Below are 114110 nucleotides of genomic sequence, written 5' to 3'. Positions count from 1 at the left end.
GTGCCCGATTCGACTTCCTTCTTGGCAGCCTTGATCGTGGTCGCGATGCCCATGGCTTCGAGGCGCGAGAAGATGAAGGGCTTGAACAGTTCGAGCGCCATCAGCTTCGGCAAGCCGCACTGGTGCAGCTTGAGCGTCGGGCCCACCACGATGACCGAACGGCCCGAGTAGTCGACGCGCTTGCCCAGCAAGTTCTGGCGGAAACGACCGCTCTTGCCCTTGATCATGTCGGCCAGCGACTTGAGCGCACGCTTGTTGGCGCCCGTCATGGCCTTGCCGCGACGGCCGTTGTCCAGCAGCGAGTCCACAGCTTCCTGCAGCATCCGCTTTTCGTTGCGCGCGATGATTTCCGGAGCCTTGAGCTCCAGCAGGCGGCGCAGGCGGCTGTTGCGGTTGATGACGCGGCGATACAGGTCGTTCAGGTCGGAGGTCGCGAAGCGGCCGCCGTCCAGCGGCACCAGCGGACGCAGGTCCGGCGGCAGCACGGGCAGCACGTCGAGCACCATCCAGTTGGGCTTGATGCCCGACTTGCGGAAGGCTTCCAGCACCTTGAGGCGCTTGGAGTTCTTCTTGACCTTGACTTCGGAGCCGGTCAGGTCGCCGCGCAGGCGCTCGATCTCGCTGTCGAGTTCGATGCCTTCGAGCAGATCCTTGATGCCTTCGGCGCCCATCTTGGCGACGAACTCGTCACCGTATTCCTTGCGCTTGGTGTCGTAGTCGTCCTCGGACATGATGTCGCGCTTCTTCAGCGGGGTCATGCCGGGATCGGTGATCACGTAGGCTTCGAAGTACAGCACGCGTTCGATGTCGCGCAGCGTCATGTCGAGCACCAGGCCCAGACGCGACGGCAGCGACTTCAGAAACCAGATGTGCGCGCACGGTGCGGCCAGGTCGATGTGACCCATGCGCTCGCGGCGAACCTTGGTCTGCGTGACTTCAACGCCGCACTTCTCGCAGATGACACCGCGGTGCTTCAGGCGCTTGTACTTGCCGCACAGGCATTCATAGTCCTTGATGGGCCCGAAGATCTTGGCGCAGAACAGGCCGTCGCGTTCGGGCTTGAAGGTGCGGTAGTTGATCGTCTCGGGCTTCTTCACCTCGCCGAAAGACCACGAACGGATCTTCTCGGGCGAAGCCATGCCGATCTTGATGGCATCGAAATGCTCATCGGGCGTGAATTGCTTGAACAGGTCGAGTAATGATTTCATGTGACTCTTTCCTTGTCTGCTTATGAACGTTCGAGTTCGATGTCCAGGCCCAGGGAACGGATTTCCTTGACCAGCACATTGAACGATTCCGGCATGCCGGCTTCGATGGAGTGTTCGCCCTTGACGATGCTTTCGTAGACCTTGGTGCGGCCCACGACGTCATCGGACTTCACCGTCAGCATTTCCTGCAGCACGTAGGCGGCGCCGTAGGCTTCGAGCGCCCACACTTCCATTTCACCGAAGCGCTGGCCACCGAACTGGGCCTTGCCGCCCAGCGGTTGCTGCGTGACCAGCGAGTACGGACCGGTGGAGCGGGCGTGCATCTTGTCGTCGACCAGGTGATGCAGCTTCAGCACGTGCATGTAGCCGACCGTGACGGGCCGCTCGAACTGGTCGCCGGTGCGACCGTCGTACAGGTAGGCCTGCGTGCGCGTGTCGGTCAGGCCCTTGGCCTTGGCGATGTCGTCCGGATAGGCCAGCTTCAGCATGCCGCGGATTTCCTCTTCCGAAGCGCCATCGAACACCGGGGTCGCGAAGGTCGCGCCGGTCGACAGGTTCTCTGCCATTTCGAGCACGTCGGTGTCGCTCAGCTTGCCGAGGTCTTCCTTGCGGCCAGAGCCGTTGTAGAGCTGCTCCATGAACTTGCGCAGCTCGGCCACCTTGGCCTCTTGCTGCAGCAGGTCGCCGATGCGCTGACCGATGCCCTTGCCGGCCCAGCCCAGATGCACTTCGAGCACCTGCCCGACGTTCATCCGCGAAGGCACGCCCAGCGGGTTCAGGCAGATGTCGCACGGCGTGCCGTCGGCCATGTGGGGCATGTCTTCGACCGGAACGATCTTCGACACCACACCCTTGTTGCCGTGGCGGCCGGCCATCTTGTCGCCGGGTTGCAGGCGGCGCTTGACGGCCAGGTAGACCTTGACCATCTTGAGCACGCCCGCAGGCAGCTCGTCGCCCTGCGTGAGCTTCTTGCGCTTTTCTTCGAACATCAGGTCGAAGCTGTGGCGCGTCTGCTCGAGCGAGTTCTTGATCGACTCGAGCTGCGAAGCCGCTTCGTCTTCTGCCGGACGGATGTCGAACCAGTGGAACTTCTCGACCGACGACAGGTAGGCCTTGTCGAGCTTGGTGCCCTTGGCCAGCTTGTTCGGGCCGCCGTTGGCGACCTTGCCGGTCAAGAGCTTCTCGATCCGGTCGAACGCGTCGGCTTCGACGATGCGAAGCTGGTCGTTCAAATCGAGGCGGAAGCGCTTGAGCTCGTCGTCGATGATCTGCTGGGCGCGCTTGTCGCGCGTGATGCCTTCGCGGGTGAACACCTGCACGTCGATCACGGTGCCTTGCGAGCCCTGATCCACACGCAGCGAGGTGTCCTTCACGTCGGAAGCCTTCTCGCCGAAGATGGCGCGCAGCAGCTTCTCTTCAGGCGTCAGCGTGGTCTCACCCTTCGGCGTGACCTTGCCCACCAGCGTGTCGCCCGGCTGCACTTCGGCGCCGACATAAATGATGCCGGATTCGTCGAGGCGGTTGAGCTGCTGCTCGGCCAGGTTCGGGATGTCGCGCGTGATTTCTTCGGCGCCGAGCTTGGTGTCGCGTGCCATCACCACCAGTTCCTCGATGTGGATCGAGGTGTAGCGGTCTTCGGCAACGATGCGTTCCGAGATCAGGATCGAGTCTTCGAAGTTGTAGCCGTTCCACGGCATGAACGCGACCAGCATGTTCTGGCCGAGGGCCAGTTCGCCGAGGTCGGTGGAAGCACCGTCGGCCACCACGTCGCCCTTGGCGATCTTGTCGCCGCGCTTGACGATCGGACGCTGGTGGATGTTGGTGTTCTGGTTCGAACGCTGATACTTGATCAGGTTGTAGATGTCGACACCGACTTCACCGGCCGTGGCTTCGGCGTCGTTGACGCGCACCACGATGCGGGTGGCATCGACGTAGTCGACGATACCGCCGCGCGTGGCCGTGACCACAGTGCCCGAGTCGACCGCCGAGACGCGCTCGATGCCGGTACCGACGAAGGCCTTTTCGGGGCGCAGCACCGGCACGGCCTGACGCTGCATGTTGGCGCCCATCAGCGCGCGGTTTGCATCGTCGTGCTCGAGGAACGGCACCAGCGAAGCAGCCACCGACACGATCTGTGCGGGCGACACGTCCATGTACTGGACGCGCTCGGCGCCGACCAGGATCGATTCGCCGGTTTCGCGCGCCGAGACCAGGTCGCCGGTCAGCTTGCCGTCCTTGTCGAGGGCCGCGTTGGCCTGCGCAATGACGTACTTGCCTTCTTCGATGGCCGACAGGTAGTCGATGTCCATCGTGACCTTGCTGTCGACCACGCGACGGTAGGGCGTCTCGATGAAGCCGTATTCGTTCAGGCGGGCGTACAGGGCCAGCGAGTTGATCAGGCCGATGTTCGGGCCTTCAGGCGTTTCGATCGGGCACACGCGGCCGTAATGGGTGACGTGCACGTCACGCACTTCGAAGCCGGCGCGTTCACGCGTCAGACCGCCCGGGCCAAGGGCCGACACGCGGCGCTTGTGGGTGATTTCGGACAGCGGGTTGGTCTGATCCATGAACTGCGACAGCTGCGAGGCGCCGAAGAATTCCTTCAGGGCGGCCGAGATCGGCTTGCTGTTGATCAGGTCGTGCGGCATCAGCGGCTCTTGCTCCGCCTGGCCCAGACGTTCCTTCACGGCCTTCTCGATACGTGCCAAGCCGGTGCGGTACTGGTTTTCGGCCAGTTCGCCGACGCAACGCACGCGGCGGTTGCCGAGGTGATCGATGTCGTCCACTTCGCCGTTGCCGTTGCGCAGATCCACGAGGATCTTGACCACGGCCAGGATGTCTTCGTTGGTCAGCACCATCGGGCCGGTCGATTCGTCGCGGCCGACCTTGGCGTTGAACTTCATGCGGCCGACGCGTGACAGGTCGTACGTGTCCGGGTTGTAGAACAGGCGCTGGAACAGCGCTTGCACTGCGTCTTCCGTCGGCGGCTCGCCGGGGCGCATCATGCGGTAGATGGCCACGCGGGCTGCGAATTCGTCGACGGTTTCGTCGATGCGCAGCGTTTGCGAGATGTAGGCGCCCTGGTCCAGTTCGTTGGTGTAGATCACCTGAACGTCCTGCACGCCGGCCGTGCGCAGCTTCTTGAGCAGCGCTTCGGTCAGTTCGTCATTGGCCTTGGCCAGGATTTCGCCCGAATCGGTGTCGACGATGTTGCGCGCGATCACGCGGCCGACCAGGAAGTCTTCCGGCACGCTGATGTGCGTGGTTTCGGACTGCTCGAGTTCGCGCGTGTGGCGTGCCGTGACGCGCTTGTCCTTGGCGACCACGACCTTGCCCGACTTGTCGGTGATGTCGAAACGGGCCACTTCGCCGCGCAGGCGCTCGGCGACGAACTCCATCTGGGCGCCGCTGTCCATCAGGCGGAAGTTGTCGTTCACGAAGAAGTTCGCGAGGATCGATTCCGGGTTCAGGCCGATCGCCTTCAGCAGGATCGTGACCGGCATCTTGCGGCGACGGTCGACGCGGAAGTACAGCATGTCCTTCGGGTCGAACTCGAAGTCGAGCCACGAACCGCGATAGGGGATCACGCGGGCCGAGAACAGCAGCTTGCCGCTCGAATGGGTCTTGCCCTTGTCGTGTTCGAAGAACACGCCCGGCGAACGGTGCAGCTGCGACACGATGACGCGCTCGGTACCGTTGATGATGAAGGAACCCTTTTCGGTCATGAGCGGCACTTCGCCCATGTAGACCTCTTGTTCCTTCACTTCCTTGACCACCTTCGACTGCGAGGTCGACGATTCGCGGTCGTAAATGATGAGCTGCACCTTGGCGCGCACGGCCGAGGCGAAGGTCAGGCCGCGGGTCTGGCACTCGCGCACGTCGAAAGCCGGCTTCGCGAGGTTGTACTCGAGGAACTTCATCTCGACAAAACCGTTGTGCGAGACGATCGGGAACGCAGCGTCGAATGCGGCCTGCAGGCCCTCGACGGTGCGTTTTTGCGGGGCGATGCCAGCTTGCAGGAACGCGGTGTACGCGTCTTTCTGCATTTGCAGCAGGTACGGGATTTCAACGACGCTGTCGCGGTTGCCGAAACTTTTTCGGATGCGCTTGCGTTCTGTGTATGAGTAGGCCATGAGAGCTCCGGAGCTTGAGATCTTCAGCGACTTGGGTCGGATGCATACGCACCACTCCTTGGCGGCTGGCCACTACCAGCCGTTGGCGGACGGTGATGCATTGCACATCACCCGAACCAAGGGGTCTTCTGCAGTCGGGGTCAGAAAACACTGGAAAAAAGACTCGAAGAATCGTCTTTCCGGTGTTTCTCCGAACACTTCACCGGTGCCGCAGGCATCGGTGAGGGGCACGCTCTGAAAGCGGCAAAGGCTGGAGGGCCTTTTCAGGCACCTCCAGCCCTTCAAGGCGACTGAATTACTTCAGTTCCACCTTGGCGCCAGCGTCTTCCAGCTTCTTCTTGGCGGCTTCGGCGTCAGCCTTGGACAGGCCTTCCTTGACGGCCTTGGGAGCGGCTTCCACCAGGTCCTTGGCTTCCTTGAGGCCCAGGCCGGTGATTTCGCGCACGGCCTTGATCGCCGAGACCTTGTTCGCGCCTGCATCCATCAGCATGACGTTGAACTCGGTTTGCTCTTCGGCCACGGCGGCGGCAGGGCCGGCAGCAGCAGGGCCTGCCATGGCGGCAGCGCTCACGCCGAACTTCTCTTCGATGGCTTTCACCAGGTCGTTGAGTTCCAGGACCGTCATGCTGTCAAGCGCGGTCAGAAATGCGTCTTTATCGAATGCCATTTTTGTTTCCTAACAATTGGGTTGAAATGTTCAAACGCAAGCCGGCTTATGCGGGCTGCGCGTCGGCTTGCGCCGGTGCATCGGTTGCTGCTGCTTCGCCACCACCACGCTTCGCGGCCAGCGCCGCGAGAACGCGGGCGGTACGGGAAATGGGGGACTGCATCAAGCCCAGCAGCTGCGCCAACAACACTTCCTTCGAAGGGATGCTGGCCAGTTGCTTCACGCCGTTCACGTCCAGGGTCTTGCCACCGAAAGCGCCACCGCGAATCACCAACTTGTCGTTGGTCTTCGCGAAATCGGCCACCACTTTCGCGGCAGCCACGGCGTCGACGGAAAAACCGTAGATCAGCGGACCGGTCATCTGGTCACCGAGGACTTCAAATGCGCTACCAGCGACAGCACGGCGTGCCAGCGTGTTCTTGAACACGCTGAGAGTCACACCCTTGCTGCGCGCTTCGTTGCGCAGTTTGGTCATATCGGCAACCGTGATGCCACGGTATTCCGCCAGAACGAGCGTTTGAGCTTTTGCGGCGAGGCTGGTCACGTCACCGATGACCGCTTCTTTCTCACTGCGATTCAGACTCAAGGTCTACTCCTTTTAATGCGCCCTCCGGCCAGAGCCTCGGGACGCGCTACATGCAGCGACCAACCGTTCAGGAAACAAATCCTTTGCAGCGGGATCGCCATCTGCGCTGATTGCCCTGTGCGATGACAGTGCGATTAAGTACAGGCTGCCCTGCACACCAGCGGTCTTGGATGGCTCGCGGCGACCGAAGACGCCACGACCCACCACATCGCCCCACCGTTTGACCGACGGGGCAAATTACTTACTACTTCTTCAGCTCGCCGAAATGGTTTGCGTGTCCACGCGGACACCCACACCCATGGTCGACGACACTGCCACCTTGCGCAGGTAGACACCCTTGCTGGTGGCCGGCTTGGCCTTGACCAGCGCTTCGATCAGCGCAGCCAGATTGCCTTGCAGCTTGTCGGTGTCGAAGGAACGACGGCCGATCGTGCCGTGCACGATGCCGGCCTTGTCGACGCGGAACTGCACCTGGCCGGCCTTGGCGTTGCGAACTGCCTGGGCGACGTCCGGCGTGACCGTGCCAACCTTGGGGTTGGGCATCAGGCCGCGCGGGCCGAGGATCTGGCCGAGAGTACCGACCACGCGCATGGCGTCCGGCGCGGCGATGACCACGTCGAAAGGCATGTCGCCCGCCTTGACCATCGCAGCCAGGTCGTCCATGCCGACGATGTCGGCACCGGCGGCCTTGGCTTCTTCAGCCTTTGCGCCCTGGGCGAACACAGCCACGCGCTTGGTCTTGCCGGTGCCATTGGGCATCACGACGGCGCCACGCACCACTTGGTCCGACTTCTTGGCATCGATGCCGAGTTGCACGGCCACGTCGATCGATTCGTCGAACTTGGCGGTGGCGGCTTCCTTGATGATGCCGATCGCGTCGACCAGCGGATACAGCTTGTTGCTGTCAACCTTGCCGGTGAGCGCTTTTTGCTTCTTGGTCAGCTTGGACATTTAAACGCCCTCCACAGTCACACCCATCGAGCGGGCAGTTCCGGCGATGGTTCGAACGGCCGCATCCATATCGGCTGCGGTCAGGTCCTTCATCTTGGTCTTGGCGATCTCTTCGAGCTGGGCGCGCGTGATCTTGCCGACCTTGTCGGTGTGCGGACGGGCCGAGCCCTTGTCCAGCTTGATGGCCTTCTTGATCAGGACGCCGGCCGGCGGCGACTTGATCATGAAAGTGAAGCTCTTGTCCGCGAAGGCGGTGATGATCACCGGCAGCGGCAGACCGGGCTCGACGCCCTGGGTCTGGGCGTTGAACGCCTTGCAGAACTCCATGATGTTCAAACCGCGCTGACCCAGTGCGGGGCCGATCGGCGGTGACGGGTTGGCCTTACCAGCTGGCACTTGCAGCTTGATGAAGCCGACGATTTTTTTCGCCATGACTTACTCCTTGCGGGTGATGACGCCTTGGCTTTCGCCGCAGCTCCCCGGGGGTTAACGACTCTTGGAACCTGCCTGCGCGCCGAGCCGGAAATGCGCGCAGTGTTTGAAACTCAGGTTTTCTCGACTTCGGAGAAGCCAAGCTCCACCGGCGTGGCGCGGCCGAAAATCATGACCGACACGCGCACCTTGTTCTTCTCGTAGTTGACGTCTTCGATCGTGCCGTTGAAGTCCGTGAACGGGCCTTCCTTGACGCGCACGAACTCGCCCACCACGAACTCGACCTTGTGGCGCGGCTTTTCAGTGCCCTGCTGCATCTGGTTGACGATGTCTTCGACTTCCTTCTGCGAAATCGGGGCCGGGCGATTCTTGGCGCCACCGACGAAACCGGTCACCTTGTTGGTGTGCTTCACCAGGTGCCAGCTCTCGTCGTCCATGATCATTTCGACCAGCACGTAGCCCGGGAAGAAGCGGCGTTCGGTGGTGCGCTTCTGGCCGTTCTTGATCTCGACCACTTCTTCGGTCGGCACCAGGATGCGGCCGAACTTGTCCTGCATGCCGGCGCGCGTGATGCGCTCGACGATGTTGCGCTCGACCGCCTTTTCCATGCCCGAGTAGGCATGGACCACGTACCAGCGCAGATCCGGATTGGCGGGCGGCGGCATGGCCGACGTCACTTCTGCAGACACTTCAACTTCTTCGGTCATTACTTTCTCCAACCCAGAATGAGGTCAAAAAACACCCATTCGAGGGTCTTGTCGGTGAGCCAAAGGAAGATCGACATGACCACGACGAACACGAACACGTAGGCGGTCATCTGGATGGCCTCCTTGCGCGTCGGCCAGACCACCTTGCGCACTTCGCGCCAGGAGTCGCGGCCAAAAGCCACCAGTTGACGGCCGTTCTCGGAGCTCACAAAAGCGCCGACCGCCACCGCCAGACCCACCAGCAAGGCAGCCCACTGCACCAGCGGGCCCTGGCGCGAGAGCAGGTAGAACGCCACGATGGCGCCCACCGCCAACACCACTGCCGCAGCCAACTTGGCCTTGTCAGCGCCGGTGCTCACGGTTTCGATTTGAGAAGTAGCCATCTTGGGCGGATTTCCTGCGGCCTTTCGGCCTTCAATTCAACGCAACGTCCTGAGACGCCGAAGCCCGTCGTGGGTACGACGGGCTTTTTGCCTTGCTCACAACACCACCGTCAGGTGGCAGGGGCAGTAGGAATCGAACCTACAACCTTCGGTTTTGGAGACCGACGCTCTGCCAATTGAGCTATACCCCTCCGTGATCAGGCGAGGATCTTTGCCACGACACCCGAGCCGACCGTCTTGCCGCCTTCACGGATGGCGAAGCGCAGGCCTTCTTCCATCGCGATCGGGTTGATCAGCTTGACGGTGATGCTCACGTTGTCGCCGGGCATGACCATTTCCTTGTCGGTCGGCAGCTCGATCGCGCCGGTCACGTCCGTCGTGCGGAAGTAGAACTGCGGACGGTAGTTGTTGAAGAACGGCGTGTGACGGCCGCCTTCGTCCTTGCTCAGCACATAGACTTCAGCGGTGAAGTGCGTGTGCGGCTTGATCGAACCCGGCTTGCACAGCACTTGGCCGCGCTCGACTTCTTCGCGCTTGGTGCCGCGCAGCAGCACGCCCACGTTGTCGCCAGCTTGACCTTGGTCCAGCAGCTTGCGGAACATTTCCACGCCGGTGCAGGTGGTCTTGACGGTCGGGCGGATGCCGACGATCTCGATTTCCTCGCCAACCTTGATCACGCCACGCTCGACAGCGCCGGTCACCACGGTGCCGCGACCCGAGATCGAGAACACGTCTTCCACGGGCATCAGGAAGGTGCCGTCCACGGCGCGCTCGGGCGTCGGGATGTAGGTGTCGAGTGCTTCGGCCAGCTTCATGATGGCTTCTTCGCCCAGCTTGCCCTTGTCGCCTTCGAGAGCGAGCTTGGCCGAGCCGTGGATGATCGGGGTGTCGTCGCCCGGGAACTCGTACTTGTCCAGGAGTTCGCGCACTTCCATTTCGACCAGCTCGAGCAGCTCGGCGTCGTCCACCATGTCGCACTTGTTCAGGAAGACGATGATGTAACCCACACCGACCTGGCGGGCCAGCAGGATGTGTTCACGGGTCTGGGGCATCGGGCCGTCAGCGGCCGAGCACACCAAGATGGCGCCGTCCATCTGGGCGGCGCCGGTGATCATGTTCTTTACATAGTCAGCGTGGCCGGGGCAGTCGACGTGTGCGTAGTGGCGGTTGGCCGTTTCGTATTCGACGTGCGCGGTGTTGATCGTGATGCCGCGGGCCTTTTCTTCAGGGGCCGCGTCGATCTGGTCGTACGCCTTGGCTTCGCCGCCGAACTTGGCCGACAGCACCGTCGCAATCGCCGCCGTCAGCGTGGTCTTGCCGTGGTCAACGTGACCGATCGTGCCCACGTTCACGTGCGGCTTGGTGCGGGTGAATTTACCTTTTGCCATTTTCTCGACTCCGAAAAATAACTAGATCAACAGACTGACATGGGGCCGCGTCGTCGAAATGACAAGCCGCCAACCCGGTGCAAACTCTCAGCCGCACCCTGAAATGGTGCCCTTTGCGGGAATCGGACCCGCGACCTCTCCCTTACCAAGGGAGTGCTCTACCACTGAGCCAAAAGGGCTTTTGTCTAACCATCGCTTTTCCGGCGCTGAACCGAGTCTCTGGAGCGGGAGACGGGAATCGAACCCGCGTCATCAGCTTGGAAGGCTGGGGTTCTACCATTGAACTACTCCCGCATCAGGGGCACTTCAAGGCACCCAAAGCGCTAGATCCAATCGCTCTTAGAAACCAAATTCATCGCTGGTGGAGAGGGCTGGATTCGAACCAGCGTACTCGTAAGAGGGCAGATTTACAGTCTGCTGCCATTAACCACTCGGCCACCTCTCCGGCGAACCTCGGAATATAGCACGGTTGCCGCACCCCGTCGACCGGTTCAGCCGGGATTTTGCACCGCGCCGGTGCCCTGCGCTTCCCGCCAGGCGCGCGCCTGCCCGAAATGGCCGCAACCGATGAACGGCGCCGGCGGCCGCAGGGCGGACAGCGGCGAGGGGTGATTGGCGGTCAGCACCTTGTGGCGCTTCATGTCGATCAGCGCGCGTTTGCTCTGGGCATGCGAGCCCCAGAGCATGAAAACCACGGGCCGCTCGCCCTGCGCGACGTGGCGGATCACCGCGTCGGTCAGCACCTCCCAGCCGCGGCCGGCATGGCTGGCGGGCTGGGCCTCCTCGACCGTGAGGCAGGTGTTGAGCAGCAGCACGCCGTTTTTCGCCCACTTGACGAGGCTGCCGCCCGGATTCGGGAACGGCGGCGGGGCCGTACCGAGGTCGCGCGCGAGTTCCTTGAAGATGTTGCGCAGCGACGGCGGCAGCGCCACGCCGGGTGCGACCGAAAAGGCCAGCCCCTCGGCCTGGCCGCGGCCGTGGTACGGGTCCTGGCCCAGGATGACCACCCGTACCTGCTCGGGCGGCGTGAGTTCGAGGGCGCGCAGCGGCTGTGGCGGAAAAATCACAGCGCCGGCGTCGAGCCGCTCGCCCAGAAAGCCCAGCAGCTTCTGCCCGACCGCGCTGCCGAAGAAATCGGCCACCAGCGGCTGCCAGCCGGGCGCGACGGGCCAGTCCGAAGGGTTGTTGCTCGCCAGTTGGTCGCCACGAACTTCAGGCATGGCCGGCCTTTCAGCGAAACAAGGCGGCGAGCGCGTCGCCCGGCTCGTCGGCGCGCATGAAGGCCTCGCCGACCAGGAAGGCGTGAATCCCGGCCGCGCGCAGCGCAGCGACATCCTCGCGCGTGGCAATGCCCGATTCGGTGACGAGCAACCGGTCGGCCGGCAATTTGGGCAACAGGTCGATCGTGGTCCGGATCGACACCTCGAAGTTGCGCAGGTTGCGGTTGTTCACGCCGACCAACGGCGTCTTGAGCCGCAGCGCGCGTTCGAGTTCGGCCGCGTCGTGCACCTCGACCAGCACCGCCATGCCCAGCCCGAGCGCGATGGCTTCGAAGTCCTTCATCTGTGCGTCGTCGAGCACGGCGGCGATCAGCAGGATCGCGTCGGCGCCGATCGCGCGCGATTCGTAGATCTGCCACGCATCGACCATGAAATCCTTGCGCAGCACCGGCAACTCGCACGAGGCGCGCGCCTGCTTGAGAAAGTCGATGCTGCCCTGGAAGAACTGCTTGTCGGTCAGCACCGAAAGGCAGGCCGCGCTGACCGTGCCGTCGCCCTCGGCGTAGCTCTGCGCGATGTCGGCCGGGATGAAGTCGGTGCGGATCACGCCCTTGCTCGGGCTCGCCTTCTTGACCTCCGCGATCACCGCGGCCTGGCCCGCTGCAATCTTGCCGCGCAGGGCGCCGACGAAGTCGCGCGTGAGCACGCGGCTCTCGGCGTCGAAGCGGATCGCATCGAGCGGCGTGCGCTGCTTCAGCGCCGCCACTTCCTGGTGTTTGACGGCAACGATCTTGTCGAGGATGTCGGCCATGTCAGTTCGCTCCTGCCGCCGTCGTGGCCTTGACCAGTGCAGCCAGCTTGGCCTTCGCCGCGCCGGATTCGATCGCTGCGCGGGCCTTGTCGACGCCGGCCGCCACCGAGTCGACCACGTTCGCCGCATACAGCGCCGCGCCGGCGTTGAGCACCACGATGTCGCGCGCCGCGCCGGGCTGGTTGTCGAGCACGCCCAACAGCATGGCCATCGATTGCTCGGGCGTTTCCACGCGCAACGCACGGTTGCTGGACATCGCGAAGCCGAAGTCTTCCGGGTGCAGTTCGTACTCGCGGATTTCGCCGTTCTTGAGTTCGCCGACCAGCGTGGCTGCGCCCAGCGAGATCTCGTCCATGCCATCGCGCCCGTAAACCACCAAGGCATGCTCGGTACCGAGCCGCTGTAACGCGCGCACCTGGATGCCGACCAGGTCGGCATGGAACACGCCCATCAGCATGTTCGGTGCGCCGGCCGGGTTGGTCAGCGGGCCGAGGATGTTGAAGATGGTCTTGATGCCCAGCTCCTTGCGCACCGGCGCCACGTTCTTCATCGCCGGGTGATGGTTCGGCGCGAACATGAAGCCGATGCCGACGTCTTCTATGCACTTCGCGATCTGATCCGGCTTGAGGTTGATGTTGACGCCGAGCGACTCCAGCACATCGGCGCTGCCCGACTTGCTCGACACGCTGCGCCCGCCGTGCTTGCTGACCTTGGCACCCGCCGCAGCCGCGACGAACATCGAGCAGGTCGAGATGTTGAAAGTGTGCGAACCGTCGCCACCCGTACCGACGATGTCGACGAGGTGGGTGGTGTCGGTCACCGGCACCTTGGTCGACACCTCGCGCATCACCTGCGCAGCGGCGGTGATCTCGCCGATGGTTTCCTTCTTGACGCGCAGGCCGGTGATCAGCGCGGCCATCATCACGGGCGAGCATTCGCCACTCATGATGAGCCGCACGATGTGCAGCATCTCGTCGTGGAAGACCTCGCGGTGCTCGATGGTGCGCTGCAGCGCTTCCTGCGGGGTGATGGGCATGGTGTGTCTCCTTGAATGAGTAGCGTCAGCGCGCAGCGGGCGCGTCGGACAGGGCCAGCTTGATGCCGAACCCGATGAACAGCGCGCCGGCCACGCGATCGAGCCAGTGCAGGCCCTTTTGCACCGCGCTGCGGCGCGCCATCCAGGCGCCGGCCAGCGCCCAGCCTGAGTTCACGGGAATGGCATTGAGGTTGAACAGCACGCCGAGCAGCACGAAGGCCAGCGCCTTGTTGCCGGCGTCGGGCGCAATGAACTGCGGCACGAAGGCAAGGAAGAACAGCGCGACCTTCGGGTTCAGCACGTTGGTCCAGAAGCCGCCCATGAAGACGGCCCGCAGGCTGCGTGCTTCGCCAGCGGCGGCCATCGCCGCGAGATCGGCCGCCGGGGGCGTCTTCGACAGCACCATGCGGATGCCCATGTACAACAGGTAGGCCGCACCGATGTACTTGAGCAGGGTGAACGCATGAACCGAGGTCGCGAGCAGCGTGCCCACGCCCAGCGCGGCCGCGCCGATGTGCACGAAGCAGCCTGCGGTGATGCCGAGCCCTGCCACGATGCCGGCGCGTGCGCCCGAGCGCAGTGCGTTCGTCACGATATAGAACACGTCCGGGCCGGGCGTCAGGTTCAGCAGCCAGCCGGCCGCGATGAAGACCAGCAGATGCGAAAGATCGGGCATGGCGTCGTTCAACCCTGGAAGAAGCCGCGGATTGCACGCACGGCGCGATCGACGCCGGCGGCATCGACGTCCAGGTGCGTGACGAAGCGCAGCTTGTACAAGCCGGTGGCGAGGATGCGTTGCTCGCCGAGATAAGCCATGAGCGCGGCCGAGCGCGCCTTGGCCGCGCCTTCGAGGTCGACGAAGACGATGTTGGTTTGCGGCGGCTCGACCACGAAGCCGTCGATGCCGGCCAGGCCGCTTGCAAGGCGTTGTGCCAGCGCGTGATCGTCGGCCAGGCGCTCGACGTGATGGTCCAGCGCATGCGACGCCGCTGCCGCCAGCAGTCCGGCTTGGCGCATGCCGCCACCCGCCATCTTGCGGATGCGGTGCGCGCGCGCGATGAACTCGCGCGACCCGCAAAGCGCCGAGCCGATCGGCGCACCCAGGCCCTTGCTGAAGCAGACCGAGACGCTGTCGAAGCATTGTGCGATGCGGCGGGCCTCGGCGCGGGCATCGCTGCCCGCGCCCGCAGCTTGTGCGACGGCCGCGTTGAAGAGGCGCGCGCCGTCGAGATGGCATTGCAGGCCCCTCGACTTCGCCAACGCGGTCGCGGCCTGCACGTAGCCGAACGGCAACAGCCTGCCCCCCAGCGTGTTCTCCAGCGCGAGCAGTTTGGTGCGCGCAAAGTGCGCATCGTCGGGCTTGATCGCGGCCTCGATCTGCGCGAGCGGCAGCGTGCCGTCGGCCGCGTGATCGAGCGGCTGGGGCTGCACGCTGCCGAACACCGCGGCGCCGCCGCCTTCCCAGCGGTAACAGTGCGCCATCTGGCCCACGATGTACTCGTCGCCGCGACCACAGTGCGACAGGATCGCGCACAGGTTGCTCTGCGTGCCGGTCGGCACGAACAGCGCCGCCTCGAAGCCGAGCATGGTGGCGATCTTGTCCTGCAGCGCGTTGACGCTCGGGTCGGTGCCGAACACGTCGTCGCCGAGCGGTGCCGCGGCCATGGCGGCGCGCATCGCGGGGGTCGGCTGCGTGACGGTGTCGCTGCGCAGGTCGACCGTGGTTTCGTGGGTCATCTTCGCCTCCAGCGTCCGCCGTCAGGCCAGAAAATTCCTGAGCATCGCGTGGCCGTGCTCGGTGAGGATGGACTCCGGATGGAACTGCACGCCTTCGATGCGCACGTCGTGCGCAAAGCCGGTGTGGCGCACGCCCATGATCTCGCCGTCGTACGTCCAGGCGGTGATGGCCAGCGCCTCGGGGCAGCTCTCGCGCTCGATCGCGAGCGAGTGGTAGCGGTTTACCGTGAACTTCTCCGGCAGCCCCGCGAACACGCCTTCGCGGGTGGTCGTGATCTCGCTGGTCTTGCCGTGCATGAGCTGCTGCGCGCGGATGATCCTGCCGCCGAACGCCGCGCCGATGGCCTGGTGGCCGAGGCAGACACCCAGGATCGGCAGCTTGCCGGCAAAGGCCGTGATGGCCGGCACCGACACGCCCGCCTCGGCCGGCGAACAGGGCCCGGGCGACACCACGAGCCGCGTCACGCCGGCTGCGATGCGCTCGCCGATCTGCGCCACGCTGATCTCGTCGTTGCGCTGCACCTCGACCTCGGCCCCCAGCTCGCCCAGGTACTGGACGATGTTGTAGGTGAACGAGTCGTAGTTGTCGATCATCAAGACTTTCATGGCTTGCTCACGATCCGGTGGACGCCTTTGACGACGGGGAACACATTGAAGTTGATCAGCAGGCCGAGCTTCAGGCCCGAGAGCCGCAGCGCGGCCATCACCTGCGCGCGGTGCAGGTCGGTCAGCACCTCGACGGCGCGCAGCTCGACGATGACCGACTGCTCGACCACGAAATCGGCGCGGTACACCTCGCCGAGATCGCGCTGCTTGTAGTGCGCCGAGAGCGGAACGTCACGCTGGAAGCCGATCTCGCGCTCGGCGAGTTCGACTTCGAGCGCTGCGGCGTAGGCCGATTCGACGAGCCCCGTGCCGAGCACGCGCTGCACCTCGACGGCAGCGCCGATGATCTCGTGCGAGAAGTCGTTGACGCTTTCGTGGACGCTCATTCCAGACCCTCCTCGACCAGCTCGGCCGCGCGCAGCAGCGCGCGCGCCTTGGCCTCGGTTTCCTTCCACTCGAGTTCAGGCACCGAATCGGCCACCACGCCTGCAGCGGCCTGCACGTGCAGCACCTGGTTCTTGATGATGCCGGTGCGGATGGTGATCGCCACGTCCATGTCGCCCGCGTAGCTGATGTAGCCGCAGGCGCCGCCGTAGAGCCCGCGCTTGGTCGGCTCCAGTTCGTCGATGAGTTCCATCGCGTGCACCTTGGGCGCGCCGGTCAGCGTGCCGGCCGGAAAGGTCGCCTTGAGCACGTCGATCGCGGTCATGCCGTCCTTCAGCGTGCCCTCGACGTTGCTCACGATGTGCATCACGTGGCTGTAGCGCTCGACCGCGAAGGCTTCGGTGACTTTCACCGTGCCGATCTTCGCGATGCGGCCGATGTCGTTGCGCGCCAGGTCGATCAGCATCACGTGCTCGGCGCGCTCCTTCGGATCGTTGATGAGCTCGACCTCGGCCGCCTTGTCGAGCTCGATCGAGGCGCCACGCGGGCGCGTGCCGGCGAGCGGGCGAATGGTCACCTTCTGCTCGCCGTCGGCAATGTTTTCCTGGCGCACCAGGATCTCCGGCGAAGCCGCGACCACGTGGAAATCGCCCAGGTGGTAATAGAACATGTAGGGCGACGGATTCATCGAGCGCAGCGCCCGGTACAGCGACAGCGGCGACTCGGTGTAGCGCTTGCTGATGCGCTGGCCGATCTGCACCTGCATGAAATCGCCGCCGGCGATCAGCTCCTTGGCACGCTCGACCGCGGCGAGGTAATCGGCCTTGGCGAAAGAGCGCTCCACCGGATGCGGCTGGCTCGGCTTGACCTGGGGCGCAGCGACCGAATACTTGAGCTGGTCGCGCAATTCGCGCAGGCGCCGCTTGGCGTTGGTGTAGGCCTCGGGCCGCGTCGGGTCGGCGTAGACGATCAGGTAGAGCTTGCCCGAGAGGTTGTCGATGACGGCCAGCTCTTCGCACTGCAGCAGCATGATGTCGGGGCAGCCCAGCGTATCGGGCGGGCAGGTTTTTTCGAGCTTTTTCTCGATGTAGCGCACCGCGTCGTAGCCGAAGTAGCCGGCCAGCCCGCCGCAAAAGCGCGGCAGGCCGGGCCGCAGCGCCACCTTGAAGCGCTTTTGATAGGCCTCGATGAAATCGAGCGGGTTGCCGTCGGCGGTTTCGACCACCTGGCCGTCGGTCACGACCTCTGTGCGCGCTTGCGCGCCGAAACCGCTGGCGCGGATCAGCGTGCGGGCCGGCAGGCCGATGAAGCTGTAGCGGCCGAAGCGCTCGCCGCCGACGACGGATTCGAGCAGGAAGCTGTACTTGCCGCCGTCCTTGGTGTGCGCGAGCTTGAGATACAGCGAGAGCGGGGTTTCGAGGTCGGCAAAGGCCTCGACCATCAGCGGAATGCGGTTGTAGCCCTGCGCGCTGAGGCTTTTGAATTCGAGTTCGGTGATCACGGGGTCTCTCTCCGTCTGCCGCCCGGCGCTGGACGGCCGGTGGCTGGGTCATTCACGTTTGGCCCTGAGTCGATGCTGCGATCAGGCGCCGCGGGCGCACGGCGTGCGCCGTGCAATCAAGAAGACAGCGACGACGGGCGACGCCAGGGCCAGGCTCCCCGGGCGCCTTGACCTGTCTGGATGACGTGATGAATGAACATGGAGCGCGGAGTTTAGCTGAGCGACAATACGTGTACAAATTGATACATTCAGGGATGGAGTCGCTCGTTTCCATAACCAAGGACAAACCCATGCTCCAGTCTGCCTTCCAGCGCTCGATCCCTGCGATCCTGCTTGCGGTGGCTTCCCTCTGCACGCTCGGCGCGTCGGCCGCCCAGGTCGACGTCGCAGGCGTCAAACTCGAAGACGGCATCGAACTGCGCGGCAGCAAGCTGCAGCTCAACGGCGCCGGCGTCCGCTACAAGGCCGTATTCAAGGTCTACACCGCCGGCCTCTACCTGGGCCAGAAGGCCGGCACGCCCGAAGAAGTGCTGGCCGCCACCGGGCCGAAGCGCATGACCATCACGATGCTGCGCGACATCGAGGCGAACGAGCTCGGCAAGCTGTTCACGCGCGGCGTCGAAGACAACTCGCCACGCAGCGAGTTCGCACAACTGGTGCCCGGCCTGCTGCGCATGGGCCAGATGTTTGCCGACCAGAAGGTGCTCAAGACCGGAGACACCTTCACCATCGACTGGCTGCCGGGCACCGGCACGGTGATAACGGTGCGGGGCGTTGCGCAGGGCGAGCCGATCAAGGAGGCCGCCTTCTTCAACGCGCTGATGCGCATCTGGCTCGGCCCGGCACCGGCCGACTGGAAGCTCAAGGACGCGCTGCTCGGAAAGAGCTGAGCTCTTCCAGCGAGTCGACAAAACCGTCGGCGTCGACGCCGCGCACCGGCTCGCCGTGGTTGTAGCCGTAGCTCACCAGCACCACCGGGCAACCCGCCGCGCGCGCGGCGCGCGCATCGTTGCTCGAATCGCCGAGCATCAGCGTGCGCGCCGGCTTGCTGCCGAGCGCCTCGCAGGTCTTGCGCAAGGGCAACGGGTCGGGCTTCTTGCGCTCGAATGCATCGCCGCCGAACACGGTGGCGAAAAAGCCGTCGAGGCCCTTGGCCGCCAGCAGTACCTTGGCGAAGGCGGTGGGCTTGTTGGTGAGGCAGGCGAGCCGAAGTCCGTGCGAACGCAGCGCCCGCAGACCCTCGACCACGCCCGGGTACACGGCCGAATGCAGGCCGTTGACGTGGCTGTAGTGATGCTGATAGCGCGCCCAGGCCGCATCGAAGCGCTGCTGCACTGCGGACGCTTGCGCGGGCGCCAGCACGTGGTCGAGCACCGAAAGAATCAGGTGTTCCGAGCCCTTGCCGACCAGTGGCCTGACGGTCTCGGGCGCCACCTTCGGCAACCCGAGGTCGGCCAGCATCAGGTTCAGCGCCACGACGAAATCGCCGAGCGTGTCGACCATGGTGCCGTCGAGATCGACGATCGCGGCGTCGAAGCGGGAAAGATCCGGAATCATGCGGGCGAGCATAGCGCCCGCTGCAGCCGGACTACATCTGGGCTTCGGTCAGCGTCTGCGCAGCCACCACCGCCTCGGTGCGATTGCGGACATTGAGCGCGCGGAAGATCGCCGCCAGATGAATCTTGACCGTGCCTTCGCTGATGCCAAGCGCGCGGCCGATCAGCTTGTTGGGCTTGCCCTGGGACAGGAGTTGCAGCACTTCGACCTGACGCTCGGTCAGCACGTTGCGCAGGTGTTCGAGCGTCTGCGCACTGGCAGGGCGCGGCGCCGCCGTGTCGGTCGTGGTCTTGGCCGGCACGCCGGCCACGATGCCCGGCGGCAAGGCCGACAGCATCATCGGCGGCACATACACACCGCCGGCCAGCACCAGCCGAACCGCTGAAATCATGACTTCCGGCGAATAGGCCTTCGGAATGAAGCCGAGCACGCCACGCTCGAGCGCGCTGCGCATGACCGCCGGATCTTCGTAGCCCGACAGCACGATCACAGGCACGGCCGGGTGGCGGCGGCGGATTTCCTCGATGTGCGCCTGGCCATCGGCGCCGGGCATGTTGAGGTCGATCACGGCCAGGTCGAGTTCATCGGAGGCGCCAGCGAGCAACTCGTCGACGCTCATGGCGAGCACGAACTCGATGTCGGGCTCGATCTCCGCCAGCTTGGCCTTGACCGCTTCGATGACGAGCCGGTGGTCATCGGCGATCAGGATTTTCATGGGGCACCCCCGGCAGCAATTGTTAACTCGACCGAAGATAGCGGTGATTGCCGCGCGCAGCAAGCCAATTGCTCCGCCCGAACGACATAGTCCCCAAGCGATATGGTGCGCGTCCGGTGCCATTGAAAGAATTGGTCGCACTTCTACATGGACGGGGATCACGGCATGTGCCATCGACACCGGCGCAAACACGACGCTCCCGCCATCGAAGGGTAGCCGCGAGCATCCATGCCTCGCCTGCTCGATTTCTTCCGCCCACTGTTCTCGCTCGGTCTCGAACTGGATGCGGCAATCCAGGCACGACACCCTCATGCATCGGTCGGCGACACGCAGAAGCAGGCGCTGGACCTGCTCGAGCGGGCGCGCGAGCACGCTACCGCGGCGGGGCATCGCCCCGGCGAACTCGAATCGGCCTCGTTCGCGCTGGTCGCGTGGCTCGACGAGATCCTCGCGCGCGACCCGGACTGGAACGCCCGCACCACGCCGCTGCAGGTGCAGCTTTTCAACTCCAACAACGCGCACAGCGAGTTCTTCCACCACCTCTCTGCGCTGCAAGCCGAGGATGGCGAGTTGCGCGAGGTCTATTGGTACGCCCTGGCGAACGGCTTCACCGGCCAGTATTACTTCGAGAGCAACGACAGCGGCGAACTCGGCAAGCTCAAGGCGCTGCACGGCCAGCAACTGGCGGTGCCGCCGCTGACCCTGGCGACGCTCGCGCAGGATCACATCACGCCGCAACCCTATGCGGCCCCCGCCCCGCCGACGCTGCGGCAGCCCGAGCAGCGCGAACGTTCGATCCTGCGGGCCGGCGCGGCGCTGGCGCTGCTGACACCACTGGTCACCCTGCTCTGGCTGTTGCTGACCGGGCCCCGCGACATGTCGTCACTGCTGGCGCAGCGCGTCGACCAGCGGCTCCAGGCCTACGCCTGCGCGGATCTCTCCGCCACGGTTTCCGACGGCGGGGTCGCCGAGGTGCGCGGCTTCGTCTCGCTGCCCGCTGACTTGGAGCGCGTGCGCGGCGAGATCGCGGCGCTGCCCGGCGTGAAGTCGGCGAACGTCGCACTGGCATTGCGCGTGTGGCCGCATTGCGAAGTGGTGGCCATGCTGAAGCCCTACCAGGCACGCAACCGCGACAAGCAGCGCGGCCTGGCCATCAACGTCAAGAGCGCCCGCGATGGCCGGCTGCGCGAGGGCGAGTTGGTGCTGCTGCAAGTGACGCAGCCCAACTTCGATGGCCACCTGTGGGTGGACTACTACACGGCCGATGGCTCGGTGCTGCATTTCAACGCCGGGCGCAGCCCACGGCGGCTCGCCGCTGGCGAGCAGGTCGAGCTGGGCCAGGACATTCCTTCGAGCTGGCTGGTCAGCCCGCCGTTCGGCACCGTGCTGGTGACGGCGCTCGCCTCGCCATTGGCGTTCAGCGAAAACGCCGACCGGCCGCCCTTCGAGCTGGCCTCCGACTACCTGCTGCGCCTGCGCGGATCGTTGACGGCCAACAAGGATCCGGAGCGGCCGGTCGCCGAGTTCGTGTTCCTGGAAACCACCGAGCGCTGAGAACATGGCCACCACGCTCGATCAAGTCCTGCACTCGCTGCCCGCGCAATTCTGGCTGCTGCCCCTGGGCTGCGCGGTCGGCTTCGCACTGCTCTGGTGGTGGACGCTCGGGCATCGGCGCTGGCAACGCCGCCGGTTGCTGCACACGCGTCTTGCCGAACTCGGCCACGGTGCCGCCGATACACCGCCAGCTGCGCCACCGCCTGCAGGCACCGCGCCGGGCACATCCGATGCGCTGCATCCCCGATTCCTCTTTGTCGGTGACGCAGCCGCCAACGTGGCGGGACTGCTTCAGGCCGGCAATGCCCTGCCACAGAAGGAAACCGCATCCACACCCTGGCAGGCCTGGACGCAGCCCGCCATGACCGCCATCGCGCCCGGCCCCGGCATCGCCGAAGACACAGCAGACAGCGGGGCGCGCAGCCTCTGGCTCCAGGGGCTCCTGACGCTGGCCGAACAACGCCCGGCCTTGCCGCTGAACGGCGTGGTGGTGTGCGTCGCTGCGAAGGCACTGCCGCAGGCGCCGCGCAGGCTCGCAGCACTGGCACGGGAAGCAGCGCAGTTGCTGCAGCTGCAATTGCCGGTCTACGTGGTGGTCACCGGGCTCGAGCGCTTGCAGGGTTATGCCGAGGTGCGCGCCGGACTGCAACCGGAGGTCCTCGCACAGGCGCTGGGTCACTGCTTCATCGAACCGGATGCCGGCAGCGGCGGCGGCGCACCGCGCCTTGACGCGTTGTTTGCGCCGCTGTCGGCGCGGCTTCAGGCGCTGGGCATGGCGCTGGTGCGCGACCAGCCCGATCCGGCAGCGCGCCTGGCGATTCTTCGCTGGGTCGAGCAGGTGGTGGCGCTGCAAGCGGATCTGGCCGCACTGGTCGATCAGCTATTCGCGCCGGGAGCGGGTGCGCCATGGCGCGGCCTCTACCTGACGGCCGCCGCGTCGGAGGCGGACCAGGGCGCGTTTGCCACCGACCTGTTCCAGCGCTTTCTGCCGGACGACCAGTCGCTGGCGCGCCCGGCGCGGCAGCTCCGGTGAAGCGCGCCTTCCCGTTACTTCGCGGGGTCGATCCTGATCTGGCGGGCGCCGAGGGTCACGGTCAGCACCAGCGGCTTGCCGGGCTCGACCGCCCGCACCTCGCGCCAGCGCGCGCGATCCAGATCGCGGTAGGCCGCCATCACGCCGATCGCCTTGGCATCGGCCGGCAAGGTCATCTCGATCTTCTTGCTTTCGCCGGGGCGCAGCAGCATCTCTTCGCGCTGCACCAGTTCGGCGCCGAGCGTGGCCGTGTCTTTTTCGAACAGCGAGAAGAAGTCGGCTGCTTCGAACGGGCCGGCCGACTTGAGCGCGTAGACGCGAACCGTGAGCGGCGAAGCGCGGCCGCGCGCATCGGGGTTGGCGTCGGCGCCGGCCGCCACCGTCATGGCCACCGGCGTCACGATCACGACGGGCGGCTTGGCGCAGCCTGCAAGCATCCACGCCACCAGCAAGGCAGCGGCGAGAGAACGGCCATAGGGCAAACGGCGTGTACCAAGGACTCTCATGCTATTCCCTTCGTTGCATTGACCGGTGTCTACGCATCTTTGATTATCACCAGTCAATTTGAACAGGCAACATGCTGACACCCGAACTCGTCGAGGCCTTGCAGGCACCCATCAGCGAGGCATCGCCGACCGGCGAAGATCTTGAGTACGACCCAGCCTTCACGGCGCTCGATTCGGCGGCCCAGGGCAAGCCTGAACAACAGTTCGGCGATACCGTCATCCCCGCCGTGGAACCCGAGTGGCGCACGGTGTCGGACCAGGCGCAGGCGTTGCTGCGCCGTGCCAAGGACGTTCGCGCCGCGGTGCTGCTGCTGCGCGCGTCGACCCGCCTGCAGGGCGTGACCGGCTTCACTTTCGGCATGCAGTTGCTCACGGGCCTGCTCGACACCTTCTGGGACGGCATACATCCAAAGCTGGATGCCGACGACGACAACGACCCCACGATGCGGCTCAACGCGCTGGCCCCGCTCACCGACGAAAGCATGGTGCTGCGCGATTTCTACGAGGCCGGCGTGGGCGTGGCGCGGGGCGTCGGGCCGATCAGGATCCGTGACATCGCGATCGCACAGAACGTGCTGGCGGCCGTCGGCACCGAGGCCACGTACTCGGCGGCGCAAGTGCACGGCGCACTGGTCGAGATCCAGGCCGAGCATCCAGAGGTCGTGCAGACGCTGCTCGGCGTGCCGGCCCTGGTCACCCGGCTGCAGACCCTGCTGAGCGAGCGCACCGGCCGCTCCGACGCGATCGAGCTCGTGCAGCTGCGACGCATCGGCATGGCCTTGCGCCAAGCCTGCAGCGCAGTCGTCGGCAGCAGCGCCGAAGCCGAAGAGGCTCCGGCCGCGTCCGATTCGGCCGAGGCACCGGCAGCGGCGCGGCCCGCTGCCGCACGCGGAGACATCACGACGCGCCAGGACGCGATCCAGATGCTCGACCGCGTGATCCGCTACCTGGAGCAGACTGAACCGGGCAACCCGGCGCCGCTCCTGATCGAACGCGCCAAGAAGCTCATCGGCGTGAGCTTCTTCGAAATCATGGCCAACCTGGCGCCCAACGCGCTCGACACCATCGAAACCGTGACGGGCAAGCGCCCGTCGGAATGAAGTTTTTTTCAGCGACCCGTCGCACCCAACCGCAAGGAGCATTTCCATGGCCAAGAGCAGTCAGAAATTCATCGCCCGCAACCGGGCGCCACGGGTTCAGATCGAATACGACGTGGAGCTCTACGGTGCGGAGAAGAAGGTGCAGTTGCCCTTCGTGATGGGCGTGCTGGCCGACCTGTCCGGCAAGCCCGCCGATCCGCTGGCGCCGGTGGGTGACCGCAAGTTCCTCGAGATCGACACCGACAACTTCGACTCGCGCATGAAGGCCATGAAGCCGCGCGCCGCGTTCTCGGTGCCGAACACGCTCACCGGCGAAGGCGACCTGAAGGTGGACATCACTTTCGAGAACATGGACGACTTCTCGCCCGCCGCGGTGGCGACCAAGGTCGATGCGCTCAAGAAGCTGCTCGAGGCGCGCACGCAGTTGTCGAACCTCGTGACCTACATGGACGGCAAGGGCGGCGCCGAAGACCTGCTGGCCAAGGTGCTGGAAGACCCGGCGCTGCTCGCCACCCTGGCTGCGAGCAAGAAGCCTGAAGACGGCGCCGCCGCACCGGCCGCCTGACCACACCCCCATTCCGATCACGAGGAGAAAGCATCATGGCCGAAGCACTCGAACAGCAGAGCGCACTGAAAGACGTCGAGTTTGCGGGGAGCGACTTTTCATCGCTCCTGCAAAAGGAATTCAAGCCGCGCAGCGACGAAGCCAAGAGCGCGGTCGAAGCGGCCGTGCTCACGCTGGCGCAGCAGGCGCTGAGCAACAGCACCGTGATCGGCAAGGACGTGACCAAGTCGATCCAGGCCATGATCGCCGCGATCGACGCCAAGCTCACCGAGCAGATCAACCAGATCCTGCACAACGAGGAGTTCCAGAAGCTCGAAAGCGCATGGCGTGGCCTGCACTACATGGTGAACAACACCGAGAGCGACGAGAACCTCAAGATCCGGGTGATGGACGTCTCGAAGAAGGAGCTGCACAAGACCCTGAAGAAGTTCAAGGGCGCGGCCTGGGACCAAAGCCCGCTCTTCAAGAAGATCTACGAGCAGGAATACGGCCAGTTCGGCGGCGAGCCCTTCGGCGCCATCGTCGGCGACTACCACTTCGACCAGAGCCCGCCCGATGTCGAGCTGCTCGGTGAAATGGCCAAGATCGCGGCCTCCGCGCATGCACCCTTCATCACCGGCGCCAGCCCCAACCTGATGCAGATGGAGTCGTGGCAGGAGCTCGCGAACCCGCGCGACCTGACCAAGATCTTCAGCACGCCCGAATACGCCGGCTGGCGCAGCCTGCGCGAGTCCGACGACTCCAAGTACATTGGCCTCTGCATGCCGCGCTTCCTGGCCCGCACGCCCTACGGCGCCAAGACCAATCCGGTCGAGGAGTTCGACTTCGAGGAAGACGTGGCCGGCGCCGACCACACCCGCTACGCCTGGGCCAACGCGGCCTATGCGATGGCCACCAACATCAACCGCTCGTACAAGCTCTACGGCTGGGGTTCGCGCATCCGCGGCATCGAATCGGGTGGTGCGGTGGAAAACCTGCCGCTGCACACCTTCCCGAGCGACGACGGTGGCGTCGACCAGAAATGCCCGACCGAGATCGCCATCAGCGACCGGCGCGAAGCAGAACTGTCGAAAGCCGGCCTGCTCTCGCTGATCCACCGCAAGAACTCCGACTTCGCGGCCTTCATCGGCGCCCAGTCGCTCAACAAGCCGGCCGAATACGACGACCCGGACGCCACCGCCAATGCCAACCTCGCGGCACGCCTGCCCTACCTCTTTGCCTGCAACCGCTTCGCGCACTACCTCAAGTGCATCGTGCGCGACAAGGTCGGCAGCTTCAAGGAGAAGGAGGACATGCAGCGCTGGCTCAACAAATGGATCATGAACTACGTCGATGGTGATCCGGCCAACTCGTCGGAAGAAACCAAATCGCGCAAGCCGCTGGCAGCCGCGGAGATCGTGGTCGAGGAGATCGAGGGCAACCCCGGTTACTACAGCTCCAAGTTCTTCCTGCGCCCGCACTACCAGCTCGAAGGCCTCACGGTGTCTCTGCGACTGGTGTCGAAACTGCCGTCCGCCAAGGGCGGCAAGTAGGCCCGCCGAGACGGCCGGGATTTTTTGAAAAGCGTCTTTGCAAATCCCGGCCGCCCGTTCGTTCTAGAAGCAGCTCCCCCTGAAAGGCAACCCGCCGGACAGCGCAGAGCCCGCAGTTTCAGTCGCAGATCAACCCCGCCCGCTACAGACGGGCTTCATGAAGGAGCATCGAAATGAGTTCAGACTTTTTTGGCAAGTTGACCAACAACATCGAAGGCGAGTCCAAGAAGGAAGGTCACGAAAAGGAAATCGACATCCTCAGCTGGGCCTGGGGCGTTTCCAACGCTTCTGGCTCCGGCTCCGGCGGCGGCGGCGGCCATGGCAAGGCGAGTCCGCACGATTTCAGCTTCACGCACATCTTCGACAAGGCTTCACCGAACCTGGCCAAGTCCTGCATCAAGGGCACCCACATCGACGAGCTCAAGCTGACGGCGCGCAAGTCGGGCGACGGCCAGCAGGACTACGTGACCATCACGCTCACCACAGCATTCATCACCAGTGTCTCGGTCGGTGGCTCGGGCGGCGGCGATGTGGTTGAAACCGTGAGCTGCGCCTGCAAGAAGATCAAGGTCGAATACAAGTTCCAGGACGAGAAGGGCGCGCTCAAGGCCGGTCCGGAGTTCACCTGGGACATCGAAGTGGACAAGGTGACCTGAGGCGGTCTGCGCCAGACGAAGGAACGACGATGGCGTTCTCGATCAAGAACCCTGACGCGCAAGGCCGCTACTCGATCGACTACACGGTCGGGCACGGCGGCGTGAACATGCGCGATGACGTGATGCTGGCGCAGGTCTGCCTCAACATCACCTACTTCGAGCGCAAAGACGGCTATGCCGACCGCTACATGACCTCGCGCGAAGTGAACCGGCTCGAGCCCCTGGTGGAGGACGGCTATTGCGGGCCGCTGACGATCGCACGGATCTACCAGTTCCAGAACGACCTGGCCAAGCGCGGCGGCGCCATGGGGCCGATCCCGGTAAAGATCGATGGCAAGTTCGACGTCAGCCCCGAACCCGGCGTCGTTCACATGGGCGCGCTCAAGCGGGTCTACAGCTTCGACAACATGAACTACGTGCTGTCCGAGCATGCCGAAGGCGAAGCGGAGGCCCATTACGACAACCTGCCGCAGACGGCGCTCGCGCCATTGCGTGGTGCCCTGGCCGATTCGCGGAAGTACGCCAAGCGCTTCAAGTAGCGCCGCGGCCTCGCCCGACTGAATCAGGGGGCCGCAGGAATCGTGTCGGGCAGCAACTGCGTGACCTCGTCGTCGGCATGGAACCAGACGGCGAGCGCCGTGTAGTTGTCATGGTTCGGCCGGGCACGCGCCCTGACTTCGGTGTCGAGCTGGTCGACCCACTGGCTCGGGTTGCGCGAGGCCTGCAGCGTCTCGCGCAGGCAGTCGTCACCGAGCGGTTCCCAGACCCCATCGCTGCACAGCAGCAGCACGTCGCCGGGCGCCAGCGGCATCGGCGCCGACACCGCGATCTCGGGCGGTTCGTCGACCGAGCCCAGCGCCGACAACAGCATGTTGCGCTGCGGGTGCAGGCGTGCGCCCTCCTCGTCGATCATGCCGCCGGCCACCATCTGCTGCACCAGGCTGTGGTCGATGGTGCGCGCCACCAGTGCGCCCGCACGGAACAAGTAGGCGCGGCTGTCGCCGCTGTGGGCCCAGGCGAACTGGTTGTCGTGCAGGTCGATCGCTGCCAGCACCACCGTGGAGCGCATGGCCGCAAGCTTGCCGCCCTCGGCCTGCCGCGCCACCACGTCGCGGTTCGCCTGTTCGAGCAGCCGGCGCAGCGCGGCGCCATCGAGCCCCGGCGCGGCCGCAAAGCCGCCGAGCACGCTGCTGCGCGCGGTGGCCGCTGCCACGTCGCCGCCGCCGTGGCCGCCGGCGCCGTCGGCCACCAGGCAGGCGACATAGCGGTCATCGTGCCAATGGCCATGCACGTCTTCGTTGTAGCTGCGTCCGCCTTGCCTGGACAGTGTGACGATTTCGATTTCCACCCCGGGTGCCTCTCTTCTTCTCATTGGCCTGACTTGAGGCGTTCCATCTGCGCTTCGTAGGCCTCGAGAAAGGCCTTGCCGAACAGGCTGTGGAAGTCGTCCTCGGCCTCGGTGGCAATGCCGCCATAGAGCGCCACGAACTGATCCCACAGCCTGGCCTTGCGGTTGGCGGCGAACAGGCTGTCGAGCGCCGACTTCGCGGCGATCTTCTTTTCGAGCTCGTCGGGCGCGAAGCGCTCGATCACATGGGCCAGCGCCGCGCGCATGCCGACCATCACGCCGAACTGGTGCGCGCGCAGGTCGTTGTAGGCGTCGCGCATCGCGGCCTCGGGCGGCATGAAGCCGCGCACGCCGGGGCCCAGCAGGTGCGCCAGCGCGACCTCGACCGTTGGCGAGAACTTGAGCGGGTTGTTGGCTTGCGACGCGATCATCGTGACCTCGGCCCGCACCTCGCGCTTGAACTCCTGGCGCGTCAGCAGCAGTTGCAGCGTGCCTTCGGTCGAGCTGCGCAGGATGACGCCGATGCGTTCCATCAGGCCCGGCGTCAGCGCGTCGGGCGGCTGGTGCTGGCTGCCGAGGCCGCGCAGGAAGGCGGCCAGCAACTCGGCATCCGACGCCGGCGTTGCGGGCGCGACGGGGCGCTGCGCGGGCGGCGGCATGACCGCCGGCGCGGGTGCAGGCACGGGCGCGGGCACGCGTGGCGAAGCTTTTGCTATCGGCAATCCGGTCTCGTCGTCGAACGCGACTGCGGCCGGGGCCGGCGCGGATGGCGTCACGGCCAGCGGCGGTACGTAGCCGAACTGCCCCACCGGCAGATGGTCGCTGCGCGGCGCGGCGCTCGGGCGCGGCGTGCCCTGCAGCGCGGCCAGCGGGTCGGCATGGGCCGCGGTGTTCGGCTGCAGCAGCGGGTCGGCCAGCGGTGAAAGCGCCAGCGGGTCGCCGCCCAGCCCCCCCATGCCGGCGCTGCCGCCGAACAGATCGTCGATCGACGTGGCCTTGCCGGCCGACGGAATGCCGAGGTCGGAGAAATCGTCGAGCGCGGCCGGCCCGCGCGGTGCTGCGGCAGGCCCCGGGCCGAGCAGATCGGCAAACGGGTCGTCCGCGGCGGACTGCGCACTGCGGCCGGCACCGGACTCGAGCGGATTCGGGAACAGCATCGGGTCGGCGGGCCGGCGTGCCGCGGCCGGAGCGGGCGACGGTGCGGCAGGTGCGGGGCCCAAGCCGGCCAGCAGGTCGGCGAAGGGGTCGTCGTCCGTTGCCGGCGCGGCGACGGCAGCGCCGAAGCCCAGGCCGAGTTCATCGCCGAAGCCAGGCCCGCCAGCGGCCGGTGCGATGGGCGCCTCCGGCTCGGCCTCTACCCGAAGCTCGAAGCCGCCGAGCACGAGCCGGTCGCCGCTGTGCAGCGCGACCTCGTTGCCGGCGCCGAGTGGGCGGCCGTTGCACAGCATCGGGTTGCTGCCGCGGTCGACCACGAAGTAGTGGCCCTCGCGGCACACGACCTGCGCATGCACGCGCGACACCGTGCGCTCGGGGTCGTCCAGCACCAGCGCGTTGGTGGGCGCGCGGCCGATGGTGCCGCCGCCGGGCCCGAACTGCACCGCCAGCGACCGGGCCACCGGCGCGCCCTGATGAGTGACCACAACGATTCGAATCACGGCAGCGCTCCAGGCAAGGGATGAATCATGGCGACAGCAGCAGCACGAGAGCTTGGCTCGGCACGGCGCGAACGCCTGGGCAGTTGGTGCTGTTCTGCAGCGAAACGCTGGTCAGCCGCGTCGCCGGCATGCCCTGGAAGAGTACCGTGAAAGCGGCCGTCAGGTGGCGGCTCGGCCCCATCACCGTGCCCGATGCCACGCCCATCACGACGCCGGAGTTGTCGCCATTGGTCATGGGAATGGTGGTGCCGAGGTTGTGCGCCGGCATGCCCATGATGAGGATGGTCGGGCAGTTCGGAATGGCCATCGGCCCCATCGCGATGTTGGGGTACGGAATGGGGATCGGCGAGGGCGCGGCCGGTGTCATGCAGACATCGGGAAAGCCCATGTCGGTGCCCATCAGCTGGCAGTTGGCAAACACGATGCGCTCCTTTGCGAGGTCAGCCGAAGTGGATCTGGCCGCCGCGCGCCTTCACCAGATCCTGCCCGTTCAGCAGCAGATGCTGGCCCGAGATGCGGGCAAGCTGATCGGCCTCGCATTCCACGTGCGTGGCATGCACGCGGTCGATGCCTTCGGTGGTGCGCAGGTGGTTGCGGCTGAAATGGCTCACGCGCTCGAACACGGTCGAGAGCACCGAGCCGACCACCTTGACCACCGTACCGATCACCTGCAGCTTCTTGCCGATGAACTGCGCGTCGTCGGTGGTCACGCGGGCCTGCCCGGCGCGCAGCGAGAAGGCGCCGGTTTCGAGTGCCAGCCCCGGCGCGGCCAGCGTCAGCGGCCCTTCGCAGCGCAGCACGTTGGCCACGCCCTCTTCGCGCTGAAGCACCGCGAGCACCCAGACTTCATCGGGTGCCACCAGCAGGCAGGCGACCGTGTCGCCCACCGCGGGTTCCAGCAGGCAACTGGCTGCACGGCGGCCGTTCGCCTGCAGGCCGCCGCTGGTCACGCTGAAACGGTCGGCCGCACAGGCCGTGACCAGGCCAACGCAGCTTTGCGCCGGCGTGGCCTGCGCATGGCCGGCGGCGGTGCGCCGGCGGGTTCGGGAAGGAGTGGTCGCAGTGGTCATGGGTCTTCTCCGGAAAGATCAGGCGGTGGCGGTCCAGCGTTCGGCGCGGGCCAGGTCGGGGTCGGTTTCGAGCGCGCGGGCGCGGTCGGTCATCTGCGCCTCGTCGGTGCGGGTGCCGTGCAGCACGGTGCGGAACAAGGTGGCCTGCCGCAGGTCGGCGCAACGGAGGTCGCCGTGGCGGAAGTCGGCATAGGTCAGCTCCGCGCCCGCCAGGCTGGCACCTGCGAGCTGGGCCTCGGCGAAATGGCATTGGTACAGGTCGGCACCATCGAAGCGCGCGGCCGGAAACTTCCCGCCGGTGAAAAGGGCCTGCCGCAGCCGGGCCTGCGAAAAATCGACCTGCTCGCCGGCGGCGCCGCAGAACAGCGCGTTCGGCCCCACGGCCTGGCGGAAGTTCGCGCGGTCCAGCGTGGCGCCCTGGAAGTTGCACTGCCGCATCGACACCCCGGAGAAGTCGGCTTCGGTGAGATCGGCAAAGGAGAACTGGCAGCCGTCGAGCACCAGCCCGGCAAAGGACTTTTGCTGCAGCGCCGTTTTGGTGAACATCGCCCGCGTCATGCGCGCACCGTCCCAGGTCAGCCGTGCCAGGTCGCACTGCAGCATGCAGGTGTGCTTCCACTCGCTGTCGTCGGCGTTCACGTCGATCAGGGACGACTCCGAGAACACCGCCGACTCCATCTGCGCGCCGGCCAGGCTCGCATGGTCGAGCTGGCAGCGCGAAAAGGTCGCCATGCCGAGCCAGGCCTGCGCGAACTGGGCATGCGTGAGCTTGCATTCGCTGAAGGTCGCGCCGTGCAGGTGGGCATGCCGGAAGTCGGCATGCGCCAGCTCGCACTGGTTGAAGGTGGCACGGCGCAGGTTGGCGCCGTTGAACAGCGTGCCTTGCAGCGTGCACCGGTCGAACACGCTCTCGCGTGCGTCGGCCTCGCGCAGGTCGGCTTCCTCGAGGCGGGCCTGCGTGAACACGCCCCCGCCGAGGAAGGTCTTCGCGAACTGACCGCGGCGCAGGTCGAGCCCGTCGATGGCTTCGCCCATGCTGACGGCCAGCGAAAGGGTTTCGGCCTTCATAGCGGGTGCGCGGCAGCGTGCCGTGCCTGCTGTTCCGGCGTGAGCCGCGGCCAGGTGCGCACGCGCTCCAGCAGCGCACCGTCGAAGCGCACGTCGCCATCGAGTTTGGCGCGCGACAGGTCGGCGCCGAACAGGTTGGCATTGCGCAGGTCGGCACTGCGCAGGTCGGCGTGCTGCAACATTGCGTCCTTGAAATTCGTGCCTGCGAGCCGGGCCTGCGTGAAGACTGCCTTGCGTAGCAGCGCACCCTCGGCGTTGGCCAGTCGCGCATCGCAGCCGGCCAGCCGTGCGGCGCTGAAGTTGGCGCCTGCCAGCTGCGCCTTGACCAGCGTGGCGCCACGCAGGTCGACCTCGCCGAAGTTGGCCGTGCGCAGGCTTGCATGCGACAGGTCGATGCCGGGCAGCAGGCAGTCCTTGGTGAAGACCGCGCCATCGAGCTGCGCGCCGGCGAGCTGCGCCTTTGGCAACTGGCAGTCGACGAAGCAAGCCGACGCCAGCCGTGCCCCGCGCAAGTCGATGCCACCGAGATCGCAGCCGACGAAGTTGGCGCCGGCGAAGTTGGCCTCGCTCGCCTGCAGCCCCTTCAGGTCAAGCTTGTAGAAAAGCAGGCCCGGGCCTTCGACGCCGTTCCAGTCGGCCGGGCCCCAGCGGGTCTCGAGCAGGTTGGCGCCCGCGATGTCGGCGCGTCGCAACTGGGTCTGCGCCAGGTCGCAATGCATGAGCACCGTGCCGTTCAGGGCCGCCTGGTCGAACACCGCACCCGCGAGCCGGGCCCGGCCGAGGTTGGCATGCGTGAAGTTACTGCCGACGGCCAGCATGCCTTGCAGGGCGCCGTGGGCGAGCACGGCCCGCGTGAAGTTCGCGCCGGAGACGTTCGCACCCTGCAGGTTCGCGCTCTCCAGCCAGGCGTCGGTGAAGTCGACGTGGCGCAGGTCGAGCGACGACAGGTCGGCCCCGGTCAGGTCGATGCCCGGAAAGCTGCGCAGCCCGCGCGCCAGCATCCACTGCATGAGCGCACGGCCGCGCCGCGCCACTTCACCCTCGAGCGGGTAAGCCGGCGGTTGCAGGTGCGCCGCCTGCAGGTAGCCGAGGCGCTCCGCGCCTTCGCGCATGGCCAGCTTCTGCGCGACCGCGCGCCGGTCGAACGCAAGGCCGGTGGCACGCTGCGCGTCGAGTTCTGCCAGGTGCGCCTCGGCGTTGTAGCCCGGGGGGCCGCGGTGCACCAGCTTCGCCATGTCGATCGCGCCGGCCTCTTCCAGGTCGAGCACGCGCTGGAGCTGGCCGGCCATCTCGCCGATCGCCGCCCACTGCTGCGCTTCGGCCTCTTCCCGCCGCGCCTTCAGGTAGGCGGGCAGTTCGGCCATGCTGCGCTGGGGTTCCGGCGGCGGCAGGCGCAGGTCGAACGTTGCCGGATCCTTGCCCTGCGCGACCAGCGCCTCACGCGCCAGCACCACGTCCATCTCGGCCCGGCGGCGCTGCGCCTCGCCCTGCAGGCCGTCCATCGCGAAGGCCTGGCCGGCATCCGCCGCTTCGGGGTCGCGCGCATCGAGCCCGTCCGGCAGCAGGTCGACGTCGTTGAGCGCCTCGAGCCCGCCGTGCTTCGGGTCGCTGCGGCGCGCCAGCACGTCGAGATAGTGCGCGTCGGGCTTCGGTGCGCCGAGGCGCTCGACCGCGCCGAGCAGCTCGACGATGTCGGCCCCGTCGTCCTCGGCACATTCGGCCATGCCGTGGAAGACCAGCACCATGCGCTCGGCATGCGGAAAGAACCAGACCGTGGTCAGGCGCATCGGCACCTCGCGCAGCTTGCGCCCGCCCGCGTCCAGCGCGTAGTTGACGAAGGTGCGTGCGCGCAATCCGGGCAGCCGGCCTTCGATGTGGCGCTGCGCCGGGTGCAGGTTGTCGAGTGCATAAGGCTCGTCGCCGCGCAACGGCGCGTCGAACCACTGGTCGCTCGGCGCCATGTTGAAGTGCTTCCAGTCGAGGTCCGGCGCAAAGCCCGGCGCATGCGCCTGCAGGTAGTCGGCGTCATAGGTGCCGCGCAGGGCGAGCCGCTGCGGATGCATGGTGTCGAGTGCGCCGAAGCCGGCCGGCACCACTTCCGACTGCGGCGTGAGCACGCGCGAGCCCGGCAGTTCGAGGTTGGGCAGCGCGCGTACGCCGCCGGCCGTCGTGCGGCCCTTGCCGCGCGGGTTCAGCGCATAGTCGGCGCCGCCATACGCATGGTCCCAGTCGAGTGCGATGCGCTCGGGTGCCGCGGCCGCTGCACGCGGCCGGTCGCCATCCCACCAGCGGTCGCCGAACGCCAGCAGCGTCTTCTCGACGCCGCCCAGGCGCACGCGCACCGCGCAGCCGGCGGGCTGCGCCGGATCGGGATAGGCATGCCCGTGAACCAGGAACTCGGGTGTCAGCTTGGCCACGCCCTCGTCGAGCAGCGGCACCGCCATCTCGCGCGCTGCGAAATTCCAGAGCGACTGCTCGCCCCACAGCCGGCCCTCCGCGCCCTGGTCGAACGGCACGTGCAGGTAGTTCGTCACGCACAGGCCGTAGCGTTTGCGGTATTCGATCGCGCGGCTCGAGAAGCCGAGCGACATCGGCTTGTAGATCTGCATCAGCCGCCGGCCGGGTTGCCGCCGCCGTTCTTGCCGCCCGTCGGCCCGCCGGCCTTGCCGGGTGTCGCGGGCGGCGAAGGCATGACCGAATCCCAGGCCTTGTCGGCCGCCGCGCCAGCGCCCTTGGTGCCCTCGTCGATGGCTCCGGCGGCGCCGCTGGCGGCCCCTGGCAGGTAGTTGCCGCCCAGTTGCGATCCCACGGCCGCGCCGGCCGCGGCGCCCGCCGGGCCGGCGATCACGCCGCCGACGACGGCGCCCACGCCCGCGCCCACGGCGGTGCCGAGCTGGCGCTGGCGCCGGTCGGCGCTGTCGGCCAGGCTGTTGAGCTTGCTCTGCAGCTCGGGCAGCGCACCGAGCTCGGCCGCGGTTTCACGCAGGGCCTTGGCTGCGTCGGCGTACTGCTTCATGGTGGCGGCCGAATCGGCCAGGCCGAGCACGCCCGCGGCCAGCCCGGCCAGCGCACCGACCACCGCCGCGCCGCCCGCACCGCCGGCGCCCGCACCGGGCTGGATGATCTTGACGGCGGTGCACTCGATGTCGGCCGGCGTGTTGGTGAGGTCGAGCGCGGCCACGTTGTGCATCTGCAGCGCGGCGCAGTTCTCCATCTGGATCGCGAGCGCGTTGGCAATGCTCACGCCGAGGAAGTTGTCCATCTGCAGCCCCATGAAGGTGCTGCGCGCCATGCCCATGTTGGCCTCGCTCGACGAGCCGATGTACCCGCTGGAGTTGGCCCCCATCACAGTGGTGTTGGAGCCCATCGAGGTGGCATTGATGCTGGCATAGGACATCAGGTCGATGTCGCCCGCCGCCACCACCTTGATGCCGGCATTCGACGCGATCATGTGCGCGCCGGTCGAGATGTCCTTGCGGCCGCCCTGCGCGGTGATCGAGATGTCGCCCTTCGCACCCACCGCCACCGACGCCGCCGTGATGCCGATCGCGCCCGAGGTGATGGCCAGCGACGCCGACACCTGCGTCATCGCGCCGGTGACCTTGGTGGTCAGCGTCTGGCCGATGTTCATGTCGACCTTGCCCGAGATCTGGTTGAGCTGGCCCTTGATGCCGACCACGTTCTCCTGGTACTGGCCGATGTGGTTGTACTGGTTCAGCGTGACGTTGGTGTGCTGGTTCTTATGGACGATGTTGCGCTGGTCCTTGTCGACCTCGCGCTTCTCGAAGCCGATGGTGTGCACGGTGCGGTCGTTCTCGACCGTGATGCTCTGGTCGTGGCCGACGCTGGTCGAGTCGTCGACCTCGACCGAGCGCGACATGTTGCGCTCGGCATGGACGTTGATGAGCTCCTCGCCGATCTTGTCCTCGAACATGATCTCGTTGAAGTTGTTGCTGTTGCCGCCGGGCGTGGAGCGCGTCTTGAAGCCGCTCTGCGTGGGCGAGTCGTAGGGCACCGGCTGTTTGTCGTTGTAGACCCGGCCCACGATGATGGGACGGTCCGGGTCGCCGTTCAGGAAGTCGACGATCACCTCCTGCCCGATGCGCGGCATGAAGTAGCCGCCCCAGGTGTTGCCCGCCATCGGCTGCGACACGCGCACCCAGCAGGTCGACTTCTCGTTGCTTTCGCCGTAGCGGTCCCAGTGGAACTGCACCTTCACGCGGCCATGCTTGTCCACATGCAGCTCGTCGCCCTTGGGGCCCACCACGATCGCCGACTGCGGCCCCGGCATGGTGACGCGCGGCGTCGTGCGCGGCGGGCGGTACGGCATGTCGGCCGGCAATGCCGTGACCAGGAAGATGCTCTGGCCGCGACGCGGCAGCGCCAGATCCGGCGTGGCGGTGGCCAGGTCGCGCACGATCGCGGACGTGTCTTCGTTGATCGCGTCGTCGGTCATCAACTCGCGCAATACGCGCCCGAGCCGCTGCACGTTGCCGGCGTTCTCGGCCAGGCCTTCGTAGCCGGGGTGCGTGATCACGAAGTAGCAGCTCGCGATCAGGTAATCGCCGTTGCTGGTGCCGTCCGGCGCCCGCTCGAACTTGAAAGTCTTGCCGGCCGCCACGTCGGGCCAGCGCGTGATGGCCCAGTGCCGGTCGCGCCGCGCGATCAGTTCCTCGCCGCGCACCTTGGCCGTGTTGTCGGCGTCGTCGGTGCTGAAGTAGCCACCCGGGAACTCGAAGGCCTCGAAGTCGGCCAGCTCGTGGTCGTCGGACGTGTCGCGCTTGGAGCCGAGCTTCTTGCCGATGGCCTTGAAGTCGCTGTCGCGCGTGTCGTACTTGCCGGTGTCGAACTGGCGTGCGCTGACCCAGCGACTGATCTCGTTGAAGCGTGCGTCGCTGGCGCCGTACTCCATGTAGCGCAGGGTGTCGGTCACGGGCAGCTTGTCGTGCGCCACGTCGGCCGCATCGGCCAGGTACATCGTGCCGGGCGCATCGTGCGCATCGAACCAGTAGTAGATGCCCTCTTCCTCGAGCAGCCGCGAAATGAACTGGTAGTCGCTCTCCATGTGCTGGACGCAATAGCGGCGCGGGTTGTGCGTGCCGATCACGCCGTCGGACTTGAGCTTCTTGAAGCGCTTGATCGGGCTGTCCTCGAACACCGCGTCCAGCACCTCCAGCACCTTCTTTTCCTGCAGGATGCGCGAATTGACGCGCTTGGTCAGCAGCCAGAGCCAGGAACGCAGCGTGATGCGGTACTCATGGAAGCGGCCGACCTGGCCCGAGCGCATGAAGCGCACCGCGTGGCCCTGGCAATGGCGCTCGTGCTTGGCGCCGTCGGCATCGGGGAACTCGACCACCACGTCGAAGGCCCGGCCCAGGATGTCCTTGCCGTCGATGCCGCCGTTTTTCGAAAGCACCGTCAGCTCGTACACAGCCGGCCGCGACAGCCCCTCGTGGCCCACCACCGTCCAGAACATCAGGTCGTCGACGACGGGCGAGTCGCTCTTGATGCGGAATTGGAGGTCGGCCATGTATCAGTTCTCGCAGATCAGTTAGTCGAAGGCGTAGGTGAAGTCGGCGTCCTTCACGTCGAGCGCGACGCGCTTGATCTCGCCGCCGGCGGCGAGCCGCTGCAGGTATTCCACCGAGATCGTCGGCAGCACCGTGTTGGTGAGGATCGCGTCGATCGCGCGGCCGCCCGACTCCACGTCGTTGCAGCGCGCCACCACCTGCTTGACGACCGCCTCGGTGTATTCGAACGGCACGCCATGGTTCTGCGCCACGCGCTTCTGGATGCGGCCGAGCTGCAGGCGCACGATCATCGCCATCATCTCGGGCGACAGCGGGTAGTAAGGAATGGTGACGATGCGGCCCAACAGCGCAGGCGGAAACACCTTCATGAGCGGCGCCTTCAGCGCTTCGCTCAAGGCGGCCGGATCGGGCAGCAACTCGGGGTCGCGGCACATGCTCATGACGAGCTCGCTGCCGGCGTTGGTGGTGAGCAGGATGATCGTGTTCTTGAAGTCGATCATGCGGCCCTCGCCGTCTTCCATCCAGCCCTTGTCGAACACCTGGAAGAAGATCTCGTGCACGTCCGGGTGCGCCTTCTCGACCTCGTCGAGCAGCACCACTGAGTAGGGCCGGCGCCGCACCGCTTCGGTCAGGATGCCGCCCTCGCCGTAGCCCACGTAGCCGGGCGGCGCGCCCTTGAGCGTGGAGACGGTGTGCGCCTCCTGGAACTCGCTCATGTTGATGGTGATGATGTTCTGCTCGCCGCCGTACAGCGCCTCGGCCAGCGCCAGCGCGGTCTCGGTCTTGCCGACGCCGGAGGTGCCGCAGAGCATGAACACGCCGATCGGCTTGCCCGGGTTGTCGAGCCGCGCACGCGAGGTCTGGATGCGGCGCGCGATCATCTCGAGGCCGTGCTTCTGGCCGATCACGCGCTGATTGAGCGTGTCGGCCAGCTTGAGCACGGCTTCGACCTCGTTCTTCACCATGCGGCCGACCGGAATGCCGGTCCAGTCGGCGACGACGGAGGCAACCGCCTGCTCGTCGACCGAGGGCAGGATCAGCGGCGACTCGCCCTGCACTGCGTGGATCTTGGCTTGCAGTTCGTGCAGTTCCGCCAGCAGCGTCGCACGGTCTTCACTCCCACCCCCGCCCTCCCCCGGAGGGGGAGGGAGTGAAGAGTCCACCGGCTTGTTGCCCGCGCGCAATTTGCTGCGCAATTCGAGCAGCCGGTCCACCAGCCCCTTTTCTTCCTGCCAGCGCGCGTTGAGCTTTTCCAGTGCGGCACCGGATTCGGTCAACAGCCCTGCCACCTGCGCGGCGCGCTTGGTGACGTCGATACCGATCGCCTCCTCGCGGCCGATGATCTCCTGCTCGACCTTGAGGCCTTCGATGCGGCGCATGCAGTCTTCCACCTCGGGCGGCGTCGCATGCTGCGACACGGCGACGCGTGCGCAGGCCGTATCCAGCAGGCTCACCGCCTTGTCGGGCAGCTGGCGCGCAGGGATGTAGCGGTGCGACAGCTTGACGGCCGCTTCGATCGCCTCGTCGAGCAATTGCACGCGGTGGTGCTTCTCGAGCACGCTGGCCACGCCGCGCAGCATCAGGATGGCTTTCACTTCGTCGGGCTCGGGCACCTGCACGACCTGGAAGCGCCGCGTCAGCGCCGGGTCTTTCTCGATGTACTTCTTGTACTCGGCCCAGGTCGTGGCGCCGATGGTGCGCAGGTTGCCGCGTGCCAGCGCGGGCTTCAGCAGGTTGGCCGCATCGCCGGTGCCGGCCGCGCCACCCGCACCCACCAGCGTGTGGATCTCGTCGATGAAAAGAATGATCGGCGTCGGCGAGCTCTGCACCTCGTCGATCACCTGGCGCAGCCGCTGCTCGAACTCGCCCTTCATGCTGGCGCCGGCCTGCAGCAAGCCAATGTCGAGCGTGAGCAGCTTCACGTCTTTCAGCTGTGGCGGCACATCGCCGCGCGCCAGGCGCTGCGCGAAGCCTTCCACCACCGCGGTCTTGCCGACGCCTGCCTCACCCGTCAACAGCGGGTTGTTCTGGCGGCGCCGCATCAGGATGTCGACGATCTGGCGGATTTCCTCGTCCCGCCCGGTCACCGGATCCATTTCCCCCTTCTTCGCCTTCTCCGTGAGGTCGACAGCAAATTTCTTGAGCGCATCGCCCTTGCCCATGGCGGCCGGCGCCATCGCGCCGCTGTCTTCGCCGGGCGCGCCCGAGCCCATGCCGGTGCCGTCCTGCGCGCGCATCTTCGCTTCGGGCGAGGCATCGCAGATCTTCGCGAAGTTGTCGGCCAGGTCTTCGACCTTGACCTTCTCGAACTGCTTCGACAGGCCGAACAGCGGGTTGCGCAGGCTCTGCGTCTTGAGCATGCCGACCAGCAGGTAGCCGGTGCGCACCTGGGCCTCGCCGAACTGCAGCGTGGCATAGGTCCAGGCCCGCTCGATCGCGTTCTCGATGTGCGGCGAGAAGTCGCTGATGGCGGTGGCGCCGCGCGGCAGTTTGTCGAGCGCGGCCGTCATGTCCTTGGCGATGGCCGAGATGTCGAGGCCGTAATGCTGGATCACGCGGTGCAGGTCGGAGTCCTGCGCCTGCAGCAGCTGGGCGAACCAGTGTTCGAGTTCCACGTACGGATTGCCGCGCATCTTGCAGAACACCGTGGCGCCCTCGATCGCCTTGTAGGCCAGCGAATTGAGCTTGCCGAACAGGGCGGTGCGACTGATTTCACTCATGAGGATCTCCGTATGGTCTTAGAACGATTCAAGGCGCTCTGGATTGAAATCAATGAACCGCTTTCGCCGTGTGTGCCGTATGCGCCGTGTGCGCCCCATGCGGCTGGCTGCTGACGCGCACGTCGGCCGCATCGCGGCGGCGCGAGCGCTCGCCGAGCCATGACACCCAGCCCAGCCGCGGCGCGTTGCCCTTGTGCTGACCGAGCCGCGTCGGCGGCACCTGCTGCGTTTCGAGGATCAGCTCGGCGTCCCATTCGAGTTCGTCGCCGAGCAGTTGCTGCATCCAGCGCTGCAGCACCGGCCGCGCCGACCCGTTCGGCAGGAACAGGTGATAGCGTTCGAGCGACAGCGGCCCGAGATGCAGCCGCACGCGGTGCTGCCGATCCCACACCTGCCGGCCCAGCATCGCCCCCAGGCCCAGCGCGCGCGAGCGGGTGCCGCGCCCGAGCCGCGTGAGCTCATCGACGGGCACCTTCATCCAGTGGCCGACCCAGGGCTCCAGCCGCACCGGCACGCCGAAATAGCCGCACAGCACCGACTCGACGCTTTCGGCGTTGTGCACGCGGCGCGCCAGGTGGCCCGAGAAATGAAGGCGCGCATCGTCGTGGATCTCGTCGCGCCCGTTGCGCGCCGCAGTGCCGACTCCGACCAGCGCGCCGATCTGCAGGCGGAACGCGTCTTCGCCCGGCCGGTCCAGCGCGACGGCCGGGCGCGAGACGGCCCAGGCCCGGTAGAAGTGCAGCGAAAAGCGGTGCAGGAAGGTGTCGAGGAACGCGAGCCAGGTCGGGTCGCCGTGGTTCAGGCTGCGCTCGCGGATGAAGTCGCTCAGGTGCACCGGCAACGGGCCGTTGGGCCCGATGTAGCTGAAGAAGTGCTGGCGCAGCCGCGGCGGCGAAACCGCGGTGGCGGCCTCGAAGCGGCTGAAGCTCGCGGGCGCGAACGAGAGCGATGGCTCCTGCCCCACCCGCACCGGCTCGGCGCTGGGCAGCAGCGCGCGGCCCCAGCGCGGCGTCGACGCGGCGATCGATTCGAGGCGGCGCATCACGGCGAAGTAGTCATAGGCCCAGGCCCGCGGCGCCCATGCGTCGAGGCTGGCGCCGACGCGCGCGGCTACAGAATCGGGCGTGTCCCGCACAGCGGCCTCCAGCGCATCGACTCGCCCTTGCCGGCCACCTTCAGCACGGTCTCGACGAAGTGGTTGACCTCCACATGGCGCGCCAGGTAGCGCGCCATCACGGCGCCGAACAGGAAGGCGCTGTGGCCGTGGAAGGCATTGCGGTCCACTTCGAGCGTGATCTCGAGGCCGCGGCCGAAAGCGATCGGGCCGGCCAGCGGCAGCCGCCGCACCACCGGTTTGGCGCTGACCGAAAGAAGGCCCCGCACCTGGCTCTGCCGCACTTCGTCGGCATGCACCGCATAGAGCATCAGCATCTCGCGCAGCGCGGCGGCGCCCTCGCGCGCATTGCTGTCGGCCAGCGAGAGGTAGTTGAGCGCCAGGTGGTCGATCGCGCGCCAGCCCAGGCCGTTGCTGACCACCGGCGACACCGGCCGCGAGGGCCCGCGCACCATGCGCACGCGCTGAACCGGAAAGGAATCGACGCAGTCGAAGTCGTTCTCGCGGCCCAGCGGCATCAACAGCGGCAGGTCGCGGTTGGTGCAGAGCGCCGTCACGGCGAGCTGGCGCAGGCTGGCCGAATAGGGGGCTTGCTGCGGATCGACGATCTGCATGTAGACCTCGGAGCCGATGTGGCTGCTGCGATGGCCTTCGGTGCGCTGCTTGACCGACAGCGTGCGGGGTTCGCGCGTGGTCGTGAAGTAGGCCGGGTGACTGTGGCGGCTGCCGTGGAACGCCGCATAGAAGGGATGGAACGGCTGCTCCTGCGCCGCCTCGCCGGCGGCGGGTGCGCCATGGCCGACCACCTCGGTCACGGTATGGATCTCGAAGTCCTGCGGGCGGGTGCGGTCCGGCACCAGGTGGAACTGGCTCACGCCCTCGCTCACCGGCACCCGGTCGATCCGCTTGCTGAACAGGTTGATGGCCGGCACGCAGTTGAGCTGAACGCTGTCGGCATTCACCAGCTTTTCGAGCGCCGCATCGCCGCGCGAGAACAGCACGACGATCTCGACCTCGGCGACCGCCATGCCGGCCAGCGCCGCGCGCAGGCCTTCGATGCGCGCGAACTGGAAGCGCTGCGGAAACGCAAAGTATTCCTGCACCAGGCGATGGCCCGAGAAGCCGGTGGCCGTGGCCGGCAGCAGCGCCTCGTCTTCCTCGAAGCCGACCGGCTGGATCGCGCTCGCCGGCAGGGTCTTGACCGACCCCGCCAGCACGCCGGTGGGCGACAGCGGCTGCACCATGACGCCGATCGGCTGGCCCAGCATGCATTCGCAGAGCTGCCAGGCCACGTCGTCGGCGCCGCCGAAATGCAGCAGCAGCTCGTCCATCGGAATCTGGTCGAAGGTGAGCCCCGCGGTGGCGCGCAGCGCAATGCGCAGCCCGCCGCGGATCTCGCGCGACTGCGGGTGCTGGTTCAACGGCAGGTCGGGCGCATAGCTGAAGTACTGCGCGCGCAGCACCTCGATCGGCCAGACCCGCAGCGCACGCGCGGTGCGGAACTCGCAGTGGGTGTTCTGCCCGACCGCCTGGCGCGCGCGCAGGCCGCTGCCGCGCGGCAACGTGGGGCCGAGCGCGAGGTTGGCATCGCCGGTATCGGGCACGCACTGCACCACCAGCATGGCCGGCGTCGGCGCCATGAAGTTCGGGTAGACGATGTCGAGCAGGTGCCCGGTGAAGCGCGGGAACTCGGCATCGAGCTTGAGGCCGACGCGAGCCGACAGGAATGCGGTGGCCTCGATCAGCCGTTCGACATACGGGTCGGCGACCTCCTGGCCTTCGATGCCGAGCCGGTGCGCGATCTTCGGAAAGGCGCGCGCAAACTCCGAGGTGCTCTCGCGGAAATAGCGCAGCTCCTGTTCGTACAGGTTCAGCAGGCGGGGATCCATGGCAATGCGCGGAGCCGGCGCTTATCGCGGGCTCGGATGTGCCATGTCCTCGATCTCGATGCGGCCCTCTTCCAGATCGATCCGGCTTCGCATCAGGAACTCCAGTGGCACGGGCTGCGCCCAGAGCATGCCTCGAATCTGCAGGCCGATGCGGTTGTGGGAATCAAGAGCCGAGCCTTCCATGACGAGTTCAACTTCGAGTGTGCGGGGCAGGATGCGCGGCTCGAACTGCAGAATCGCGTTCTTCAAAGCCTGTTCCATGCTGACACGCTGCACGCTGGACGTGAACTGGCCGGACAGCATAGGCAATCCGTAGTTGAGTACCGAGCGTGCGGCATTCGGATGGCGCTTGTCGTCCATCTCCAGCCCGTAGCCGGTGGCATTGAACAGCCAGCTCAGATCGCGCAGCACGGCCTGACGCAGCGCCTGCTTCGTGAGCGTTCGCTTGTCGTCGCTTTCGCGCAGCTCGCCGGGCGCATGGTCAACCAGCCGGTCGAGCAGCGAGGGCTGCAGGCGCTCCTGCGCGGTGAGCTCAGCCATCGCTGCGCTCGCCGGCTGTGAAGACGATCTCGCGCACGTCCATCAATGCGTACTCGCCGGCGTCGCTGCCCAGCACGCGCTGCCCGAGGCCGGCCCAGACCTCGGGCCGCAGCTCGCGCCACTCGGTCTTGCGTGCCAGCAGCAGATCGCCATCGGTGCTCTGCTCGGTGCCCTGGTAGCGGGTCGGGATCAGCGCCAGCGATTCGCCGCCGTTCTCGAACTGCAGGTGCGCCGGCAGCCACACGCAGTCGCGCAGGTCTTCCGGCGGATCGACCTTGACGTGGGCCAGCCGCGCATAGGGAATCCAGTAGTACTTGCCGTTGACGAAGGCTTCGAGCACCGGCCCGAGCCGCATGTCGGCATCGGCCAGCCATTCGAACGGCGTGCCGTCGATCGTGCCGGCCGTGGCCGGCGCAGCGTCGAAGGCGCGCTGCCGCAGATCTTCGGCCATGTCCGCCTCGCCGCGGCCCTGGCGCAACAGCGACTCGATCAGCAGCGCGAGCCATTCGTCGGGCTGCCCGAACACCATCGGCGTGCGCGTGCCGGCGAACACCTCGGCGCGCAGCCCCTCGCAGCGAACCGCGTCGCCATAGACCTGCTTCATCGGCACCGCGAGCGCGTCGAGTTCGGCGGCCACCGTCAGCTGGTTGAGCGCGCGCGGCCACTGGCCCAGCACGCACAGCAACTGCGCCAGAAAGACGCGGTGCCTGCTGTCGGCAGGCTTCGCGCGCACTTCGTCGCTCAGGGCCTTGAGGGCGCCGGCAACGTCGCCGGTCTTGAGGAGTTCGGAACTGGTCATCGCACGGCCTCTTTTGCTTCAGGTCGGTGTCGGCGTCATCGTGCACTCGCGCACGGCGCCACGCGCACCGGTGGATGTCTGTGGCGAAGAGCGCACCGTGATCTCGCGGTAGTTGCACACGAGGATCTCGCTCATCGTCGACAGCGGGCCGCCGGTGGTCAGGAACTGGCCGGTGATCTGCGCGTCTGCCAGCTGGATCTCGAACATCGGCTGGGTGTCGGTCGCGGTCTCGTCGCCGCCCGCACGAAACGCGCTGATGCAGACCGTCAGCCCGCCCGTCCTTGCATGCACCAGGCTCGCGAGCGAAGCGGTTGCCGAATCGATGCGGCGCACCACGTACAAGGGCTGGAAGGTGCGCGCGCCGGTGCTGCCGGCGGCGCCCCGCATGGCCAGGCCCCACGAGTAGCCACAGATGTTCAGGCGCGACTTGCCGTCCGCGAACTGGCGCGTGCTTTCGCCAACCACCGTGGTGCCGCTGCGGTCGACCAGCATGACCAGGTCATTGGCCGCGAAGCCGCTTTGCGCGAGGTCCAGCATGCGCAGTTGCTCGTCGGGATCCCAGAAACCGTCGCTGTTGAATGACATGTGAACTCCAAACAGTCAAAACCCGGGCCGGCATTGCGCCCGGCCTACCGCGCCGTGGCAGCGTCGCCGCCGCTCCAGCGCACCATGGCGGCAAACACCTGCCGCTGCTCCTCGGCCCGCAACTGCCCGCGAACCCGGAAATCGGAAATGGCGTCCTGCTGCGGCCCCGCGCCGAACAGGCGCGGCCCGCTGTAGGCGGCGGCCGGCGCCGCCAGCACCAGCAGGCGGCTGCCGGGCGCATCGAACCACGGCAGTTCGAAGCGCTTGGCGGCGGGCTGCTCGCGCGTGCCCTGTTCGAAGCGGTTGGTTTCACCGAGGTCGCCCGGATAGACCGGGCGCACAGTGCCGCCCGCGTCGATGCCGACGATGACCAGGTTCAGCGATTGCCCGCTGCCGTTGCGCACGCTGAGCACGGCACGTTCGCCGGCGCGCAGCGGCAAGGCGCCGGTGTCGGCGCGCTGCGCCGCCTCGCCGCGCACCAGCCGGTCGCCCTGCCAGACCTCGAAGCGCGCTTCGAAGCCGTCGAATTGCGCGCCGCTGGCCAGTGCCTGCAGTCGCCCGAACCACTTGAGCCGGGCCAGCGTTTCAAGCCGGCGCCGCGCCGCGGCAGCATCGGTGATCACGACCGATGCGTTGGCGCCGCCGAGGTCGGGCGACAGCACTTCGAGCCGCTGGCCGGCAGCGCCGAGATCGACCCAGCGCACGTCGGCCTGGGCGCGCGCGTCGGTCGCGATGATCGAGGCCGGGTACTCCAGGCTGAGGCCGGCCGGCAGCGGCGCTTCGGCCAACACGCGCAGCGCCAGCGACGACGGCTCGTCGAGCGGCGCGATGCGCCACAAGGTGCTGGCCGAGAGCGCACGCAGGCTGTCGGGCAGGCCGACCTGCGCATGGCCCAGGCCGAGCTGTGACAGCTGGGCTGGCGCGGCGCGCACGGTGCCGTCTTCCAGCGTGGCGAGCACGCGCACCGGCTGCTGGGGCACCAGCCCGTCGAGCTGGCCGATCGCGAGTGTCAGCACGCCGCCTGCGCGCTGGGCCCGCCACACGGGCCGGGTCGACAAAGCGCCCGCGCTGTTCTCGAACAGTGGTGCGTCGAGGTTGCCCTCGGCCACCGGCGAAGGCAGCTCGCGCGTGGGAAAGCGCTGCGCGAGCTCGTCGATCACGGGCGGATAAACGGCGAGCACGCCATCGAACAGCTCGCGCCAGGTCGCCGGCCGGCGCTGCAGCGCTTCGGCCACGGCCCAGGTCAGCAGGCCTTGCGGCCGGGCGTTGCGGCCCTGGCGCGGTAACCGCAGCTCGGGTGTGACCTGGTGGCTCTCGGAAGCGAAGAACGCCACGTAGCGCGCGCGTGCCGTGGCGCGCGCCGCAGGCGCCGCAAGGGTCGAAGCCGGTGGTTCGCCGGCCACGCTGCGAAGCTGCGCGGCCCGCACGCCGCGCCAGCGCACTTCGTCCTGCTGCGGCCCTTCCGCCGTTGCCGGCACCCCGGCCGCACCGCGCGTCATGGAGGTCGCGGAACAGGTGTCGAACACCGACCAGACGAACACGTTGCGCGCCAGGAAGGCCTGCACCCAGCCGTCGAAGTCGACATCGCGCACGCCACCGGCCAGCGCCGCATCGGTGCCGACCGCGCCGCGCACATCGCGCGCAAGAAAGTTCTCGGCCAGGCCGTCGGGCTCCTGGTAGCGCTTGCCCGCATCGCGCAGCCGCGTGCCGTGGCCCGAAAAATAGAGCAGCACGAAGTCGCCGCTCTTCGACTGTTCGAGCAGCCGCCCGAGCGCCTCGTGTATGCGTTGGGCATCGGGCAGCGCGGCACCGCTCACGCCATCGGCCAGCACCGTGATCTCGGCTGCGCCGAAGCCCTGCTTCAGCAGAACCTCGCGCATCAGCGTCACATCGTTGCGCGGCGCCTGCAGCCAGAGTGCCTGCGGCTGGTTGACGAGCTCCGACACGCCGACCAGCAGCGCGCGCTGCGTCGACCACGCCGGCAGCGCCACTGCGAGCAGCAGCAGTACGGCACCGAACCAGCGTGGCAGGCGCAACATCATCGCGCTCCGGATGTTTCGGCCGGCCGCACCGATGCGACCAGCGGCGAGGCTTCGAGCACGGCGCGGGCAGCTGGCGCATCGGCTGCGCGCAACCGCCATGCACCCTGCGCATCGGGACCGCCCACCGGCTCCGCCGAAGCCAGGCGAAGCAGCCGACCCGCATCCTCGAGGCCAACGCCGGGCTTCCAAAGCACCACCAGCTCGGCCGGGGCCACCACGGGCGCGACCGGCACCGAGCGGAAGCGCACCTCCTCGTCGTCCGAGCCGCGGTTCAGCAAACCGACGTTCTGCACCACCACCACGAGCGCCAGCACCGCGAAGGCTGGGCGCACGAGCCGGTCGGCGGCCAGCCAGCGGCGCAGCTGCGCGCCCCACCCGTTCCCGGTGTTGGCCTGTGTCGCCTTTACCGGATCGGATGCGGCCGGTGCCGCCTGCAGCGACGCGCCGAGGCGCGCGGCGGCATCGCGGTACAGCGCCTGGTAGTCGGCGCGCGGGTCGTCGGCGCCAAGCGGCGTGCCCGACAGCACGGTGAACACGCCGCCTGCGGTGCGCAGCGCGATCTGCCCCGGCGCCGGATCGATCGCGAGCGCTTGCTGCGCCATCCATTCGTCGTGCACCGCGCGGATCGCAGCGAGCCGCGTGGCCGAGAGTTCGCCGAGCACGCGTGCGCAGAGTTGTGGTGCCGGCGTGAGCGTCAGCGGGTTCCATGCCTGCACCATGCCGAACAGCGGCTCGAAGGGCTCGTCGCCCGGTTCGAGCAGCACGTCGAAAGCGCCGGCCCAGTCGGCTTCGCCGGCCGCCATCCAGCCCTGCCAGCGGTCGCCGCCGATGCATTTGTCGAGCAGCACGCCGAGCAGGCGGCCCTCGTGCACCAGGCTCACCAGGCGCCCCGGCGCCCAGCGCGCCGGGAACGCCCGCTGGGCCACGGCTTCGCGGCGCCGCGCCAGTTCGGTCAGCGGCAGCAGCAGGTCTTGCGCTGCGCGCTGCGGGGCCGCGTCGCTGCCGCTGCCGCGGGGTGGCGCGATCGGCTGCTGCCCGGGCGCGGCAGGCTGGCTTGGCTCGAACGCGTCGCGGATGAGGCTGAGGGGAGGCCAGAGTTCGGTGTGCATGGCGTGGATGTCCTGAATGGCTATGTCTTCAGGCATAAGACGCTTCAGCACCGAGGATTTTGAAAACCTGCAGGATCGCGCCCATGTTGTCGGCCTCGATCGCGATGCCCAGCGTCTGGGTGATCCACTGGCCCAGCGTGGTGCGCGCGTAGTCCGCGGGCAGCCCTTCGCGCTTGTGCACGAGGCCGAGGCGCCCGGCGCGGTAGTGGTATGACGCGATCGAATGACGCGATGCCACGCCCGACAGCCCGCCGGCCGCTTCGCGCCCGAAGCCTTCGCACAGCAGGATGCGTTCGGGCTCGGGCAAGGCGGCAATGAAGGCGCGCGCCGCGAGTTGCACCGAGGCACCGCTCAGGCCGTGTTCGGCCAGTGCATCGAGCGCGTCGTCGTCGGCACCGAGCCGGTCTTCGAGCTGTGCCTCGGTGATCTGGTCGCCGATCGAGAGCTTGCGGCGGAAGCTGCTGGCGCGGGTGCAGTCGATCAGGTAGCGCCGGAAGTACGCACAGAGCGCAAAGCTGCTGGACGGTGCGCTGTGGTTGCTGCGCTCCCGGTCCGGCGCATCGTCGGCCTCATCGGGGTCGGCGTCGAGCCGCAGGACCTTGACGTAGATGAACTGCGCCACCAGTTCCTGACGCCCCTCGCCGAGCACCTGGAGTTCGGGCGGGTTACAGGCCTTGAGCGCACTGCCGACGATGCCGTACATGCGCCCCATCTCGTCCGGTGCGAGCGTCTGCCGGCGGCGCCAGAGGCCCACCAGTTCGACGCTTTGTTCGGAGGAGAGGGTTTCCTGCATGGCTCAAACCCCGTGTTGCGCGTGGCTTGCATTGGATGCGGGGCGTGGGTTTTGGGGGCGTCGGCTTTCGGGGGGGGTGCACAGGGCACCGGGTACTCCCCTCCGCGAATGTCCCCCGCCTTCGGCTCCTCCTTTATTTCGCTGCGGGGAGTACCCGATGCCCTGTGCACGATGGACGCGGCCGTCGTGCTGGCCGATCAACCACCGCTCTGACGGATCACGCCGATGGTGTGCTCTGCGCAGCGAAATAAAGGAGGAGGCCGCAGGCCGGGGGACATTCGCGGAGCAGAGTACGCCGTCGGCGTGATCCCGCCCCCGGCGCCCACAGTGACTCCCGTGACCCGAACGGCCGAAACCAGGCAGGCAGCGAAAGCTCGTTTTCATCCTAGTCATCGACGCACTGGCCTTCGACGGGAACCAGGCACTGCGGCAGATCGGCGCCCACCGCGCCACCGCGTGTACGGATCGACGAGGTCGCCGCCGCCGCCACCGCAAGGCCGCGCGGCAACAGGATCCAGAGCTGGCCACGCTCCTTCATGCGCCGCGCCTGCGTCGCTGCCTGCGTGCCGTTGCCGAAGAAATAGTCGGCGCGCACCGCGCCGCGGATGGCGCCGCCCGTGTCCTGCGCAATCGTGAGGCGCTGCATCGGCGCACCCGTGCCGGGCGCACGCGTCGACACGAACACCGGGTAGCCGAGCGGCGTGCTGCGCGGATCGACCGCGATCGAGCGCCCCGCCGAGAGCGGCACGCCGAAGGCGCCGACCGGCCCGCCCGTGCCGGCCACGGACTCCTTGAAAAACACATAGCTCGGGTCCGTGATGCCCGACCCGATGACCGGCCCCGCGATGCGTCGGCCCGGCACCATCACCGCGCCGCTGGCGACCGGTCGCGCCAGCGTGAAGCCGCGTACGCGGATTCCCGCCACGCTGTCGTCAACCTCGTCATCGTCCACTTCGAGCTCGATCGCGCCACCCCGGGTGCGCACCTGGCTGGCCGGCTTGCCGGACTTGTTCTGCGCCAGCGTGGGACGGAAGGGCTGGCCGTTCTGTTCCGCATAGGCGACGCGGATGACCTCGCCGCTGGGCAGGCGAATGCGGCCCGAACCCTGGATCTGCATTTCGTAGAGCGCCGTGGCGCTGTCGACGAAGGCGAGCACACGGGCATTGGGTGCGCCCTTGGTCTCGATCTCTTCCCGCGTGTAGTAAGGCAGCAGTTGCCGACCTTCGGCGCGCAGGCGCACCCTGCGGTCCAGCGTGTCGCGCGTGATGCTCGACAGGTTGAGCGCATAGAGGCCCGGCGCGCCCATGTCGCGGGTGCTCAGGCCGGTCTGGACCACCACCTCGCGGCCCTGCACGCGCGCCGCCACGGTGCCGCCGCCGGCCGGCAGCTTGCGTGCATCGACGAACAGCATGTCCTCCGGCTGGCCATACACCGGGTAGATGTACGGGGCCTGGTAGGTTCGGCTGCCGTTGATCTCGGGCTCGAAGTAGCCGGTGACGACGCCATCGGGCTTGCGGTCGTCGTCCCGGATCTGGTAGGCCGAGAACTCGCTTTCGAAGAAGTTGCGGATGGCGGTGCTGTTCTTGGCATCGATCCTGGCGGCCCGGTCGCACACCGACTTCCACTCGGCGCCACGGGTGGTCAGCACCTTGCAACTTCCGAGAAACGCAGGCCAGCCCTCGGTGAAATCGTCGCGGCTCCAGCCAGGCACCGTGCTGAAGCCGACCGCCGTGTAGGTGGCCAGCTGGGTCGAGAAGGTGCGCGCCTGGCCGGCCACGCTGGCAGCGCCGGGGCCCGATGCAGGCGGCCGCTGTGGCTCGGTGCTCGCCGGCGTTGGAGCCGCCGATGCACTCGCCGCCGGAGGGGGTGCCGCCGAGGGCGCCACGGCGCATCCGGCCAGCCAGGTCACTGCCACTGCCACGGCGGCCCAGCGGGCGGCGGGCGGAAAGCGGTGCGACAGTGTGTTCATGGGGTGCTCCTGATCCTTTGGGAAATAGGGCCCCGGCATCGATGCAGGGGGCCGATGCTCCAAAGACGATTACTTCTCGGTGATTTTGAAAAACCCGACGCCATAGACGTCGTTGCACGGCGCGCCCGCGGCACACACCGGTTTGCCGAGCAGCGGCGGCGGGCCGTTGCCTCGGGCGACTTCGAGCGCCGCCAGCACCGGCAGGGGAAACTGCGGGAACACGCCGTCGTTCTGGATGCCGGAGCCGCTGAAATCGCGCTCGTGCTCGCTCACCAGCACCGCGAACTGGTTGGTGCCGGCCGGCCCGCCCGCATCCATCGGCCAGGAGGCGCGCGGCAATGCGATCGGGTTGTTGGCCGTGACCTTGTTGTACTTGTCGAGCAGGTTCGGAAACAACAGGAACAACTCGCCACCGCTCGACAGCAGGTAGACGTACGCAAAGCCGTCGCGCTTGCTGCGCACCTCGAAGGCGAGCTTGTCCTTGCCAATGCTGACCTCGGCCTTGCGCGGCGTGCCCGTCACGTCGAAGCCGGGGGCGGCACTCGTCGCCAGTGACTGCAGCGACTCGGACGGCGTCCTGGCGACCGGCACAGGCGGCGGCGGAGGTGGCGCCTGCACCACCGGCGTTTCGGTCGGGGGCGGTGGCGCCACGGCCAGGGATTGCTTGTCGGACGGCGTGCCGCCCTGCTGCGACCACCACCAGCCACCGCCACCCAGCACGGCCAGCCCGAGCACGCCGGCCAATGCGATGGCCTTGCCCTTGCCGGGCGCAGGTGCGGGTGAAGACGGGGGCGGCGCCGCAGATGGCGCGCTGCGTGCCGCGGCCTGGCCGGCGATCGGAGACGCGGCATGCACGGTGCGGGCCGGGATGACGGTCTGCGCGCCGTCGAGCCCGAGCATGGCGCGCAGTTCGGCCATCGACTGCGGGCGCGATTCGGGCCGCACGCCAAGGCCGGCGTCGATGGCGGAAAGCAGTTGCAGGCTGTAGCGCTGGCGCAGCACCTCGTTGTGGGCGAGCGGCGCATAGCTGTCGGACAGCAGACGTGCCACCGAGGGCGGTGGCGCCCGCCCGCTGACCGCGACGTGCATCACCGCCGCGAGCGCGTACACGTCGGTCCAGGCGCCTTGCGACATGTCCGGCATTTCGGCGTACTGCTCGATGGGTGCGTAGCCGGGCTTCAGGATGACGGTGATGGCCTGGGTCTTGTCGGTGATCACGCGCCGCGCGGCACCGAAGTCGAGCACCACCGGACGGCCCGAGCCTTCAAGCAGGATGATGTTGTCGGGCGCGATGTCGCGGTGATAGCAGTTCGCGCCATGCATCACGGCCAGTGCCTGCGTCACGCCATCCATGATGCGAAGCAGCCAGCCTTCGTCGACGCCGCCCGGAATGGCGGCGAGCGCCTGGCGCAGCGTGTCGCCGCGATAGAACGGCATCACCATGTAGGTGGTGCCGCGCTCCTGCCAGAAGCGGTACACCTTGAGCAGCGAGGGATGGTCGAACTGCGCCAGCAGCCGGGCCTCGTTGATGAAGCTGCGCATGCCGAGGTCGAAGGTTTCGCGCTGGCGCTCCGACAGCGGCACCACGGTGCCGTCGAGCTGCCGCGTCGAGAGCGACACCGGCAGGTATTCCTTGATCGCGACCACCCGTTCGAGCGTGTGGTCCCAGGCCTCGTACACCGCGCCGAAGCCGCCCTGCCCGACCAGGCTGGTGACTTCGAATTCCGCGAGCCTGCTGCCCGGCGGCAGCACACCGGCCTCGGACGAAGCGCCGGCCACTGCGGCAGGCCGGCGCGTCACGACCTGGGTGCGGTCTTCCGGTTCGGGTTCCGGCGCAGCTGCGCTGTCGGGTGCGTCGGTCACGCGCCCTCCTGGTTCGATACGACGGCAAAGCCGAAGAGCGCGTCGAACTGATGATCCCGCGGCAGGCCCGAAGTCGTCATCCGCAGCCCGATCGGGGTGGCAGGCTCGGTGTACCAATGCGACTGGCCGGCAAGCGGCAGCTGCACCGGCGCGGCGCTGTCGGGCGCAGCCGCCCCGTTGCCGAAGATGCGGGCGAGCAAGGCATCGAAACCCACCGCGTCGAGGTCTTGCTCCAGCCCCTCCAGCGCGGCCTGCGCGGCCCGTGCCCACCAGTGTTGCAGCAGCGCGTTCGCGCCCTCGGGTGGCGCAGCAGTGGGGAATTCGAGTTCGACGGCCAGCGTGAAAGGAAAGTAGCGGCCCACGCCGTCGACCGAAGGCATCAGCACGCCGAGCCAGGCGCGCGGGCCTGCCACCTGCTCGCCGAGCACGAAGAACCACAGCGGCCCTTCGAGGTAGCGCTCGACCCAGTCCTCGTGGCGCTCGCGCAGCTTCGTGAGGCCGCTCTGCAGCCACGCATCCCATTGCGTGCGAAAGGCTTCAGGCAGGCGCCGGTGCGCGAAATCCCCTATGCCCGGCAGCTTGCCGAACCACCCCGGCGTCATGGGCACACCCCCAGTCTTCGCGCACTTCGTGTCGCTCCGCCAACCCCCTTGCAGGGGGCAACACCAGCGGCCCGGCAAAGCCGGTTCCGCGGTGTTTCCGGCGAAGAAGTCTTCTTCATCACAGTCCTTCGGGACACGCGAAATCGCGCAGTTCCTTGAGCCTGATCGGGTGCTGCACGCTGTTGGTCGTGACCTCGAAGCGGGTGCGGCGCGCGCCGACCTGGAAGGTGATGAAGAACTTCTCGGGTGCGTCGCCGGCTTCGAGCTGGCCGTCGTCGAGCGTGCGGAACAGTGCCCACGGCCCGTCGACCGCCGAGCCCGACGGCCCCGAGGTGGATGGCGGGCTGACGGTGACGCGCACCTGGTTGCTGCCCTTGGGCCCCGGCCATTGCACTGCCATCGGCACCACCGGGCCGTGCGCGTACTTCACCAGCTGGCCGTCCACGTCGAGGATGAACTGCGTGATGCTGGCGTCCATCTCGACCGGCTTGAAGTCCAGCCGCATCGCCGGCCCGCGGCCGCCGCCGCGGAAGAAGATGTCCTTGATGCGCGCGGCGCGCTCGAACTGCGCCAGCGCCGCCACGTTGACCGCGGCGCGCTCGGCCACCGGCTTGTAGCGCCAGGGGCGCGTGCTGGTGTCGACCAGCGCCGCGAGCCGCTTCTGGAAGAACTCGTCCATCATGCCGCCGGGGCCGAAGAACTGGCCGAAGTCCTCGGGCAGCACATCGCGCTTGCTGCCCAGCACGAACGGATAGCGGCCCGCAATCGCGCGGGTGCAGAACTCGGTCACTGGCCGCAGGTCCTGGCTCAGGTTGCCGCGCTCGGCCACCTGCGCCTGCGCCGCGCCCGACTGGCTCAGGTTCTCGACCATCGAGCGCACCGGCTCGGGCAGCCGCCCGGCGTCGGACTTGAGCTTACCGGCCACGTCGCCGGGCGGCGGCGAGGTACGGCCCTTGACCGCGGTGTCGACCGCCGTGAGGTACACATACACCTCGTTGAAGAGCTTGAGCGCGTCGTCGATCGGTGCCGGCCCGTTGGGCGTGGGCGAGGTCACGAGCTGGCGCAATGCCGCGAAGCGGTCGTCGACGATGCTCTCGATGCGCTTGCCCGTTGCCACCGGCTTGTTGGGGTCGCCGCCGAACAGGTCTTCGAGCCCCTTGCGGGTGTTGCGCACGGTTTCGCTGGCCTTGCTCACCACGTCCTTGCTGGCCTCGGCGGGGATCAGCGTGGTCTCCTTGACGGCCGCGCGCAGAAAGCTCGAAAGCGGAGAACCACTGCCGGAAAGGATGCGCGCGGTTTCGATGTTCTTTTCGAGCCCGCCACCGCGCACCAGCCGCACATCGGCCAGCAATGTTTCCCAGACCTTCACGTACTCCTCGAGGTAGAGCCGGCGCACCCGGTCGGTCAACGCGCCGAGCGCGGCCGCGTCGCGCAGCCGGTCGGCCGCGTTGCGATCCTGGCCCAGCACCCACGGGTCTTCCTGCGCGAGCAGCGGCGTGAGCACCGCCACTTCGGTCTGGAAGCGCTTGTGATAGCCGTCGTAGGTGAACATGCCCGGCACGCCTTCGGCCAGCGGCTTGCCGCTGATGCGCTCGAACACCAGCGGGCCCGCGGGGCCCGCCGCGGTGGCCACGCTGAAAGCCGGGATGTCCTTGCCGAGGCGCTGGCGCTTGAGCCGGCTGAACACGCGCTGCTCCAGCGGATAGCTTGCGAGCACGGCGCGCACGCTGCGCACCAGGTTCTCGTCCATCTTCAGCGGCGAGCGCGGCGGGCCCTGCGCGATCAGCACGTCGAGCTGGTCTTCGAGCAGCTTGCGCTGGTCTTCCGGCACGCCGCGGTCCAGGCTGCGAGCCCAGTCGAGCGTGATCCAGGCCTTCAGCGCCTCGGGGTCGAAGCGCTCGGGCTGGTGCAGCATCAGGTAGGTCTTGAGCGCCTCGTAGCTGAACTCGAGGTTGTCTTTCTGGGCCGTGCGCAACTGGTCTTCGATGCGCTTGGCGAGCTGCGGCAGGAAGGCGTCGTTGAGCGCGCGCTGGTGCGCCAGCATGGCCGCCGCATCGAGCTTGTCGCCCTGGTAGAGGCCCAGCGTCATCGACAGCGGTTCATCGCCGTTGCCGTTCTCGGGCGCCTTCCAGATGTTGCGCAGGCTCTGCAGCACCGGCGCCACTTCGACCAGGTTCTGCACCCGCGCCGGCAGGGCCGCCAGGCTCTGGCGCGCCGGATCGACCCTGGCTTCGACCGACTTGAGGTACTCCAGGTTGCGCCAGCTGCTGTAGCCCCAGCCGGCCAGCACCGCAACCGTGAGCAGGGTCATGGCCGCGACGCCCGCGAAGCGCAGCGTGTTGCGGCGCCGCTCCAGCTTGACGTCGGCGCCGGCCAGGCGCTGCTCCGGAAACACCACGTCCTTCAACAGCTTGGTGAGGAAGTAGCTGCGGCCGCTGCTCTTTTGCGGCGCGAGCATCGCGCGTTCGAGCCCGAAGCTGCGCGCGAGGCTGCCCATGACGCGGTCGATCGGGCTGCCCTCCTGCGTGCCGCTGGTGAAGTACACGCCACGCACCCAGGGCGGCTGCGCGAAGCGCGAGCCGGTGAACACCTGGTCGAGCAGGTCGGACAGCAGCGGGCCGACCGAGGCGAACTGCGCCGGAAAGCCGAAGATCGCGGCGCGGCGCGTGCCGTCGGTCTCCTGCTGCATGCGGTCGATCAGGCCGCTGTTGACGCGCTCGTGCAGCAGGCCGAACTCGCGCTGGAACGCGGCGCCGACGCCCTTCTCGTCGACCTGCACGCCTTCTTCGGGCGGCAGCGTGAAGCCGAACACCTGCGCGCGCTGCTCCTTGCCGAGATCGTCGAAGTACTCGGTGAAGCCGTACAACAGGTCGCTCTTGGTCACCAGCACGTAGACCGGCAGCCGCGTGGTGAGCTTGGCATCGAGTTCGAGCAGGCGCGCGCGGATCGAGGCCGCGAGCGTGGTGCGCGCCTCCGGGCCCTGGCTCAACAGATCCGCGACGCTCACGGTGAGAAACACGCCGTTGAGCGGCCGGCGCGGACGCGATTTTTTCAGCAGACCGAGGAAACCTTCCCAGGCGCTCTTGTCTTCGGACTGGTGGCTGTCCTGCGTGGTGTAGCGGCCGGCGGTGTCGATCAGCACGGCTTCGTCGGTGAACCACCAGTCGCAGTTGCGCGTGCCGCCAACGCCGCGGATCGCACCGGGGCCGAACTTGTCGGCCAGCGGGAACGTGAGGCCCGAGTTGACCAGCGCGGTGGTCTTGCCCGCGCCCGGTGCGCCGATGAACACATACCAGGGCAGGTCGTAGAGGTAGCTGCCGCCCGAGAGCGAAAGCCAGTCGCGCCAGCCCGGCTTGCGGCCGGCCGCATGCAGCCGCATCTTCTTGAGCGTGGCCACCGCTTCGCTGAAGCGGGTGTTGAGCACCTTCTGCTCGCCGTTGTCGGGTGCGTCGGTCTTCACCGTGGGGGCGCGCATCAGGCCATCGGTGAGGTGCTGGCTGGCGCGGCGCGCACGCCAGCGGCGCAGCACCGCGCGCAACACCACCAGCAGCACGATCGCGCCGATCAGCACCGCGCGCCAGAGTTCGGTTTCGAGCGGCGCCAGCGTGCCGATGCGGATCAGCGGGCCGACCCACCAGATCAGCAGGCCGACGACGATGAGGGCCAGCAGCGTGAGCAGCAGCGGATGGAACAGCCATCCGAAGATCTTCTTCATCGCTTCACCTCCCCGAGTTCGGCCGCGACACGGTCGGGCGGACTCAGCAGCACGATGTCGACGCGCCGGTTGCGCGCGCGGTTGGCCGGCGTGTCGTTGGCGGCAACGGGCTCGGCATCGGCCTTGCCGTCGGCGCGCATGCGGGCCGGATCGACCTGGCTCGTGAGCGCGGTCTTGACCGCGTCGGCACGCGCCGCCGACAGATGCCAGTTGGACGGAAAGCGCAGCGAGCGGATCGGCTGGTTGTCGGAGTGGCCGGTGATCAGCACCTCGCCCTTGACCTCGGCCAGCGCCTGGCCGATGCGCCTGAGCACCGGCAGCGACTGCGGCATCGGCTCGGCGCTGCCGGAGCCGAAGAAGGAATCGCCGCGCAGCCGCACCACGCTGCGGTCGGCTTCGTCGGTGACCGTCACCAGGCCCTGCCTGACTTCAGGTTCCAGAAACTTCGCGAGCCGCGGCGCCTTGGCCAGTTGGGCCGGGGGCGCAATCTGCAGGTTGGGCACGCGCAGCGACGAGACGGCGGCATAGGTGGTGTCGGAGCGGTTGTTGAGCGAGAGACGCAACCCGAACCACACCAGCGCGAGCAGCAGCGCGAACGCTGCCGCAAACACCCACAGCGGCAACGCATGCCGCAGCCGGGTGGTGCCCGCGCCTTGCCCGCGCCAGTGCGGCGAGAGGTCGGCCTCGCGCGGCGGGCGATCCTTGCGGATCAGGTCGGCCAGGCGCTGGCGCACCGTGTCGAGCTGGGCGCGGCCGTTGTCGACGACGCGGTAGCGGCCTTCGAAGCCGAGCCCGAGCACGCAGTAGATGAGCTCGAGCAGCTGGCGGTGCGTGGGCACGTCCTGCGCGAGCTTGGCCAGCAGCTGGAACACCTTTTCGCCGCCCCAGGTCTCGTTGTGGAACTGCACCAGCAGGCTCTGCTTGTTCCAGCCGGCCTGCACGCCCCAGGGCGTGTTGGCAACGGCTTCGTCGACGGCGGTGCACAGCACATAGCGCGCGGCCAGCACGGTTTCGTTCGAGGCGCCGGCGCGACGCGCCGCGGCATCGAACTGGTTGACCGCCTCGGCCGTCGACGCGCGCAGCGCCGGCACGTTGGGCGACTGCACCAGCGTGCGCAGCCGGGCCGTCAGCGCCAGCAGCTTGCCGGCCGCCGACACCAGCGGATTGAGCAACCCAAGTTCGCCGATGTCGACCGCGTTCAGTTCCCCGCCGCCCGACGGCAGCGGCGGCGGCGCACCCGGCGTCTGTCCCGGCGCACGCGGTTTTGGCTTGATGACGGTCCGCTCGGACTCAAACGCGGCAAACGGATCAGGAGTGCTCATGCTGCCTCCAGCGTGGACTGCCCTTTCGCGGAACACCGCGGAACCGGCTTTGCCGGGCCGCTGGTGTTGCCCCCGGTGAGGGGGTTGGCGAAGCGACACGAAGTGCGCGAAGACTGGGGGAGGTCATGATCTGATCGCCCAAAAGGCAAGATCCAGCCCCGGGAAGTCGCCGGCGATGTGCATCGCGACGCCGCCCGACTGTTCGAGCTGGCGCCACAGGTCGCTGTTGCGGGTTTCGAGTTCGAAGTAGTTGGCGCCCGCATGGAACGGGATCTGGCGCGGCGCCACCGGCAGCGGTGTCAGCGTGACACCCGGCAAGGCCAGGTTGACGAGGTCGCGGATGCGCTCGACCGGGCCGATCTTGACCTGCGTGGGAAAGCGCGCGCGCAAGGCTTCGCTCGGCATCTGCGACTGCACCGCAAGCACGAAGGTGGCGTTGCGCTGCAGCTCCACGTCGGGAATCACCGCCACGCGCACGCCATGCTTGCGGTCGTGCAGCTCGATGCGGATGGCCGACTGCTCCAGCACCATCGACAGGCTGCGTCGCAGGTCGTCCATCAGCGGGCGAAAGGTCGTGGCCAGGTCGTCATGGATGTAGGGGCCGAACCTGGCGACCCGGCGCGTGTCGCGAAAGGTGGCGAGGTCGCCGGCCAGCGCGAGCGCCTGCTCGAAGAAGTGCTGCGGGTGCAGCATCGCGCTCCTCGCGAGGTGCGCGAACACCGGCTCGTTGCGGTTGACCGTTTGCAGCAGCAGGAAGTCGGCGATCTCGGCGACGCCGCCGGTGCCGCCCTGGCTCATGCGCCCGGCCAGCGCTTCGCCGCGCTGGCGCAGCAGGCCGAGCAGTTCGTCGAGCCAGGAGCGGATCACCGCGTGGCCGGCCACGTCGAGCAGCGGCGGCAGCAGCGCGCGGTCGAGCTGAACCTGGTTATCGACACGGCGTTCGAGCACGCGCGCGACGTTGATGGTGGTCCACGCATCGGTGGTTTCGCCGGCGCGCAGCAGCCGCGTGTGCAGCGCCCCGAGCTGCACCGTGGCACTGCGCTCGCCCGCCGTGTTGGAGTCGGGCACCTCGACCTCGAGCACGCGGTGGCGCACCAGGTCTTCGTAGCCTTCAGCGTCGGCCTCGCGTGCGCCGGCGCGGCGCAGCGGCAGTGCCAGCACCACCGCTTCTTCGCGCATGGTGGAAGGAATGTCGATCGGCTCGGGCAGCGGGTCGATGGCCGGCATGTCGAACACCGTGCCGTCGCCGAACACGCCGACCGCGCGCACCAGCGCGAGCTTGCCGAGCGTGAGCGCAGCCGCGTCGATCTCGAGTTCGGCAAAGCCCCATGCATAGGGTGTGGTGGTGCGCAGCAGCAGATGCCGGGAATGATCCGCGTGGCGCTCGCTTTGCTGCAGATGCTGAGGCTGGAGCAGCATCCCCTCGCTCCAAACCACTTTTGTTCGCCAACTCATCCGCGCTCCGTCAACGGCAGGGGCTGCCAGAAACATCTAGTTTCCGGCGCTTGCGGGCAGCGGCAAATCCACCTAACGGCCTAGCCGCAGGCGTTGGGTCTAATGCGAAGGGTCTAGGGGGCTGTTCAGCGCGGGCGCTCGCGCAGCGCGGCAACCTGCTCCGCGTAGGCGGCTTCGATGCGCTGCAGCCGGGCTTGCCGCGCTTCGTCGTTGACCCACTGGGCGGCGTTGGCGCGCTGCTTTTCGAGCTGGTAGCCTAGGGTCGCCGCCGACTCCAGCGCGCTGTTGTCGGCCGCAACGAAGCCCAGTTCCGCATGCAGGGTCTTGAGCACGGCGTGCTGCGCGGCCTGGTGCGGGCCCGGCGTGTGCCCATAGCCGACAAGCACTGCGCGCACCTTGGCCTGCAACTCGGGGGAATGGTCGCGCCGCACGAGGATCTGGCCCTGCGGCGTCGGCTCGGACGTCCAGACCACATGGAGCCGCGCCGCCTCGACCGGGAACTGGAGCTTGAAACGCTCGAAGTCGGTGGTGTTGTTGGTGGCAACGTCCGCGTCGCCGTTGGCAACGGCCAACGCCGTGGCCTGGTGCGTGCCCACGAACTCGCTGCGGAAGCGCGTCTCCATGGCAATCCGGCTCGGCAGGAAAAGCTGAACCTGCGGCAGTATGAAACCCGTCACCGAACGGTTGTCGCCGCGCGCAAGGCGCCAGCGCTCGGGTTGCGCGAGCACGCCTTCGAGCGTGGTCACCGGCCCCTCCCTGCGCGTCAGCAACACCGCCCGGTGGGCAGAAGGGCCGGAATGCCGCGCCACCTGCGCCACGACGTTCATGCGCCGCTGCGTCACGGCATCGAGCGCCATCTGGGCCGACAGGAAGGCGATGTCGACCTCGTTGCGCCGGATGGCTCGATCGAGCAGCTCGTACGACGTCGCGGACAACGCCGCGACCGGCCGGCCCAGCGCAGCGCTCAGGTTCGCGAGCAGCGGCGTCCACGGCTCGCGCGATTCGAGCGCGCCACCCAGCGGCAGGATGCCGAAACGCAGGGGCCGCGGCGTGTCGCCGCTGGCAGGCTGGGCCAGCGCGGCGCCCTGCCAGGCCAGCAGGAGCAGGAGAAGCGCATTCCGGAACAGGCTGGCCATGCTGTCGTGCTCAGGAGCCGCCCGCAGCGCCCAGCGCCGCTGTCTGCTCCGCATAGGTGCTCTCGATGCGCTGGAGTCGCGCCTGTTTTGCCGCCTCGTTGACCCACTGCCCGCTCAACGCGTTCTGCCGGGCGAGCTGGTAGGCCAGCCTGGCGGCCGGCAGCAATGAGCTGTTGTCGGCGGCGAGAAAACCGGCAAGGTCGTGCAGCGACTTGAGCGTGGCCCGCTCGGCGTCGCCACGCGGGCCCCTGCCCTTCGCGTAGCCGGTGAGGAACGACTGCACCTTGAGCTGGAACTCGCGCGGATATTCGCGCCGCACCACGATCTGCGCATGGGGTATGAGATCCGACTGCCAAACCACCTGCAGGCGCTGCGCCTCGGCCGGAAACTGCTGCATGAAGCGCTCGAAGTCGGCCGTGTTGTTGGTGGCCACGTCGGCATCGCCATTCGCCACCGCGAGCGCTGTGGCCTGGTGCGTACCGACGACTTCGCTGCGAAAGCGCGTTTCCATCGCAATCTGGTGCGGCAGGAACAGTTGCAGCTGCGGCACGATGTAGCCCGACACCGATCGGCTCTCGCCGCGCGCCAGGCGCCAGCGCCCGGGCTCGTCGAGCACTTCCTTCAACGTGCCGGGCTGGCCGGCCTTGCGCGTCAACAGCAGGGCACGGTAGCCGGGCAGGCCGTCGTGGCGCGTCACCTGGGCCACCACCTGCATGCGCCGCTGCGTCACGGCATCGAGCGCCATCTTGCCGGAGAGGAAGGCCATGTCGACCTCGTTGCGCTCGATCGCCCGCTCGAGCGCCTCGTAGGAGGTGACGGAAAGCACGCTCACCGGACGTCCCAGCACACGACTCATGTCGGCCAGCAGCGGCTCCCAGTCGTTGCGCGACTCGAAGGCACCGCCCAGCGGCAGGATGCCGAAGCGCACCGGTACGGGCCCGTTGCCGGGCTGCGCCAGCGCGGGCCCCGGACTGCCCAGCCCGAGCAGAACCACCGACAGGATCGCCGCGAAGGCACGCAGCCTATAGGCCATCCGGTAGGCGACAGCAGAGGCGGCGGGGCGAACAATAGAAGAAGCCTGCATCATTCAAATCGGGGCGGCGCACAATTAGATACCAACTTGACCCGCATTTTGTGACGCATTTCACTTCACTTCGTCACCTCAGAAGGCTATGACGCCCGACGTTGCGACTGCTACCGTTGCGCCATCGCGGGTGGCTCGCGCGCTGTATCCGCTGACGCGGCTGTCGCTGGCCCAGCAACTGGTGCTGCTGGCGATGCTGCCGGCCATCGTGGCCACGCTGGGCGCCATCGCGGTGCTGACGCGGCAGCACCTGGCCAGCGTGAACGACCTGATGCGCGCCAACGGCCAGACGGTCGCCCTGCAGGTGGCGGCGCTGGCGCAGGCGCCGCTCGCGCACATGGATCGCCGCGCCCTGCTGCGCACCGCGCAGTCGGGCAGCGGCCAGCCGCACGTGCAGCGCGTGCAGATCTGGTCCGACGACGGCGAGATCGTGGCGGACGCCCGCAGCGCCGAAGCCGGCCGCGCCGAGGGGCTGCAGGTGGTGGCACCGGTCGTGAGCGACGAAGGCCGGCCGAACGGAAAGGTGATGGTCGAGATCAGCCTCGAGGCGGTGCAGCAGGCCAAGAACTCGGTCTGGTTCAACGTGTTCGTGGTGCTGGGCGCCAGCCTGATCGGGGTCGGCCTGGCCGGCTGGTGGGCCGCGCGCCGCATCAGCGCGCCGATCCGCGAGCTCGGCGAGGCGGTGGATCGGCTCGGCGCCGGCAAGGACGCCAGCGTGAAGGTCGCCGGCACCACCGAGGTGCGGCGCCTGCAGCATGGCTTCAACCAGGCGGCGCGCGCGCTGGTGGAAAGCCAGCGCCTGCTGCAAAGCCGCATCGGCCAGGCCACCGCCGAACTCGCCAGCAAGAACGCGCAGCTCGAAGTGGCGAGCCAGGCCAAGACGCGGCTGCTGGCCGCTGCCAGCCACGACCTGCGCCAGCCCCTGCATGCGCTCACGCTGTTTTCGGACGGCCTGGCCAACGGCGAAACCGACCCGGTCAAGCTGCAGCGCATCGGCCACATCCGTGAATGCGTGGACTCGCTCGACCGGCTGTTCTCGGAGCTGCTGAACCTGTCGCAGCTCGATGCCGGCGTGCTGCAGCCGCAGTGGATCGACTTTCCGCTGGACCGTCTGTTCGACGAGATCAGCCGCAACTTCCGCGCCGTGGCCGAACAGCAGAATCTCCGGCTGGTGGTGCGCAAGACCGACCTTTGGGTGCGCAGCGACTACGTGATGCTCTCGCGCATCCTGAACAACCTGGTGTCGAACTCGCTGCGCCACACGCACGAGGGCGGGCTGTTGATCGGTGCACGCCGGCGCGGCAAGGGGGTGCGCATCGACGTATGGGACACCGGCATCGGCATCGCGCACCAGCACCAGGAACGCGTGTTCGAGGAGTTCTACCAGATCGATCCGCAACGCAGTCGCGGCGCCCGCGGCATGGGGCTGGGCCTGGCCACCGTGCAGCGGCTGGCCAGCCTGCTCAACACCCGGGTCGAACTCAGTTCGGTGCCGCGCAAGGGCACCGTCGTGCGCGTGATGGTGCGCGGCGCGGCGGCGGCGGCCGAAGCCACGTCGGCGCCGGCATTCGGTGCAGGTGACGAGGTGGACGAGGCCAGCCTGATCGGCGTGCGCGTGCTGGTGATCGACGACGAGCGAACGATTCTCGAAGGCCTGCAGGTGGTGCTGTCGAACTGGGGCGCCGAGGTGTTCGCCGCCCAGAGCCGCGAAGAAGCACTGGCGCTCGCCGACCACTGGGATCGGCCGCCGGATGTGGTGGTGAGCGACCTGCTGCTGCGCGAGGGCGACAACGGGCTCGACGTGCTGGCCGCGCTGGAGCGGCATCCGCGCGGCATCGGCGCCGGCACCGCGCGCCTGCTGGTGACCGGCGAGACCAAGCCCGACCGCCTGCGCGAAGTGGCGAGCGCCGGCGTCGCGGTCCTCTACAAGCCGGTGTCGCCGCGCGTGCTGCGCCAGGCGATTGCGGCGCAATTGGCGACGCTCGCCGATCGCCAGCCGACCGCTGGCCTTTAGGCATAGGTCAGGTGGCCGTGGCGCGATGGCGCCGCTGCGAACGCATCCCCAAGCCTGGGGTCGACATAAGCCCTCTGCCTTATCGCGCAACTGTGGTGCGCTCCGTACATTGGACCAAGTTCCACTGTTGCGCTCCTCATGTTCCTCAACCCCCTCAAGCCGCCCGTTCGCGGGCTGTGGCCCACCCTTTGCCTTGCACTGGCCGGGCTCTGCACATCCGCAGGGCTGGCGCAGGCGATGAGCGTGACGGTGCTGCAGGCCGACGACCAGCCGGCCCATGCCGAGTTCGTGCGCCAGTTGCAGGACACGCAGGAGCCCGGCAGCCGCTTCGCCCTGCTGCGGGTGACGGCCGGGTCGACCACCGCCGTCGCCGCGGCGGCCGAAGCGGGCCCCGGCGCCGAGGAAGACCGCGCCAACGCCGGTGTGCGCACGCGCAGCATCCGGCCAGCCAGCGCCGTCGATGCGATCACCGTGGCGGTCGGTGCCGGCGCGGCGCGCGTGGCGATCGATCGTCCGGGCAACGATCCGCTGGTGCTCGCGATGCTGAGCCGGCTCGACTACGAAAGCCTCAAGGCCCACCCCGCGCTGCGCCGCGCCGACCGGCGTGTCGGCGTGCTGCTGCGCGACCCGGCCATGGCCGACCAGCTCGCACTCGTCGATGCGGTGCTCCCACGCAAGCGCCGGCTCGGCGTGGTCGCCACCAACGAGTCGGAGCCGCTGCTGCGCGAGCTCCAGCGTGCCGCACAGGGCTGGGAGCTGCAGGTGGAATATGCGCCGGACGCACGCTCGCTGGCCACCGCGCTCAAGACCGTGCTGCCGAGAAGCGACGCGCTGATGGTGCTGCCCGATTTGATTGGCGACGACCAGGCGGCCACCCTGGCCGTGTTGCGCGCGGCGGCCACGGCCGGCGTGCCGGTGTTCGGCGCAAGCGACGGCCTGGTGCGCTCCGGCGGACTGGCCGCGGCGGTATCGACCCCGGCCTTGTTGGCGAAGCAGGCGCGCACGCTGGGGCAGAAAGTTGCGGCCGGCACCCCCGGCAGCGCCCCGCTGGTCGAGGCCGCCACGCCGGCCACGGTGCGCGTGAACGTCACCGTGGCGCGAGCGCTCGGCCTGCGCGTGGCCGACGAGCGGGAACTGACCGAGCGGGTGACCGCCGCGCGATGATCACGCGCAGCATCCGCCTGGCAGACCCCGTGCCGGCGACCAGCCAGGAACCAGCGAAGGGATCGGCGCGCGGGCCGCTGCAGGTGCGTGGCAACCTCCAGCACGACCTGCTGCGGCTCGGCGTGCTGCCCTGTGCGGTGGCTGCGCTGGCGCTGACGGCGTGGTTCACCCACAGCAGGCTCAACGCGCTCGAGTCCGCTTTCAACGCCGAAGGCCATGCGGTGGCGGTGCAGGTGGCCGGGTTGTCCGACCTGAGTCTTTACGCAGGCGATCTGCCAGCCTTGCAGAACGTTGCCAATGCGGCGCTGCGCAGCGGCCAGGTCACGCGCATCGAGATCAGCAACAGCGCGGGCGTCTACGTCACGGCCGGGCCCAACACGACGCCGGTCGACCAGTTGCGCGTGTACACCGCGCCGGTCACGCTGCGCGAAGCCTCGCGCGCCAGCGCCTTCTCGCCGGAAGGCGCCAGCACCGCCGGCCAGGCGCCGATCGGATTGGTGCAGGCGTTTCGCGACACCACGGCCTACAGCGGAGAACGCACCCGCTCGTTGATCGCCGGCATCGGCATCGCGCTGGTCGCGCTGCTGGTGGCCTGGGCCGCGGTGCGCCACATGGCACGCACGGTGACACGGCCGCTGCGCCGCATCTCGCGCACCGTGGCCGCGCTCGAGGCCGGCCAGTTTGATGCGCGCTGCGAAGTGGTGGGCGGCGGCGAACCGCCGGAGCGCGCGCACGAACTCGCGCGGCTCGCGCACGACGTGAACCGGCTGGCCGAGCGCCTGCAACGCAACCAGCAGATCAGCGAAGACCGCGTGCGCGAAGCCACCTCGGTCGCGCTCGAGCGCATGGCCGAAGCCGAGCAGGCGGCGCTGTCGCGTGCCCGCTTCCTGGCCGCGGCCAGCCACGACCTGCGGCAGCCTCTGCACGCCATGGGCCTGTTCATCGATGGCCTGCTCCCCACCGCCAGCGCGGCGCAGCGCCCGGCCGTGCAGCGCCTGCAGGAAAGCACCGAGTTCATGGGCGTGCTGCTGGACGATCTGCTCGAGATCTCGCGCCTTGACGCGCAAGTCCTGATGCCCGCCATCACCGACGTGCCACTGGCTGGGTTGTTCGACCAGCTGGCGCCACTGCACGCGGCGCAGGCCACCGAAGCGGGCGTGCGGCTCGCCTGGAAAGCGCGTGGCCTGGCCGTGCGCAGCGACCCGGCTCTGCTGCAGCGCGTGGTCGGCAACCTGGTCGCCAACGCGATCCGCCATACGCCGGGCGGCACCGTGCTGGTGGTGGCACGCCGCCGCGGCGAGAGCGTCCGAATCGAGGTGCGCGACGATGGGGTGGGCATTGCGCCGATCCACCAGGCGCGCATCTTCGAAGAGTTCTACCAGGTGGCCAACACCGAGCGCGACCGGCGCCAGGGCTTCGGGTTGGGGCTGGCCATCTGTGCCCGCATTGCCAAGCTGCTGGGCAGCCGCATCGCCGTGCGCTCGGCGCTGCAGAGCGGCAGCAACTTCTCGCTGGCGCTCCCGCGCGCCGAGCCCTCGGGAGCGCTGGCGCGTGCCGCCGAGCCGCCGGCGCCGGGACCGCTGGCCGGCCTGCATTGCCTGGTGGTCGACGACGACCCCGTCATCCTCGACGGCAGCCGGGCGCTGCTCGGGCAGTGGGGCTGCCAGGTCGACTGCGTGGCCACCGCGGCCGAGGCGCGGGCGCTGCTGGCCGAGCCGGGCAACCGCTTCGACGTGGTGCTGTGCGACCTGCAACTGGCAGGTGCCGATGACGGCATGACCGTCATCGGCGACGCGCGGCAACTGCAGCCCGACGCGCTCGCGGTGCTGGTGTCGGGAGCGACCGGCCCGGAGGTACTGCAGCGGCTGCGGCAGGACGGCGTGCCGCTGCTGACCAAGCCGGTGGCGCCGGCCAAGCTGCGCGCGCTGCTGGCGACGCGGCGCCCGACAATGCCTTGATGCTCGACCCGTCCGCACTGCAAGGCATCCGCCCCTTCGTGGCCACGCCCAACTACGGTGGCCTGCTCACATCGACCTACGTGCGCAGCCTGCTCGGCCTGTCCAACCTGGCCTGGACGCACGGCTTTGCGCTGCAGACCCGCTTTCTCGATGGCGACAGCCTGATCACGCGCGCCCGCAACCGGCTGGTCGCCGAGTTCATGGCCGATGCGCGCTGGACGCACCTGTTCTGGATCGACGCCGACATCGGCTTCGAACCCGAGGCCGCATTGCGCCTGCTGCTGTCGGGGCACGAGGTGGTGGCCGGCATCTACCCGCTCAAGACCGATGGGTGGCCCGCCGAAGGCCTGCGCGCGCCGCTGCCGGTCGGCACCACCCGGGCCGACTTCGAGGCACGCCACGCGCACTTTCCGTTCAACGCCATGTCGCAGATCCGGCAGACCGACGCCGACGGCTTTGTCGAAGTGCTGGATGCGCCGACCGGCTTCATGCTGATCGCGCGCTCGGTGTTCACGCGGCTGGCCGCTGCCATGCCCGAACTGCGCTACACGCCCGACGCGGCGCTCGGCGCGCATGCCGCCGCCTGGCCGCACTACCGGTTCTTCGACGTCATGGCCGAGCCGGACAACGGCCGCTACCTCACCGAAGACTATGCGTTCTGCCGCCGCTGGCAGGCGATCGGCGGCAAGGTGTTCGCGGACACGCATTCCCGGCTGGAGCACCAGGGCCTGCGCACCTACACCGGCGACCTGCGGCGCACCCTCGAAGGACGCTGAGCCCTAGAAATCGGCGCAGCCGTTCTTGCGCTCGGTGTCGACGCAGTTCAGCAGGTTCGGCCGCGAGCGCACGCGCGACCATTCGCGCGCCAACACATCGCCGCCCTGCTGCGAACGGTCGCCGTCGAGCGGCCCGGTCGCCAGGCAGATCGGCGCCTGGCCGATGTTGCGGTCGTACAGGTAGGTGGTCGGCAGGTCGCGCAGCACATCGACCTTGGGCAAGTCGAGCGCCGCGCTCACGCGCAGCGTGCCGGGCACCACGTTGACCGCGTAGCCGGCCGCCGAACTGAAGCTGCCGTTGATCGGGTAGAAGCCCGGCAGGCTGTAGAGGCCGGCCGTGGTCGACAGCACGCCGTTGAAGCTCACGCCGGTGTCGCCCAGGATCAGGCCGCTGATGCTGTAGGTGAAGAACGGATTGGGAAAGCCGAACGGCCGCGTCGCACTGTTGGCGAACACCGTCGCCACCGGTTGCTGCGCATAGATGAAGTGGTTGTCGCCGGGCGAGACCGTGACCGTGCAGAGCCCCAGGTAGGCGCAGTGGTACAGGTTGGGCAGCAGGCCCGAGCCCGCCACGCCGCCGCGGCTTTCGCCCACCCAGGTGTCGGCCCAGATGCGCCACGGCGCGCCGCTCATGGTGTTGGGACCGAGGTTCTGGAAGCGGCCGGCCGCCACCAGGTCGGCGCCGCTGGTGCTGCTGACGCTGCCGTTGAGCGAGAGATCCTGGCTGAGCGTGCGCACGAACACCGTATCGGCCGACATCGAGGTGGCCGACAGCAACTGCGGCAGGTTGCCCGCCGCGTCGTAGCCGATCACCGAGGCCGAGCCGAGCGTCAGCGCGTTGGCGTCCACGTATTCGAAGCGTCCCGCCGCGCCGCCGGCGACCACTGCGACGTCGTTGCCCGCATTGCCCAGCAGCACACTGCCCCCGCTGGAACGCGCCAGCAGCGTGCCGGCCGCGATGTTGGCGCCGGCGGCCTGCGTGATGTTGCCGGCGCTCACCAGGCCGAGTTGGGTGGCCGACACCGGCGCGCCAAGCGTGATGTTGCCGCCCCCGCCGTTCTGCAGCGTGAGCGCCGAGCCCAGCGCCAGCGGGCCCACCACGTCGATGTTGCCGGCGTGCGCGTTGCTGCCGGCCACGAGGGTGGGCGCGCTCAGGCGCGCCAGCTCGGCGGCCGAGACTGCAAAGCCGAGGCTGGCCGCGCCACCCAGCGTGATCGCGTTGGCCGTGCGGTCGACCGCGGTGGCGGCATAGGCGTCCGGCGTGCCGGCCACGTTCAGGCCGCCGGGCCGCAGGTTGAGCACCGAAGCCGCGCTGACGGTGGCGCCCGTGGTGCGCGCACCGATCACCAGCGCGTCGGTGCTGCCGTCGTTCGACGCCCGCAGCACCACGTTGTTGCTGCCCACGATCTGGCCGCTGGCGATGGTGCCGAAGGTGCCGTTGAGTTCGGGCTGGATCAGCACGCCGGCGCCATTGCCCTGCGACTCGCCGGTGACGGTGATGTTGCCGCCGCCGGTGGTAGCGACGAGCGAGCGGCCTGCGAGCAGCACGCCGTTGCCGGAGACCGGCCCGCCGGCCAGGCGCACGCCGCTGATGTCGATGTTGCCGCTGGTGGTCTGCAACGTCGGTGCGCCGGTCGTGGCGAAGGTCGTGCCGCCGACCACCACGCCGTGCCCCGGCCCGGTGGTGCTGTTGGGTGTGTAGCTGCCGATGCCCGTGATCGCGATGCTGCCGCTGGTGGTGAAGATGCCGCCGCCCGAACCCGGTCCGACCGACTCGATCACCACGCCGCTGGCAATGGTGCTGCTGCCGAGGATGCCGACGTTGCCGGTGGAGGTGCTGATGCGCGTGCCGTTGATGTCCACGCCGGCCAGAACCTGCGCCGCGGTGCCGGGCCCGATGGTGCGGCCGGTCAGCTGCACGTTGCCGCCGGCGGCCAGGTTGCTGCCGCCGGTGAAGACGCCCGAGTTCAGCACCAGTTCCGTATTGCCGGCGCGGGTGTCGATCAGCGGGCCGTCGAGGCAGATGCTGCAGCCCGAGCTGGCGGGGTTGGCCCATGCGCCGTTCATCACCACGTTGCCGCCGTTGGTGTAGATCTGACCGCTGTAGCTGACCTGGCCGCCCCCGGTGGCCAGCCCGCCGCCGTTGGCATCGGCGTTGAAGACCACATTGAGCGCGCCTGCGGTCGGCTGTCCCAGCGGGGTGTAGGCGGAGATGGTGGTGCCGCCGTTGGCGCGGATGCTGCGGTGCGCGTCGAGCCGGAAGGTGCGCCCGGCCGCGCCGGTGTACAGGATGTTCGCGTCATCGAATGTAATGTCGCCCTGCAGCGGAGGACCGCCCACGCCGGTGGTGATGGTGACGTCGCCGTTGACCAGCGCCGCGTTGATGTCGCCGTCCTGGATCACCGAATCGGCCAGCGGCGCGAAAGGATTGCCGGTCAGGCTGCCGGTGGCAATGCCGGACACGATGTCGACGTTGTAGGGGTCGATCAGCCAGTTGCCGGCCTTGCCGCCAGGCGCGGAGGTGTTCACCCGTACGCCGGTCAGGTCGAACGCGCCGCCCGAGGTTTCCACGAAGCCGCCGTTGCCGCCGGCCGATCCGCCCTTGGCCTCGAAGCTGCCGTAGGCGCGCAGGGTGTTGTCGCCCAGCACGCGGATGCTGCCGCCGTTGCCGGTGGGCGAGAGCGCGTTGGCCGTCATGGCCACGTTGAAGTCGATGCCCAGCACGCCGCTGTTGGCGACGCCGTCGGCAGCGACGGCGCGGATGTCGAGGGTGCCCGCCTGCCCGGCGCCACTGGCATCCAGCCGGGCGTACGAAACACCTTCGCTGTTGTAGCCCTGAACCCGCACGTTGCGGCCGCTGATGTCGATGGCACCGCCGGGGCCGGTGGTGCTGGCCGTGCTGAGCAGCAGCCCCGGATTCTCCGGCGTGGAGCTTGAACAGCAGGCATCGAGGTCGACCGTGCCGGTGCCGCCCTGGATCGCGATGCGGCCGCTCTCGGCCACGATGTGCGCGCCCGAAATGCTGACCGCGCTGGCTGGCGTGAAGTCGAGATCCAGAACGGGCGCGCCACCCGCATCCTTGCTCACGAAAAAGGCCTGGCTGCCGGCCGAGCCGGTGATGGTGATCGACTTGCCCTTTCCGGCCGTGATGTCGACGCCGTCGATGTCGACGCCGGTGCCCTCCGCGTGGAAGCTGCCGGTGGGCACCTTCGCCGCGAGCGCAAGGAACTGCGCGTCCGTCGTCACGCCGCTGATGTCGCCGCCGGTACCGCTGATCGACACGTTGCCGCCGGTGACGATCGTGGTCGAGCCCATCGCCACGCCAACGCCGGCATCCATCGATGCACCGACGGGATCGCCCGCGTTCCACTTGCTGCCGCTGCCGATGATCGACACATTGCCGCTGGCCGAGGCAATGCGCGAGTCGGTGAAGGTCTCGCCGTCGTAGAAGCTGCCGGTCTCCACGCCGGCCGAGAAGATCCCGAAGCCGCCGCGGCCCTGCAGCGTGATCGCGCCCGAGCCGCTTCGAAGGTTGCTGCCCTGGATCGAAACGCCGGATCTGCCGTCGATATCGAGCACGTCTTCGCCGGCGATCTGCTGCGTGAACTGCCACGAGGCCCCTTCGCCGCGCAGGCTGATGCTGCCGCCGCCGGTGCAACTGGCCTCGGCCACGCCGCAGGTGGAGAGCGTGCTGCGGTTGACCTCGATGCCCGCGGTCTGGCGCACGATCGGATCGAGATCGACCGGGAACTCCTGCACCTGGCCGCTGACCGCGCGGCCGTTCACCGCGTCGCTCTGCCCGTAGAAGCGGATGTTGCCGCCGTTGGTCTCGATGGTCGCGTCCTGCAGCACGATCGCGCCGCGCGCCGGCACCGCGCCCACCGCCACCGGATCCGATGCAAGGGAGCCGGCCGCGTCCGCATTGAAGTCGACGGCCAGCGCGCCGGCCTTGGACTGGATCGCCGAGCCGGCGCGCATCTCGATGTTGCGGTTCGAGTTGACGGCCAGACGCGCGTTGCCGCCCTCGTTCTTCACGACCTGCGCGTTGTTGTCGAAGGTCACGCCCCAGCCGCCGACACCGCCCACCTTGGCGGCGCGGCTGGTGAGCGTGACGTCGGCACCCCGGCCGAGCGACTGGCCGATCACCTGCGCCGCGACCGTGCTGGTGCCGTCGACCTCCGGATTGCTGTCGGCGGCCTGCACCAGCAGGTCGGCGTTCGACACGATCTGCACCTGCCCGTTGGCCGTGCCGACAGCACCGCCGGCGCGCAGGTTCGCATCCTGGATGCGCAGCATGTCGCCCTCGACCTTGATCGTGCCGCCACTGGTGCCGGCGCCGCTGCCCGACACATCGAGCGTGCCGCCGACCGCGACCACGTTGTGGGCCGTGCCGCTGCCGAGGCCGGCGAGCACGATCTCGCCGTTGCGGTTCTGCAGCGAGCGTGCCTGCAGCGTGCCTTGCTGGTTGACCACGGTGGCACCCGGATTGGCCGAGCCCGCCATCAGGGCGATCAGCCCGCCGTCGGCCATGATGCGGCCGCTGACCGCGCCTTCGGGCGCCTTGGCGTCGACGACGTTGTCGACCCGCGCGTTGTCCGCCGAGTTGGTGGTGGGAATGCGGAAGGTGGTGAGGCCGTCGCCCACGGGGTCGATCACCACGACCTGGTTGCCGGCCAGCAGGCCGGCGCTGCCGCGCGCAACGTTGATCTCGCCGCGGTTTACCACCGTTGCGCCCATCAGCGCGATCACGCCGTTGCGCCCTTCGACACCGGTGGCGGTGAGGCGGGCGCCGGCTTCCACCGTCACTTCGCCGACGCCGTTGGCCGGCCCGGCAAAGCTGAGTTCACGCGCACCGGTGAGCGGGTTGAGCACGCCCCCGGCCATGAACGTGGCATTGCGTGCGTCCTGGTCGGAGCCAGCGATGTCGAGCGTGGACGCGACCAGCCCGCCCACGTTGACCTGCGCGGTCGGCCCGAACAGAACGCCCGCGGGGTTGATGACGTAGACGCGGCCCGGCGCCGTCAGCAGCCCGGCGATCTCGGAGCGCGGCCCGCTGTTCACCACCCGGTTGAGCAGCACGCTGCTGGCGCCCAGCTGCTGGTTGATGTTGACCTGGTCCTTGGCGCCGATCGAGAAGCTCTGCCAGTTGATGATGGCGCGCAGCGAACTCTGGTTGATGCCCAGTTGCTGGCCGCCGCCAGGCAGATTGGCGGGCGTGCCCACGGTGACGGTGCCGCCATTCAGTGGCACCGCGTAGTTGTTCCAGCTCGGCAGCACCTGCGCGCCGGCGGGCGCCAAGCCGATGCAGGCCAGCGACAGGGCCAGCGGGCGCAACCGGAGCCGGTGCGGCGCGGTGGCGGAGGGACGGTTCTTCATGCGGGCACTCCCTTCGTCCGTTCCGGATCGATGGCTGCTGTGTGGGGGACGGCTGACGGCGTTGCGCGCATGGCTAGAAACTCTTCTGCGCCTGCACGTAGAGCCTCGGATTGCGGCCGCCGCCGTCGGTCTGCGCCGGCCGTGTGCCATCGCGCCAGGCCAGCGTGGTGTTGATCGAGAAGTTGCCCGGCCGCGACCACGAAAGCCCGATGCCGTAGCCGCGCAGGCTGATGCTGTTCTCCGTGTCGAAGAGGGTCGGGCGGCGCGCGTGCTTGCCGCGGGCCGCGTCGTAGAACACGAAGGGCGTGAACTCGTTGTTCACCGACCAGCGCCATTCGACGGTGCCGATCAGGCCCTCGTCCACCAGCGCCTCGCTCGACGAATAGGCACGCACCGCGCGCGCACCACCGAGCGACAGCTTCTCGGAAGGATCGAGGTTCTTGCTGGCCCACTGCCCACCCACCGACACATACAGCGAGTGGTTCGGCACGACCGCCTGCAGCCGCGACAGCTGGAACGTCAGCTTGTTGAAACCGCCCTCGGTGCGGCGCCCGGCTTCGCTCTGGTCGAGCTGAAGGCTTTGCGTATCGCGGATCGACAGCGAGCCATGGTAGAGCGTGCCCGAACTGGCCCAGTAGCCGCCCCCCAGCACGTCGTCGCGGCGCTCCCATGTCCAGCCCAGCCCCAGCCCGCGCACGCGCTTCTTCGCGCTGAACTGGAACGCGTCCATGTTGTCGGTGAGATCCTTCAGATCGGCGCTGAGGCGCAGAAACAGGTTCTGCTGGCGCTGCCGGATCACCGGGTAGTTGAGCGACACGTCGAACACGTTGGCCCTGCCCTGCGCGCCGAGCTCCTCGAACTCGCCGCCGAGCTCGTAGCTGACGCGCGCAGCGCCGACACCAACGCGCAGGCCGCTGCCGCCCAGCGGCGCCTCGTAGGAAAGCCGCCCGAACTGGAGCGCGTTGTTGTTCGACACCATCACGCGCGCATCGAGGTTGTCGCCGATGCCGAACGGACTGAGCCAGCGCGCGGTGCCGCCGACGCGGTAGCGGCCCGACTCCTTGGTGCCATGGTTGTCGGCCTCTGCCGTGAACGCATAGCGCGGCGCTGCGGCGACCTCGACCGACAGGTCGGTGGTGCCGGTTTGCGTGCCTTCCTGCAGGCCCGACGACACGCGCACGCCGGGCTGGTCCGACAACAGCAGCATCGCGCGTTCGTAGCTCTGTGCATTGACCGCTTCGCCGGGCTGCAGCGGCGCGAGGAAGGCGCGCACGCGCTGCTCGCTGAGCGGCGCATCGGGCGCCACCAGCACGTCGACCTTGCCGAGGCGGCCTTCGATCACGCTGATTTCCACAATGCCGTCGCGCACGGTCTGCACCGGCACCACGGCGGTCGCCAGGAAGTAGCCGCGCTCCCGGTATTTGGCGGTGATGGCCTGGGCCAGCGCCTCCAGATCGCCGAGCGCAACGTCGCGGCCGATGTAGGGCTGGGTGATGGCCTGGAGGTCTTCGGCCGGCAGCGCCTGCGCGCCGTTCAGGCGCAGGTCGTTGAGGCGGAACCGGGTTTCCTGAGGCGGCGCCGCAGGCAGGTTCTGCGGCGTCACCACCGCGGCCTGGGCCAGCGGCCGGCTGCAGCCGTCGCAGCGGTTCTGGGTCGGCAGCAAAGTGGTCGCCGCCGCAGGCTCGGCGGCCTGCGCGCGCTGCGCCGCGATCAGCAGCAGCACGGTGCCGACCAAGGCGCCGGCGGCAATGGCGATCTGACGGGGTTGTGCGCGCAGTACGGCGGCGGTCCGGTGGTTCACTTGAGCTCGCATGTTCAGCTTCCTACCGTGAGGCGCCAGTTGCCGATCAGATTGAACGGAGCCCAGAAGAAGGGGTGGGACATGCTGGGGTTCTTCAACACCGCGAGTTGTCCGGCCTGCATCGCACGCTGGATGTCGCGGCCTTTGGAGAGCTCGGTGTAGAGCGTGCTCATCAGCACCGCGGTGGCGTCGTCGGACACCGGCCAGAGCGAAGCGATCAGGCTCGATGCGCCGGCCGACAGGAACGAGCGCGTGAAGCCGAGCACCTCGTCGCCCTGCGCGATCTTGCCCAGGCCCGACTCGCAGGCCGACAGCGTGACCAGCGCCCCACCCTGCATCGACATGCCGATGATTTCGTGCGCCTCGAGAAAGTTCTGCTTGCCGCCTTCGTTGGCCAGCAGGATGCGCGAGTACAGCGGGTCGACCTGGTCGGCCTCGGCATGCGCCGCCACGTGCATCAGCGGCGAGCGCGAGGCCACGTCGCGGAACTGCGTCTTCGTGGCGGCCGCGCCCATGTAGACGTTCTTGCGCGGGAACAGCTGCGCGATTTCGCGCACCTCGGTTTCGGCGCCGGGCAGGTCGTACTTGTCCTCGATGCGCGGATTGCCGAACGCGGTGAGCGATGCATCGATGCGCGGCGAGCGCTGTGCGAGCTGCACCGCGATGCTCATCGATGGCGCCACCGACACCGGGTAGGTTTCGATCACATAGCGGCCATCGAGCCGCAGCGCCTGGAACGGCAGGTAGTGCAAGGGCCCGTGCGGCACGATCACCAGGCGCTGGCCGGGCTGCAGCTTGAGCGGCCCCAGCAGCGCCGCGCCGAGCTTGTCGCCGTTGGCAATGGCCGTGCGGCGGCCCCGCACTACCGAGTTGCGAAAGCCCTCCACCAGCTCGGTGAGTTCGTCTCGCTTCACCGGAATGCTCTGGGCCTGGATGTCGGTGGGGCCGACCACCCAGACCTGCAGGCGGTCCGGCAGCGAATGGAACTGCACCACGCGCTCATCGGCCTTGAGCGTGCGCTGCAGCGTCGCCAGATCCACCGTTGCCGCGGCCTCGTCGCTCAGCTGCGCCCGGCCGCGCACCGCGTCGAGCAGCGCGCGCGAGCGGCTGCGCTCGCTGACTTCGAAGGCCTGGCGCGTGTCCCCCACATCGCTGTAGAGACCGACCGCGCGCTCGAACACCGACTGCAGGTCGGAGAACAGCCCCATCTTGAATTCTTCGCTGCGGAACTTGGCGCGAACTGCATCCACGCCGCTGAGCGCACGGCCTACAGCCTCGGCCGCGGCCTGCTTCTGGCCGAGGGCAAGTTCGCTGCGGCTGACACCGTCCCAGGCCCAGAGCTGGTAGTAGCCGGAGTCGGTGCCAACCTGGCGCGTGGTGAGCTGGCGGTACAGGTCGCGCGCCTCCGCCGGCTTCTTCTCGGCCAGCAGCAGCCTGGCGCGGGTGCGGTCGAGCTGGGCGGCGAGCGGTGCGTCTTTCGGCGCCGGCAGGGTGCCGAGCAGCTGGCGGGCGCGCGCGGCATCGCCGGATTCGATCAGCGCATTGATCAGCGACGACGTGACCAGCGGCGCATAGCGCTCGGAGCTGTTGGCCAGCGCGGTGTCGTAGCTGAGCACGGCCGCCGCATAGTCGCCGCGGCGCGTCTGCACGTCACCAATGACCTTGTTGACCGGCCCGACCACCAGCTTGGGCTCGCGCGCCGGATGGCGCAGTGCCTCGCGCGCAAATTCTTCCGCCTTGTCGAGCTGGCCCGAATAGCTGTAGACGATGGCCAGATCCCGGTTGGCCATGGCCAGCAGATTGGGGTCGCGCGTGGCGTTGGCCAGGTGCAGCGCCTTGCTGGCTGCGCGCACGCTCTGGCGGAACTCGCCGGCCTCCGCCAGCGCCACGGCCTGGCTGCAGTACTGGTAGCCCGAGAGCTTGACCGCATCCTGCGAATAAAGAATGGCGCCGTCGTTGGTGAGCGCGAGCAGGGTGTCGGTATCGGCCAGCCGCGCCTTTTCCTGTTTGCTCGCGGCGGCTTCCGCATCGGGTGCCGGCTGCGCAACAACAGCCCAGGGTGTGGCGAACAGCGCCGTTGCAATCACAAACCTCGACAACCAATCCATTCGACCCCCGCGGCGCAGGGCCTGCCGGCACGCGGTGCGTGCCTCTCAGACCTTGGCCGGAAAGTCTAGGAGGGGGGTCTGGTGCCGCCTACTTGCAAGACGGTCTAGCGCGAACGGCCTAAGAGGATCGAGCGAAGGCTCAAGCTCAAGCCGGTACCGCGTCGATGTTGGCGCGATCCCAATGCCGGTGCTTCGCGATCGCGGCCACGAAGGCATGCGCGATCTGTTGTGCTGCGGTGTTGTCGCCAAGGTTGGTGACCGGCGTCGCGGCCACCACCACGCCCGCGGGCGCGCCCTTGGCATCGGCGCCGATACCGAGCGTGGACAGCAGACCCGCGCCCTCGCCCACGGTGCAGATGGCCTTGCAGTGCTTGTAGGCCTCCAGCACGAAGTGCACGGCGTCACCGTTGCGAACCAGCGCCGCCACAGCCTCCTTGCCGCCCGGCACCAGCACCGCATCGAACATCACCGACGGCGTGTTCGCGAACGTGGCGTCGACGTCGACCTGGCGCTTCGACGCGCTGGTCACGCTGCCCAGGCGCGGGCCGACCACCTTGCACTGTGCACCGGCCTGCTCGATGGCCTCGCGGATCGGCTTCAGCGAGGCGGAGTCGACGCCGTCGGCCACGAGGATCGCGACCTTGCGCGTGCGCACCGACCCATCGCCGGTATCGGCCATGCTGAGCGCGGGCGATTCCTCGACGGCCATGGTGATCCGGTGGTCGCGAAAACCAGCCCGACCGGCAGCGGCCTTCGCATCGGGCGCGCCGATGCCCAGCGACTCGGCCACGCGGCGCGCGAGCTTCTCGTCGACATGGGCAAGGTTGTCGACCATGCGCTGGCGGATCGCCGGCACTTCGAGCTTCGAGAGTTCGAAACGGAACGCCGCAATGATGTGCTCCTTCTCGGCTGCGCTCTGGCTGTTGAAGAACAGGCGCGCCTGGGTGAAATGGTCGTCGAACGACGGGCTGCGACGGCGCACCTTGGGCGGCTCGAGTTCTTCAGGGAACGACTGGAAGCCGCCGCTCGAACCATCAACGCGGAACTCGCTGCCGCTGCCGAGCGAGTTGGGTTCATAAGCCACCTGGCCGCGTGCGATGGTCTGGCGGTGCATGCCGTCGCGCTGGAAGTTGTGGAATGGGCACACGCTCTTGTTGATCGGCAACTCGTGGAAATTGGCCCCCCCGAGCCGCGAGATCTGCGTGTCGGTGTAGGAAAACAGGCGCCCCTGCAGCAGCGGGTCGTTCGAGAAATCGATGCCGGGCACCACATGGCCCGGATGGAACGCGACCTGCTCGGTCTCGGCAAAGAAGTTGTCGGGGTTGCGGTTCAGCACCATCTTGCCGATCTTCTGCACTGGCACCATTTCTTCGGGGATCAGCTTGGTCGGGTCGAGCAGGTCGAAGCCGAGCGAATGCTCCTTGTCCTGCGGAATGATCTGCACGCCGAGTTCCCATTCGGGGAAGGCGCCGTTCTCGATTGCTTCCCACAGGTCGCGACGATGGAAATCGGCGTCCTTGCCGGCGATCTTCTGCGCCTCGTCCCAGACCAGGCCATGGATGCCGAGCTTCGGCTTCCAGTGGAACTTGACGAAGTGGCTTTCACCGCGCGCGTTGACGAAGCGGAAGGTGTGGACGCCGAAGCCTTCCATCATGCGCAGGCTGCGCGGAATCGCACGGTCGCTCATGGCCCACATCAGCATGTGGGTGGTCTCGGGCATCAGCGAGGCAAAGTCCCAGAAGGTGTCGTGGGCGCTTGCCGCCTGCGGCATCTCGTGGTGCGGCTCGGGCTTCACGGCGTGAACCAGATCCGGGAACTTGATCGCGTCCTGCACGAAGAACACCGGGATGTTGTTGCCCACCAGGTCGTAGTTGCCCTGCTGCGTATAGAACTTGACGGCGAAACCGCGCACATCGCGCACGGTGTCGGCCGAGCCGCGCGAACCCGCCACGGTCGAGAAGCGGACGAACACCGGCGTCTTGACGGCGGGGTCTTGCAGGAAGTCGGCACAGGTGAACTGCGACATCGATTTGTAGACCTGGAAGTAGCCGTGCGCCGCCGAGCCGCGTGCATGCACCGCGCGTTCCGGGATGCGCTCGTGGTCGAAGTGCGTGATCTTCTCGCGCAGGATGAAGTCTTCGAGCAGCGTGGGCCCACGCACACCCGCCTTGAGCGAGTTGTGGTTGTCGGGAATCTGGACGCCCTGATTGGTCGTGAGACGCGCCGCGGGTTCGGCGGTGTAGCCACCGAGTTGTTCCTGCTTGGCATTGGCTGCGTCACCGGTTTTGGGACGGCGCCCGGCCGCTGCCTTGTTTTGTGGCGTCATGAAAAGCTTTCGATGGGAAGGGTGCCTTGCAGCGAGCCACCATCTTCGGCCTCGGGTCGGCCAAAGCCCGTAGTGAGCGGGCCCCGCGTACTGTCAGGGGCGTGAGCCGCAACGAGTAGGAGCCGGCCGACGCGCGAGCGCCGGCGACCTACGCGAGATCGGGGTGGCACTCCTGCCCGAACAGCGCCGCGCACCGCTACGATGGGACGCATCTCACCGGGTCGGCATCAAACCTGCTTCCACCGGTCTACACATCCATCAGGGAAGCGGTTCATGCACATCAAAATCGGTTTCGACATTGAACTCGGTGTCACCGCACCCACGGCCCTGATCTACATGCTGCAGGTGCACCCGTCACGCGCCGCGGACATCGTCGGTGCAGAGAGCATCACGATCAGCCCGCCGCTGGTCACAGACCACTACCGCGACCTGTTCGACAACCACTGCGCGCGGGTGCATGTGCCGTTCGGCGTGAGCAGCGTGCGACTGCGCAACGAGGCCGTGGTGTACGACACGGGCTGGGCCGACCCGGTCGACTACGGCGCCCAACAGCTCGCAGCCGCCGATCTTCCGGTGGCAACGCTGCCGTTCGTGTTGCCAAGCCGCTACTGCGAGGTCGACAGCGAGCTGCTGCAGTTCGCATGGAACACCTTCGGCAACGTGACGCCGGGCTGGCACCGGGTGCAGGCCATCTGCGACTGGGTGCACAACCATCTGCGCTTCGACTACCAGCGCGCCCGCGCCACCCGCACCGCGCTCGAGGGCTATCGCGAAGGCGTCGGCGTCTGCCGCGACTTCACGCACCTGGCCATCACGCTGTGCCGTTGCATGAACATCCCGGCACGCTATGTCACCGGCTATCTTGGCGACATCGGTATTCCGCCGGTGCCGTACCCGATGGATTTCAGCGCCTGGTTCGAGGTCTGGCTGGGCGACCGCTGGTACACCTTCGACGCCCGCCACAACACGCCGCGCATCGGCCGGATCGTGGTGGCGAGGGGCCGCGACGCGGCCGACGTGCCGATCACCATGGTGTTCGGCGTCAACACGCTGCAGCGCTTCGAAGTCACGACCGACGAGGTTTCTCCCTAGGCGTGTGGCCGAGCCGGCGCATCGCGCTGGCGAGGCCGGCGCGTTGTTGCGCGAGCTGCGCCCAGGGCTGGTTGCCCTGCGCCATGCGGCCGCCGATGTTGGCCAGCGTCCAGTGGGCGCCACTGCCCAGGTCGGGCAACTCCTCCCAGCGCACCGGCACCGAAATGCCCAGCCCGGGTCGGGCGCGCACCGACCACGCACTCGCCGTGGTGGCCCCGAAACCGTTGCGCAGGTAGTCGACGAAGATCTTGCCGACGCGGTTCTTCGGCCCGCTCTTGGCAACGAACCGCGCCGGAATGGTGTCGGCAAGATGCGCCACCACAGCCTGCGAGAAGTCCTTGACGGCGTCCCAGCCATTCGCCCGCCGCAGCGGCACCACCACGTGCAGGCCCTTGCCGCCGCTGGTCTTGAGAAAGGCCGGCAGCCCGAGTTCCTTCAGCAGCACCTGCACCAGCAGGGCCGCTTCCTGCACCTGCGGCCAGGGCACGCCCTCGCCGGGGTCGAGGTCGAAGGTCATGCGATCGGGCTTGCCGATCGCGTCGGAGGTGGCGTTCCAGGTGTGCAGCTCGATGGTGTTCATCTGCGCCGCCGACAGCAGCCCCTTGGCCGTGTCGATCTGCAGCAGCGGCTCGTGGCCGGGGTCGAGCGCCGGATCGAGCAGCTTCACATCCGGCATCTCGCCGCTCTGCGCGTGCTTCTGGAAGAACAGCTCGCCGCCGACACCGGCTGGCGCACGCACCAGCGACACCGGCCGCTTGCGCAGATGCGGCAGCATCAGCTCGGCCGCGGCCTGGTAGTAGGCGTACAGGTCGCCCTTGGTGGCACCGCTTTGCGGGTCGATCACGCGGTCGGCATGGCTCACGTTGCGCAGCTTGGGGGGTGCTTTCATCTTTTGCGCCTCTTCATGCACGATTTCGTGCGCCGGCTTGTCGCTGCGCAAGCCCTGAAACACCGAATGGCGGATCCGGCCCTCGCGGGTCCATTCGCCGAACGACACCTCGGCCACCAGTTGCGGGCGCACCCACTGCGCCTTGACGGAGGCCGGCACCGCAGCCGCGAATGGCGATGCCTTCGCGTGCAGCTTCACAAGCTTCGCTTCGATGTCGGCCAGGCGCTTCGCATCGAACCCGGTGCCGACATTGCCGCAGTACTGCAGCTTGCCTGCCGCGTCGTACACGCCGAGCAGCAGCGCACCGAAGCCGGCGCGCGACCCTTTGGGCGCCGTGTAGCCGCCGATCACGAACTCCTGGCGCCGGTGCTGCTTGAGCTTGATCCAGTCGGGCGAGCGCTTCGACTGGTAGGTCGACCCCTTGCGCTTGCCGACGATGCCCTCGAACCCGAGCTTCGCGGCCGAGGCCAGCAGGTCGCGTGGCGCCACATCGAAGGCTTCGCTGAGGCGCAACGGCGCGGCCAGTTGGGGACCGAGCAGTTCGGCCAGCAGGCTGCGGCGTTGCTCCAGCGGCAGGCCCCGCAGATCGCGCCCATCGAGAAACAGCAGGTCGAACAGCCAGTAGGCGATGCGGCCGGTGGCCCTGCTGTCGAACGCGTTCTGCAGCGCCTGGAAGTCGGGCGCGCCCTTGTCGCTGTCGACCACGATCTCGCCATCGAGCCAGGCCGACCGCGCGCCGAGTTTCTTCAAGACGGCGACGAGTTCAGGCAGCTTGGCCGACCAGTCGTGCCCGTTGCGCGTGAAGCATTGCACCGACTTGCCCTCGATGCGCGTGAGCAACCGATAGCCATCGAACTTGAGTTCGTAGAGCCATTCCTCAGGTTCAGCGGGCGGCCCGTCGGCCAGGGTCGCGAGTTGCGGGGCGAGCTTTGCGGGCAAGGCGCGGCGCGGCGCGTCTGCCGCCTTGTCCTCGCGCGGCTGCTTCGGCAAGGCGGCCGGTGAGGGCTTGTTCAGCACGCTGTCGGGCAAGGCTTCGAGCACGTCGAAGCCGGCCAGTGGGCGCGCGGCGTCGTCGTGTTCCTTGATCAGCAGCCAGGCCGGCTGCCGCTCGCTGGCCTTGCCGTGCATGCGCACCAGCGTCCAGTGGCCATGCAGCTTGTCGCCGCGCAGTTCGAACTTGAGCTTGCCCGCGGCGAGCCCTTCGCGTGCGTTGCCCTCGGGCAGCCACGCGCCGCGATCCCACACGATCACGGTGCCCGCACCGTACTGCTTGGGCGGGATGGTGCCTTCGAAGTTCGCATACGAAATGGGGTGATCTTCCACCTGCACCGCCATGCGCTTGACGGTGGGATCGAGGCACGGCCCTTTCGGCACCGCCCAGCTCTTGAGCGTGCCATCGAGTTCGAGCCTGAAGTCGTAGTGAAGATGGCTCGCGTGGTGTTTCTGAACGACGAACTGCAGGGTGCCCGCCGCCTTGCGGCCACCGGTCCTGGGCTCTGGCGTGCGCGTGAAATCGCGCTTGCCGTGATAGCGGGCCAAGGCCTCGCGTGCGCCCATCGTCATCGCCCCTTTCAGGCGGCGCGCCGCCTGGCAGCCGGCTTGCGGGCCGCACGCTTGGCGGCCGGCTTTTTGGCGGCGGGTTGTTCGTCGGCGGGCTCGTCGGCCGCCGCCTTGCCACCGCCCTTGCGCAGGCTGCGCTGCAACAGCTCGGTGAGGTCGATGATCTTCGCGCTGCTCTGGCCGCCCTCTTCCTGCGCCTCGGGCTGCGTGACCGCCTCGGTCTGGCCGGCTTCGACCTTGCGGTCGACCAGTTTCATGATCTCGTCCTTGAACGAGTCTTTGAACTCGTCGGGATCCCAGTCGGAGCTCATGTCCTTGACCAGTTCGGAGGCCATCTTCAGCTCGCGGTCGGTCAGGCCCGCCTCACGCGCGTTTTCGGAAGGCAGCGGCAGATCTTTCCAGGGCCGGATGTCGGCGCCCCAGCGCAGCAGGTTGAGCACCAACCCCGGCCCCGAAGGCACCAGCACCGCAAGATGCTGCTTGGTCTGGATCACCACGCGCGCGACGCCCACGCGGCCGCTGCGCTGCAGCGTCTCGCGCAGCAGCGCATAGACCTTGGCACCGCGGTTGATCGGGGCCACGTAGTAGGGGCGCTCGAGGTAGATGAACGGTATGCCGTCGGCCGGCACGAAGGTCTCGATCTCGATGGTCTGCGTGGTCTTCGGGTAGGCGGCGGCGATCTCGGCATCGCTCAGCACGACGTACTGGCCATCTTCGTATTCGATGCCCTTGACGATCTGCTCGCGCGGGATTTCCTTGCCGGTCTTCTTGTTGATGCGCTTGTAGCCGACCGGATCCATGCTGCGCTTGTCGAGCCAGTCGAAGTCGACGCTGTTGTCGCTGGTGGCCGAATACAGCGCGACCGGTATGTGCACCAGGCCGAAGCTGATCGCGCCCTTCCAGAGCACGCGCGGGTTGGGGTGTTTGGCTGCAGGCATGGGGATGTCTCCAGCTTCGCAAATTACCGCCTGGTGCGCGCTGCGGCTGTAGGAACGCAACGTTCCATTTCGTGGGGTGGCACCGATCCGGCTTTGAAGCAAGCGAGCAGGCCGATGCCGCCCAGTGAGCGGCAGATTTATCAGCCTCGCGCCTTCAGTTGGGGCATGGTGTAGTGCTCGTAATGACCCACACCATTCTTGACAATAGGATCTTCGGATGTAAATGACGAGATGTCTTGATCGTCGGGGATTTGATAGAGCGAAACGCCATAGCCACCATTTCCGTCAACAACGGGTCCGTGGGCGACGATCAGCCCTTTGGCCAAGAGGTCGTTCAAGTAAGCGCCATGCTGCCGCATCCACGTCTGCTCATCCGCAGACATGGTTGCTAGAAAGTTTGCGCGCGGCGGAATGAATTTGCAGAGGTAATATTTCATGGTTCGATTTCCATAGGTTTATTTGGCTGTTTGCACGCTCTTCAGAATGGAGCCTTCAAACATCTTCGGCACGTAGCTCTGGAGGAAGAGAATCATCCCGGTCATTTTTCCAACCGGATTGCTGAACCTGGGCTCCCTCGTCCCAATCAGCTTGGTGATGGTGTTGACGACCGCGTCTGGCGCTTCTGCCTCATCGATTCCTTTTTGAGTCGCGGTATCGGCCAGCTTTCGGTAGGCGTTGTAATCCGCGATGCGGCCATTGGCAGGGGAAACGGCGTTGTGGCCCAGGTTCGTTTTGAACCAGACCGGCTCAACCATGCTTACCTTGATGTTGAACTGATTCAACTCGAAGCGCAGCGATTTGAAGTAACCCTGGATTGCGTGCTTGGATGCCGCGTAAAACGACAGGTTCGGCGGGCCGATCAAGCCCACGATGGAGCTCACTGTAATGATCTGCCCGTGCTTTTGCGCCCTGAAGTGCGGCAGCAACGCATTGGTCACCTTTACCGTTCCCCAAAAATTCGTTTCAAACTGCTGCCGGCCCAAGTCCATCGGCGTTTCCTCGGCGAGGCCGGTGACCATATAGCCTGCGTTGTTGACCAGTACATCCAACTGCTTGGTGTACCGGAACAACTCGTCGGTGAATGACTTGACCGAGTTGTCGTCATCGATGTCCAAGCGCAGCAGTTTGAACTGCACCTTGCCGGCATATTTTTCCGGCTCACGACTGGTGCCGATGACATTGAAACCTTGTTGATGAAGGTTGTTGGCAAGCATCAGGCCAAAACCGGAAGATGCACCCGTGATCAAGACTGTCTTTTTCATGTTGATGATTCTGAAGGTATGAATTCACTGTCGCCTTGCGTTGAACATGTGGCCCTTGCGCAGGGGGTGGACTGTCCACGGCCGCCATGTTAGTATCGAATCAGTAGTGAGTCAATACTGAAATGATATGAACTCCAAAGATTCTTCTGAAAATCTCTGCCCCATCGCGCGCAGCCTCCTCTTCCTGGGTGACGCCTGGACAATGCTGATCCTTCGGGACGCAAATGCCGGCCTGACGCGCTTCGATCAGTTCAGGAAGAGCTTAGGGATTGCGCCGACCATGCTGACCAAGCGACTGGCGACGCTGACGGACGAAAAGTTGCTCGAAAAGCGGCAGTACTCGGAACGTCCGCCGCGTGAGGAGTACGTCTTGACCGAGGCTGGACGCGACTACTTGCCGGTGCTCTTCATGATTGGTGCCTGGGGTCGCAAGCACCGAGGCGATGGCAAGTTGACGAGGTTCCTGGACGCGGAGACAGGGATCGACATCAAGCCCATTGCGATTGACGCAGTGACGGGTGCGGAGATCGGGACTCGTCCAATCCGCCTGTTGGCGCCAGAATGACCGCCGCTGGCTAGAGTTTCCGATCGCTGGAGACAGCGAAGTAGAACCACTCGGTGCCGGGCAGCGCTTCGGAATTCGGAAACACGATGAAGCCGTCGCGTTCGGCCTTCAGCAGCGTGCCGTCGGCGCGCAGCCCGATCGGCTCGCCTGCGAGCACCGGGTCGAAGGTGGCCCATTCGCGCACGAACTGGTCTTCTTCTTCGAGCCGGTCGGCCACGCTCACCAGCCGCAGCAGTTCCGGCTGCAGCGGCGTCTGCGCGGGCTCGGCCACCATGCCCAGCAGCCGCAATGTCGCGTGGATGGCCGCATGCGCCACATCGGGTGCGGCCGGGTCGTCGTGCTGGCCGCATTCAAGTGTGACGCCGTAGCCGCCGCGACTGCGCATGTATTCGTTGGTGCCCCGGCCGAAGGCCAGCGCCGCCTCGTCCACCGGCTGGCCGGGGCTGCGCTGCGCGAGGCCGGCCGCGTAGATGTCTAGCCAGCCCTCGACCACGCGCGGTGTGCCCAGATGCAGGGCCAGCTGGCCTTCTTCCGCGGCCCGCGCAAACGGCTCGAGCGTGCCGGTGTTGTCGCGCGGCCCGATCATGGCGAAGGCCTCGCCGGCGCTCTGGAACGAATGCAGGTCGAGCAGCACGTCGTGCCGATCCAGCAGGGGGCACAGCAGGTCGGTCAGGCGGGCCTCGTAGTCGGCCGGGGTCTGGCCCGGCGGGGTCGGCTGGAACAGGCGGTTCAGGTTGCGCTCGCCCTCGCGCTGCAGGCGCCGGCGCGCCAGCGGATTGGCCACCGGCACCATCGTCAGCTCGCCGCGCAGCAGCTGCAGCGCGCCGCCATCAAGCTCGGCGCGAACGCGCTCGATGCCCACCGTACCGCAAGTCTCGTTGCCGTGCACGCCACCGATCACGATCAGGCGCGGCCCCGGCTGCAGCGCAGCAAAGCCGTGGCTGCGCAGCATGTCCGCAGGGAGGGAAGGGAGGGTTTCGGCAGGGGGACAGGGCAACATCGCCGGCCATCCTACAGCCCCGTGCCGGCCGCTCCTACCCATGCCGCACCGCGTTGCTGCGAAAACAAAAAACCACACAGGAGCACGCCATGACGACAGACACCCGCAAGCGCAAGACCGGAGCGAAGGACGCAGAACGCGGCGACACCCAGGTGGCACAGGACGGCGAACCCGTGCCGCGCCTGCCGCACGAACGCGACCAGTCGTCGAGCAGCCAGCAGAATCAGGACGGCAGCGCGCCTGAAGTGGGCCGCCAGGCGCTCGAAGACATCGAGCGCGGCGTGGTCGACACCGGCACCGGCCCGGTGACCGATCGCACCTACAACGACAAGGTCAAGCGCTAGCGAGTTGCGCCCGCATCGACGAGATCACGCCGCCGTAGTCCTTGGCACCAAAGATCGCGCTGCCCGCCACGAAGGTATCGGCGCCGGCACTGGCCACGCTGGCGATGTTGTCGACCTTGATGCCGCCATCCACTTCCAGGCGAATGTCGCGACCGCTCTGCTCGATGCGTTTGCGCGCCTGCTCGATCTTGCGCAGCGCGGAGTCGATGAAGCTCTGGCCGCCGAAGCCCGGATTCACGCTCATGATCAGGATCAGGTCGATGTCGTCGATCGCCCAGTCGAGTGCTTCGAGCCCCAGGCCGGGGTTGAACACCAGCCCGGCCTTGCAGCCCGCCCCCTTGATCGCCTGGATGCTGCGGTTCACGTGCGGCGAAGCGTCGGGGTGAAAGCTGATGTAGTCAGCGCCGGCTTCGGCGAACGCCGCCGCCAGTGCGTCGACCGGCTGCACCATCAGGTGCGCGTCGATCGGCACCGCGACGCCCGCGGCCGTCTTGGCATGGGGCTTGAGGGCCTTGCAGATCATCGGGCCGAAGGTCAGGTTCGGAACGTAATGGTTGTCCATCACGTCGAAGTGGATCCAGTCGGCACCGGCTGCAATGACGTCGCGAACTTCGTCGCCCAGGCGGGCGAAATCGGCCGACAGGATCGAGGGGGCAATGCGAAAGGTGGTACTCATGGCTGCAATTGTCGCAAAGCGGCTACACCATCCGGCGCGAACCGGGGGCAATACCGCTCCGGTACTATGCGCCCCATGTCAACCAGCCCGATCAGCGTTCAGGTCGAACCGCGCTTCCTTGCCGAGCAGTCTTCACCCGAAGACGGCGTGTATACCTTCGCCTATACGGTGACGGTGACCAACACGGGCGATGTGCCGACCCAACTGATCGCGCGCCACTGGCGCATCAACGACGCCTCCGGCCATGCGCAGGAGGTCAAGGGTCTCGGCGTGATCGGCCAGCAGCCGCTGCTGGCACCCGGCGAATCGTTCCGCTACACCAGTGGATGCCGCCTGCAGGCGCCGAGCGGCACCATGCACGGCAGCTATTTCATGGTGACGGAGAACGGCGAGCGTTTCGACGTGCCGATCCCGATGTTCGTGCTCGAGGCCGACCTTGGCAGCGGGCCGGTTTCGCGCGTTCTGCATTAGCTTCCGCCGGCCGCTGCGGTGGCCGTCCTTGTTTCGTGTTTCTTCGCCTCGGGCGAAAACCCTTGCTGGATTTATGTCTTCCTTCATCAACGAACTGACGGGCTTCTGGGCCGAGTGGGTGCGCCCCTCGGCCGGGCTGCCGATCGTGCTGTGGTCGTTGCTCATCGCGGTGGCTGCGGCCACCGGCCATCTGGTGCAGCGCTACATCGGCATGCCCAAGGTGGTCGGCTATTCCATGGTCGGCACCGTGGTCGGCCTGGCCGGCTTCGAGGGCGCGGTCTGGCCGCTGCAGGGCGTCAGCCTTTTCCTGCTCGAGCTGGGCGTGGCGATCGTGCTTTTCGAGGCCGGCGGCCGGCTGCCGCTGCGCTGGTTCCGGCACAACCCGATGGTGCTGGTGCAGAGCGTGGTCGAGTCGACGCTCACCTATTTCGGCGTGTTCTGGATGCTGCACTGGCTTGGCGTGCCCGACCCGGTGGGCAACGCGCTGGCGCTGATGACGATCGTCGCCTCGCCCGCGGTGCTGACGCGGGTGGTGATGGACACCCGCGCCTCGGGCCCGGTGACCGATCGCGCGCTGACGCTGGCCACGCTCAACACCTTCTATGCGCTGGCGCTCGGCTATGCGCAGGCCGGCCTGATCGAACGCGCGCCCACCGACGTGTTCCAGCGCCTGCAGCCCGTGCTGGTGGTGCTGGGCCTGTCGTTCGTGGTCGGCGGCGCGCTGGCGCTGGCGTTGCGCTCGGCCTTGCGCGTGATGAGCCCGACCAGCGAGAACACCTCGATCCTGCTGCTGGCGCTGATTGCGGCCGGTGCCGCGATGGCGGCGCATCTGGGCGGCTCGGCGCCGCTGGCAGCGCTGATCGGCGGCATCATGCTGAAACAGCTCAACCCCCGGCCCTGGTCATGGCCGCGGCAGCTCGGCACCGCCGCGTCGCTGCTCACCATGCTGATGTTCGTGCTGGTGTCGATCGTAGCGGCGCAGGCCGACTGGAGCCTGCAGATCGCCACCGTGGTGCTCGCGCTGATCGGCGTGCGCTTTGTCGCCAAGATCGCAGGCGTGGCCATCGCCAACCCGGGCAGCGGTGCCAGCTGGCGCCAGGCGTTCTGGGTCGGCTGCGCAATGTCGCCGCTGTCGTCGATCGCGCTGCTGATCGCGTCGAACTTCGTCACGGCCTCGCCGCTGCTGGGCGCGATGATCACGCAGACCGCGCTGCCCGCGATCCTGCTCATGGAAGTGGCCGGCGCGGTGCTCGCCACCATCGCGATCCACGCCGCCGGCGAGAGCTCCATCCCGTGGACGCCCGAAGCGTTCAGCACCACCGAGGACACCCAGCGATGAGCAGCCGGCAGCAGCAAACCATCGAAGGCACGCCGACCAGCCGGACGGTGAAGCTCGGCGCCTTCAACAAGTCGGAGGCGCTGTCGCTCGGCGTCGAGCTCGAGCTGCAACTCGTCAACACGCACGACTACGACCTCGCGCCCTATGCCGAGGACATGCTGCGCGAGATGGCGAAGACGCCGCTGCCCGGCAGCGTGGTGCCCGAGATGACCTCGAGCATGATCGAGATCTCGACCGACATCTGCCATTCGGCCAAGGACGTGATCGCACAGCTCACGCCGATCCGCGACGCGCTGGTGAAGAACGCCGACAAGCTCAACATCGCGGTGGTCGGCGGCGGCACGCACGCGTTCCAGCAGTGGCACGAGCGCCGCATCTACGACAAGCCGCGCTTTCGCGAGCTGTCGGAGCTGTACGGCTACCTGTCGAAGCAATTCACCATCTTCGGCCAGCACGTGCACATCGGCTGCCCCGATGCCGATGCGGCCCTGCTGATGCTGCACCGCATGTCGCGCTACATCCCGCATTTCATTGCGCTGTCGGCCTCGTCGCCCTATGTGCAGGGGCAGGACACGCAGTTCGACTCGGCCCGGCTCAACTCGGTTTTCGCATTTCCGCTGTCGGGCCGTGCGCCCTTCGCGCTCACGTGGAGCGAGTTCGAGGCCTATTTCGAGCGCATGACGCGCACCGGCGTGGTTCGCAGCATGAAGGACTTCTACTGGGACATCCGGCCCAAGCCCGAGTTCGGCACCATCGAGATCCGCGTGTTCGACACGCCGCTCACCGTGGAGCGTGCCGCCGCGCTGGCGGGCTACGTGCAATCGCTGGCCGCCTGGTTCCTGCAGGAGCAGCCCTTCACGCCGACCGAAGACGACTACCTGGTCTACACCTACAACCGCTTCCAGGCCTGCCGCTTCGGGCTCGACGCGGTTTATGTGGATCCGGCCAGCGGCGAGCACATGCCGCTGCGCGAGCACATCCTGATGACCATGACCCAGCTCGAATGGCACAGCGAGGCGCTCAACGCGACCGAAGCGCTGGCCGGCCTGCGCACCGATGTGGAGGCCAGCCACAACGACGCGCGCTGGCTGCGCGAGCGGCAGGGCAAGGAGCGCCTGCTGGCCGAGGTGGTGCGGCAGGCGTCGCTGCGCTTCAGGGGTGCGGTCTAGCGATGGGCGAGTTCGACCTGATCGACCGCTATTTCAAGCGCCCCGTGCGGCGCGCGGCGCTCGGCGTGGGTGACGACTGCGCGCTGCTCGCGCCGGCCCCCGGCATGCAGCTCGCCGTGTCGTCGGACATGCTGGTCGAAGGCCGGCACTTCCTGTCCACCGTCGACCCCGCGCGGCTCGGCCACAAGGCGCTGGCGGTGAACCTGAGTGACCTGGCGGCCTGCGGCGCGAAGCCGCTGGCCTTTACGCTGGCGCTCGCGATGCCGCAGGTCGACAAGCGTTGGCTTGCGGGGTTTGCGAAAGGGCTGCTCGCGCTGGCCGACGAACACGGCTGCGAACTCGTCGGCGGCGACACCACGCGCGGCCCGCTCAACATCTGCATCACCGTGTTCGGCGAGGTGCCCACCGGCGCGGCGCTGCTGCGCTCGGGTGCACGGGCCGGCGACGACATCTGGGTCAGCGGCACGCTGGGCGATGCGCGGCTTGCGCTCGAGGTGTTTCGCGGCACGCTGCAGCTGCCGGCCGAAGCCTTCGAGATCGCGCGGGCACGCATGGAGCAACCCACGCCGCGTGTCGCGCTCGGCCTGGCGCTGCGCGGCATCGCGACGGCGGCGGTCGACGTGAGCGACGGGCTGGTGGGCGACCTGGGCCATGTCCTCGCGGCCAGTGGCGTGGGCGCCGCGCTGAACGCCGATGCGGTCACGCAATTGATCGCGTTGGGCGCGCCGGCATCGGGCGCCGCGCTCGGCGTCGAAGTGCAGCGCACATGTGCGCTCGCGGGCGGCGACGACTACGAGCTGGTCTTTACCGCGCCGGCATCGGCACGCAAGGCGGTCGAACAGGCCGGCCATGCCAGCGCCACGCCCGTGGCACGCATCGGCTGCATCGAGGCCGCGCCCGGGCTGCGCATCGTCGACGCCGGCGGCGCGCCGCTCACGCAGCGCTTCACGGCGTTCGATCACTTCGGCTAGAACCTCTCAGAGGCTGCCCAGGTTCGACTCCAGCGCGACGAACGTGGAGTCGATCGCGCCGCCGTTGAGCACCGCCATCAGCCCGTGGTGCAGCTGGCGGGGCGAGACCGGCTTGTGCAGCAGCAGCACACCGCTGGCGCGCGCTTCGCGCAGGCGCTCGGGCGCGGTGTCGCCGGTGATCAGCAGCGCCGGCAGTGCAGCGCCGAACTCGGCGCGCAACGCGCCGATAGCCTCGGCACCGGTGCGCCGCTCGCGCAGGCGGTAGTCGCTGATGACCAGCCCCGGCGGATGGACACGCGCCAGGGCCAGGGCCTCTTCGATCGAATCGGCCGCGTCGCAGGCGCAGCCCCAGCCGCGCAGCAATTGGCGCATGCCGGCGCGCACGGTCTCGTCGTCGTCGATCACCAGCACGCGCACATCGGGCATGGACATGGCCAACGCGCGCAACGGAGCGGGCGCCCGTGGCGGCCAGTCGCTGGCGGCCGCGATGCGGGCGCGCGCCAGGCGCAGCCTGAACACGCTGCCGCGCCCCGGCTTCGATGCCAGCGACAACGGGTGCCCGAGGGCCTGCGCCAGCCCCTGGGCAATGGCCAGGCCCAGCCCAAGGCCCTTGCGGCGATCGCGCTCCGCATTGCCGAGCTGGTGGAACTCGCGAAAAATCTCCTGGTGCTGCGTCGGGTCGACGCCGACGCCGGTATCCCACACTTCGAGCAGCACATCGTCGCCACGGGCGCGGCAGGCCACCAGCACGCCGCCACGCCGGGTGTAGCGGATGGCGTTCGACACCAGGTTGCGCAGGATCAGCTCCAGCAGCGCGGGATCGGACTGCACCAGCACCCGGGTTTCGCGCGAGCGGTAGACCAGGCCCTTGGCATCGGCCTGCGGCGCGAGTTCGTTTTCGATCTTGTGAAGCAGGGTCTGCAGGCGAAAGGGCCTGGGCTGCGGCTCGACCACGCCGGCCTCGATGCGCGAGAAATCGAGCAGCGTGTCGAGCATCTGGGCCGAGGCGTGCCAGGTGGCACGGGCATTGGTCAGCGCGTCGCGCTGCACGGCCGAAAGCTCGGTGCGCGACAACACCTCCAGAAACAGGCCCTGCGCATGAATGGGCTGGCGCAGATCGTGGCTCGCGGCGGCAAGGAATTTGGACTTGGCCAGATTGGCCTGCTCGGCCTTCAGGTGCTCGGCCTGCGCATGCCCGGTTTCCACGCCCAGACGCTCGACCAGTTCGATGTTCTCGAAGCGCAGATCGATCGCCGCGCGCGCCGCACGGGCGTTGTTGCGCGACTGCCCCAACAGCGTGAACACATAGAGCACGCCGGCCGCGCCCAGCGCGTTGTAGGCCGGATCCCCCAACAGCCACAGCTTGGACGCCACCGCGATCAACTCGAAGACGACGAAGACCACGAACACCGGAAACACCGGCGAGAGCGAACTCATCGAACCACCGGCAATGCCCGCCAGCACCGCCACCACCAGGATGCTGCCGCTCACCGTGGTCGTGTCCAGCGTGACCCAGACCAGGGCGCCCCAGGCCATGCCATCGATCGCATTCAACACGATCAGCCGCCAGACCAGGCGCGGCGCGCGCTCCGGCAGGATGCCGGCCGCAAGGATGCGCTGCGCGTCCCATGCGCAGAACAGCTTCCACAGGATCACCGCCGCGCACCACAGCTTCAGGGCCAGGGCATTGCTTTCGTTGGACAGGGTCCACACCAGCAGCAGCGCGAGCAGAACCGCGGGAACCACCGAGCTGCTGCCGTTGCCGAGCAGCAGGCGCAACTGCTCGACCAGGGCGCGCCCTGGCGCCAGGCGCAACGGATTGTTCAATCCACCAGGCCGCTGCGGCGGGCCACGAAGCCGGCCTCCGAGCGGCTCGATACCTGCAAGGCTGCCAGCAGCGCCTGCACATGCCCGCGCACGGTGTTCTCCGACAAATCGAGCCGGCGCCCGATCAGCTTGTTCGACAGGCCCTGGGAAACCAGGTTGAGCACTTCGCACTGGCGCGGCGTCAGGCGCGGTGGCGTGCCGGCGTCGCTCCCGGCACCCATGCCGGCGTAGGCCAGCGTCGCGACCGGCAGCCCGAGCAGCAGTTTGTCCACCATCGAAAGAATGTGCTCGGGCGTGTCGGCCTTGGAGACAAAGGCCGTCGCGCCACGAGCCAAGGCCTGCCGCACGGTCTGGGGCTCGGCCTGGGACGAGAGAACCACCACGACTACGCCCGGCCATTTGCGTTGCACCAGCGCAATGCCCTCCAGGCCATTGAGGCCCTGCAGCTGAACGTCCAGAAGCACCAGGGCGAGCGGCTCCGCGGGCAAGCGCATGGCCTCTTCGAGCGAAGCCGCCTCCAGCACCTGCACATCGGGAATGCCGGTGGCCAGCACCATGCGCAGCCCGGCGCGGAACAGCGCGTGATCGTCGATCAGAAGAATTCGGGTCGGCAACATGGCGCCGGAGTGCGCGCTGCGAGGCGCGATCGTTATGAGTCTGAATATTCTCCGCCAGGCCAATCCGGTCCAAACAGACTATTTACGGGCGTTTCGGCATTTGTAACCATTGGTTCTAACTTCTTTGAGGGCGGGTGCTGCGCGAGGCAGCGCCGTCCGGCCCTCTTACCTTTCTCTTGCCTCTTCGAACACGCCATGAACTACAGCTACCGCCTGACCTGGGACGAGTCCACCCGGCGCTGCTTGCCAGCGCCCGAAACCGCCAGGCACCAAGGCAAGGGCTCGGACTGCGAAGCCATGGATCTCAAAGCCCGGCTGGAGGGGTTGTGCAAGACCCTCGACGAGGCTTTCACCTCGCTGGCGATGCTGCTCACCGGCGTATCGTCGGACCCCTGGAGGCGCTGAAACCGGGGCCGGGTCGTTAGCATTGGCCCCATGCCCGGCCTCCCTCTCGACGATCTGCCCCCTCGCTCCCTGCGCCCCACGCTGCGCTTCATGCTGTCGCGTCCCGCGCACTGCATTGCGCTCGGCTTCGGCTCCGGCCTGTCGCGCTGGGCGCCCGGCACCGCCGGCACGCTGTGGGCCTGGGCCGCTTTCGTGATCCTGCAGCGCTGGCTGTCGCCTGCCGCCTTCGGCTGGCTGATCCTGGCATCGCTGGCAGTGGGCTGGTGGGCCTGCACCGCCACGGCGCGCCGCATGAACATCGCCGACCCCGGCAGCATCGTGTGGGACGAGGTGGTGGCGTTCTGGATCGTGCTGTGGCTGGTGATGCCGACCGGCCTGCTCGGCCAGCTCGTGGCCTTTGCGCTGTTCCGCTACTTCGATGCGGCCAAGCCCGGCCCGGTGGGCTGGGCCGATGCGCTGTTCAAGCCCGCCGACCGCACCCAGGTGAACTGGTGGCGCGCCGGCTTCGGCATCATCTTCGACGACCTGGTGGCGGCGCTCTGCACGCTGCTCGTGATTGCGGCGGTGCGCGCATGGTGAATGACTACGACGACCTGGTTGCGAAGCTGGCCGATCTGCTGCTGGCCCGCAAGCTCATGCTGGCCACCGCCGAAAGCTGCACCGGCGGCCTGATCGCCGGCGCCTGCACCGACCTGGCCGGCTCCAGCGGCTGGCTCGAGCGCGGCTTTGTCACCTACTCGAACGAGGCCAAGAGCGAGATGCTCGGCGTCGACGCGGCGCTGATCGCGGCGCACGGCGCCGTCAGCGAAGCGGTGGCGCGCGCGATGGCCGAAGGCGCCTTGGCGCATTCGCGCGCTCAGGTCTCGGTGGCCGTCACCGGCGTGGCCGGCCCCACGGGCGGCAGTGCCGACAAGCCGGTCGGCACCGTGTGGTTCGGCTGGTCGGTCGGCGGCGAGGTGCGCACCGAGCGGCGCCGCTTCGATGGCGACCGCGCCGCGGTGCGCGCGGCGACCGTGCACCACGCACTGCAGAATCTGGTCGGCCTGCTGCAGCGCTGAGGAAGAACAAGGAAAGAATGAAGGAACCATGACCCACAACGAACAAACCATCCGCCGCTTCTACGACGCCTTCGCGAAGCTCGACGCCGACACCATGGCCGCCTGCTACGCGCCCGATGCGACCTTCGACGACGAGGCCTTCTCGCTGCGCGGCGCGCGCGAGGTCGGCGGCATGTGGAAGATGCTTTGCACCGCAACCCGGGCCAAGGGCGCCGACGTGTGGAAGCTGAGCTATCGCGACGTGAAGGCCGACGCCACGAGTGGGCAGGCGCACTGGGACGCGCACTACCGCTTCAGCGCCACCGGGCGCCTCGTGGACAACAGCATCGATGCGCGCTTCACGTTCACGCCCGAAGGCCTGATCGCCACGCAGCGCGACAGCTTCCCGTTCTGGACATGGGCGCGCCAGGCGCTCGGCACGCCGGGCCTGCTGCTCGGCTGGACGCCGATGCTGCGCAACAAGGTGCGCGCCACCGCAGCCACCAACCTCGCCGCCTACCTGGCGCGTCAACCATGAGCAACGACACCCACAGCACCATCGCCTTCACCAACAACGAGGCGCAGCACCGCTATGAAGCCACGGTCGACGGCAAGCTCGCCGCATACGCCGAATACAACCTTCTGACCGGCGCCATCATGTTCACGCACACCGAGGTGCTGCCCGAGCACGAAGGCAAGGGCGTGGGCTCGGCGATAGCGCGGCACGTGCTCGACGAAGCCCGGGCGAAGGCGTGGCACGTCATCCCCGTGTGCCAGTTCATCGCGGGCTACATCCGCAAACACCGCGAGTATGCGGATCTGGTGCGGGCCGACATCCAGCGGGCGTTCAAGATCTGAGCTGAACATGGCTTGCGCGGCGTGACGGGGAAGGCAATCGATCGAGCGGCGTGCCTGCTCGACGGCACCGGCGACCGCCGCAGCCGTCTCGACGCTTGGCATCGACAACCCAAGACCGGGGTCTCTCGAACAATATGACGATGCGCTGCGACTGCTTTGGATCGGAGTCGATGCCGCACATGGGCCCGAAGCTGTCGTAGCGCTTTCTCGAAAGCGGACCTATATATGGATCCCGCCAAGTTCTTTCGGCGACGACCGCGCTCACCTACGCTGTCGCGCTAAGCAACACCTCCCTGCGCTCGTCGCCGCTAAACACCTTGCACGCTCCAATAAATTTCGGTTTCGGGTGCGCACACGAAACCTTCTAGGACAGGGTGTCGCGCCAAGCGTTGGACGTTAAGGCTGGACGAGCAAAAAAGTGTGAAATGGCTGTCCCAATGGACAGTCCAGAGGGCGGCCTTGTCTGGAGTGAACACACTTCCACGCACGAGAGTCATGTTCGCAGTTGCCAGTTTTAGATCATCGATCCAGCAGAGTTTGCGTTCAGTGCAAAACTCGTCACCAACCCAAAGCCAATCCTGTTCGAGAGATTGCACGAACGACAAGAGCGGCTCCTGAACCAACGCTGGAAACATTCCTTCAACGGGAGGAAGCAATCCGTGCCGCTTCAGTGAATTCGCTAGTACGTCGGCAAGTTCCTTGTCGGCGTGCTCCTTGCCGAGGCCGCCAATCATTGTCCTCAGTGCCACATCGATTGACGCAATCGAAGGAAATCCGCAGAGGTCGCGCACCTCCGACCACCGGACTGCTTCAAATGCTCTGCAGAGCTCGTCCACGCTCATTCCGTCCAATGCGCTGGCGGTCACCTCAAACGTGGTCGACTTGGGACGCAAGAACGGATTGAGAAGCACATAGGCTGCTTCAAATTCACCTTCGTAGAAGGCTAAGACAGGGCCGTCCATCGGGCATACCGCGTATCGGTCTGGATCGGGACTCACGCGTTTATTCATGGTTTGGTCTAGGGCAACCGCTCCTGGCCGACTGTAGCTTGTCGGTTATCAGGAGCTTCGGGCCCGGAGCAGTCAGTGGCACGCGATAGCCCCGGGGCGAAATGCGGCATGCATGCATCTGAATTTGGCATCTTGGTTCTTTGGCTCTACTCGTTGCCATTGCTCATTGGCGGCGGGCTGCTGTGGCGCTTCGCACGCACAACACACAGGAACATGGCGCGCGCAGTTTTAGCCACCGAGTTCGCCTTCGTGTTGCTGTCATTGGTCGCTGGTGTTCTGCTGCTCTTGTTTGCACCGGCCGAATTCGCGCGGCTCATCGATGTGCGGGACGTTGATCTCTTTGGAATAAAGACGTTGTGGTCGCCAATCGGCATCATTTCTTCCGTGATCGCTTGGCCTTTTGCGGCTCTCTTGGGGAGGCGCTTCGGACGAATTGGTTGAACGTCGGTTCCTGGCCGAACAGTGACCTTGGGTCTAACGCGCCTCGTAGGCATCGATCAGGTTGTAAAGCTTGTGCAACTCCTCGTGCAACTCTGGCCGCCCTTCCAGCAGATCGACCTCATGCCGCACTCTGTAGAACTCCGCCTCGGTCTTGATCCTCCCTCGCTCCAAAACCTTGACAAGTCGTAGCTTCTCAGCCGCAAGAAACTCCGGGTAGTTTGCCATCGTCGCCTCATGCCAAGCCCTATTGACAGTTAATTGCCACTCTCCCTTTGCACCCTCGAACATCTCGGGCATTTCGCGCCATGCTTGCTCAAGACCCGAGGCGACCTGTGATGGCGTAGGCCTAGGCGTGCGCGTTCGAGCCTCTGAGACGAACTCGCGCACGCCCAAGCAGAGGCGACGGATCTGCTCGGACCTGTCGTCGGGGAGGGTCGAGATCGTTTGCGCAAGGTGCTCGAATGCGGCTATCAGCTTTTCAGTTCTTGACATTAGGGCGAGTGTCCGCAATTGGCCGACTGTAGCCGGTTGAGCGAGCGGAGCACCGGGCCCTGGGCGGCCAGTGCGGATGCCGAAACCGGAGAGCGAAAGCTGACACTCAACGTCCTCTCTATTGAGGGTTAGGCCACGCGTTCAAGCGCAGCCACGGGATAAATTTGTACTGAGCCTGGATGAGACTCGGACTCGACGGCATAGCCTTCAGGGGTCAGTTTTGTGCAGTACCAGCCGACAACTTGGCCCTGCCAAGCGGCGCCAGATTTCTTGCGTACGCGATCTCCGAGGCCAAACGTGGCGCGCAATGGGAGCGCAAACTGGCCAGCAACTGGAGAACTGACTTCATTACTACTTTGATCCATACCCAACCTTTTTTGCGAATGTCTTGAGGTGATCTGTCAATCCGTATCTACTGTGCGCCGGCCTTGAACGGGTAAGGCGGGCCATGCAGCGCGAGATGAGCCCCGCGCTCGGCCGGCGCCATTGGCGTTGACGGCCAAACAACATAATCGAAGCAATCATGCTGGCGTGCCGCCAAGCGGCCTTTGGCGGACTGCCGCTCTTGGCCGACAACGGCTATCGACCAATCCTAGCGGTACAGCGGCACGCAATCCAGCGCATTGGTGGGCGTCCGTCGTTGGCCGCAGGTTCCGCGGCTCCAACTGGTCGACGCGTCGAGCCGACGTGTGTGGTCGGCAATCAATGCTGGCGACCTCGGGGCCCGTGCTACTACGTCGGGAGCGACGCGAGTGCAGAAGACGAGAAAGAAAAGAAGAACCTATACCTGCACCAGTCGTGCGGGCCCCAGGTCGTCTAGACGGTTCACGCCCAGCAGTGCCATGTCACGGTGCACCTCGTCGCGCAGCAGCGTGATGGCATGGGCCACCCCGGCGCGGCCCGCCAGCGCCGCGGCATAGGCCATGGGTCGGCCTACGAATACGTGATCTGCCCCCAGCGCAAGGGCCTTCAGCACATCGGTGCCGCGGCGCACACCGCTGTCCAGCATCAGTGCCATGCCGCCTTTGGCGCGGGCCGCCTCGGGCAGGGCCAGCAGGGGTGGCATGGTTCCGTCCAGCTGGCGGCCACCGTGGTTGGAAAGAATCACCCCATCAGCCCCGGCCTGCTCAGCGCGCCGCACATCGTCGGCCGCGCTCAGGCCCTTCACCACCAGCTTGCCGGGCCAAGACCTGCGTATCAGCGCCAGGTGCTCCCACGAGAGGTGGTCGCGCAGGCCGAACTGCCGCACCACGCCGCTGGAGATGATGGGCACACCCCGCTGCGCGCTGGCGTTCTCGAAGTGCGGCATGCCCCGCTGAAGCAGTGTCTTCGCCAGCGTGCCCAACAGCCAGCGTGGGCGCGTCAGCCCGTCCCACGCCAGGCGCACGCTGGGCCGCAGGGGGGTGGCGAAACCCACGCGCACATTGTTCTCGCGATTGGCCAGCGTGGCGGTATCCACTGTCACGACCAGCGTCTTGAAGCCCGCGGCCATCACCCGCTCGAGCAGGCCCTCGATATGCGCCGGATCGCCCGGTATGTAGGCCTGGAACCAGCCGCATGTGGGCGCCGCTTGCGCCACCTCCTCCATGCGCGTCAGCGACGCGCCGCTCAACACATACGGTATGCCGGCAGCCTCAGCAGCCTCCGCCATGACCACGTCTCCATTGAAGGCAAACAGCGCGCACAGCCCCATGGGCGCGATGCCGAAAGGCGCCTGGTATTCCATACCCATCAACTGGGTGCGCTGCTGCCGGTCCGACACGTTCACCAGCACGTTGGTGCGGAACATCCAGCGGCGGAAGGCGGCCATGTTGGCATCCAGACTCACGTTGTCCTCTACCCCGCCCGAGAGGTAGCCGAACAGCAGGCGCGGCAGGCGGCTTCGGGCCGCAGGCTCCAGATCGCCCAGGCTGAGGATGGGCCGCAGGCTGGCCGGCAAGTGGCGCCGGGCATTGGGGGCGGGCCCAGACTGCTGTCTTGGTGAGTTCATGGCTCACATTGGACAACCCGCCGCGCCCGCACCTCAATCTGTTACGTCCAGCGAAACGCAAGCCGGGGTGTGGGAAGGCTCCGCTCAGGGATGCCAGGAAGCCCGAAGCGCGGTCGCCGGCATGGCGCCCAGCGCCTCTCCCAGCATTCGCGCGGCCATAAGGGTCGGAGCCGCGTAGCGCCGCAGGCGTGGCGTCGTCATACGCTCCATTGGGCCCGAGCTGCTGACAGAGCCCAGCACTGCGCCGTGCCGCCCCCGCACTGCCACCGACACGCTGGCGATGCTGGAGCGCCCCTCCCCCCGCGTCAGGTGGAAGCCCTGGCGGCGTATGCCCTCGTACAGGTCCCCCGGTTCTCCCAGTGCTGCAAGGATCACCCGGCCCGCCGAGCCTCGGTCCAGCGGAAAAACCTCGCCGGTGCGGATGTGGTGCTGTATTCCCTTCGGCCCCTCGCAGCGCATCAGGCAACTGCGCAGGTTGCCCTCGAAAACGAAGAAGGAGGCCGTCTCTCCCGTAAGCGCACTCAGCTGTCGCAGCATCGGCTCTATCGCCGAATCCAGATCGAACTGCGCCTGGTAGCGCGAACCTATCCAGCCTGCTGCCGGGCCCAGGCGCCAGGCCCCGTCCTCGCGCCACACCAGGAAGCGCGCAGTAGCAAGGCTGCGCGCGAGCCGCAGCGTTGTGGGCTTGTGCATGCCGGTGCGGCGTGCCAGCTCGTTCAGCGGCAAGTACACCTCGTCCCCATCGAAGGCCGTGAGGATGGACATCGCCCGCACCACTGCCTTCACCGTCTCCTGCCCGGGCACGGACACGGGTTTGTCCAGCAGCAATTGCTTGAGCATGGCCGCCGTGCGCACAGGTACTTCCTGGGTTTTCTTGCCTGGCATATCGATCTCCACGCTGCGGGCCATGGTAGCAAGCTTGTCGATCTGTTACGCCATACGAAACGCATTGGCGGATGCGGAGCCCCTCTACATGATGCGGCACCTTTCATCCACCAAGGACATTTGCCATGACTTGCAACCTGCGACGTCGCACCTTCCTCACTTCGGCTGCAGCCCTCGCAGCGTTTGGTGCGCGGGCACAGGGGGCCTACCCCAACCGGCCGGTCCGCATGGTCATCCCGTTTGCCGCGGGTGGCGCCACCGACGTGCTGGGCCGCGACCTTGCCCAGGCCATGACGGCCACGCTCGGCCAGTCCTTCGTGGTGGAAAACATGGGCGGAGGCGCTGGCGTGCCCGCCCTCAACACGGTGGCACGCTCGCCCGCCGATGGGTACACCACATTCTTCTGTGCGTCGGGCAATATCACTGCGCAGCCTCTATTGGCCAAGAGCCGCGTGGACATCCTCGGCCAATTGACGCCCGTCGGGATGGTCGCCACTGCGCCGCACGTGCTGGTGGTCAGCGCCAAGCTGCCGGTGCACACGGTGGGTGAACTCGTGGCCTATGCAAAGGCGCACCCTGGCACTCTGAACTTCGGCTCGGCGGGCGTGGGCGGTCTGGCCCACCTGGGAACCGAACTGTTCGCCCGCGCGGCCGGCATCAGCATCACCCACGTGCCCTACAAGGGCGCGGCCCAGGCCATGACTGATCTCGTTTCAGGCCAGGTGCAAGGGATGTTCGGCACCATGCCTTCGTTCACCGGCATGATCGAGAAAGGCGCTATACGCGCCTTGGGCATTACCGCCCCTAGCGGCGCCACGCCCTTGAAAAATCTGCCACTGATTGCCAGGACAGTGCCCGGTTTCCAGTACAGCAGCTGGAACGGAATCTTTGTGCCCGTCGGCACACCGGCACCGCTCATCGAGCAGCTCTACATCGCCATGGCCAAGGGCTCAACGGACAAGGGCTTGGCGAAGCGGTTTGATGAACAGGGCGTAGACATCGCCTTGGCCAACTCGGCCCAGCTCGCCGCCGCCGTGCACAAGGAAATCGCCGTGTGGGACAAGGTGATCCGCGACGCGAAGATCGCACTGAACTAGCCCGCCTACGCTAAAGCTGCGCGAGCTCCGACTGATGTCCGCTCCTCGCCGCATTCTGCCTCGCGGCGCAAGCGCAGACGACTATTCGACCACCCCTTCCAAGGCCTCGCAGGTCCTGCGCAAGCCGTCTTGACCTTCCATGCGAGCGGCCGACTGCTCGCATGCGGTTCGCATCTCCAGTTTGTCCATCAGGCCTCGCAGCGCCGCGTCTAACCGATGCCCCCGGTAGGAACGCGGCAGCAGTTCCGTTGCTACTCCCAGGCGGCACGCCCGACTGGCATTGTCGAACTGGTCATATGCCATCGGCCGGATGAGCTGTGGAATGCCGGCCCGGAGCGCCTGGCTAAGGGTGCCGATGCCCCCGTGGTGCACCACGGCCGCGGAGCGGGGGAAGAGCTGGCTGAACGGGGCATAGGGGACATGGACGACGTCCGGCGGCAAGATGCCAGGGAGCTGGCTTCGTTGCCCCGCCACCAAAATACCGCGCAAATTGAGACGCTGACAGGCCTGTGCTGACTCGGCGTAGAACTGTTCGGATGTGGTGTTCGCCGTACCGGCAGTGAAGACGACCGGCGCCGGTCCTGCTTCGATGAACGACTGCAGCTCTGGTGCAAGGGGCGCCGCTTGTTCACCGTCGTACATGGGGAATCCAGTCAGCTTCAGGCCGGCCGGCCAATCGGGCTGACGCGGCGCCAACCATTCGGGGAACAGGCCGATGGTCACGGTGGCCTGGTGAATCCACTCGTGCAGTACACGCCGGACGGGAGGAAGGCCCAGCCTTGCACGGATTTCATTGAGTGGCGCGCCAAAGGCCGGATCCAGGAAGCGGCGGTCCATCAACGCCCAGCTGGCGCGCTTGATGGCGCGCGGCCACCGTTCGAAGTGCCCGAGCGGCGACATTCGAGGAGCCAGATGGTCGGAGCGAAACATCGAGGGAGACAGGTGTACAGCTGCGAATGGCAACCCCTGGACTTCGGCCAGCAGACGCGGTGCGAAGGCCAGGGATGAGCCCACGAGCAACGTCTTGCCCGAAAGTACGTCGCGAGCCATGGCCGTGAAGTTGGGCATGACCGTCGTCATGACACCTTGGGCAATCATGCCCAGGCCAGACCTCGTCTGGGTCACCCGCCGGTCGGCCAACGCATCGCGGGCCAGTTGGGCGTCACTCGTCTCGACAAAGGTGAGGCCGGCGCCGCTCACCAGCGTGCGGAAAAGCCCGTTTCCATAAAGGCGGACTTCATGGCCACGCTCGCGCAACGCGCGGCCCAGTCCGACGAAGGGCAGCATGTCGCCCTGACTACCCACAGCAGAGATAAGAACGCGCAAAGCGAAATCCTTTCAATGTGTACGCCTGTTAACTTAGGATAATGTAAGCGATGTCAACTTCCTTCGCCTCGAGCCCGCGTGAGACCTACCACCACGGGGATCTCCGTGCAGCGCTGCTGGATGTCGCCGAAGCGCTCCTGGATGAGGGCGGGCCTGAAGCAGTCAGCCTGCGCGAGGCCGCCCGGCGGACAGGTGTGTCCCCCACGGCGGCATACCGTCACTTCGCCGACAAGGAGTCCATGCAGGCTGCGTTGGCTGTGCGGGGTTTCGATGCCTTCGCGGCGGCGCTGGCCGAGGCCGCATCAAGCGACCCGGACGAGCCTTTGTCAGCGATGGGCCAGGCCTATGTCCGTTTTGCCGTCACGCGTCCGGGACGCTTTCGACTGATGTTCGGCACTGCGGTCTCAGAGCGCGAACGCCATCCCGAGCTGAAGGCTGCGGTTGAGCGTGCATCGGTGGGATTTCGCGGGGCGGTCGGCTCTTCCGAATCGTCTGACAAGGTCCTGGCGATGCTTCGCGCGTGGTCCATGATTCACGGCTTGGCGCAGTTGGTTATCGACGGCATGCTGCCAGGCTACGACCCGGAGCTTTTGGCGCGGGCTGTTACGACGAAAAAGTAGCGGCGGCCCGTCAACCCGCCGGTAAGGGGGCGGCGTTGATCGCCAGTTGCGCGGCGAACGCCCGCTGGTAGGCCGGCCGCGCTTCGCCGCGGGCGACGTAGGCGGCCAGGCTGGGGAACTCGTTCAGCAGGCCGGACGGTCTCAGCCGGAGCAGCACCGACACCATCAGCAGGTCGCCCGCGCTGAAGCCGCCGTCCAGCCAGTCGCCGTCGCCCAGGCGGGCGGCCAGCTGGTTCAGTCGGGCGCGCACCCGCTCCTCGACGAGGGGCAGGCGCTCGGCCTTCCAGGGCCTGTCCCCTTCCAGCAGCTTGACGGTGACGAGTTCGAGGATGGGAGGCTCGACCGTATTGAGCGCCGCGAACATCCACGTGATGGCGCGCGCCCTTGCGTTGGCATCGGCGGGGAACAGGCCCGGGTGGCGCTCGGCGATGTGCAGCACGATGGAGCCGGTCTCGAACAGCGCGAGGTCGCCTTCCTCGTAGGTGGGGATCTGGCCGAAGGGATGCAGCGCCAGATGCGAGGCCTCCTTCATCGCGCGGAAGGACACCAGGCGCACCGCGTAGGGCAGGCCGGCTTCCTCCAGCGCCCAGCGCACGCGTGTGTCGCGCGCCAGACCTTTGCCGCCGTCGGGCGACCGTTCAAAGGCGGTGAGGGTGATGGCCATCTTGAGTGTCCTTTCGACGTGCGGTAAGCGCGCGGCGGAGGTTGCCAGTGGCAGGTACTGGCCGCACGCTGCCCTTTGAGAACGACCGGATGCGGGTCACATCCGGCTCAACTGCGTTGGTCGTGACTTGCGTGACCCATGGCCTGCTAGACATTGCTCTCAAACGTGCCGCGCACGAAGTCGAGAAACTCTTGAGCACTTAACAGACCCGGCAGTTGCCTCTGGATGATCCCGGACTTCACCTGAAACGCCATTTGGGTTTGGATCGCGTCGTTCTCCAAGGAGTGGTGATGACCCATGCGGTACCTCCGATACGTCTCGCCGACGCGGGCGAGCGCCAGCACTGCACATTCGTCCAGCCCCTGGATTGGAGGAAACTCCAGCAACAGCACCTGAATGTCGCCGGCCTGTGCGGGCGCGCCGACGGTCGTCAGGCGACAGGCAAGACCAACAGACTCGATGCGCTCCGATGGCGGTAGCGTATCGGCCTTCTCGCGCCAGAGGCGCTGCAATTCGAGCAGCCCGCTCTCGCCGGCGAACCGCCCCCAGAACTGTGCGGGATCCTTGGAGAGCGCCTGATGGAGCGACTCGGTAACTTCCCAGTGGTGACAACGTCGACCACGCGGATCGAACTCTCTGTGCAGAAGCGACTGCGGCAGCGTGCGCATCGATGCGCGATAGGCCAGGCGATCGGGCCAGTGGGCGAGCGGCGCCGTCGATGCGAGTGCCTCGCGCAGTTTGAGGTAGGCCTCCCGCCCCCTCGCCTGCTGCGCGTCGGCGTAATGCGCATCGAACCACTCGGCGATGCGCGGCGTCGACGGATTGCCGTTCAGGTGAGCGATGACCAGCCGTGCCGGATGCTCGTCAAATTCCTCCCGCAGGCTGCGCGAGCCGTCCGACCCGGCCGGCCGCCCCAGCCAGGAGTAGGCCGTCTTGTAGGGCGTGCGGATCGTGTCGGCGCTGTCGTCGTTGAGCAACTGGTCCAGGCCTGTGAGATCGCGGCTCAGTTCGGCCAGCGGCAGCAGCTTGTCGCGCACCATCTCCAGCAGGGGGGCGAGTTGGCTGCGCCGCTCGAGGTACCACCGGTGATTCCCGTCCAGTCCCGGCGTGAAGAATTTCAGGCTCAGGCGCAGCGCGTCATCTGCGTGACTCTCCTGGCCATGTGCCGCCACGTAGACGGCCGTACAGGCATCGTGCTCGACCTGGAGCATCAGGGCTACCTCCTCGTAGCGCCCTAACTGAACATGGAGGCGCTGACGCACCGGCCCCAGCGTCCTGGCCAGCGAGATGGTCCGGACGAGACTTCCCGCCGGTTCCGGCTCCAGGGCAAAGCCGTGTGATGCCAAGACTCTCGTCAACGCTGGTGCGAGCACGGCTCGCACCTCCTCTTCGCCGCGCAGCGTGTCGTCGGCGGGCGGTACGGTGGTGTCGGACTGGGCGAATTCAGCGGGAATCACCTGTCCATCGGGCAGAAAGCCGATGCCAAGTTCGGGGTCATAGGCGACGAGTCCCAGGGCACCAGCGATCTCGACCGCCGCACGGTAGGCGGGCATTGTCTCGACAAACGGCAGATCGAAGTGCCACGCAGCGCAGCGAACCGCGCTGGCCCGATCGAGTGGCCCAGGCGATCCGGCCCGCCCCGCCGCCTCGCCCGCGCGCACCGGGAATCTATCTTCGAACCGCAAGGCAAATTCAATGAATCGCAGATTCTTGCCATCGGGCTTGCCCAGCAGCGTTTGCCGAAGCGACTCCAAGTCTTCGAATGACGTGGGCAAGGGGAGCGCGTGGCGGCTCAGATCGAAGAGGTAGAGGCTGGAACTCATGCTGGGTGGTTGAGTAGGTTCTTGACCCGCGGCCTACGCCCGCCGCGGCGGAAGAGATCCGCTAGCCGACTGCGGCCGGTCATGGCCGCACCTTGCCCTCAGCCCGCCGCGGCGGCCAGCACCGCGTTGAACGTTGCGCTCGGCCGCATCACCGCATCCGTCTTGCCCACGTCCGGCAGGTAGTAGCCGCCGATGTCGGCCGGCTTGCCTTGCACGGCGGCGAGCTCGTCCACGACCTTCTGCTCGTTGGCGGCCAGGGCATCGGCGAGCGGCTTGAAGTGGGCGGCCAGTTCCTTGTCTTCGGTCTGCTCGGTCAGGGCCTGGGCCCAGTAGAGCGCCAGGTAGAAGTGGCTGCCGCGATTGTCGAGTTGACCGGTCTTGGGCGAGGGGCCCTTGTTGTTGTCCAGCAGCGTGCCGGTGGCGGTGTCGAGTGCCTTGGCCAGCACCTTGGCCTTGGCGTTGTTGGTCTTGATACCCAGATCCTCCAGGCTCACAGCCAGCGCGAGGAACTCGCCCAGCGAATCCCAGCGCAGGTGGTTCTCTTCCACCAGCTGCTGCACGTGCTTGGGTGCCGAGCCGCCGGCGCCCGTTTCGTACATGCCGCCGCCAGCCATGAGGGGGACGATGGACAGCATCTTGGCCGAGGTGCCGAGTTCCATGATGGGGAACAGGTCGGTCAGGTAGTCGCGCAGGATGTTGCCGGTGGCGCTGATGGTGTCCTGCCCGCGGACAACGCGCTCCAGCGTGTAGCGCATGGCGCGCACCTGGCTCATGATCTGGATGTCCAGCCCGGTGGTGTCGTGCTCGTGCAGGTACATCCTGACCTTGGTGATGAGCTGCGCCTCATGCGGGCGGTAGGCGTCGAGCCAGAACACCACCGGCATGCCCGAATTGCGCGCGCGCGTGACGGCGAGCTTGACCCAGTCGCGGATAGCTGCGTCCTTGACCTGGCACATGCGCCAGATGTCGCCCGCTTCCACGTTCTGGCTGAGCAGCACTTCGCCCGTGTCGAGGTCGGTGATGTTGGCCACGCCGTCCTCGGAGATCTCGAAGGTCTTGTCGTGCGAGCCGTATTCCTCGGCCTGCTGCGCCATCAGGCCGACGTTGGGCACGGTGCCCATGGTCTTGGGATCGAAGGCGCCGTGCCACTTGCAGAAGTTGATGATCTCCTGATAGATGCGGGCAAAGGTGCTCTCGGGCATCACGGCCTTCACGTCCTTCAGCCGGCCGTCGGCGCCGTACATCTTGCCGCCGTTGCGGATCATCGCGGGCATGGAGGCGTCCACGATCACGTCGTTGGGCGAGTGGAAGTTGGTGATGCCCTTGGCGGAATCCACCATCGCCAGCTCGGGGCGATGCTCGTGGCAGGCGTGCAGGTCGCGCCGGATCTCATCCTGCGTGCTCTGGGGCAAGGTGGCGATCTTGTTGTAGAGGTCGACCATGCCGTTGTTGACGTTCACGCCCAGTTCCTCGAACAGCTTGGCATGCTTCTCGAAGGCTTCGCGGTAGAAGATCTTGACGCAGTGGCCGAACACGATGGGGTGCGACACCTTCATCATGGTGGCCTTCACGTGCAGCGAGAACATCACGCCCGTCTTGTGCGCGTCCTGGATCTGCCGCTCGTAGAAATCGAGCAGCTCCTTCTTGCTCATGAACATGGAGTCGATCACCTCGCGCTCGAGCAGCGACACCTTCGGCTTGAGCACGATGGCCTTGCCGCTCTTGGTGATGAGTTCCATCTTGACGTCGCGCGCCTTCTGCAGCGTCATCGACTTCTCGCCGTGGTAGAAGTCGCCGCGGTGCATGTGCGAGACGTGCGAGCGCGACGCCTGGCTCCACTCCGCCATGCTGTGCGGGTTCTTGCGCGCGAATTCCTTCACTGCCTTGGGCGCACGGCGATCGGAGTTGCCCTCCCGCAGCACCGGGTTCACCGCGCTGCCGATGCACTTGTTGTAGCGCGCGCGGATGTCCTTATCCTCGTCCGTCTTCGGGCTCTCGGGGTAGTCGGGAATCTTGTAGCCCTTGTCCTGCAGCTCATTGATGGCCGCCTTCAGCTGGGCCACCGAGGCACTGATATTGGGAAGCTTGATGATGTTGACTGCGGGCCGCAGCGTCAGCTTGCCCAGCTCTGCCAGGTTGTCCGGCATCCGCTGCGTTTCGGTCAGTGCTTCAGGAAACTGCCCCAGGACGCGGGCGGCCACCGAGATGTCGCTGGTGGCGACGTCGATGCCCGCCGGTGCGGCGAACGCCTGGATGATGGGCAGCAGCGAGGCCGTGGCCAAGCGCGGCGCCTCGTCGGTGAGGGTGTAGATGATTCGGGAGTTTTCGGCGGTCATGGTGGCTTTCGGACGGGCTGAACAACAACAACGCAATGTCACGAGGATGGACGGCGTGGCGAACGGGCGCAAACTTTAACAAGTCGAGGCGCGGCGCGCACCGCATTGTGAGGGATGGGCCGTGGCTCGCCAGCGTCGGCCAGCTGTCGAGGCGCCGCCGTTCAAGCCCTGTCTATAGGCCGGTCTCAAGCCACTGGGCGGTCAGCGCCAGATGTAATGGCCCTTGACCAGACGGCCCTTTGAGCGATGGGCAGGCACCCAGACCTTTTGCTTGTGCCTTGCCACCTGGCCGCTGTTCACTTTGGCGCTGCCTGAATCGAAATGCATTGTGGAAGCTTGGGCGGTTGACGCGGCGAAGGAGAAAACCAGGGCCGTCAGCGAAAGAAATACTTTGTTCATCTCGATCCTATTCACAGTGTTGCGCAACTGTTGCGAAGCCACCGAAGTATCAATGGTTCGTGTAAAGGCTTGAACAACAAGCCTGATCGAGGAAGCGTTGGGCCGGTGGCCGACCATCGGAGTTTTTTGCACAATGGCGGATGCCGGGTACTCAACTCTTCAGGACACGAAATGACCAGCAAGAACACGATCTGCCTTTGGTACGACGGCGGCGCCGTTGACGCCGCGAACTTCTATGCCAAGACATTCCCCGACAGCGCTGTCGGTACCGTCTTCCGCGCACCGGGCGACTATCCCGATGGCAAGCAGGGCGATGTCCTGACGGTCGAATTCACCGTCGCCGGCATCCCCTGCATCGGGCTGAACGGCGGCCCGCATTTCAAGCACAACGAGTCCTTCTCTTTTCAGATCGCGACCGACGACCAGGCCGAAACCGACCGCTTGTGGAACGCAGTCGTCGGCAATGGCGGCCAGGAAAGCGAGTGCGGCTGGTGCAAGGATCGGTGGGGCGTGTCATGGCAGATCACCCCGCGCGCCCTCATCGCGGGGATTGCCGACCCCGATCCCGCGACGGCCAAGCGCGTGTTCGACGCGATGATGACCATGAAAAAGATCGACATCGCCGCGATAGAGGCGGCACGGCTGGGCTGAAACCTGTCCTCAACCAGGGTCGCGTCAATCGGGCCGGTAGACGCGTTCGACGACCTTCACTCGAGCGCCCAGCGCCTCGAAGCGGCAGACAAGAGAATCCTTCCGAGCGACGCTGGGACTATCGTCCAGCAGTTGCAAGGGCAGTTGATGCTTGAGCTTTAGCAGGCTTGCGCCCGCGAGGTGGTTGTAGTGCGGATGCGCTTTGAGTGCGGCCAGTACCCGCAAGGGCTCCTCGCCCAGATCCGTCAAATGCACCGTGTAGAAGACCGTTGGCAGATCATCGCCCGGCAGCGAAGGCGGCACATACACCTCGATGCGCTCCATCAGCATTTGAAGGCTCGGAAACAGCGGCTGCGGTGACCAACGCCCACTCCCGTGCCGGTCCCACAGCACCGGCACTTCAGGCCGGCCGATGTCACCGATCAACGGGTCGCCGTCAGCGTTTTGCAGAACCACCCAATGCGTCTGCCACTTGCCGGTATCCACGGCGTCGCTCCACACCAGATGCTCTGGCGTACTCGCCTTCTGGTTCAGGATGAAACGGTAGCCTTCCATTTCCGCCAACAGGCCGGGCACATCGACAGCGCCCCACCCGGTAAGCACGCCACTCTCGCCATCGCGCCAGTTCGGCTCCTCCAGCACAAGAGACTCAGTCCCCATGCGGCGACACCAGGCGAACCAGTCCTGGATCGGCGGGGGCAAGGGTGGCAGGGCGAACTGCGCTGCCAGCGAGGTTCGAACGGCTGTCCGGCTGGGCCAGTTGTCGCGTGTCAGTGCCATTGAATGTTCGAAGACTTCCGAGTTCGGTGAATTCTGCGTGCGTTGTGAGCGCCTGGTTCTGGCGGGGTTCTGCTCTTGCGTGACTTCACCAAGACCTTCATGGAAGCGGGCCGGCGCTCGACAGCCACCAGCCGTCTCCGATGCACCACGCGGAAGCATCCGGCTGGCCTGAGCGTCGAAGTGACCTGATGGTGCGTGGCGACTTGGTCGCCATGGCTTCGGAGAGCGCTTTCGACGCGACGTCGCTGCGGGCGCCAATGCACGGAATGAAGGCAACAAAGCTGAGGAACGAAGCGGCATGGCCCCCAGCGCTCTGCCTGGAAACGGCAAGCATGAGCCCGTGGCCGGAGTCGGTGGTCATCGGAAAGACAAGGCGCCCACCGATCTTCAATGCATCGAGCCACTCCGGCAAAGGGTGCGTCGCACCCGCGCTCACGTAGATGACGTCCGACGCCGGCAGCTCGCCTTGCGTCGCGGAAGCGCAGACGATGCGCACATTCGGAGCCGACGCCAGGGCTGCGCGGGCGCGCTCGGCCAGATCGGCTTCGATTTCATACCCGATGACTGTTCCGCCTGCACCCACCATCTCCGCGAGGATGGCGGTGTAGTAGCCAGTGCCCGCGCCAATGTGCAGCACATGATCGCCCGCCATTGGCGCAACCGCTGCGAGACAACGCGCGTGCAGACTCGGCTGGCCGTTGTTGATGCCGCGCTCCGGCGCGATGCCGACCAGGACGTCCTGGTAGAGGAGGCGCGGGTCGTCGGAAACGGTTGTGGCATATGCGGCGCCGCCAAAAACCGACCAGGGGCCCTTCCCCAGGTAGCGCTCGCGCTGGACCGTTGCGAAGGCCGCCAGCAAACGCTTGTTCGAACTGCCCGCCGCCCCCACGACAAGGCGTGCATAGGACTCGCGGCAGGCTTGGATCGATTCCATTACAAGAACATGGTGTGCAAAACGCCAAGCATCGTGCTTCTCGTCGTCTCACGCTAGCTACGACGCTCCATAAAATGCCTTTCCGGAGTGGACCGGGTCACTTCAAAGCCGAGCCGCTCGTACAACCTGCGAGCAGGATTCGGGGTGAGCACGCGAAGTCGAACCGGGATGTTTTTCTCCGTGGCCATTGCAATGATGTGCTTCACGACGAATGTTCCTATGCCTTGGCCCTGGCTTTGCGGCTCGACGTACAGGTCTTCGATCTGATAGTGCGTGCCATGGTGTTCGAACTCGACGGCCCCGACGCGCGCGCCGTCGACGTAGAGCATGAAGAACGCGCCTTCCCGCGCTCTTTCAGCCAGATGCTTTCGAACGGCGGGTTCATTCCACACCCCCCACACTTGCTCGACATACCCGCGCATCGTCATCTGGCAGAGGTCGAAGAGATAGTCCGCGTCTCCAAGCCCTGACCGCCGAAAGATTGGAATGCTTTTGCTCATGCCATCGGATCCCGGCGCTCAGTCTGGCGTCTTCAGCGACTCCCGGGCGGGAGGGCGCTCGCAGGCCTTCGAACCCTCGCTGGCCAAGTCCGGTTGTCGCCACGCGACAAGCCCTGCTGTTCGGGCCCGTACTTCGGGCGAAGCCAGGCAGGTGGCGACGGCCTCATAGCCCGGCGCGCCGGGATAGGGGGCGACCTTCGTCGGTGGACTGTGGTTCGCGGGGCAGAGGATGATGGCTTCGTCCGGGCCGACCGCCGACAAGTCGAGGATTGCGCACGAGCGCGTGAGCATGAAGATCGGCCGCGCGTCGGCTCCACGGCGGCGCAGCCGGGCCATCAGCGCCTCCTGGGTGGCTTGATCCAAGCCTTGTTCGATCATGTCCACGACCAGAGCATCCGGCCCGTCCGCTTCCAGCCCGGCGAGCAATGCAACCAGGGCATCCGACGGCGTCGCGCCATCCTCTGCCAGCCAGGCCAGGGCCTGATCGAGGCGGGACTTCAATGCGGGGTCGCCATCCAGCCGCGATCTTGCGGCTGCACCGCCGTCTGCAAGCCGCTCCAGCCCCAGCCAGGTGGCGTTTAGCAGCGCTTGGGCGAGGCATTGCGCCAGCCGGGTCTTGCCGCTGCCGAGTGGGCCGATGATGTAGTTCAGCGGCCGGATTTCGCGAAGTTCGAACCGCTCCCCACCCCAAGGCCACGGCAGGTCGAATGCGACGCGGATCTCCGAGACGGGCGCCAGCAGGCCCGCCAGTTCGCCAATGGTCGGTGTCTGGCCTTGCGCGACGCCGCTTCGCAAGCCGCGAACCTTCTCGACGGTGCGTGCGAGCTGCCGCAGTTGGGCTTCCAGCGCTTCCTGGTGTGCCGCCAAGGCGGGCTCCAGGCCTTGGGAATTGCCCTGCAGCACACGCCCCACCTGGGCAAGGCTGAAGCCGAGCGCGCGAAGCGCGACGATTTCGGCAGCGCGCGTCATCTCCGCCTGGCCATAGGCGCGCCATCCTGCCGTGGTTCGGCCGGGATCCACCAGGCCGCGCTGCTCATAGAGCCGCAGCGCCTTGGCCGAAACGCCGAGCCGCCTTGCGGCTTCGGACGGACTCAGTGACGGGGCGGGAGATCGCATGCAACGTTCCTTTCAATTGATCTTCCCTTTTTAAGGGCTGCCCCTGGGGCCGGGTCAACCATCGAGCTTCGGCCTGTGCGCGCCGTCGCCACGATTTGCCGAATGGGGCGCGCGAACGCAGAATCC

At 67.1% G+C, this 114110-nt stretch carries 98 protein-coding genes and 4 tRNA genes (1 of these 102 cut by a window edge); 28 read left to right on the top strand and 74 right to left on the bottom strand.

Features of this window, described 5'->3' with window-relative positions:
* The 21 genes from rpoC to trpE all read right to left on the bottom strand — a co-directional run.
* Positions 1–1208, bottom strand: partial view of a DNA-directed RNA polymerase subunit beta' gene (gene rpoC, locus QTI05_RS11985; protein WP_286624609.1) — the 5' end (the start) only. The gene continues 3034 nt to the left of window position 1, outside the view; only the first 1208 of its 4242 coding nucleotides appear in the window; the start codon lies at positions 1206–1208; its stop codon lies off the left edge, out of view.
* Positions 1209–1228: 20 nt separating this feature from the next.
* Positions 1229–5341, bottom strand: a complete 4113-nt coding sequence (rpoB, locus tag QTI05_RS11980) for a DNA-directed RNA polymerase subunit beta (protein WP_286624607.1) — start codon at positions 5339–5341, stop codon at positions 1229–1231.
* 295 nt (positions 5342–5636) lie between these two features.
* Positions 5637–6008 carry a 50S ribosomal protein L7/L12 gene (gene rplL / locus QTI05_RS11975; protein WP_286539805.1) on the bottom strand — a complete coding sequence of 124 codons (372 nt, stop codon included), beginning with the start codon at positions 6006–6008 and terminating at the stop codon, positions 5637–5639.
* A 46-nt stretch (positions 6009–6054) separates the two neighbouring features.
* Positions 6055–6594, bottom strand: coding sequence for a 50S ribosomal protein L10 (rplJ, locus tag QTI05_RS11970; RefSeq protein ID WP_286539807.1), 540 nt, complete (start codon positions 6592–6594; stop codon positions 6055–6057).
* A 252-nt stretch (positions 6595–6846) separates the two neighbouring features.
* On the bottom strand, positions 6847–7545 hold the full coding sequence (gene rplA / locus QTI05_RS11965; RefSeq protein WP_286624606.1) for a 50S ribosomal protein L1: 699 nt from the start codon (positions 7543–7545) through the stop codon (positions 6847–6849).
* Positions 7546–7977: a 50S ribosomal protein L11 gene (gene rplK / locus QTI05_RS11960; protein ID WP_286539809.1), complete on the bottom strand. Its 432-nt coding sequence runs from the start codon at positions 7975–7977 to the stop codon at positions 7546–7548. It lies immediately after the preceding gene.
* Positions 7978–8090: 113 nt separating this feature from the next.
* Positions 8091–8684, bottom strand: coding sequence for a transcription termination/antitermination protein NusG (gene nusG / locus QTI05_RS11955; protein WP_286539810.1), 594 nt, complete (start codon positions 8682–8684; stop codon positions 8091–8093).
* A complete protein-coding gene (gene secE / locus QTI05_RS11950) occupies positions 8684–9067 on the bottom strand; it encodes a preprotein translocase subunit SecE (RefSeq protein WP_286539812.1) in 384 nt (127 codons plus the stop codon). Before secE ends, nusG begins: the two co-directional genes overlap by 1 nt.
* 115 nt (positions 9068–9182) lie before the next feature.
* Positions 9183–9258, bottom strand: a tRNA-Trp gene (locus tag QTI05_RS11945).
* 6 nt (positions 9259–9264) lie between these two features.
* Positions 9265–10455: an elongation factor Tu gene (tuf, locus tag QTI05_RS11940; protein ID WP_286539813.1), complete on the bottom strand. Its 1191-nt coding sequence runs from the start codon at positions 10453–10455 to the stop codon at positions 9265–9267.
* A gap of 104 nt (positions 10456–10559) precedes the next feature.
* Positions 10560–10634: transfer RNA gene (locus QTI05_RS11935), tRNA-Thr, on the bottom strand.
* 41 nt (positions 10635–10675) lie between these two features.
* Positions 10676–10749 (bottom strand) — tRNA-Gly (locus QTI05_RS11930).
* A gap of 65 nt (positions 10750–10814) precedes the next feature.
* A tRNA-Tyr gene (locus QTI05_RS11925) sits at positions 10815–10900 on the bottom strand.
* A gap of 46 nt (positions 10901–10946) precedes the next feature.
* Positions 10947–11675 carry a uracil-DNA glycosylase gene (locus tag QTI05_RS11920; protein WP_286624604.1) on the bottom strand — a complete coding sequence of 243 codons (729 nt, stop codon included), beginning with the start codon at positions 11673–11675 and terminating at the stop codon, positions 10947–10949.
* 10 nt (positions 11676–11685) lie between these two features.
* A complete protein-coding gene (trpC, locus tag QTI05_RS11915; protein WP_286624603.1) occupies positions 11686–12486 on the bottom strand; it encodes an indole-3-glycerol phosphate synthase TrpC in 801 nt (266 codons plus the stop codon).
* A gap of 1 nt (position 12487) precedes the next feature.
* Positions 12488–13522 (bottom strand): anthranilate phosphoribosyltransferase, encoded by a 1035-nt coding sequence (trpD, locus tag QTI05_RS11910; protein ID WP_286624601.1) that lies wholly within the window; start codon positions 13520–13522, stop codon positions 12488–12490.
* A gap of 25 nt (positions 13523–13547) precedes the next feature.
* A complete protein-coding gene (locus tag QTI05_RS11905) occupies positions 13548–14198 on the bottom strand; it encodes a LysE family translocator (protein ID WP_286539817.1) in 651 nt (216 codons plus the stop codon).
* A gap of 8 nt (positions 14199–14206) precedes the next feature.
* Positions 14207–15259 (bottom strand): low-specificity L-threonine aldolase, encoded by a 1053-nt coding sequence (ltaE, locus tag QTI05_RS11900; protein ID WP_286624599.1) that lies wholly within the window; start codon positions 15257–15259, stop codon positions 14207–14209.
* Positions 15260–15280: 21 nt separating this feature from the next.
* Positions 15281–15865, bottom strand: coding sequence for an anthranilate synthase component II (locus QTI05_RS11895; RefSeq protein WP_286624597.1), 585 nt, complete (start codon positions 15863–15865; stop codon positions 15281–15283).
* Positions 15862–16251 (bottom strand): GxxExxY protein, encoded by a 390-nt coding sequence (locus tag QTI05_RS11890; RefSeq protein WP_286539823.1) that lies wholly within the window; start codon positions 16249–16251, stop codon positions 15862–15864. The genes QTI05_RS11895 and QTI05_RS11890 overlap by 4 nt, the downstream gene beginning before the upstream one ends.
* Positions 16248–17750: an anthranilate synthase component I gene (gene trpE, locus QTI05_RS11885; protein ID WP_286539824.1), complete on the bottom strand. Its 1503-nt coding sequence runs from the start codon at positions 17748–17750 to the stop codon at positions 16248–16250. The genes QTI05_RS11890 and trpE overlap by 4 nt, the downstream gene beginning before the upstream one ends.
* Positions 17751–18040: 290 nt before the next feature.
* On the opposite strand from trpE, the gene QTI05_RS11880 reads away from it, so the two are divergent.
* Positions 18041–18640 carry a chalcone isomerase family protein gene (locus tag QTI05_RS11880; RefSeq protein WP_286539825.1) on the top strand — a complete coding sequence of 200 codons (600 nt, stop codon included), beginning with the start codon at positions 18041–18043 and terminating at the stop codon, positions 18638–18640.
* On the opposite strand, the gene gph is transcribed toward QTI05_RS11880, so the two are convergent.
* Positions 18612–19319: a phosphoglycolate phosphatase gene (gph, locus tag QTI05_RS11875; RefSeq protein WP_286624596.1), complete on the bottom strand. Its 708-nt coding sequence runs from the start codon at positions 19317–19319 to the stop codon at positions 18612–18614. The genes QTI05_RS11880 and gph overlap by 29 nt on opposite strands.
* Before the next feature lie 19 nt (positions 19320–19338).
* On the bottom strand, positions 19339–20022 hold the full coding sequence (locus tag QTI05_RS11870) for a response regulator (RefSeq protein WP_286624595.1): 684 nt from the start codon (positions 20020–20022) through the stop codon (positions 19339–19341).
* Positions 20023–20250: 228 nt separating this feature from the next.
* On the opposite strand from QTI05_RS11870, the gene QTI05_RS11865 reads away from it, so the two are divergent.
* Both QTI05_RS11865 and QTI05_RS11860 read left to right on the top strand, forming a co-directional pair.
* Positions 20251–21576 (top strand): DotU family type IV/VI secretion system protein, encoded by a 1326-nt coding sequence (locus tag QTI05_RS11865; RefSeq protein WP_286624594.1) that lies wholly within the window; start codon positions 20251–20253, stop codon positions 21574–21576.
* A gap of 4 nt (positions 21577–21580) precedes the next feature.
* A complete protein-coding gene (locus tag QTI05_RS11860; protein WP_286624592.1) occupies positions 21581–22609 on the top strand; it encodes a type VI secretion system protein in 1029 nt (342 codons plus the stop codon).
* Positions 22610–22623: 14 nt separating this feature from the next.
* On the opposite strand, the gene tssJ is transcribed toward QTI05_RS11860, so the two are convergent.
* Positions 22624–23115 carry a type VI secretion system lipoprotein TssJ gene (gene tssJ / locus QTI05_RS11855; protein ID WP_286624591.1) on the bottom strand — a complete coding sequence of 164 codons (492 nt, stop codon included), beginning with the start codon at positions 23113–23115 and terminating at the stop codon, positions 22624–22626.
* Positions 23116–23186: 71 nt separating this feature from the next.
* On the opposite strand from tssJ, the gene tssA reads away from it, so the two are divergent.
* From tssA to QTI05_RS11830, 5 genes are all read left to right on the top strand, one after another.
* A complete protein-coding gene (gene tssA, locus QTI05_RS11850; protein ID WP_286624590.1) occupies positions 23187–24215 on the top strand; it encodes a type VI secretion system protein TssA in 1029 nt (342 codons plus the stop codon).
* 46 nt (positions 24216–24261) lie between these two features.
* Complete coding sequence (tssB, locus tag QTI05_RS11845; protein WP_286539833.1) at positions 24262–24780, top strand: type VI secretion system contractile sheath small subunit; 519 nt, start codon at positions 24262–24264, stop codon at positions 24778–24780.
* A gap of 35 nt (positions 24781–24815) precedes the next feature.
* Positions 24816–26312 carry a type VI secretion system contractile sheath large subunit gene (gene tssC, locus QTI05_RS11840; protein ID WP_286624589.1) on the top strand — a complete coding sequence of 499 codons (1497 nt, stop codon included), beginning with the start codon at positions 24816–24818 and terminating at the stop codon, positions 26310–26312.
* 173 nt (positions 26313–26485) lie between these two features.
* Complete coding sequence (locus QTI05_RS11835) at positions 26486–26968, top strand: Hcp family type VI secretion system effector (protein WP_286539835.1); 483 nt, start codon at positions 26486–26488, stop codon at positions 26966–26968.
* A 29-nt stretch (positions 26969–26997) separates the two neighbouring features.
* Positions 26998–27507 (top strand): hypothetical protein, encoded by a 510-nt coding sequence (locus tag QTI05_RS11830; protein WP_286539836.1) that lies wholly within the window; start codon positions 26998–27000, stop codon positions 27505–27507.
* A 23-nt stretch (positions 27508–27530) separates the two neighbouring features.
* On the opposite strand, the gene QTI05_RS11825 is transcribed toward QTI05_RS11830, so the two are convergent.
* From QTI05_RS11825 to phnD, 24 genes are all read right to left on the bottom strand, one after another.
* Positions 27531–28316 (bottom strand): PP2C family protein-serine/threonine phosphatase, encoded by a 786-nt coding sequence (locus QTI05_RS11825; protein ID WP_286539838.1) that lies wholly within the window; start codon positions 28314–28316, stop codon positions 27531–27533.
* Between the two features lie 20 nt (positions 28317–28336).
* The gene (gene tagH / locus QTI05_RS11820) at positions 28337–29971 is read right to left on the bottom strand and encodes a type VI secretion system-associated FHA domain protein TagH (protein WP_286624588.1); all 1635 of its coding nucleotides are present in this window, start codon (positions 29969–29971) and stop codon (positions 28337–28339) included.
* A 25-nt stretch (positions 29972–29996) separates the two neighbouring features.
* Positions 29997–30392 (bottom strand): DUF4150 domain-containing protein, encoded by a 396-nt coding sequence (locus QTI05_RS11815; RefSeq protein WP_286539840.1) that lies wholly within the window; start codon positions 30390–30392, stop codon positions 29997–29999.
* A 19-nt stretch (positions 30393–30411) separates the two neighbouring features.
* Positions 30412–31041 (bottom strand): DUF3540 domain-containing protein, encoded by a 630-nt coding sequence (locus tag QTI05_RS11810; protein WP_286624587.1) that lies wholly within the window; start codon positions 31039–31041, stop codon positions 30412–30414.
* A gap of 18 nt (positions 31042–31059) precedes the next feature.
* Positions 31060–32109, bottom strand: a complete 1050-nt coding sequence (locus QTI05_RS11805) for a pentapeptide repeat-containing protein (protein WP_286624586.1) — start codon at positions 32107–32109, stop codon at positions 31060–31062.
* Complete coding sequence (locus QTI05_RS11800; RefSeq protein WP_286624585.1) at positions 32106–34718, bottom strand: DUF2169 family type VI secretion system accessory protein; 2613 nt, start codon at positions 34716–34718, stop codon at positions 32106–32108. The genes QTI05_RS11805 and QTI05_RS11800 overlap by 4 nt, the downstream gene beginning before the upstream one ends.
* Positions 34718–37639 (bottom strand): type VI secretion system Vgr family protein, encoded by a 2922-nt coding sequence (locus QTI05_RS11795; protein ID WP_286624584.1) that lies wholly within the window; start codon positions 37637–37639, stop codon positions 34718–34720. The genes QTI05_RS11800 and QTI05_RS11795 overlap by 1 nt, the downstream gene beginning before the upstream one ends.
* 21 nt (positions 37640–37660) lie before the next feature.
* Positions 37661–40360, bottom strand: coding sequence for a type VI secretion system ATPase TssH (gene tssH / locus QTI05_RS11790; RefSeq protein WP_286539846.1), 2700 nt, complete (start codon positions 40358–40360; stop codon positions 37661–37663).
* Positions 40361–40409: 49 nt separating this feature from the next.
* On the bottom strand, positions 40410–41495 hold the full coding sequence (tssG, locus tag QTI05_RS11785) for a type VI secretion system baseplate subunit TssG (protein WP_286624583.1): 1086 nt from the start codon (positions 41493–41495) through the stop codon (positions 40410–40412).
* Positions 41471–43363, bottom strand: coding sequence for a type VI secretion system baseplate subunit TssF (tssF, locus tag QTI05_RS11780; protein WP_286624582.1), 1893 nt, complete (start codon positions 43361–43363; stop codon positions 41471–41473). Before tssF ends, tssG begins: the two co-directional genes overlap by 25 nt.
* A 21-nt stretch (positions 43364–43384) precedes the next feature.
* Positions 43385–43903 carry a type VI secretion system baseplate subunit TssE gene (gene tssE / locus QTI05_RS11775; protein ID WP_286539850.1) on the bottom strand — a complete coding sequence of 173 codons (519 nt, stop codon included), beginning with the start codon at positions 43901–43903 and terminating at the stop codon, positions 43385–43387.
* Positions 43896–44702, bottom strand: a complete 807-nt coding sequence (locus tag QTI05_RS11770; protein WP_286624580.1) for a type VI secretion system accessory protein TagJ — start codon at positions 44700–44702, stop codon at positions 43896–43898. The genes tssE and QTI05_RS11770 overlap by 8 nt, the downstream gene beginning before the upstream one ends.
* 18 nt (positions 44703–44720) lie before the next feature.
* Positions 44721–45287 (bottom strand): type VI secretion system tube protein Hcp, encoded by a 567-nt coding sequence (locus tag QTI05_RS11765; protein WP_286624578.1) that lies wholly within the window; start codon positions 45285–45287, stop codon positions 44721–44723.
* A gap of 44 nt (positions 45288–45331) precedes the next feature.
* Positions 45332–47326 (bottom strand): caspase family protein, encoded by a 1995-nt coding sequence (locus QTI05_RS11760; RefSeq protein ID WP_286624576.1) that lies wholly within the window; start codon positions 47324–47326, stop codon positions 45332–45334.
* Entirely contained in the window at positions 47326–48438 is a 1113-nt protein-coding gene (locus QTI05_RS11755; protein ID WP_286624575.1) for a hypothetical protein, read from the bottom strand. Before QTI05_RS11755 ends, QTI05_RS11760 begins: the two co-directional genes overlap by 1 nt.
* Before the next feature lie 28 nt (positions 48439–48466).
* Positions 48467–49231, bottom strand: a complete 765-nt coding sequence (locus QTI05_RS11750; RefSeq protein WP_286624573.1) for a hypothetical protein — start codon at positions 49229–49231, stop codon at positions 48467–48469.
* Between the two features lie 385 nt (positions 49232–49616).
* Entirely contained in the window at positions 49617–51200 is a 1584-nt protein-coding gene (mltA, locus tag QTI05_RS11745; protein ID WP_286624572.1) for a murein transglycosylase A, read from the bottom strand.
* Between the two features lie 69 nt (positions 51201–51269).
* On the bottom strand, positions 51270–53063 hold the full coding sequence (locus QTI05_RS11740; protein ID WP_286624571.1) for a serine/threonine-protein kinase: 1794 nt from the start codon (positions 53061–53063) through the stop codon (positions 51270–51272).
* Positions 53060–53665 carry a type VI secretion system-associated protein TagF gene (gene tagF / locus QTI05_RS11735; protein ID WP_286539861.1) on the bottom strand — a complete coding sequence of 202 codons (606 nt, stop codon included), beginning with the start codon at positions 53663–53665 and terminating at the stop codon, positions 53060–53062. Before tagF ends, QTI05_RS11740 begins: the two co-directional genes overlap by 4 nt.
* Before the next feature lie 118 nt (positions 53666–53783).
* Complete coding sequence (gene tssM, locus QTI05_RS11730; RefSeq protein WP_286624570.1) at positions 53784–57380, bottom strand: type VI secretion system membrane subunit TssM; 3597 nt, start codon at positions 57378–57380, stop codon at positions 53784–53786.
* Positions 57377–58702 carry a DotU family type VI secretion system protein gene (locus QTI05_RS11725; RefSeq protein WP_286624568.1) on the bottom strand — a complete coding sequence of 442 codons (1326 nt, stop codon included), beginning with the start codon at positions 58700–58702 and terminating at the stop codon, positions 57377–57379. The genes tssM and QTI05_RS11725 overlap by 4 nt, the downstream gene beginning before the upstream one ends.
* Positions 58703–58825: 123 nt before the next feature.
* Positions 58826–60157 carry a type VI secretion system baseplate subunit TssK gene (gene tssK / locus QTI05_RS11720; protein WP_286624567.1) on the bottom strand — a complete coding sequence of 444 codons (1332 nt, stop codon included), beginning with the start codon at positions 60155–60157 and terminating at the stop codon, positions 58826–58828.
* Positions 60158–60282: 125 nt separating this feature from the next.
* Positions 60283–61293, bottom strand: a complete 1011-nt coding sequence (locus QTI05_RS11715) for a phosphate/phosphite/phosphonate ABC transporter substrate-binding protein (RefSeq protein ID WP_286624566.1) — start codon at positions 61291–61293, stop codon at positions 60283–60285.
* Between the two features lie 10 nt (positions 61294–61303).
* Positions 61304–62326 carry a phosphate/phosphite/phosphonate ABC transporter substrate-binding protein gene (phnD, locus tag QTI05_RS11710; protein ID WP_286624565.1) on the bottom strand — a complete coding sequence of 341 codons (1023 nt, stop codon included), beginning with the start codon at positions 62324–62326 and terminating at the stop codon, positions 61304–61306.
* 139 nt (positions 62327–62465) lie between these two features.
* Here phnD and QTI05_RS11705 point away from each other — a divergent pair, with 139 nt between their 5' ends.
* From QTI05_RS11705 to QTI05_RS11690, 4 genes are all read left to right on the top strand, one after another.
* Positions 62466–64391 (top strand): ATP-binding response regulator, encoded by a 1926-nt coding sequence (locus tag QTI05_RS11705; RefSeq protein ID WP_286624564.1) that lies wholly within the window; start codon positions 62466–62468, stop codon positions 64389–64391.
* Positions 64392–64529: 138 nt separating this feature from the next.
* The gene (locus QTI05_RS11700; protein WP_286624562.1) at positions 64530–65555 is read left to right on the top strand and encodes an ABC transporter substrate-binding protein; all 1026 of its coding nucleotides are present in this window, start codon (positions 64530–64532) and stop codon (positions 65553–65555) included.
* Entirely contained in the window at positions 65552–67513 is a 1962-nt protein-coding gene (locus QTI05_RS11695; protein WP_286624561.1) for an ATP-binding response regulator, read from the top strand. The genes QTI05_RS11700 and QTI05_RS11695 overlap by 4 nt, the downstream gene beginning before the upstream one ends.
* Complete coding sequence (locus QTI05_RS11690; protein ID WP_286624560.1) at positions 67513–68289, top strand: hypothetical protein; 777 nt, start codon at positions 67513–67515, stop codon at positions 68287–68289. The genes QTI05_RS11695 and QTI05_RS11690 overlap by 1 nt, the downstream gene beginning before the upstream one ends.
* Before the next feature lie 3 nt (positions 68290–68292).
* On the opposite strand, the gene QTI05_RS11685 is transcribed toward QTI05_RS11690, so the two are convergent.
* From QTI05_RS11685 to katE, 4 genes are all read right to left on the bottom strand, one after another.
* Complete coding sequence (locus tag QTI05_RS11685; RefSeq protein WP_286624558.1) at positions 68293–73665, bottom strand: two-partner secretion domain-containing protein; 5373 nt, start codon at positions 73663–73665, stop codon at positions 68293–68295.
* 73 nt (positions 73666–73738) lie between these two features.
* Entirely contained in the window at positions 73739–75478 is a 1740-nt protein-coding gene (locus tag QTI05_RS11680; RefSeq protein ID WP_286624556.1) for a ShlB/FhaC/HecB family hemolysin secretion/activation protein, read from the bottom strand.
* A 2-nt stretch (positions 75479–75480) separates the two neighbouring features.
* On the bottom strand, positions 75481–77565 hold the full coding sequence (locus tag QTI05_RS11675; protein WP_286624554.1) for a CHAT domain-containing protein: 2085 nt from the start codon (positions 77563–77565) through the stop codon (positions 75481–75483).
* Between the two features lie 154 nt (positions 77566–77719).
* Positions 77720–79900 (bottom strand): catalase HPII, encoded by a 2181-nt coding sequence (katE, locus tag QTI05_RS11670; protein ID WP_286624553.1) that lies wholly within the window; start codon positions 79898–79900, stop codon positions 77720–77722.
* Positions 79901–80173: 273 nt separating this feature from the next.
* Here katE and QTI05_RS11665 point away from each other — a divergent pair, with 273 nt between their 5' ends.
* Complete coding sequence (locus QTI05_RS11665) at positions 80174–80992, top strand: transglutaminase-like domain-containing protein (RefSeq protein WP_286539882.1); 819 nt, start codon at positions 80174–80176, stop codon at positions 80990–80992.
* Here the strand turns inward: QTI05_RS11665 and ligD are convergent.
* From ligD to QTI05_RS11645, 4 genes are all read right to left on the bottom strand, one after another.
* A complete protein-coding gene (gene ligD / locus QTI05_RS11660) occupies positions 80967–83438 on the bottom strand; it encodes a DNA ligase D (RefSeq protein ID WP_286624670.1) in 2472 nt (823 codons plus the stop codon). The two genes, QTI05_RS11665 and ligD, sit on opposite strands and share 26 nt — an antisense overlap.
* Before the next feature lie 14 nt (positions 83439–83452).
* Entirely contained in the window at positions 83453–84379 is a 927-nt protein-coding gene (gene ku / locus QTI05_RS11655; protein ID WP_286624551.1) for a non-homologous end joining protein Ku, read from the bottom strand.
* A gap of 140 nt (positions 84380–84519) precedes the next feature.
* Positions 84520–84816 (bottom strand): YciI family protein, encoded by a 297-nt coding sequence (locus QTI05_RS11650; RefSeq protein ID WP_286539886.1) that lies wholly within the window; start codon positions 84814–84816, stop codon positions 84520–84522.
* A gap of 18 nt (positions 84817–84834) precedes the next feature.
* On the bottom strand, positions 84835–85641 hold the full coding sequence (locus QTI05_RS11645; RefSeq protein ID WP_286624549.1) for an SDR family NAD(P)-dependent oxidoreductase: 807 nt from the start codon (positions 85639–85641) through the stop codon (positions 84835–84837).
* Between the two features lie 127 nt (positions 85642–85768).
* Here QTI05_RS11645 and QTI05_RS11640 point away from each other — a divergent pair, with 127 nt between their 5' ends.
* On the top strand, positions 85769–86206 hold the full coding sequence (locus QTI05_RS11640; protein ID WP_286624546.1) for a winged helix-turn-helix transcriptional regulator: 438 nt from the start codon (positions 85769–85771) through the stop codon (positions 86204–86206).
* A 10-nt stretch (positions 86207–86216) separates the two neighbouring features.
* Here QTI05_RS11640 and QTI05_RS11635 read toward each other — a convergent pair whose 3' ends face one another.
* A complete protein-coding gene (locus QTI05_RS11635; RefSeq protein ID WP_286624544.1) occupies positions 86217–87158 on the bottom strand; it encodes a M14 family metallopeptidase in 942 nt (313 codons plus the stop codon).
* A 137-nt stretch (positions 87159–87295) separates the two neighbouring features.
* Between QTI05_RS11635 and QTI05_RS11630 the strand changes: the two genes are divergently transcribed.
* Positions 87296–87550 (top strand): hypothetical protein, encoded by a 255-nt coding sequence (locus QTI05_RS11630; protein ID WP_286539894.1) that lies wholly within the window; start codon positions 87296–87298, stop codon positions 87548–87550.
* Here the strand turns inward: QTI05_RS11630 and rpe are convergent.
* On the bottom strand, positions 87540–88226 hold the full coding sequence (gene rpe, locus QTI05_RS11625; protein ID WP_286539896.1) for a ribulose-phosphate 3-epimerase: 687 nt from the start codon (positions 88224–88226) through the stop codon (positions 87540–87542). The genes QTI05_RS11630 and rpe overlap by 11 nt on opposite strands.
* Before the next feature lie 75 nt (positions 88227–88301).
* Between rpe and apaG the strand changes: the two genes are divergently transcribed.
* The 4 genes from apaG (at position 88302) to thiL (ending at position 92176) form a co-directional block, all read left to right on the top strand.
* Positions 88302–88697 carry a Co2+/Mg2+ efflux facilitator ApaG/CorD gene (gene apaG, locus QTI05_RS11620; RefSeq protein WP_286539897.1) on the top strand — a complete coding sequence of 132 codons (396 nt, stop codon included), beginning with the start codon at positions 88302–88304 and terminating at the stop codon, positions 88695–88697.
* An 85-nt stretch (positions 88698–88782) separates the two neighbouring features.
* Complete coding sequence (locus QTI05_RS11615) at positions 88783–90036, top strand: cation:proton antiporter (protein ID WP_286541438.1); 1254 nt, start codon at positions 88783–88785, stop codon at positions 90034–90036.
* Positions 90037–90083: 47 nt separating this feature from the next.
* A complete protein-coding gene (locus QTI05_RS11610) occupies positions 90084–91205 on the top strand; it encodes a YbdK family carboxylate-amine ligase (RefSeq protein WP_286541439.1) in 1122 nt (373 codons plus the stop codon).
* Positions 91206–91207: 2 nt separating this feature from the next.
* On the top strand, positions 91208–92176 hold the full coding sequence (gene thiL / locus QTI05_RS11605; RefSeq protein WP_286624542.1) for a thiamine-phosphate kinase: 969 nt from the start codon (positions 91208–91210) through the stop codon (positions 92174–92176).
* A 6-nt stretch (positions 92177–92182) separates the two neighbouring features.
* Here thiL and QTI05_RS11600 read toward each other — a convergent pair whose 3' ends face one another.
* The gene (locus QTI05_RS11600) at positions 92183–93991 is read right to left on the bottom strand and encodes an ATP-binding response regulator (RefSeq protein ID WP_286657810.1); all 1809 of its coding nucleotides are present in this window, start codon (positions 93989–93991) and stop codon (positions 92183–92185) included.
* Positions 93992–93999: 8 nt separating this feature from the next.
* Positions 94000–94620 carry a response regulator gene (locus QTI05_RS11595; RefSeq protein ID WP_286539902.1) on the bottom strand — a complete coding sequence of 207 codons (621 nt, stop codon included), beginning with the start codon at positions 94618–94620 and terminating at the stop codon, positions 94000–94002.
* A gap of 195 nt (positions 94621–94815) precedes the next feature.
* On the opposite strand from QTI05_RS11595, the gene QTI05_RS11590 reads away from it, so the two are divergent.
* The 5 genes from QTI05_RS11590 to QTI05_RS11570 are packed head-to-tail and all read left to right on the top strand — an operon-like array spanning position 94816 to position 96920.
* Complete coding sequence (locus QTI05_RS11590; protein WP_286624539.1) at positions 94816–95025, top strand: ESPR-type extended signal peptide-containing protein; 210 nt, start codon at positions 94816–94818, stop codon at positions 95023–95025.
* Positions 95026–95055: 30 nt separating this feature from the next.
* On the top strand, positions 95056–95604 hold the full coding sequence (locus QTI05_RS11585) for a phosphatidylglycerophosphatase A family protein (protein WP_286624537.1): 549 nt from the start codon (positions 95056–95058) through the stop codon (positions 95602–95604).
* Positions 95598–96083 carry a CinA family protein gene (locus QTI05_RS11580; RefSeq protein ID WP_286624535.1) on the top strand — a complete coding sequence of 162 codons (486 nt, stop codon included), beginning with the start codon at positions 95598–95600 and terminating at the stop codon, positions 96081–96083. The genes QTI05_RS11585 and QTI05_RS11580 overlap by 7 nt, the downstream gene beginning before the upstream one ends.
* Positions 96084–96111: 28 nt before the next feature.
* The gene (locus QTI05_RS11575) at positions 96112–96600 is read left to right on the top strand and encodes a nuclear transport factor 2 family protein (protein ID WP_286624534.1); all 489 of its coding nucleotides are present in this window, start codon (positions 96112–96114) and stop codon (positions 96598–96600) included.
* A complete protein-coding gene (locus QTI05_RS11570; protein WP_286624533.1) occupies positions 96597–96920 on the top strand; it encodes a GNAT family N-acetyltransferase in 324 nt (107 codons plus the stop codon). The genes QTI05_RS11575 and QTI05_RS11570 overlap by 4 nt, the downstream gene beginning before the upstream one ends.
* 308 nt (positions 96921–97228) lie before the next feature.
* On the opposite strand, the gene QTI05_RS11565 is transcribed toward QTI05_RS11570, so the two are convergent.
* The gene (locus QTI05_RS11565) at positions 97229–97930 is read right to left on the bottom strand and encodes a DUF2711 family protein (RefSeq protein ID WP_286624532.1); all 702 of its coding nucleotides are present in this window, start codon (positions 97928–97930) and stop codon (positions 97229–97231) included.
* Positions 97931–98038: 108 nt separating this feature from the next.
* Here QTI05_RS11565 and QTI05_RS11560 point away from each other — a divergent pair, with 108 nt between their 5' ends.
* Entirely contained in the window at positions 98039–98371 is a 333-nt protein-coding gene (locus tag QTI05_RS11560; RefSeq protein ID WP_286624531.1) for a hypothetical protein, read from the top strand.
* A gap of 33 nt (positions 98372–98404) precedes the next feature.
* On the opposite strand, the gene QTI05_RS11555 is transcribed toward QTI05_RS11560, so the two are convergent.
* The 4 genes from QTI05_RS11555 to QTI05_RS11540 all read right to left on the bottom strand — a co-directional run bounded on the left by QTI05_RS11555 (position 98405) and on the right by QTI05_RS11540 (position 101693).
* Positions 98405–98668: a hypothetical protein gene (locus QTI05_RS11555; protein ID WP_286657809.1), complete on the bottom strand. Its 264-nt coding sequence runs from the start codon at positions 98666–98668 to the stop codon at positions 98405–98407.
* Positions 98669–98991: 323 nt separating this feature from the next.
* On the bottom strand, positions 98992–99228 hold the full coding sequence (dfrB, locus tag QTI05_RS11550) for a trimethoprim-resistant dihydrofolate reductase DfrB (protein ID WP_286624529.1): 237 nt from the start codon (positions 99226–99228) through the stop codon (positions 98992–98994).
* 416 nt (positions 99229–99644) lie between these two features.
* Positions 99645–100853 (bottom strand): alpha-hydroxy acid oxidase, encoded by a 1209-nt coding sequence (locus QTI05_RS11545; RefSeq protein WP_286624528.1) that lies wholly within the window; start codon positions 100851–100853, stop codon positions 99645–99647.
* Positions 100854–100937: 84 nt separating this feature from the next.
* Positions 100938–101693, bottom strand: a complete 756-nt coding sequence (locus tag QTI05_RS11540) for an IclR family transcriptional regulator (RefSeq protein ID WP_444812895.1) — start codon at positions 101691–101693, stop codon at positions 100938–100940.
* 170 nt (positions 101694–101863) lie between these two features.
* On the opposite strand from QTI05_RS11540, the gene QTI05_RS11535 reads away from it, so the two are divergent.
* Positions 101864–102835 carry a Bug family tripartite tricarboxylate transporter substrate binding protein gene (locus tag QTI05_RS11535; protein WP_286624524.1) on the top strand — a complete coding sequence of 324 codons (972 nt, stop codon included), beginning with the start codon at positions 101864–101866 and terminating at the stop codon, positions 102833–102835.
* Between the two features lie 81 nt (positions 102836–102916).
* On the opposite strand, the gene QTI05_RS11530 is transcribed toward QTI05_RS11535, so the two are convergent.
* A complete protein-coding gene (locus tag QTI05_RS11530) occupies positions 102917–104161 on the bottom strand; it encodes a glycosyltransferase (protein WP_286624522.1) in 1245 nt (414 codons plus the stop codon).
* 50 nt (positions 104162–104211) lie between these two features.
* On the opposite strand from QTI05_RS11530, the gene QTI05_RS11525 reads away from it, so the two are divergent.
* Positions 104212–104781 (top strand): TetR/AcrR family transcriptional regulator, encoded by a 570-nt coding sequence (locus QTI05_RS11525; RefSeq protein WP_286624520.1) that lies wholly within the window; start codon positions 104212–104214, stop codon positions 104779–104781.
* A gap of 10 nt (positions 104782–104791) precedes the next feature.
* Here the strand turns inward: QTI05_RS11525 and QTI05_RS11520 are convergent, their stop codons facing one another.
* The 4 genes from QTI05_RS11520 to QTI05_RS11505 all read right to left on the bottom strand — a co-directional run bounded on the left by QTI05_RS11520 (position 104792) and on the right by QTI05_RS11505 (position 110003).
* A complete protein-coding gene (locus tag QTI05_RS11520; protein ID WP_286624519.1) occupies positions 104792–105445 on the bottom strand; it encodes a glutathione S-transferase family protein in 654 nt (217 codons plus the stop codon).
* 146 nt (positions 105446–105591) lie between these two features.
* On the bottom strand, positions 105592–107268 hold the full coding sequence (locus QTI05_RS11515) for a hypothetical protein (protein WP_286624518.1): 1677 nt from the start codon (positions 107266–107268) through the stop codon (positions 105592–105594).
* A gap of 98 nt (positions 107269–107366) precedes the next feature.
* On the bottom strand, positions 107367–109604 hold the full coding sequence (locus tag QTI05_RS11510) for an NADP-dependent isocitrate dehydrogenase (RefSeq protein ID WP_286624517.1): 2238 nt from the start codon (positions 109602–109604) through the stop codon (positions 107367–107369).
* A 201-nt stretch (positions 109605–109805) separates the two neighbouring features.
* Positions 109806–110003, bottom strand: coding sequence for a hypothetical protein (locus QTI05_RS11505; protein ID WP_286657808.1), 198 nt, complete (start codon positions 110001–110003; stop codon positions 109806–109808).
* Between the two features lie 171 nt (positions 110004–110174).
* On the opposite strand from QTI05_RS11505, the gene QTI05_RS11500 reads away from it, so the two are divergent.
* Positions 110175–110654, top strand: a complete 480-nt coding sequence (locus QTI05_RS11500) for a VOC family protein (RefSeq protein WP_286624514.1) — start codon at positions 110175–110177, stop codon at positions 110652–110654.
* A 24-nt stretch (positions 110655–110678) separates the two neighbouring features.
* Here the strand turns inward: QTI05_RS11500 and QTI05_RS11495 are convergent, their stop codons facing one another.
* The 4 genes from QTI05_RS11495 to QTI05_RS11480 all read right to left on the bottom strand — a co-directional run bounded on the left by QTI05_RS11495 (position 110679) and on the right by QTI05_RS11480 (position 113984).
* The gene (locus QTI05_RS11495) at positions 110679–111434 is read right to left on the bottom strand and encodes a hypothetical protein (RefSeq protein ID WP_286624511.1); all 756 of its coding nucleotides are present in this window, start codon (positions 111432–111434) and stop codon (positions 110679–110681) included.
* A 97-nt stretch (positions 111435–111531) separates the two neighbouring features.
* Positions 111532–112368: a protein-L-isoaspartate O-methyltransferase family protein gene (locus tag QTI05_RS11490; protein ID WP_286624510.1), complete on the bottom strand. Its 837-nt coding sequence runs from the start codon at positions 112366–112368 to the stop codon at positions 111532–111534.
* 53 nt (positions 112369–112421) lie between these two features.
* On the bottom strand, positions 112422–112868 hold the full coding sequence (locus QTI05_RS11485; RefSeq protein ID WP_286539943.1) for a GNAT family N-acetyltransferase: 447 nt from the start codon (positions 112866–112868) through the stop codon (positions 112422–112424).
* Positions 112869–112886: 18 nt separating this feature from the next.
* Entirely contained in the window at positions 112887–113984 is a 1098-nt protein-coding gene (locus QTI05_RS11480; protein ID WP_286624509.1) for a MerR family transcriptional regulator, read from the bottom strand.
* Positions 113985–114110 lie beyond the last annotated feature (126 nt).

This window comes from Variovorax fucosicus, from assembly GCF_030316825.1.
Lineage (GTDB): Bacteria > Pseudomonadota > Gammaproteobacteria > Burkholderiales > Burkholderiaceae_C > Variovorax > Variovorax fucosicus.
This window is presented reverse-complemented; position numbering and strand designations above follow the sequence as displayed.

What these genes read in the sequence shown, in the direction of transcription:
- rpoB (WP_286624607.1), bottom strand. Translation starts at nt 5,341, where the DNA reads ATGGCCTACTCATACACAGAACGCAAGCGCATCCGAAAAAGTTTCGGC.
- rplL (WP_286539805.1), bottom strand. Translation starts at nt 6,008, where the DNA reads ATGGCATTCGATAAAGACGCATTTCTGACCGCGCTTGACAGCATGACG.
- rplA (WP_286624606.1), bottom strand. Translation starts at nt 7,545, where the DNA reads ATGTCCAAGCTGACCAAGAAGCAAAAAGCGCTCACCGGCAAGGTTGAC.
- rplK (WP_286539809.1), bottom strand. Translation starts at nt 7,977, where the DNA reads ATGGCGAAAAAAATCGTCGGCTTCATCAAGCTGCAAGTGCCAGCTGGT.
- nusG (WP_286539810.1), bottom strand. Translation starts at nt 8,684, where the DNA reads ATGACCGAAGAAGTTGAAGTGTCTGCAGAAGTGACGTCGGCCATGCCG.
- secE (WP_286539812.1), bottom strand. Translation starts at nt 9,067, where the DNA reads ATGGCTACTTCTCAAATCGAAACCGTGAGCACCGGCGCTGACAAGGCC.
- tuf (WP_286539813.1), bottom strand. Translation starts at nt 10,455, where the DNA reads ATGGCAAAAGGTAAATTCACCCGCACCAAGCCGCACGTGAACGTGGGC.
- QTI05_RS11920 (WP_286624604.1), bottom strand. Translation starts at nt 11,675, where the DNA reads ATGCCTGAAGTTCGTGGCGACCAACTGGCGAGCAACAACCCTTCGGAC.
- trpC (WP_286624603.1), bottom strand. Translation starts at nt 12,486, where the DNA reads ATGGCCGACATCCTCGACAAGATCGTTGCCGTCAAACACCAGGAAGTG.
- trpD (WP_286624601.1), bottom strand. Translation starts at nt 13,522, where the DNA reads ATGCCCATCACCCCGCAGGAAGCGCTGCAGCGCACCATCGAGCACCGC.
- QTI05_RS11905 (WP_286539817.1), bottom strand. Translation starts at nt 14,198, where the DNA reads ATGCCCGATCTTTCGCATCTGCTGGTCTTCATCGCGGCCGGCTGGCTG.
- ltaE (WP_286624599.1), bottom strand. Translation starts at nt 15,259, where the DNA reads ATGACCCACGAAACCACGGTCGACCTGCGCAGCGACACCGTCACGCAG.
- QTI05_RS11895 (WP_286624597.1), bottom strand. Translation starts at nt 15,865, where the DNA reads ATGAAAGTCTTGATGATCGACAACTACGACTCGTTCACCTACAACATC.
- QTI05_RS11890 (WP_286539823.1), bottom strand. Translation starts at nt 16,251, where the DNA reads ATGAGCGTCCACGAAAGCGTCAACGACTTCTCGCACGAGATCATCGGC.
- QTI05_RS11880 (WP_286539825.1), top strand. Translation starts at nt 18,041, where the DNA reads ATGCTCCAGTCTGCCTTCCAGCGCTCGATCCCTGCGATCCTGCTTGCG.
- gph (WP_286624596.1), bottom strand. Translation starts at nt 19,319, where the DNA reads ATGCTCGCCCGCATGATTCCGGATCTTTCCCGCTTCGACGCCGCGATC.
- QTI05_RS11870 (WP_286624595.1), bottom strand. Translation starts at nt 20,022, where the DNA reads ATGAAAATCCTGATCGCCGATGACCACCGGCTCGTCATCGAAGCGGTC.
- QTI05_RS11865 (WP_286624594.1), top strand. Translation starts at nt 20,251, where the DNA reads ATGCCTCGCCTGCTCGATTTCTTCCGCCCACTGTTCTCGCTCGGTCTC.
- QTI05_RS11860 (WP_286624592.1), top strand. Translation starts at nt 21,581, where the DNA reads ATGGCCACCACGCTCGATCAAGTCCTGCACTCGCTGCCCGCGCAATTC.
- tssJ (WP_286624591.1), bottom strand. Translation starts at nt 23,115, where the DNA reads ATGAGAGTCCTTGGTACACGCCGTTTGCCCTATGGCCGTTCTCTCGCC.
- tssA (WP_286624590.1), top strand. Translation starts at nt 23,187, where the DNA reads ATGCTGACACCCGAACTCGTCGAGGCCTTGCAGGCACCCATCAGCGAG.
- tssB (WP_286539833.1), top strand. Translation starts at nt 24,262, where the DNA reads ATGGCCAAGAGCAGTCAGAAATTCATCGCCCGCAACCGGGCGCCACGG.
- tssC (WP_286624589.1), top strand. Translation starts at nt 24,816, where the DNA reads ATGGCCGAAGCACTCGAACAGCAGAGCGCACTGAAAGACGTCGAGTTT.
- QTI05_RS11835 (WP_286539835.1), top strand. Translation starts at nt 26,486, where the DNA reads ATGAGTTCAGACTTTTTTGGCAAGTTGACCAACAACATCGAAGGCGAG.
- QTI05_RS11830 (WP_286539836.1), top strand. Translation starts at nt 26,998, where the DNA reads ATGGCGTTCTCGATCAAGAACCCTGACGCGCAAGGCCGCTACTCGATC.
- QTI05_RS11810 (WP_286624587.1), bottom strand. Translation starts at nt 31,041, where the DNA reads ATGACCACTGCGACCACTCCTTCCCGAACCCGCCGGCGCACCGCCGCC.
- QTI05_RS11805 (WP_286624586.1), bottom strand. Translation starts at nt 32,109, where the DNA reads ATGAAGGCCGAAACCCTTTCGCTGGCCGTCAGCATGGGCGAAGCCATC.
- QTI05_RS11800 (WP_286624585.1), bottom strand. Translation starts at nt 34,718, where the DNA reads ATGCAGATCTACAAGCCGATGTCGCTCGGCTTCTCGAGCCGCGCGATC.
- QTI05_RS11795 (WP_286624584.1), bottom strand. Translation starts at nt 37,639, where the DNA reads ATGGCCGACCTCCAATTCCGCATCAAGAGCGACTCGCCCGTCGTCGAC.
- tssH (WP_286539846.1), bottom strand. Translation starts at nt 40,360, where the DNA reads ATGAGTGAAATCAGTCGCACCGCCCTGTTCGGCAAGCTCAATTCGCTG.
- tssF (WP_286624582.1), bottom strand. Translation starts at nt 43,363, where the DNA reads ATGGATCCCCGCCTGCTGAACCTGTACGAACAGGAGCTGCGCTATTTC.
- tssE (WP_286539850.1), bottom strand. Translation starts at nt 43,903, where the DNA reads ATGGCTGAGCTCACCGCGCAGGAGCGCCTGCAGCCCTCGCTGCTCGAC.
- QTI05_RS11770 (WP_286624580.1), bottom strand. Translation starts at nt 44,702, where the DNA reads ATGACCAGTTCCGAACTCCTCAAGACCGGCGACGTTGCCGGCGCCCTC.
- QTI05_RS11765 (WP_286624578.1), bottom strand. Translation starts at nt 45,287, where the DNA reads ATGTCATTCAACAGCGACGGTTTCTGGGATCCCGACGAGCAACTGCGC.
- QTI05_RS11760 (WP_286624576.1), bottom strand. Translation starts at nt 47,326, where the DNA reads ATGTTGCGCCTGCCACGCTGGTTCGGTGCCGTACTGCTGCTGCTCGCA.
- QTI05_RS11755 (WP_286624575.1), bottom strand. Translation starts at nt 48,438, where the DNA reads ATGCACACCGAACTCTGGCCTCCCCTCAGCCTCATCCGCGACGCGTTC.
- QTI05_RS11750 (WP_286624573.1), bottom strand. Translation starts at nt 49,231, where the DNA reads ATGCAGGAAACCCTCTCCTCCGAACAAAGCGTCGAACTGGTGGGCCTC.
- mltA (WP_286624572.1), bottom strand. Translation starts at nt 51,200, where the DNA reads ATGAACACACTGTCGCACCGCTTTCCGCCCGCCGCCCGCTGGGCCGCC.
- tagF (WP_286539861.1), bottom strand. Translation starts at nt 53,665, where the DNA reads ATGACGCCGGGGTGGTTCGGCAAGCTGCCGGGCATAGGGGATTTCGCG.
- tssM (WP_286624570.1), bottom strand. Translation starts at nt 57,380, where the DNA reads ATGAAGAAGATCTTCGGATGGCTGTTCCATCCGCTGCTGCTCACGCTG.
- QTI05_RS11725 (WP_286624568.1), bottom strand. Translation starts at nt 58,702, where the DNA reads ATGAGCACTCCTGATCCGTTTGCCGCGTTTGAGTCCGAGCGGACCGTC.
- tssK (WP_286624567.1), bottom strand. Translation starts at nt 60,157, where the DNA reads ATGAGTTGGCGAACAAAAGTGGTTTGGAGCGAGGGGATGCTGCTCCAG.
- QTI05_RS11715 (WP_286624566.1), bottom strand. Translation starts at nt 61,293, where the DNA reads ATGGCCAGCCTGTTCCGGAATGCGCTTCTCCTGCTCCTGCTGGCCTGG.
- phnD (WP_286624565.1), bottom strand. Translation starts at nt 62,326, where the DNA reads ATGGCCTATAGGCTGCGTGCCTTCGCGGCGATCCTGTCGGTGGTTCTG.
- QTI05_RS11705 (WP_286624564.1), top strand. Translation starts at nt 62,466, where the DNA reads ATGACGCCCGACGTTGCGACTGCTACCGTTGCGCCATCGCGGGTGGCT.
- QTI05_RS11700 (WP_286624562.1), top strand. Translation starts at nt 64,530, where the DNA reads ATGTTCCTCAACCCCCTCAAGCCGCCCGTTCGCGGGCTGTGGCCCACC.
- QTI05_RS11695 (WP_286624561.1), top strand. Translation starts at nt 65,552, where the DNA reads ATGATCACGCGCAGCATCCGCCTGGCAGACCCCGTGCCGGCGACCAGC.
- QTI05_RS11690 (WP_286624560.1), top strand. Translation starts at nt 67,513, where the DNA reads ATGCTCGACCCGTCCGCACTGCAAGGCATCCGCCCCTTCGTGGCCACG.
- QTI05_RS11685 (WP_286624558.1), bottom strand. Translation starts at nt 73,665, where the DNA reads ATGAAGAACCGTCCCTCCGCCACCGCGCCGCACCGGCTCCGGTTGCGC.
- QTI05_RS11680 (WP_286624556.1), bottom strand. Translation starts at nt 75,478, where the DNA reads ATGCGAGCTCAAGTGAACCACCGGACCGCCGCCGTACTGCGCGCACAA.
- katE (WP_286624553.1), bottom strand. Translation starts at nt 79,900, where the DNA reads ATGACGCCACAAAACAAGGCAGCGGCCGGGCGCCGTCCCAAAACCGGT.
- QTI05_RS11665 (WP_286539882.1), top strand. Translation starts at nt 80,174, where the DNA reads ATGCACATCAAAATCGGTTTCGACATTGAACTCGGTGTCACCGCACCC.
- ligD (WP_286624670.1), bottom strand. Translation starts at nt 83,438, where the DNA reads ATGGGCGCACGCGAGGCCTTGGCCCGCTATCACGGCAAGCGCGATTTC.
- ku (WP_286624551.1), bottom strand. Translation starts at nt 84,379, where the DNA reads ATGCCTGCAGCCAAACACCCCAACCCGCGCGTGCTCTGGAAGGGCGCG.
- QTI05_RS11650 (WP_286539886.1), bottom strand. Translation starts at nt 84,816, where the DNA reads ATGAAATATTACCTCTGCAAATTCATTCCGCCGCGCGCAAACTTTCTA.
- QTI05_RS11645 (WP_286624549.1), bottom strand. Translation starts at nt 85,641, where the DNA reads ATGAAAAAGACAGTCTTGATCACGGGTGCATCTTCCGGTTTTGGCCTG.
- QTI05_RS11640 (WP_286624546.1), top strand. Translation starts at nt 85,769, where the DNA reads ATGAACTCCAAAGATTCTTCTGAAAATCTCTGCCCCATCGCGCGCAGC.
- QTI05_RS11635 (WP_286624544.1), bottom strand. Translation starts at nt 87,158, where the DNA reads ATGCTGCGCAGCCACGGCTTTGCTGCGCTGCAGCCGGGGCCGCGCCTG.
- QTI05_RS11630 (WP_286539894.1), top strand. Translation starts at nt 87,296, where the DNA reads ATGACGACAGACACCCGCAAGCGCAAGACCGGAGCGAAGGACGCAGAA.
- rpe (WP_286539896.1), bottom strand. Translation starts at nt 88,226, where the DNA reads ATGAGTACCACCTTTCGCATTGCCCCCTCGATCCTGTCGGCCGATTTC.
- apaG (WP_286539897.1), top strand. Translation starts at nt 88,302, where the DNA reads ATGTCAACCAGCCCGATCAGCGTTCAGGTCGAACCGCGCTTCCTTGCC.
- thiL (WP_286624542.1), top strand. Translation starts at nt 91,208, where the DNA reads ATGGGCGAGTTCGACCTGATCGACCGCTATTTCAAGCGCCCCGTGCGG.
- QTI05_RS11595 (WP_286539902.1), bottom strand. Translation starts at nt 94,620, where the DNA reads ATGTTGCCGACCCGAATTCTTCTGATCGACGATCACGCGCTGTTCCGC.
- QTI05_RS11590 (WP_286624539.1), top strand. Translation starts at nt 94,816, where the DNA reads ATGAACTACAGCTACCGCCTGACCTGGGACGAGTCCACCCGGCGCTGC.
- QTI05_RS11585 (WP_286624537.1), top strand. Translation starts at nt 95,056, where the DNA reads ATGCCCGGCCTCCCTCTCGACGATCTGCCCCCTCGCTCCCTGCGCCCC.
- QTI05_RS11580 (WP_286624535.1), top strand. Translation starts at nt 95,598, where the DNA reads ATGGTGAATGACTACGACGACCTGGTTGCGAAGCTGGCCGATCTGCTG.
- QTI05_RS11575 (WP_286624534.1), top strand. Translation starts at nt 96,112, where the DNA reads ATGACCCACAACGAACAAACCATCCGCCGCTTCTACGACGCCTTCGCG.
- QTI05_RS11570 (WP_286624533.1), top strand. Translation starts at nt 96,597, where the DNA reads ATGAGCAACGACACCCACAGCACCATCGCCTTCACCAACAACGAGGCG.
- QTI05_RS11565 (WP_286624532.1), bottom strand. Translation starts at nt 97,930, where the DNA reads ATGAATAAACGCGTGAGTCCCGATCCAGACCGATACGCGGTATGCCCG.
- QTI05_RS11560 (WP_286624531.1), top strand. Translation starts at nt 98,039, where the DNA reads ATGCATGCATCTGAATTTGGCATCTTGGTTCTTTGGCTCTACTCGTTG.
- QTI05_RS11555 (WP_286657809.1), bottom strand. Translation starts at nt 98,668, where the DNA reads ATGCCCGAGATGTTCGAGGGTGCAAAGGGAGAGTGGCAATTAACTGTC.
- dfrB (WP_286624529.1), bottom strand. Translation starts at nt 99,228, where the DNA reads ATGGATCAAAGTAGTAATGAAGTCAGTTCTCCAGTTGCTGGCCAGTTT.
- QTI05_RS11545 (WP_286624528.1), bottom strand. Translation starts at nt 100,853, where the DNA reads ATGAACTCACCAAGACAGCAGTCTGGGCCCGCCCCCAATGCCCGGCGC.
- QTI05_RS11540 (WP_444812895.1), bottom strand. Translation starts at nt 101,693, where the DNA reads ATGCTCAAGCAATTGCTGCTGGACAAACCCGTGTCCGTGCCCGGGCAG.
- QTI05_RS11535 (WP_286624524.1), top strand. Translation starts at nt 101,864, where the DNA reads ATGACTTGCAACCTGCGACGTCGCACCTTCCTCACTTCGGCTGCAGCC.
- QTI05_RS11525 (WP_286624520.1), top strand. Translation starts at nt 104,212, where the DNA reads ATGTCAACTTCCTTCGCCTCGAGCCCGCGTGAGACCTACCACCACGGG.
- QTI05_RS11520 (WP_286624519.1), bottom strand. Translation starts at nt 105,445, where the DNA reads ATGGCCATCACCCTCACCGCCTTTGAACGGTCGCCCGACGGCGGCAAA.
- QTI05_RS11515 (WP_286624518.1), bottom strand. Translation starts at nt 107,268, where the DNA reads ATGAGTTCCAGCCTCTACCTCTTCGATCTGAGCCGCCACGCGCTCCCC.
- QTI05_RS11510 (WP_286624517.1), bottom strand. Translation starts at nt 109,604, where the DNA reads ATGACCGCCGAAAACTCCCGAATCATCTACACCCTCACCGACGAGGCG.
- QTI05_RS11505 (WP_286657808.1), bottom strand. Translation starts at nt 110,003, where the DNA reads ATGAACAAAGTATTTCTTTCGCTGACGGCCCTGGTTTTCTCCTTCGCC.
- QTI05_RS11500 (WP_286624514.1), top strand. Translation starts at nt 110,175, where the DNA reads ATGACCAGCAAGAACACGATCTGCCTTTGGTACGACGGCGGCGCCGTT.
- QTI05_RS11495 (WP_286624511.1), bottom strand. Translation starts at nt 111,434, where the DNA reads ATGGCACTGACACGCGACAACTGGCCCAGCCGGACAGCCGTTCGAACC.
- QTI05_RS11490 (WP_286624510.1), bottom strand. Translation starts at nt 112,368, where the DNA reads ATGGAATCGATCCAAGCCTGCCGCGAGTCCTATGCACGCCTTGTCGTG.
- QTI05_RS11485 (WP_286539943.1), bottom strand. Translation starts at nt 112,868, where the DNA reads ATGAGCAAAAGCATTCCAATCTTTCGGCGGTCAGGGCTTGGAGACGCG.
- QTI05_RS11480 (WP_286624509.1), bottom strand. Translation starts at nt 113,984, where the DNA reads ATGCGATCTCCCGCCCCGTCACTGAGTCCGTCCGAAGCCGCAAGGCGG.